Here is a 115,343-nt window from a genome sequence, read left to right as displayed (position 1 = left end):
TTATTTATACCCTACGCAAGGCCAGGAGGTATTTCTCATGACGAGTATACTGCCAAAGCAAAAGAAGCCTTTAAAAAGGCCAATCTTAGCATAAAAGGAATTCATGAATTTGAAAATCCTATTGAAGCAGTTGAAAAAGCCGAAGGCATTTTTACCGGAGGTGGAAATACGTTTTTACTGGTTAGCGAATTGTACAGAAATGGCATCGTAGAGATTCTTCAACAGGTTATTGCAGGCGGCACTCCTTACATGGGAACAAGCGCCGGAACAAATATTGGCGGACTTACCATGGGTACGACCAACGACATGCCCATTGTGCTTCCAAAATCTTTTAAAACTTTGGGATTAGTGCCTTTCAATATTAATCCGCATTATTTAGACCCAGATGTAAACTCTACCCATAAAGGAGAAACAAGAGAAACCAGAATTAAAGAATTTCATCATTTTAATAGTCAGCCGGTAGTTGGTTTACGAGAAGGAAGCTGGTTAGCATTAGATAAAAATGAAATAATTTTAAGAGGAGAACTTTCTGCCAGAATTTTCAAAACTAATCAAGAGCCATACGAAGTTGAGACCGGCACTATACTAACAGCACTTAATTAATGATCGACTATCAAAAAATATTAGATACCATTCAGGAAGAAATGAGCTATCGTGATGTGAAAGGAAAAGTAGCATCTTATATTCCTGAACTGGCCAAAGTAGATCCTAAAAAATTTGGGATGCATTTGTATAGAAATGAAGATGAATTTTACGGTTTTGGTGATCATGAAGAAAAATTTTCTATCCAATCTATAAGCAAGGTTTTCACACTTTCTCTAGCTATTAAGAATATTGGAACTAAAGTTTGGGAACGCGTTCATGTAGAACCATCTGGAAATCCTTTTAACTCTTTAATGCAGCTAGAGCAAGATAGAGGAATTCCTAGAAATCCTTTTATAAATTCTGGCGCATTAGTGATTTCAGATATTCTTGTAGATGTTTTAGACGATCCCAAAAAAGAGCTCTTAGAATTTGTTAGAAAAATTACTGGAGAAGATGATATTGATTATGATGAAAGCGTAGCACAATCTGAATTATCATCGGGTTATCGAAATATCGCATTGGTAAATTACATGAAAGCTTTAGGGAATATTAAATGCGATGTAGAAGAAATCGTAGATTTTTACTTTTATTCCTGCTCTATTGCTATGTCTTGTAAATCTTTGGCCAAAGCTTTTATGCTTTACGCCAATAAGGGTATTATTTTACATACCGGAGAACAGGTTTTAAACCCCAGTACAGTAAAGCGTTTAAATGCCTTAATGCAGACGTGTGGATTTTATGATGAATCTGGTGAATTTAGTTTTGAAGTAGGATTGCCAGGAAAAAGTGGTGTTGGTGGTGGTATTGCAGCCATTCACCCACAACAATATTCAGTTGCTGTGTGGAGCCCCGTTTTAAACAAGAAAGGGAATTCTGAATTAGGCATGAAGGCTTTAGAACGCCTAACTACGCTCACGGGACTATCTGTTTTTTAGAACAGTAATCATTCAAAATATGAAAAGCTCCTTCAAATTTGTTGAAGGAGCTTTATTTTTTCACTAAAAGTCGAACAATAAAAAAATGCTCCCCATAGTAGAGAGCATTCCTCTATAAATTGAACACTTATAAATTCTAAATTAAAGTGCAGCTACGTGCTTAGCAAGCTTAGACTTTAAGTTAGAAGCTTTATTTGTGTGTATAATGTTCTTTTTAGCCAACTTATCAATCATAGAAACTACAGAAGGGTAAAGAGCTTCAGCCTCTTTCTTATCTTCAGAGTCACGCAATTTTTTAATAGCGTTTCTTGTAGTTTTATGTTGATAGCGATTTCTAAGCCTTTTAGCCTCGTTGCTACGGATTCTCTTTAACGCTGACTTATGATTTGCCATTACAGATAATTTAATTAATTCTTTAAAAGTAGTCCGTAGGGGAATCGAACCCCTGTTACCAGGATGAAAACCTGGCGTCCTAACCCCTAGACGAACGGACCAAATATTCTCAATATTTTATGCCACTTAAGGCTTCACGACAACACAACTAATTTGTGCCTTTAGTAGTCCGTAGGGGAATCGAACCCCTGTTACCAGGATGAAAACCTGGCGTCCTAACCCCTAGACGAACGGACCAACAATTTTTTGTTTCAATTGCGGATGCAAAAATACAACTATTTTTGAATGCTACAAGAGTTCACGCAAAAAAAATTAAAAAAATTAATAAGCCTTTGCAAAAAGCACTCTTCCAGCAGATGGATTACCCGTTAAAACACAGGCTCCCTGCTCCTCTTCTCTATCAAAAGGAATACATCTTATAGTAGCTTTGGTTAATTCCTTTATCTTATTTTCAGTTTCTGGAGTACCGTCCCAATGGGCAGATACGAATCCTCCTTTTTTCTTTAGAACTTCTTTAAACTCATCAAAACTATTTACCCTGGTAATATGTTCGTCTCGATAATTCTTAGCTTTTGTAAATAAGGCCTCCTGGATTTCATCCATAAGTACAGTGACTTTTTCTACCACCGTATTCATCTCTACAAACTCTTTAGTAAGCGTATCTCTTCTAGCAAGTTCTACCGTACCCTTTTCTAGATCTTTTGGACCAATAGCTAAACGAACAGGTACGCCCTGTAGTTCATATTGAGCAAATTTCCAGCCTGGTTTTTGTGTATCCCTATCATCAAATTTTACTGAAATCCCATTTGCTCGCAAATCTTTAACCAATTGATTGGCGACTACTGAAATTTGTTCTAATTGTTCCTCATTTTTATAAATAGGTACAATCACCACCTGAATTGGCGCTAACTTTGGGGGTAACACTAAACCTTTATCATCACTATGCGTCATAATAAGAGCTCCCATTAAACGTGTAGAAACACCCCACGATGTTGCCCAAACATGTTCTAATCCTCCTTCTTTGGTTGCGAACTTAACATCAAAAGCTTTTGCAAAATTTTGACCTAAGAAATGGGAAGTTCCTGCTTGTAAGGCTTTACCATCCTGCATTAAGGCTTCAATACAATAGGTTTCCTCTGCTCCTGCAAAACGTTCATTCTCTGTTTTAGCCCCTTTTATTACCGGAGTAGCCATAAAACTCTCAACAAATTCAGCATAAATATCATTCATCTGTTTTGTTTCAGCCAAGGCCTCCTGTCTTGTAGCATGCGCTGTATGACCTTCCTGCCATAAAAACTCGGCAGTTCTAAGAAATAATCTGGTTCTCATTTCCCAACGCACTACGTTAGCCCATTGATTAATAAGTATAGGTAAATCTCTATAAGATTGAATCCAATTTTTATACGTATTCCATATCACAGCTTCAGAAGTTGGTCTTACCACCAACTCTTCTTCTAATTTAGCCGCAGGATCAACAATAAGTTTCCCTTTATTTTCCTCGTCGGTTTTTAAGCGATAATGCGTAACTACCGCACACTCTTTCGCAAAACCTTCAGCATTTTTTTCTTCGGCTTCAAACAGGCTTTTAGGAACAAAAAGCGGAAAATAGGCATTTTGATGCCCTGTTTCTTTAAACATTCTATCCAACTCTGCCTGCATTTTTTCCCATATTGCATAGCCGTAAGGTTTAATAACCATACAACCTCTAACCGCTGAATTCTCAGCAAGATCTGCTTTTACAACAAGCTCGTTGTACCATTTAGAATAGTCTTGTTCTCTGCTAGTTAAATTCTTACCCATTATTGTTTTTTGGCATAAATATTGTATTTTAAACAAACACAATATAGTCTTATTTTGTTAGTACAAAACTAACTAAATTTGTAATGTTCAACAATTAAATAACTAGCTAATGATACGCAATTCAAATTTACTCCACAGAACTCCAATATTTCTTACACCTGTGTTATTGCTATTATTAGCATCATGTGGTTCTTACCAATATTCAGGTTACAATGATGGCATTTATGGAGAAGCACCTAAAACTGTAGATCGCCCACGTACTGGCTATGAGAAACCTCAAAATGCTAATGAGCAACGAGAGGAAAAATTAAAAGAAGCTAATTCCTATTATAAGAATATGTTTGCACAACAATCTGCAATGCTAGAAGATGCAATGCAGGAAGATGTTGTTTTTACTGATATCGATTCTTATTCTTCTAATTCTGGATATAGTGAAGATGAAGAAATGTACGATGAAGAAGGCACAATGGCCTATAATGGTTCTTACGCACCATGGGGACAGGGCGAAGCTGATGATACTACAATAAACATTTACAATACAGGTTTCAATTATGGATTTTACAGCCCATGGAGACGTGGTCTCTACAATCCTTACTTCAATTATGGTTATGGATGGGGCTGGAATGGATATGGCTCATTTTACAACAGACCTTACTGGAGTATTGGTTGGGGTTGGGGCTTTAACTACCCGTACTATGGTGCCGGATGGGCGTACGGCTGGGGCGGATATTATAGCCCATGGGGTTATGGATATGGCGCTGGTTGGCTAGGTAGATATCACGGTGGTTACTATGCTAATAACTATAATAATTATTACCGCCCTCAGTATGCATACAGCAACTCTCGCCGCAACACAAGAAGTTCTTACAACACTGTAAGCCGAAGAGAAAGCGCTACAGCAAGAACAAGAAGTAGAAGTAATTCTTCATACTCAAGAAGAATTAGAGATATAAGAAATACAGATAGTAACTCTCGTAGCAGGTCTACTGCTACACAAAGTAGAGTTGCAGGACGCGAGAGCAGTAACACTTACGCAAGATCAAACAGTAGAACCTCTAACACTACATATAGTAGAAGTAGAAGTGGCAACTCTACCTCAAGATCAACTATTGGAAGATCCTCTAGCAACTCATCTTACGGTAGATCAAGTAGTTCTTCTACTCCAACAAGATCATCTGTAAGAACATCCAGCCCTTCCAGAAGTTCTGGATCTGTAAGCAGAAGTTCTTCAGGAGGCAGTAGATCATCTGGAGGTGCATCCAGAGGAGGAAGTTCACGTGGTGGCCGAGGTGGCAGAGGATAAAATTGAACCAAATACAATAATGACCTTACAGTTACAACTGTAGGGTCTTTTATTGCCTAATTTTGAATATAACACCTAGATTATGAAAAAGATTTTAACTTTAACTTTCCTAGCTTTCTTATCTTTTTGCGAGTTGCAGGCTCAGGACATAACTGATGCTTTTAGATATTCGCATACAGATCTTAAAGGTACAGCTAGATTTCAGGCAATGAGTGGTGCTTTTGGTGCTCTTGGAGGTGACATCTCAGCAATAGGAATTAACCCAGCCAGTTCTGCGGTTTTTTTAAATAGTGCCGCAACAATTACTTTTTCAGATGCTACTAAAGAAAATACAACAAGCTATTTTAATGGTACAAGAAGCTCAGAGAATGATGATTTTAATTTAAACCAGGCTGGAATTGTCTTAATATTTAATTCTAACGGCGATAATGAATTCACCAAATTTAGTTTTGGCGTAAACTATTCAGAAGAAAACAATTTTGATGACGCTTTTAGAGCAGATGGATTAAGTAATAATTCTATCGATCAATATTTCTTAAGCTACTCACAGGGAGTACCTTTAGATCTTTTAATTCCTTATGAAGACGAAACTATTGATGACCTTTATGCTTATCTAGGAGAAAACGAAGGCTATGGCGCCCAACAGGCATTTTTAGGTTATCAGGGCTATATAATTGAGCCTGAAAGTGAAGATTTAGATAACACTAGTTACTATTCTTTATTATCACCAGGTCAATTTCAAAATGATTACAATTATATTTCTACCGGATTAAACGGTAAAATCTCATTTAATTTTGCTGCTGAATTTCAGAAGAAACTATATTTAGGGATTAACCTAAATAGTCATTTTATAAATTACGACCGTACAACTCGTTATTTTGAAAGAAACATCAATAACGGAAGCGAAACCAATGAAATTTCATTTGTAAACTCGTTAAGCACCAACGGAGATGGTTTTTCAGCGCAAATTGGCGGTATCTACAAAGTCACAGATAAATTTAGATTAGGTGCAACTTATGATACTCCTACCTGGTACAATATTAGAGAAGAAGCCACCCAATCTTTAAGAACTTATAGTGAACTTTATGATGATAGCGTAATCGTTAATCCCGATGTGATTAATGTATATCCTGAATATACTTTAAGAACCCCAGGTAAAATAACCGGAAGTGCAGCTTTAGTATTAGGCGGACAGGGTTTAATTAGTGTAGATTACAGCTATAAAGATTATTCGAATACCGAATTTCAGCCAGCAGATGATGCTGAATTTATGGTACAAAACAATATTATTTCTGAAAACCTAAAAGCAGCTTCAAGCGTTAAAATTGGAGGAGAATATAGAATTGAAAACTGGAGTTTAAGAGGCGGTTATCGATATGATGAAAGCCCATACCAAGATGGTGTTACCATGAGTGATCTTGATGGTTATTCAGCTGGGATTGGATATAGTTTTGGAGCATTTAAAATTGATGCTGCTTATACTAACACTCAATATTCTGAAAGTAGAGCACTTTATCAAGTTGGTTTAACCAATAGAGCTACTATCGACAGAGAATTTTCCAGTTTGGTCTTTTCACTAAGCTTTGGATTATAATATTAAAATCTCGATTATCGAGTAAATCTCGCGATTTACAAGAAAGCCTAATATGCGATATTGGTCGTTTTATTGGGCTTTTTTATTTTCTAAGACTAAAGTGAGAACTAAAATTATGCCTGCTACTGGTTTTAAAATTTACATATTCAAGATTAAACCAATAATCATCTGCAGGTAAAAGTTTTCCATTAATCATACCATCCCAGCCTTCACCTTCTGGATTCAGTTCTTTTAAAAAAATCCCATTACGATCAAAAATCCTAATTTTTAGTACTTTATAATCTGGATTCTGCGTTACTTGCCATTCATCATTATACCCATCTCCATTAGGCGTAAAGAAAAAGTCGTATCCAATAACGGTAAACTGCTCTACAAAAACTCTTCCGCAGCCACCTGCCTCCCTCACCGTAATTTCATGCAATCCTCTGGGAATATTATGAAAAACCGAATTATCGGTAAACGTACCACCATCCAGGCTATATTCGTATTCTGACGAGTGCCCTATAGTAGATGCTGTAATAACTTCAACGTTCCAGTTATCCTGAAAATCTCCTTTTAAAATATCGATTTTCACCGAATTTGGCGCAGATAAATATTCTATAGTAGTAGAGTAACTAATTTCACATCCTGTAAACTCTTCAGTACACACCAAAGTATATACAGGATCTGCAGATTCTTCAAATAAATACAAATCGTATTCCTGCGAGACTAATTTCCCGTCATTATACCAGGCATATTTATAACTTTTACCTAAATCCTGCCCTAAAACAAGTTCATCTTCAAACAAACCATAAGCATCTACACAAATTTGATAGGTTTCCTGTAAAAACACCTGCGGAAAGCTTCTAAAATCTAATTGAATTTCAGCAATATCTGAGGTACACCCCGAATTTAGATTTACTATTCTAGCATAAATTGTCTCGTCGTTATTTACAATATAAGCTGTAGGATCTTCGATATTAATTCCGTTTGCAACATCATTTTCAGTCTCAAAATACTGAATTTGAAAAATACCTAAAACATCAGGATTCAACGACATTAATTCTGTTTGCTTTTGGGTTAGATCTACCGTACTATCCTGTTCACAAACAAATATTGGCTCGGCAGGTATTGCAATTAGTGGTTTTTCATAAAAAAACACAGCTACTTTGTCTTCTATTGCAGTTTTTTCTTCAGGAATTTCTATCAAAACTCTATAATCACCGTTTGCAGTAACTTTCAATTCTGAATTAATTTCTCCCGGAATTTCTACAAAATCACCTTGATTTTCATCTAAAATAAACCACTGATACCCAGTAGCATCTGGAGTTTCTGCATTCAAAATAAATTCATCTTCCCCACAAACCATTTTATCACCACCTAAAACTCCGTTTAAAACCGTACAATCTGTAGAACCGGCATTAACATCATTATTGGTTTGTTGTAAATTAATATAACCCGGCAATTCACTATAATTGGTAATTAAGAAAACATAAATCTCGCCTTGCTTTGCATTTTTAATGCTAGCTATTTCTACAGCTTCATCTGAATATGAACAATCTATATGATTTTCTTCGGAAAGTGCCTCATCGCTACAATAATCATCTGAAGCATTAAATGGACCCCAAACCACAAAATCTACATCCAGAGCAGCACCAGTTCCATTTTCATTTTCACTTTGTGAAATTAAAAACTCCAGATCGCCAGAATTTTCTATTTGCAAATAAAACCAGGAAGGATATCTGGGAAATTCTACACAGCCATAATCTGGCCCGCTTTCTCCGGCTACTACATCACTAACCTGCCTATTTGAATTTGGAAATACAAATTCGCCATTTCCTGCGCAAAATGGCTGAATATCTGAGCAACGTGAACCTTGTGCACTAAGTGTTGTCACCAACAAAACCAGGCATCCAAAAAGGCTTATTTTTATAGTGTTTCCACGCATTGCGCGGCAAATTATAAAATAATGTAACGCAAAAATCTATTAATAGACAAGAGGCAGGAAAATCAGTATTAAATGTATTAAATGTGTATCTTTGCAAGCTAAATGAATACTTTACGACTCATAGCGTAAAACGGCATGAAAATAGACAAAGTTTTGAATGAAATTGATGAAATGGGTGATGCACACGCCGGAAGTAGTGCAGAAACACCTATAAGAAAAGATGCTTTTGAAGTTAGTGATACAGATAAAATTGCACTAATTAGAGAAAATGTAGAGCACATAATGCAAACTCTTGGTTTAGATCTTAGTGACGATAGCCTTAAAGGAACGCCACAGCGTGTAGCCAAAATGTTTGTAAATGAAATCTTCTCTGGCCTTGATCCAAAAAGAAAGCCAAAAGCGTCGGTTTTTGATAATAAATATAAATATGGTGAGATGCTTGTAGAAAAAAACATCACAGTTTATTCTACCTGCGAGCACCACTTACTTCCTATTGTTGGAAAAGCACATGTAGCTTATATTTCAAAAGGTACTGTTGTAGGTTTATCTAAAATGAACCGAATTGTAGATTATTACGCCAAAAGACCACAGGTACAAGAGCGAATGACAATGCAAATTGTACAGGAATTACAAAAGGTTTTAGGAACAGATGATGTAGCTTGTGTTGTAGATGCCAAACATCTTTGTGTAAATAGCCGCGGAATTAGAGATATTGAAAGTAGTACTGTAACCAGTGAATTTGGTGGTGCATTTAAACAAAAAGAAGTTCGTAGAGAATTTCTGGACTACATTAAGCTAGATACTACATTTTAATTAACTTGCTTTCTTAAAACTACGCTCTTTATGGCGCTTTTCGAAGAACAACAGCTAAAAATTTACAATTCAATTTCTGGAGAAAAAGAAGTATTTAAACCTATAAACGATAGTCATGTAGGCATGTATGTTTGCGGGCCAACCGTTTATAGCAATGTTCACCTTGGGAACTGCCGTACTTTTATTTCTTTCGACCTTGTCTTTAGATATCTTAAACATCTTGGCTACAAAGTTCGATACGTTCGTAATATTACCGATGCCGGTCATTTAGAAAATGATGCAGAAACTGGTGAAGATAGAATTGCTAAAAAAGCAAGATTAGAACAAATTGAACCTATGGAAGTAGTACAGAAGTACACTGTAGACTTTCATAACATTCTAGAGAAATTCAATAATCTTCCTCCAAGTATAGAACCTACGGCAACAGGGCATATCGTAGAACAAATCGAGATTATTAAAACAATTATCGATAAAGGATATGCTTACGAAGCTAATGGATCGGTTTATTTTGATGTTTTAAAATATAACGGAGAGAAGCACTACGGAAGATTGAGTGGTAGAGCAATCGAAGATATGATTGCTAATACCAGAGAGCTTGCTGCCCAAAGTGATAAAAGAAATCCGCAGGATTTTGCCCTTTGGAAAAAAGCAGAACCACAACATATTATGCGCTGGCCTTCACCATGGAGTGATGGTTTCCCGGGATGGCATTTAGAATGTACTGTAATGAGCACCAAATATCTTGGAGAAGAATTTGATATTCACGGCGGCGGAATGGATTTAAAATTCCCGCACCACGAATGTGAGATCGCTCAGGGAGAAGCAGCAACAGGAAAAGATCCTGTTCGTTATTGGATGCATGCCAATATGCTTACTCTTAATGGTAAGAAAATGGCTAAAAGTACCGGTAACAACATTCTTCCTGAAGAACTTTTTAGTGGAAGAAACGAAGTTATTGGTAAAGCATTTTCTCCAAACGTAGCAAGATTCTTTATGCTACAGGCGCATTATCGTAGTATTTTAGATTTTTCTAAAGAAGCTCTTAGCGCTAGCGAAAAAGGTTTTAATAGGTTAATGGATGCTTATGCTTCTATAGACGAGTTACCAGAATCTTCAGAAAGCACTTTTAATATTGCTGAGTGGAAGCAATCCTGCTACGATGCCATGAACGACGATTTTAACAGCCCAATTTTAATTGCTAAATTATTTGATGCTGTAAAATCTATCAACGCTATAAAAGAAGAAAGCTTAAAAATTTCTACGAAAGATAAATTAGAGCTAAAGCAGGCACTTCATGATTTCTTATTCGATATTTTAGGTTTACGTGATGGAGATACTGCTTTAGATAGTGATTCAGATAAACTTTCAGGAACTGTAGATCTTCTTATAAAACTTAGAGCTGAAGCAAGAAACAACCGTGATTTTGCGACTAGCGATAAAATTAGAGATCAATTACAAGAACTGGGCATTCAGCTTAAAGACGGAAAAGACGGAACAACTTTTTCTATCAACTAAAAATCAGTAATCAATAAATGGATAACTATGCTTAAAAAAATGCTTATTTATCCATTTATTATTTTGGTTAAATTCTATCAGAATTTTATTTCCCCGCTTACACCTGCTACTTGCAGATACACCCCCACCTGTTCTAATTATACCATTGAAGCCTTAAAAAAACACGGACTTTTTAAAGGTGGATGGCTGGCTTTAAAACGAATTTTTAGCTGCAATCCATGGGGTGGCAGTGGCTACGATCCTGTTCCATAAAAAATAGGCCTAAAAACATCAAAAATCAGAATTGATTAGATGAAACGATTAAACTTCATTTTATAGGCGAAGTTTTATCAAATATGTATATTTACATCTCAACCGAAATTCACAATAATGCTTATTAACGCCATTAGATGGAGCCCTTCTGAAGGGATAGATTTAGGAATACTTACCATTCATTATTACAGCCTTATGTTTCTTATCGCATTTGGTTTAGGATGGTATATTATGAAGGCAATTTATACTCGAGAAGGTATAGCTTTAGAAAAATTAGACTCTCTTTTTATTTATACCGTGCTAGCGACACTTATCGGCGCACGTTTAGGCCATGTAATATTTTACGATTGGGACTATTTCCAACATCATTTATTAGAAATATTCTTACCAGTAAAATTTGAACCTGAATTTGAATTCACCGGTTTTAGAGGACTTGCCAGTCACGGTGCGGCTATTGGAATTATCACCGCGATGTATTTATACAGAAAACGTGTTTTAGACAAGCCAGTTTTATGGATTTTAGACCGAATTGTGATCCCTGTTGCCAGTGGTGGTATTTTTGTAAGAATAGGAAATTTCATGAATTCTGAAATTATTGGAAAACCTAGCAAAAGCGATTATGGAGTAATTTTTCAGAATTTAGGAGAATCGTTCCCAAGACATCCCGCACAGCTTTATGAAAGTTTCTGCTATTTACTAATCTTCCTTTTATTGTATTATCTATACTGGAAAACCAATAAGCGATTCAAAATTGGATATATTTTCGGCTTATTTTTAGTATTACTTTGGACAGTAAGATTCTTTGTAGAATTTGTAAAAGAAGCCCAGGTAGAAGAACGCGCCACATGGTTATTAAATACCGGGCAGTGGCTTAGTATTCCATTTATTATTGCAGGATTCTATTTTATGTACCGTCCACAGGCAAAACCTCAAAACACCGCAGAATAGTGACAAAACGATTCATATTTTTAGGATTAGTAGCAACCACACTTTTCTTTAGCTCCTGTAAGGATGACGAAGAAAAAGAAATTGAACCCGCAAACATCGAATTTCGAGATGATGCAGATCTTTATTTAATTTCTGCGGAAGGCGATACTATTAATATGCTGGATATCGAAATTGCAGATGACGATTACTCTAGAGAAACTGGTTTAATGTACCGTGAATCTATGGAAGAAAACCAGGGAATGCTTTTTGTTTACAATCGAGAATCGATGCGTAATTTTTATATGAAAAACACCTATATTCCCTTAGATCTGGTTTTCTTTGATGCAGATAGCACGATAGTAAGCTTCCAAAAAGATGCACAGCCTTTAGATGAAAGTATTTTACCATCAGAAGTTCCGGCACAGTTTATTTTAGAGATAAATGCAGGCTTGTCTGAACGTTGGAATTTGAAAACTGGTGATCGTTTTAGTGTTCCGCAGTAGAATTGATATAAGTTTATAAATATAAAATAAGAGCTAAAAACAGCTAATATTAGCTGTTTTTAGCTCTTATTTTTTTCCTGAATTATTTGTTTTCAGGAGCAGAATAGGTCACAATATCGATTCCTATTCCATTGGGATCTACTATGGCAAAATGGCGATCGCCCCAATCCTCTTCACGCAGTTCAACTTCAATAGCAATTTTCTTTTCTTTCATTTTTTTATAAACCGCATCTACATTATCAACTTCCAAGGTTAAGTAAACTCCCTTGCCATTAAATTCGGGCTGAAAAATAGGTTGCTGACTAGGATGACCTGGCAATAAAAAACTTATTTCAGCAGATTCATTTGGCGTATGCATTAAAAGATAAAAGTCATTTTCAAACCGAATACCAAAATCTAAAACTTCAGTATAAAAAGCTTTAGTTTCAACTAATTTATGGGTGATAATACCTGCATTTAATTTCATATTTTTCATTTTTTGAGCCTGAGCCATATTTATACTAAGAATAGCCAATAAAATTAAAATTCTCATTTTTAAAGATTATTTATTGCCCAAAAATAGCGGTGAATACGATAGAAGTATTGTAAAAATCGGACAGGAATTGAAATCACCGAAAGGCTTCAGAGGGCGTAAACCCATAAAATTTCTTGAAATTCTTTATAAAATGAGCCTGATCATAAAAACCCACATCCAGATAAAATGACTTATCTTCTTTATTTGCCGACATAGATTTTTTGTTCAAAATATATTGAAATCGAACCACGTCACTAAAAGACTTTGTTGTGGTACCTATAAAATAATTAAAGATGCGCTGTAATTGCCGCGAACTTAAATCGGCATCTAATTGCGTTTCAGTTCCAAGAAAACCATCGTGTTCAAAAATAATTTGAAGCGCTTTAAAAAAGCGAGAATCGTATCTTAAGGAGCGGCTACGGATTATTTCTGCTAGTTTAAAATTCAACTTCTCTACAATTCCATTAAATGAATCTTCAGAATAAATAGATTTGCTTATCCAATTTGATAAATCTGGAAGAATATTTTTCAACTCGGTTGATTTATCACTTAAAAGTTTAGCATTAAAATTAAACAAAATCGGAAAAGCGGAAGGAAAAAACCTAACCCCAACATAATGGAAAGATTTACCAATAGGAAACTCTGTATATGTCTTACAAAAGCCCATTACGAAATTCTGAATAGGATGATTATGCTCAAAAAAAATATCTATGCAACCATCTGAAACCACTTTATAAACAAAATCATTTTTTAATTGCTCTAATGTCTTAAGCTGCCAAAAACAATACACAAAATTATGAGTGGCTTTAGCAGGAGTTACTTCATGATATAAAATGTTTGACTGCAATGTTCCATTAAACCCAAGACTAGGCTGCATAGGCTTGTAATAAGCTCTAATCATTTCAAGCTCTTTCATAATCAAAGGATTTACAAGAATAATTTATTTTCAACTTTAACAAATAGAAACAAACCATTTTAAAAATAAACATTAAGAGCCAAAAAAGTATAAAAAAAGCCTCACAGTAAAACTGCGAGGCTTTTTTTATTTAAGAGTTTAGTTGAGATTAAGCCGTAGCTTCTTCTTCCACTTCTTTTTCTTTATCCTGAAGTGAAGATTTTTTCTTCACACTATCAAACATAACTGGTGTTGCAATAAAGATAGAAGAATATGTACCTACTACCACACCAACAATAAGTGCAAACATAAAGCCTCTAATACTTTCTCCGCCAAAAATGAAGATCGCAAGCAACACTACTAATGTAGTTAAAGAGGTGTTTAATGTACGACTTAAAGTACTGTTTAATGCAGCATTTACAGTTCTTCCTAAATCCCAGCTTGTATGCTCGTTTACATATTCTCTAATTCTGTCGAAAACAACCACCGTATCATTCAGTGAGTAACCAATTACGGTTAGGATGGCAGCGATAAATGCCTGGTTAATTTCTAAACTAAATGGCATGAATTTATAAAGTAGCGAGAATACACCAAGGACGATTAAAACATCGTGGAATACTGCTGCTACCGCACCTAAACTAAATTGCCATTTTCTAAATCTTAATAAGATATAAAGGAATACTACAATTAGAGAACCTAATACAGCCCAGAAAGATGCTGCTTTAATATCTTCTGCAATGGTAGGACCTACTTTCATAGATTCCATAATACCTACAGTTTTATCTGAAGAACCATTTATAAATTCATCTGCAGTAATATCTCCTGGAAGATAAGATTGAAGACTTTCGAATAATCCTTCCTGAATTTCTTCATCTACAGAAGTTCCTTCTTCATCTACTTTATAATTGGTAGTAATTTTTAGCTGATTATTAGGCCCAAAAGTTTTAGCTTCTGCATTACCAAATCTCTCTTCTAAAACACTCTGAACTTCAGTTGGACTAACATCCTGATCGAATCTTACTGTATAGGTACGACCTCCAACGAAATCTACACCAAGGTTTAATTGCTGAGTCAATAAAGATCCTAAACTTATTACGATTAATAATCCAGAGATGATATAAGCAACTTTTCTCTTAGCAAGGAAATCACTATTCATTCCTTTGAAAAGGTTTTTAGTAATACCGGTAGCAAATTCTAATGACTTACCATTTTTACCATAACCATCTATAAATAATCTTGTAATAAATATTGCAGTAAATAAAGAGGTAGCAATACCTATTAATAAAGTAGTTGCAAAACCTTTAATTGGTCCTGTTCCTAAAATTAATAGGATAAAACCTGTAAGACCTGTGGTAATGTTAGCATCTAAAATAGAAGATAATGCGTTACTAAATCCATCCTTAATAGATTCGGCCTGAGATTTTCCTTTTGCAAGCTCCTCCTTAATTCTCTCAAAGATAAGCACGTTTGCATCTACAGACATACCTATTGTTAAAACGATACCGGCAATACCAGGTAAAGTAAGCACAGCTCCAAGACCTGCTAAAACTCCGAAGATGAATAAAATATTTACGATTAAGGCAACATCAGCAAAAGCTCCAGCTTTACCGTAATAGAAAATCATCCAAAGAAGTACTAATACAAGAGCAATACCAAATGAAAGCATACCACTATCAATTGCCTCCTGACCTAATGAAGGCCCTACGATTTCACTCTGAATAATCTCTGCTGAAGCAGGAAGTTTACCAGCTCTTAGTACGTTTGCTAAATCTTTTCCTTCTTCAATGCTAAAATCTCCAGTGATTTCACTTCTACCTCCAGAAATGGCTCCGGTTGAAACACCAGGTGCAGAATACACTACGTTATCTAAAACAATAGCAATTTGAGTTTGGTTATTAGAAGCATAACCTGTCATTTCTTCCCAAATCTTTGCTCCCGTTCCATCCATTTGCATAGATACTGCAACACGACCAACCTGATCGTAAGTTTGCTGAGCATCTGTAATTACACTTCCGCTTAATGGAGGTTGATTATCTCTATTAGATTTTAAAGCATATAATCCAGTAGCTCCAGTTTCGTCATCTGGAACTCCCCATACAAATCTAGCGTAACGCTGCTCTGCAGAAAGGAGATTTCTCACCTGAGGCATCGCTAAATAATCATTTACTTTAGCTGTATCCTGTACAGTGAAATAAGCTAAAACAGGCCCTCCCTGTGCACCAGGCCCAATAATATGATCAAATAAAGGATTATTAGTTTGAACAGCAGTACTATCTTCAGCATCTGCTAATAGGTTCTCGATATCACTACCTTCCTGTGAAGTAGTATCTACAACTTCAGTTGCTTCTTCCTCTTCAGAAACCACATCTTTTAAAACCTGGTTTGCCTGAGCTAAGAAACTACCAAACTCTGTATTTTTAAATACATGCCAGAACTCTAACTGAGCAGTACTTTGTAATAAATTCTGAATACGATTTACGTCTTTAGCTCCAGGAAGCTCTACTAGAATTCTTCCTGAGTTTCCTAAACGCTGAATGTTTGGCTGAGTAACACCAAATTTATCTATACGCTTACGTAATACTTCAAAAGCAGAAGTTATAGATTCATCTACTTTTCTTCTAATGATAGGTTTCACCTGATCGTTAGACATATCGTAAGAAATATCGTCGCTTAAAGTCTTATTAGCGAAAATATCTGGAGAAGCTAATTTAGCATCAGGAATAGCATCAAATTTTTCGAAGAAAATATCGATATAATCATCCTGACTTGTAACTGACTCTTCTCTAGCCTCAGTAAGAGCTTTATTAAATGTAGGATCGTTAGAATCGTTAGCTAAACCTCTAATAATATCTTCCACAGAGATTTGTAAAATAACGTTGATCCCACCTTTAAGGTCAAGACCTTTATTTAATTCTTTATCCTTCGCAGCATTATAAGTAATCCCGGCAATAATTTCTTCATTACCAATAGAATCAAGATACTCTTGTTCTACCTGATCTCTTAAATCTGAATAATTTTCTACACTCTCATCAATCTTTTGAGTGGCAAATTCTTCTGCTTCACTTTCAACATTATTAGTTATGTATGTAAACGACAATTGGTAGATACATACTAAACCAAATAAAATTGCAAAAACTTTAATAAGTCCTTTATTCTGCATTATTCCTCAAATTATAATTTTATAGGTCTTTTTTAAAAACGGACAAATATAGCGTTTCAATAATGAAATCCCAATAAATTCTTTTTGAAAATTTTAACTTTTAAACATAAAAAAAAGCCACAAAATTTGCGGCTTTTTGCTTTATCATCAAGCATTATAAGATTACAGCTCTAACAGGCCATTTGTCTTTTTAACACCTGATGCGCTATCTTCGATTTTTGCTTTTTCAGCATCATCTAATTGAATTTCTACAATTTTCTCAAGACCGTCTTTACCGATAACAGCTGGAACACCAATACAAATATCACTAAGACCATACTCTCCTTCTAAGAAAGCTGAACATGGGAAAATTTTCTTTTGATCACAAGCAATTGCCTGAACTAATGCTGAAACTGCTGCACCAGGCGCATACCAAGCACTTGTTCCTAATAATTTAGTTAAAGTAGCACCTCCAACTTTTGTATCTTCAGCAACCTGATTTAATCGCTCTTCTGAAAGGAAAGCTGAAACAGGAACACTATTTCTAGTAGCTAATCTTGTAAGTGGCACCATACCAGTATCACTGTGACCTCCAATTACCATCCCGTCTACATCTGAAATTGGCGCCTCTAAAGCCTCTGCTAATCTATATTTAAAACGAGCACTATCTAATGCACCCCCCATTCCTATAATCTTGTTTTTAGGAAGGCCTGTAGTTTTATGCACTAAATACGTCATGGTATCCATTGGATTACTCACAACAATTAATGTAACATCTGGAGAGTGCTTAATAAGATTACTTGCAACTTCTTTTACAATCCCTGCATTGATTCCAATTAGCTCTTCACGAGTCATCCCCGGTTTTCTTGGAATCCCACTGGTAATAACAGCAACATCACTACCTGCAGTTTTAGAGTAGTCGTTAGTACTACCTGTAATTTTAGTATCAAAACTATTTAAAGAAGCGGTTTGCATAAGATCCATCGCTTTACCTTCAGCGTATCCTTCTTTAATATCTAATAAAACAACTTCTGAAGCGAAGTTTTTAATGGCAACGTATTCAGCGCAACTAGCACCTACAGCACCAGCTCCTACTACTGTAACTTTCATTTTATGAATTTATCGATTAATAACTACACCAAAAATACGAATAATGAAAATTGTTTACTAATAAAGACCGGTTAAATACTTGAAGACTATATGCTAATATTCGAAGAAATTCGCTTCTATTTTTTTTGATAAGTATATATAAAAGAAACGGCCTGGAAATTTCCAGGCCGTTTCAAAAAATATTTAAATAAGATTACGCATCAATATTAGCATATTTTGCATTTTTCTCGATAAACTCTCTACGAGGTGGAACTTCATCCCCCATAAGCATAGAGAAAATACGATCTGCTTCTCCACTATTATCAATAGTTACCTGGCGTAGTTTTCTACGTTCTGGATCCATAGTAGTATCCCAAAGTTGCTCGGCATTCATTTCTCCAAGACCTTTGTATCGCTGTACCTGAACTCCTCCGCTGTACTCATCTGCTATATCATCACGCTCTTTTTCATTCCAGGCATAACGTTTTTTTGCACCTTTCTTCACAAGATAAAGTGGTGGTGTTGCAATATAAATATGCCCCTGCTCGATTAGCTCTTTCATATATCTAAAGAAGAATGTCAAGATAAGTGTCTCGATGTGGCTACCATCCACATCCGCATCACACATAATTACAATTTTGTGATATCGTAATTTAGAAAGGTTAAGCGCTTTACTATCTTCTTCGGTTCCTATAGTTACACCAAGTGCGGTATAGATATTTTTTATCTCTTCGTTATCAAAAACGCGGTGAGACATTGCCTTCTCTACGTTAAGAATTTTACCTCTAAGTGGTAAAATTGCTTGAAAGTTACGATCTCTACCTTGTTTTGCAGTTCCACCTGCCGAATCTCCCTCTACAAGAAATACTTCACATTTTTGTGGATCCTGTTCTGAACAGTCTGATAATTTCCCAGGTAATCCCCCGATGCTCATAGCTGTTTTACGCTGAACCATCTCACGGGCTTTTTTCGCAGCGTTACGTGCCTGAGCAGCAAGAATTACTTTTTGAACGATCGTTTTAGCATCATTAGGATTTTCTTCCAGATAGTTTTCTAACATTTCCGAAACTGCCTGAGATACCGCTGAAGTTACTTCACGGTTTCCTAATTTTGTTTTTGTTTGTCCCTCAAACTGAGGCTCTGCAACTTTTACAGAAATAATTGCGGTAAGACCTTCTCTAAAATCATCCCCTGTAACTTCAAATTTCACCTTATCAAGTAAACCTGAAGCATCTGCATATTTCTTTAAAGTGGTTGTTAATCCTCTTCTAAAACCAGATAAGTGCGTACCCCCTTCGTGAGTATTAATATTATTTACGTAAGAGTGAAGATTCTCGTTAAATGTATCATTGTAAACCATGGCAACCTCAACAGGAATCCCGTTCTTCTCGCCTTCCATACTTACAACTTCAGCAATAATAGGCTCTCTGGTGCCATCTAAGAAACGGATAAATTCTCTAAGTCCTTCTTCAGAATGAAAAACTTCAGAAAGGAATTCACCATCTTTATCTTTTTCTCTTTTATCGGTAAGAACAATTTTAATCCCTCTATTAAGATAAGCTAACTCTCGCATACGCTTTGCAAGTGTCTCGTAGCTATATTCTAAAGTTTGCTGAAAAATAGAAGCATCTGGCTTAAAAGTAACGATTGTTCCGCTAAGATCTGTTTCACCAACCGGCTTTACAGGATATAAAGGTTTCCCAATTTCGTATTCCTGCTCCCAAATCTGGCCATCTCTGTAAACTGTAGCTTTAAGATGCGTAGACAAAGCGTTAACACAACTTACCCCTACACCATGAAGCCCACCAGAAACTTTATAAGAGTCTTTATCAAATTTACCACCTGCACCAATTTTGGTCATTACAACCTCTAGTGCAGAGACTCCTTCTTTTTTATGAAGATCGATAGGAATACCACGACCATTATCCTCTACAGTTATCGAATTGTCTTCGTTAATATCTACTTTAATAGAATCACAATGCCCGGCTAATGCCTCATCGATTGAGTTATCAACAACTTCATACACCAAATGGTGCAATCCTCTTACACCAGTATCTCCAATATACATTGAAGGTCGCATGCGAACATGCTCCATTCCTTCTAACGCCTGTATACTATCCGCCGAATACTTTTTCCCTTTGGCTTCTTCGCTCATACTATGTCAATTAAATTCGTCTCTTTTTGAATAACGAACAAATATAACAAAACGTTAATTTCTTTAAACCAATACCTGACTACAAAGCCTTTAAGTTATCAACAATTTGTGCAAAAAAAGCCCATGACACAATTGGGAAAATCCCTGGCGCCACGGGCATAACAAACCACACGTTTACTGTAATATTTTTAAGGTTTCACAACTAAGTGAACGCTAATCCAAACAAATTTAAAGACTGTTACTTAAAATTCTGACACAAATATGGAACAGAACTTACACTTATTAAACACTAAAGCAAATTTTAATTACATACAAAAACTATAAACGTTTAATTAAAAAATGATTTAAACTTAATTTTATATAATTTTCAGATTCACTTTACCAATGTAACTTCCTTAAATTTTAACAGCTTCTAAACATCTTGATTTCGCACAGCTATTATATTTACTCGAAACATAAATGATAACAGAATTATGAAAAAATTATTGATATTGACGATGTTAGCCTTTGGGTTTACTTTCCCAAATAGTGCTAAAGCGCAAACACAAGGGCCTAATTTTGCCAAAATGGATGTTAGCCCAATGGACATTGCATTGTATCGCAATGATAAAAATGAACCAATAGCTCGAGTTATTTACAGTAGACCACAACGAAGAGATCGTGAAGTTTTTGGAAAGTTAGTACCTTATGGTGAAGTTTGGAGAACTGGTGCCAACGAAGCTACTGAAGTTACTTTCTACAAAAATGTAAGCATTGCTGGTGCAAAAGTAGATGCGGGCACATATACTTTATATTCTATTCCGGAAGAAAAAGAATGGACAATTATTTTGAATAGAAAAACGCTTACCTGGGGAGCTTATGAGTATAGTGAAAAGCTAGATTTAGTAAGAGTAAATGTCCCAGTAAGATCTATGCAAAATGCTATAGATGCATTATCCATGTCGTTTGAAAAAGAGACTGAAAATAGCGCCAATCTTCTTATTGGATGGGATAAAAACTATGTGAAAGTTCCTATTAAAGTTGTAAAATAAAAGATAGCATTTACCCAAAAAAGCCGCTAAATTAGCGGCTTTTTATTTACGGTATATTTAGATATTTATGTGTTTGTAACGACACTTTCCATCTTGGATTTTTCATCACGTAATCTACAATAAGCGGAATCATTTTATCGCGATTACTCCACTCGGGTTGCATATACAAAATACAATCTTCTCCTACCTGAGCAGCCTGCTCTTCAGCGAATTTAAAATCATGCTTATTAAAAATAATCACTTTCAATTCGTTCGCGATAGGATAAATATCTGGCTCGGGTAATTTTATTTTTTTAGGAGAAAGACAAATCCAATCCCAGGTTCCTGTTACAGGGTAAGCGCCAGAAGTTTCTATATGAATCTGGCAGCCCTGCTTTTTAAGATTATCAGTAAGCATAGTCATATCCCAGGTTAGCGGCTCTCCCCCGGTAACTACAATAGTTTTACTATACTTTACTGCATTTTCTACAATTTCACCTACATGTGTTGGCGGGTGCAAACCTGCATCCCAGCTTTCCTTAACATCACACCAGTGGCAACCTACATCACAACCTCCAATTCTAATAAAATAAGCAGCAGTCCCTTTATGAAATCCTTCGCCCTGAATGGTATAAAATTCTTCCATTAAAGGAAGCATAATACCTCTATCTACCAACTCCTGTGTTTCTTCTGTAATCATAGCCCGCAAAGATACGTAATCAAATAATATTAGCCACAAAACCAAACAATCAAAAAACTTTCTTACTTTCAGGATAAAATTATAATTTGAAATATTCTAAACTCCTTCTCCTTTTTATTCCCCTAATTTCCTGCTTTAGCTGTGCTTCTTTAAAAACCACAAAAAATGTAAACCGGGTTTTTAAAAATTCTCAGGCTTTTAAACAAGGCTTTACAGGTTTGGTGATTTACGATCCTGAAACCAATAAGACGATATTCGATAAAAATGGAGACAAATATTTTACTCCGGCTTCAAACACTAAATTATTTACGTTCTATACTGCTCTAAAGCTTATTGGAGACTCCATTCCCAGCATAAAATATACGGTTTACGGCGACAGTCTCATTTTTAAAGGCACCGGCGATCCCGGATTTCTTTATGCCGCCTTTAATTCTGAAAAAACTCTCGATTTTCTACGAAATTCAAATAAAAAATTGTTTCTACTTTCGTCGAATTTCACTGAATCTAAGTTCGGTCCCGGTTGGGCGTGGGACGATTATAATGGCTATTATTCTGCGGAAAGAAATGCCTTTCCTCTCTATGGAAACATCGTTGAATTTGATTTCAAAAAGGATCGAAATTCATCGAAAAGCTACCCAGAAATTTTCAAGGATTCTATTTCTACTGAAAAAACCAAAAACTTAGGAGCCGGAATTTATCGGGATATCGATTCAAACATTTTTAGATATAAAAACACAAAAAGAACTGAAGCTTCTAGTCGATTAGTACCCTTTATTACTTCAGCATATACTTCAGCTAAACTATTAAGCGACACGCTTAGAAAAGAAGTGATGATCTTGCCCCAAAAACCTAAAAATATAGATCTAGAACAAACAATTTACAATGAAGCTTCAGATAGTTTGTATAAAAAAATGCTTCAGGAAAGCGATAATTTCATCGCAGAACAGCTTTTGTTGGTTTCCGCAGGAATTATTTCAGACACCCTAGAAACTGATATCGCCATCGATTATGCACAGGAAAATTTACTCAATGACCTACCCGATAAAGTCAACTGGCACGATGGTTCCGGTTTAACACGCTACAATCTTTTTACGCCTCGCAGTATTGTTAGGCTCATTTCAAAAATTACTGAAGAAATTGGTGAAGAAAAATTCAAATCACTGCTTCCTACCGGTGGCGAATCTGGAACGCTCGAAAATGACTACAAATCAGACAAAGCTTATATTTACGCTAAAACGGGGACCCTTAGAAACAATCATTCCTTAAGCGGACTCCTAATCACGAAAAGCGGAAAAACTTTATATTTTAGTTTTATGAACAGTAATTATACCGTGCCTACTTCGCAGCTAAAACAAGCTATGGAAGAAATTTTAACCACTGTTCGCGATCAATACTAATCTTGAAAACCTCATCATGCAAAGACGTAAATTTTTACAGAATATTGGCCTTAGCAGCCTTGCTATTCCTTTAAGTTCTTACGCTGCCACTAATTTCTACGGAAGTAATACGGCCGCAAAGATCATTAAACCAAAAGCTCTAAAAGAAGGAGATACTATAGGAATCGTAAGCCCGGCCAGCGCTATTTTTGAAACTGAACCTTACCAGATCGCAAAAGAATCTTTTGAAGCAATGGGGCTAAAAGTGAAGTTTGGTGAGTTTGTAAAAAACCGATATGGTCATTTAGCAGGAACAGATAAAGAGCGTGCAGGCGAATTAAACGCAATGTTTAAAGATAAATCTGTAGATGCAATTATTGCGCTGCGTGGCGGCTCGGGTTCGGCTAGAATTTTGGAACTTTTAGATTACGAAGCGATAAAAACCAATCCCAAGATCTTTATTGGCTACAGCGATATTACAGCTTTACACTCGGCTATTTTCGAAAAAACTGGCTTGGTAACTTTTCATGCCCCGGTAGCGGTTTCAACCTGGAATACTTTTAGTGTTTCGCATCTTAAAGCTATTTTATTCGATAAAGAAAATCCGCTTCTGGAAAATCCAAAATCGATTGGAGATAATCTTACTCAGACTTCAAATCGTATTCGTACCATTACCGGCGGAACTGCAGAAGGACAATTATTAGGTGGAAATCTTTCAGTACTAACAGGAATTATGGGAAGCGAATATTTTCCAACAGATTGGAGCAATAAAATACTCTATATAGAAGATGTTGGTGAAAAGGTTTATGCGGTAGACCGAATGATGACGCAACTACAACTTGGCGGTGTTTTTAAGCAAATTAAAGGTTTTGTTTTTGGAAAATGTACCGAATGTGATCCCGGCGGAAGTGGCTACGGAAGTTTAACTTTAGAGGAAGTTTTGGATCATTACATAAAACCACTTGGCATCCCAGCATTTAGCGGAGCAATGATTGGACATATTGATGATAACAGTACAATACCTAACGGAATTGAAGCCGAAATTAATGCTGAAGCGGGTACTATACAGCTGCTTGAAGCTGCCGTAATTTAGGCGTATACTAAAAAAATCCTTTCCCGCAATCACAAGGTATTGCTTACTTTTATAAAAAATTATAGAACTCTAAATCGATTGAATTTCGGGATAAAATTTCGTACTTATTTTACAATATTAAAATACCAAATATTAGTTTTTCCCGTTAATCCAGATACGCCAAATTGAAAAACACAAAAGTAATTACACTCATTATGAAGAAACATTTACTGGCAATTTTCACTTTAACTGCCATCATACTTACTTCCTGCCAAAAAGATGAAGATAATCCTTTTTTAATTACCGCATCACAGGTTGGTAAACTAAAAAAAGACATCAAACTTAACCAATTAGACTCTCTATACAATGAAGATTCTCTGGTAAAAGAAACCAGTGGACCAATGCAATTAAGAGCCACAGACGAAATTAAGGTTTTTGAAAAAGGCGGTGAAGCTTTACTAATTTTAGAGCCTGCACAAGAATTCGACAGCACAAGCACTATTGGCTATATTCGAGTTTTAGATCCAAGATTTAAAACAAAAGCAGGTTTAAATTCTGAAAGTACTTTTAAAGATATTGTTGAAAATTATAAAATATCAAGAATAGAAAACACTATTAGCTCGGCCGTTGTGTTTCTAGATGAAATTAATGCTTATATCACTATAGATAAAAAAGAATTACCATCTAGTTTACGTTATGATACTGATACTAAGATTAGATCATCGCAAATTCCAGATGGTGCTAAATTCAAGTATTTTATGATCTACTGGGATTAAAAATAAATGATGCAAAAAATAAAGATTCTCATACTCTGCAGCCTTTTTATAGCTTATGCTTGTAATACCAAACCAGATTATGAGAATCTTTCTTTAAAAGACAAAGACGGAAACTATCAAGCCGTCGTCGAAATACCTTCAGGCACCAACCTTAAACTCGAGTTTGATCATTCGCTTCAGGAATTTATTCCAGATCAGCGAAATGGCAACGACAGGATTATAGAATTCTTACCCTATCCAGGTAATTACGGATTTATACCTTCAACCTATTCAGATCCTGATAAAGGCGGAGATGGTGATGCCTTAGATGTGTTCATTCTGGGACAATCTGTAAATACTGGCGATATCATCCCTATAAAACCTATTGCTGTTTTAAAATTGATCGATGAAGGTGAGCAAGACGACAAGATCATTGCCGTGCCAGCGCTAAAAAAAGATCAAATTTTTAAAGCCGAATCTTATAAAGTTTTCCTAAACAATTATCCCGAAGCTAAAGACATTATCGAACTATGGTTTTTAAGCTACGACAAAGACAATAGCCTGGAAATAAAAGGCTGGGAAGACGAAGCTGAAGCCATTAAGCAAATTGAAAAATGGCACAAAACCATAAATTGAACCAATAGCAAAAAACTTAAGATGTGTTAATTAAAAACTGACTATCAGTTAATTATATAAATTAGTGCAACAATTAACCAAAATCGATAATTATGATTAAGATTTTTGCACTTATATTAACCGTTGGTGGAGCAATTGCACTTGTAATGGGAATATTAGGAATTTTTGGAAGTCTAGCCCTGGCTTTAAGTCCCTGGGCCTTAAGCATCATAGGATTTATTTTCTTTTTAGCCGGCATTAGCCTTTTAAAATATAGAAAAGATACTGATGTTATTCAGGCGGAGAGTAAGAAAGATTTATAATCTACATTTTTAATATAAAAAAGGAGGCAAAATTTTGCCTCCTTTTTTTTCATATATTTCTAATCCTACACGATGATAAAAGACATAAAATCATCTCTAGGATTTATTATATTTTTGCCAGCCTTTATCTCTTAGTGGCGATTAACTTTAGCCTGATTTATTCCTATCTGCTAATAATCTGTTACGCAATAATGATTACACTACCTAAATTTAAGATCATTCAGAATTCTCTTATAACCTAAAAATAAAAAAAGGAGACTTAAAAAGCCTCCTTTCTTCTGTTTATAGAGATTGATTATTTAGTCTACATTATCATGTAAGAACGAATTATTTCTTCTAAACTGAAGATCATTATTTTCATCCTGACCTAAAGTAGTTCTAGACATTTTGTTCTCAGCATAATTTGTGCTATCCAAATTAATTCCGGCTCTTTTATAAGCTGGTTGCTTCTCGATTTCTTCGATCTGCGAAGCATTACTTCTAAACTTATAATTAAATTCCTTCATTTTAGCACGGCGCTCTGCTGCACGTTCTACTACATGCTCTGGAATTGGATTATTAAAAGGATTTGCGTCCTGCTCCTCTTCCTTTTGCGGTGTTGGTTGTACCGTACGCTTTTCAAAAGCAATAGTTTCGTCTTTTGGCTCTTCTTTTTCTTGCTTTTTTGCAGGTTTAGAATTCTCTAACTGCTGCTCAAATTCCATATAATCATCAAGACTGTATCTTTTTACCGTACCATCGGCAGTATTTTCTGTGGCAGGAATAACTTCAACAGGCTCGTTTACTTCAATATTTTTAACCTCATAACTGGGTTCTTCAGCATCCTCTGTATTCAGCACATGTCTTTTTACAGGCTCTTGCTTAGGCTCTTCTTTAATCTCTGGAGCAGAAACTTCAGCTTTTGGTTGTTCAGGCTTTTTTTCTTCCTGATTTATAGGAAAATCGAAAGTAAACATAAACTGCTCCTCATCGTTATTCTCTTCCTCTATAGCTTCAACCTCTTCTACTCCTGCACTGGTATCGTTAATTACAAAATCTTCTGGATTTACTTCATCATAAAAAACATCCATATTATATGCTGAAGGTGGCGTATAAAGCTCTGGATCCTTTGCTGGCGCTGCAACTGGCTGTACTGGTTGTGCTGGTTGAACTTCAGCTCTAGGCACTGACTTCACTTCGGGTTGTACAGCTTTAGGCTTAGGAGCTTCAACCTCATCCATATTTTCATCTAAAGTATGAACGATCTTTTTTGGCTGCTCTGGTTCTTTCTTTTCCTCTGGCAAAGGTAACTCGGTAAAAGAACCAGTATTTCCACGATCTGAAGGGAACTCATGCTCCGCCTTCTGTTCGTCTTCTAGTGTATGGATAATCTTTTTAGTTTCGGTATTGGTGATTTCATCCTGCTGTTCTACATTAAAACCAGTAGCAATAATGGTTACAGAAATAGCACCTTCTAAGGCTTCATCTTCACCAACACCCATAATAATATTGGCACTGTGACCAGCTTCACCCTGAATATGATCATTGATTTCACCAATCTCGTCAATAGTAATTTCTTCGGAACCGGAAACAATTAATAGCAATACATTTTGAGCACCGGTAATTTTATTATCGTTTAATAATGGAGAATCTAAAGCTTTAGCGATAGCATCCTGAGCTCTATTTGCTCCTGAAGCAGATGCAGATCCCATTATGGCAGTACCACTATTACTCAACACTGTTTTCGCATCCCTAAGGTCAATGTTTTGTGTGTAGTGATGAGTAATAACTTCAGCAATACCACGAGAGGCTGTAGCTAAAACTTCATCTGCCTTAGAGAAACCGGCTTTAAAACCTAAGTTCCCATAAACTTCACGAAGTTTATTGTTGTTAATCACAATTAAAGAATCTACATGAGACCGAAGTTTTTCAACTCCTTTTTGAGCCTGTTCGTTTCTCATTCTACCTTCAAACTGAAAAGGAATAGTTACGATCCCTACCGTAAGAATATCCATCTCTTTAGCCTGTTTTGCGATCACTGGCGCAGCACCTGTACCAGTACCACCACCCATACCTGCAGTGATAAATACCATTTTGGTATTCACATCGAGCATGTTTTTAATCTCATCAAAACTTTCTACTGCTGCCTGCTCTCCAATTTCAGGATTTGCTCCCGCTCCAAGACCTTCGGTAAGGCTAACTCCCAACTGGATTTTATTAGGAACGGTACTGTTCTCTAATGCCTGTGAATCGGTATTACAGATTACAAAATCTACTCCTTTAATCCCTAGTTGAAACATGTGGTTAATAGCATTACTACCGCCACCACCTACACCAATAACTTTGATGACGTTCGATTGATTTTTAGGTAAATCGAATGAAATGTCTCCGAATTCTGTATTGCTCATAAATTCAATTTTACTGGTTCTCTATTGTGCTATGTATTACTCTGCGTTATCTAAAAAATCTTTGAACTTTTCTGCCCATTTATCGAAAATACTTTTTCGGGGCTTAGGCTGTTCTACCTGTACTTGCGGTTCTTCCCGCTCTGCCTCTGCTTCTTCATCTACCGGCACTGGCTCTGGCTCTTTCTCTTTAAGGACAGCTTCTTCCTGGAAACTACTTTTACTGGTCTCTAAACTATTCATTACCAATCCAACTGCTGTTGCATACATTGGGCTAGTAGTTTCAGAATCATTATTTCCTGCCAGATGTTCGTTAGGAAAACCAATCCTGGTATCCATTCCTGTGATATACTCTACTAATTGCTTAAGATGTTTTAATTGCGCACCTCCACCGGTTAACACAAGCCCACCAATAAGCTTTTTCTTTTGATCTTCGTGACCATAGTTTTTTATCTCCAGGTAAACCTGCTCAATAATTTCTACCACACGAGCATGAATGATCTTCGAAAGATTTTTAAGCGTAATTTCTTTTGGTTCTCTTCCTCGTAATCCAGGAATAGAAACGATCTCGTTATCCTTATTTTCTCCTGGCCATGCCGATCCAAATTTAATCTTCAGCAATTCTGCCTGCTTTTCGATAATCGAACAACCTTCTTTAATATCTTCAGTAATCACATTTCCTCCAAAAGGGATTACTGCTGTATGCCTAATAATTCCGTCTTTAAAAATTGCAAGATCTGTAGTACCACCACCTATATCGATAAGTGCTACACCTGCTTCTTTTTCTTCCTGGCTAAGCACAGCATTTGCAGACGCTAAAGGCTCTAATGTTACTGCTGAAAGGTCTAAACCTGCACTTTTTACACATCTACCAATATTTCTTATTGAAGAAACCTGGCCTACAACCACGTGAAAATTTGCTTCAAGGCGACCACCATACATCCCAATTGGCTCTTTAATTTCAGCCTGCCCATCTACTTTATATTCCTGCGGAAGTACATGAATTATTTCTTCCCCAGGTAACATAACCAGTTTATGAACCTGATTGCATAAACTATGAATATCTTCAGCATCGATAACTTCTTCAGGGTTTGGTCTTGTGATATAATCACTATGTTGCAAACTTCTAATATGTTGCCCGGCAATCCCTACAACTACATCTTTAATCTTTTGTCCAGAATCTGCTTCAGCTTCCTGAATGGCCTGTTGTATAGATTGAATGGTTTGCGTGATGTTATTTACCACACCACGGTGCACACCCAGACTTCTGGATTTACCAATCCCAACGATCTCTACTTTGCCATACTCATTCTTCTTGCCAATCATGGCAACAATCTTTGTCGTCCCTATATCTAATCCTACTGCAATATCGTTTTGCTCCATATCTTACTTTTTAGTGCATACAACCTGATTACCAAACTGTAGATTCACTTTTTTATAGGTATCTAACTTTTTATCTTTTAATGCCTTTTTATAAAATGCCTTGAAATTATTGAATTTCAGCTCTATATTTTTCACTTCTCCAAAATATACCGTAAAACCCGCTTTACGCAACTTAAGCTCGTAGCGACCATTAGCCAAACGATGTATTGTGGTGATGTGCTTATTTAAAAAACTATCATTTTTTATATAACTCACCAACGGATAAGCCTTTAAAATATTAGTTTCATTAAAACCTAGCATAAGAGGCACCCTTGCTGAAAAATTCTCTGAAAGTGGCATGACCTCTCCATTTTTATCCAGGTAAAATGAAGTATTACCTACGGCTCTCCCAATAGGTTTACGCTGGCTCACAACTGCAGAGAGTTTTCCGTTCAATTTTAAGAAAACCTCGGCATTCTCTATCATATCATGACTATTAAGAAGCGTCTCTACCTTATTCAAATCTAAAGTTTCTTGCCCCAGGTTTTCGTTAGCCTCTTCATTTTGTATCAACAACTTATTAACCGCATCTACAGTAACATACAGGTTTTCGTTGTCTGTAAAATGAACTTCTGTACCATTCAATTTTCGTTGGCTATGCCTTTTTCCTGCAAATCCATATAGAAAAGCAACCAAAGCCAGCAAAAGCACAAATTTTATGTAACCTAATTTAGATTTCATCTTCTAATGCGGTTTTTACGGTTTCAACTTCATTTCCTATATCTCCGGCTCCAAGCATCAAAATAACTTTAGCCTTAGTTTTAGCGATTTTGGCCGATAATTCGTTTCTTTTTACTAATTGCTTCTTTGGATTATCGATTTTCTTTAATAACCACTCAGAATCTACCCCTTCTATCGGCTTTTCACGAGCCGGATAGATATCCATAAGCATAATCTCATCGAATTGCGCTAATTTTTCAGCAAAATCATCTGCAAAATCTCTGGTTCTGCTAAATAAATGAGGCTGAAAAATGACCAAATTCGGCCTTTTAGGATATAATTCTTTTACCGCTCCAAACACAGCATCTATTTCTGCCGGATGATGCGCATAATCATCGATCAAAACCAATTCTTCAGTTTTGATCTTATATGAAAAACGCCTTCTTATTCCTTTAAAACTCTGTAACGCCTGGCTTAACTGGTTGGTTGGGGAACCATATTCCAGCGCCATAGCCAGAGCCGTTACAGCGTTTAAGACATTATGTCTGCCTGGTAGGTTAAGAATAAATCCTTCGATAATTTCTGTAGGAGTTTTGAGATCAAAATGATAACTCCCTCCTATAATTTTTATGTTGATTGCTGAAAAATCAGCGTCATCTTCAATTCCAATTGTTTTTCCTTTAAGTGGAAGTCCGTTTTTAACGAAAAGCGTCCCATCTTCAGAAAGTAGATCTGCAAAAGCTTTAAATGAAGCCTGCAAATGTTCGTTTACGCCATAAATATCCAAATGATCTGCATCCATCGAATTGATGGCGGCGATATTTGGAGAGAGATGAAGAAAAGAACGATCAAATTCATCTGCTTCAGCAACGATAACTTCATCGCCTTTAAGAATCAAGTTACTTTGAATATCCTCGCTTACTCCGCCCAAAAATGCCGTTACCGGCGCATGGGTTTCTTTTAATAAATGGCCTAAAATTGCAGTTGTTGTAGTTTTACCGTGAGTCCCAGCCACAGCAAGCGTGAAACGATCGCTACTTATTAAGCCAAGAACTTCTGAACGCTTTTTCAGAATAAATTGTTCTTCTACAAAATATTGATAAAGCGCATTATCTTTAGGAACTGCTGGAGTATAAACTACAAGTGTTTTTTCTGAGTCTTTAAATTGCTGCGGAATTTCACTAATATCATCTTTAAAAGTCACCAAAATACCTTCAGCTTCCAGCTCTTTGGTAAGCACTGAAGCTGTTTTATCATAACCAGCGACATTTTTGCCCTGAGATTTAAAGAAGCGCGCCAATGCACTCATCCCTATACCGCCAATACCGATAAAATAAAAGTTTTGTATGTGACTCAAATTATTCAATCTAGGCTTTTCTGATAATTAGTTTTTCTATTTCGTCTACAATATCGGCCGTTGCATTAGGCAGGGCCATTTTCTTAATATTTTCGCCTAATTCTTTTTGCTGGCTTTCATTATTCAGCAAATCGAAAAAGGCATTTTCAAACTTTTCATCCAGCTCATTTTCACCAATGGTGATGGCCGCATCATTTTTTGTAACAGCCATCGCATTTTTGGTTTGATGATCTTCTGCAACATTGGGTGACGGAATAAAAATTACAGGTTTCCCAACAATACAAAGCTCTGAAACACTACCTGCACCAGCTCGCGAAATAATCACATCTGCCGCAGCGTAAGCCAAATCCATTTTATTTAAAAACTGATGAACCTGAACAGTCCCTTCAGTATAAGTTTTGTAATCTTCGTAATATAATTTACCGCACTGCCAGATCAACTGAATATTTTCTTTCTTCAAGCGATCGGCATATTGGGCGATTAATTGATTCACTCTTCTTGCTCCTAAACTACCACCAAGAACAAGCACTGTTTTTTTATCTGAATCCAGATTGAAAAACTTTTGCGCTTCTATTCTTTTAGTATCGATATCCAGTAAATCCTGGCGTACCGGATTTCCTGTTTTCTTTACCTTTTCCCGCGGAAAAAATCGTTTCACTTCATCGTAAGCCGCACAGATCACATTCGCTCTTTTCGCAAGGATCTTATTAGTGATCCCAGGAAATGAGTTTTGCTCCTGAAGCAAGGTTGGTATATCCTTTTTATTAGCAACATGTAATAAAGGTCCGCTTGCAAATCCTCCTGTACCAATGGCAACATTCGGTTGAAAATCCTTTATGATCTTTCTGGATTTACTAATGCTATTCAGTAATTTGAATGGAAACATTAAATTTTTAAGCGTTAGCTTTCGCTGCAAACCGCTAATCCAAAGCCCTTCGATCTCGTAACCGGCCTGCGGTACTTTTTCCATCTCCATTTTATCCTGCGCCCCAACAAATTTGATCTTCGCATCGGGATAACGTCGCTTTACCTCATCGGCAATAGCAATAGCCGGGTAAATGTGACCACCCGTTCCTCCACCAGATAATATGATACGTAGATCTTTACTCATATTGCTTCGCTTAAAATATCCAAAGGATTTTCATCCTCTGCCCTTCTTTCAGCTTCTTCAAATTCTTTTTCTTCTTCTCTTTTCGCACTTACACTAAGAATAATCCCCAGTGACATACAGGTCATCCAAATCGATGTCCCACCACTACTTACCAACGGTAATGTTTGCCCGGTTACCGGAAATAATTCTACCGCAACCGCCATATTTACCAATGCCTGAAAAATAATTGGAATCCCTACTCCTACAACCAGCAACTTACCAAAAACAGTATTTGCTTTGGTCGCCACGATAATAATCCTAAACAAAATCATCAAATAGGCTAACATCACTCCAAACGCCCCAATTAACCCCATTTCTTCAACAATTATCGCATAGATAAAATCTGAAGAAGACTGTGGTAAAAAGTTTCGCTGCACACTTTTCCCAATCCCTGTTCCTGCAATACCACCTCTTGCGATGGCTATCTTTGCTCTTTCGATCTGATAATCTGCTTCGGTATCTTCGTCATTTGTAAAATTCTCTATCCTACTCGCCCAAGTATCGATCCTGTTGGGCAAAATTCCAGGAAATGCCTTCGCTGCCAAAACAAAAATTCCGAATAAAATAACTCCGGCAAACACCACTGCAGCCAGATATTTTATGGGATAACCTCCTAAAAACATGAGAACCAAAACCATAGCAAAAATGATCGCAGTTGTCGAAAAATTGGCCGGCAAAATTAACATTAATACTGAACCTACAGGTACCCAAAGTGGTAAAATTGTTTCTTTAAAAGTGATTTTTTTATCGGTGATCCTGGACATATATTTAGCCACATAGATCATTAAAACCACTGCTGCAAACGTAGATGACTGGAACGTAACTCCTAAGACCGGAATCCTAATCCATCTACTTGCATTTGCCCCGTCGATCACCGTTCCCTGAGCCATTGTATAGATCAATAATACAATTACTACCGGCAGCATTATAATCGATAATCCCTTATAATATCGATAAGGAACTTTATGCGCTGCGAACATCACACAAAAGCCTAATAACAAATGGAAAAAGTGAACGATCAAATATTTAAATGTACTCCCATCACCATATAGGTAAGCAATGTTACTACTCGCGCTATACACTGGCAAAAATGAAAATATCGCCAGTAGCCCGGCAGTAGCCCAGATTACCTTATCTCCTTTAATATTTGCAAAAATGTTCCCCATTTCGCTCTCTCAGCTTAATTTTACTGATATTCTATAAATTTCTTACTGCTTCTTTAAACTGTCTTCCGCGATCTTCGTAATTCTCGAAAAGATCGAAACTAGCACAGGCCGGAGAAAGTAAAACCGTATCTCCTTTTTCAGAAAGCCTATACGCCATTTTCACCGCTTCACTCATGCTTTGTGTTTCCATCATTGTTTCAACACAATTCCCAAAAGAATTAATGATCTTGGTGTTATCCACCCCTAGGCAAATAATTGCTTTTACTTTCTCGTTCACTAATGGCAAAAGTTCATCGTAAACATTTCCTTTATCCACACCTCCTAAGATCCAAACAGTTTGCCCTTCCACACTTTCTAAAGCGTAGTAAGTAGCATTAACGTTTGTGGCTTTAGAATCGTTGATGTATTGTACATTATTGATCTTAAGCACTTTTTCTAAGCGATGTTCTACACCCTGAAAGCTTTCCATACTTTCACGGATCGTATTCTTTCTTATTTTTAAAAGCTTTGCCACTGTAGCAGCTGCCATTGCGTTCTTCGTATTGTGTTTACCTTGTAATGTTAAATCTGAAGTAGCCATAGTAAACTCTGTATTTTCTGTCTTTATAATAATTGTATCATTTTCTAAATATGCGCCATTCTCTAGCTTTCTCTCTAGCGAAAATGGCAGTAACTGCGCCTCAATTTTGTTGTTCTTTAGCCAGCTCGTAATAACTTCGTCATCTGCGTCGTAAATAAAATAATCGTCCTTTGTTTGATTCTTTGTAATCCTGAACTTAGCTTCGATATAATTCTCGAATTTATAATCATATCGATCTAAATGATCTGGAGTAATATTGGTTAAAATTGCAATATGCGGTCTAAACTTTTCAATCCCATCCAACTGAAAACTACTAAGTTCTAACACATAGTAATCTGGATTTGTTTCTGCTACCTGCTTCGCAAAACTATCTCCTACATTACCGGCCATTCCCACTTTTAAACCAGCATCATTCAACAGATGATCGGTTAATTTTGTGGTTGTGGTTTTTCCGTTACTTCCGGTGATACCAACAATTACAGCACTGGTGTATTCCGCAGCAAATTCTATTTCAGAAATTACGGGAATTCCATTTTCTCTTAGTGCTTTTATCATTGGCACTGTATCTGGAATACCCGGACTTTTCATCACCACATCGGCATCAAAAATCTGCGATTCAGTATGTTTTTCTTCCTCCCAGTCTATTTCAAGATGTTCAAGAACCTTTTTATATTTTTCTTTAATTTTTCCTTTGTCTGAAAGCCAAATCTTATAGCCTTCTTTCTTCGCCAAGATCGCAGTACCAACACCGCTTTCTCCACCACCAAGTATGACAATTTTCTTACTCAACTTTTATCGAAGTTTAAGTGTCACAATGGTTAAAATGGCCAGGATAATACCCACTACCCAAAACCGAACAACGATCTTACTTTCATGATGCCCTTTCTTTTGGTAGTGATGATGCAAAGGAGACATCAGGAAAATCCTGCGCCCTTCGCCAAATTTCTTTTTAGTGTATTTAAACCAGGATACCTGTAGCATAACAGATAGATTCTCTACTAAGAAAATTCCGCATAAAATAGGTATCAATAATTCTTTTCTAGAAGCAATTGCTAAAACAGCAATAATTCCTCCAATAGTTAAACTCCCCGTATCTCCCATAAAAACCTGGGCCGGATAGGTGTTATACCATAGAAAACCGACTAATGCTCCTGCAAATGCTGTTATATAAATCGTCATTTCTCCGGAACGAGGGATATACATGATATTGAGGTAATCTGAAAAAATGATGTTACCAGAAACCCATGCAAAAATGCCCAATGTTAGCACAATGATTGCTGAAGATCCTGCGGCAAGACCATCGATACCATCAGTTAAATTTGCCCCGTTTGAAACTGCTGTTACTATAAAAATGACGATCGGGATAAAAATAATCCAGGCGTATTTTGCCAAATCTGGGCTTATCCAGGAGATGATCTTCGAGTAATCAAATTCATTATTTTTCACAAAAGGAATAGTGGTAGTAAGTGTTTTTTGCTCTGGCCCCATTTCTGGCAATTCATTAGCACCTAGCATCATTTCCTGTGAAATTACTTCCTGTGGATTTGCCTTTTCTTTTATTGTAATTCCGTCATGGAAGTACATAATACAACCAACGATCAACCCAAGACCTACCTGCCCAAGAATCTTAAATTTACCAGGCAAACCTTCTTTATCTTTCTTAAATGTTTTGATATAATCATCCAGAAAACCAATAGCTCCCATCCAAACGGTGGTAATAATCAATAAAATCACATAAATATTGGCCAAATCTGCCAAAAGCAACACCGGGATCAAGGTTGAAATTATAATGATAATACCGCCCATTGTTGGTGTTCCAGCTTTTTCGGTTTGCCCTTGCAAACCAAGCTCTCTTACACTTTCCCCAATTTGTTTGGTTTGCAAATAGTTAATTATTCGCTTCCCGTAAATTGTAGAGATTAACAGCGATAAAAGTATAGCCATAGCCGAGCGGAATGAAAGATATTCAAACAACTGAGCTCCCGGGAACTGGTATTTATCTTCTAAAAATTGAAATAAATAATAAAGCATATCCTTATATTCTGCCTTTTGGCGTTACTTTTTTAGCTGTTTTAAAAATTCACTCACGATCTTATAATCATCAAAATCATGTTTTTCACCATTAACTTCCTGGTAGGTTTCATGACCTTTTCCTGCGATTAAAATGATATCGTTGGCTTTCGCCATTTGGCAAGCGGTTTTAATCGCCTGTTTTCTATTAGTTACTGAAACTGTTTTATTAAAATTTTGAGGTTCTACCCCTTTTTCTATTTCTTCAATAATGGCATCTGGATCTTCAGTTCTTGGATTATCACTGGTAAAGATCACTTTAGAACTTAAAGCCGAAGCGATATGTCCCATTTTTGGTCTTTTGGTTCGATCTCTATCACCACCACAACCTACAACCGTAATTAGTTCTTCATTTTTTGTTCTAATCGCATTGATGGTCTCTAACACATTTTTTAATGCATCTGGGGTATGTGCGTAATCTACAATTGCGGTAATTTTTTCTTCGGAAGAAATGAAATATTGAAAGCGTCCATTTACAGAATGAAGCTCACTTATAAACTTCAGGTTTTCTATAGTTTCTAATCCAAGTAATTCCGCAGCGGCATAAATCGCCAAAATATTGTAAGCATTGAAGCTTCCGATTAACCGAGACCATACTTCCTGGTCGTTGATCTTCAGCAATAATCCTGTAAATTGATTTTCCAGAATTTGAGCTTTATAATCGGCATAATTTTTAAGTCCGTAGGTATATTGTTTCGCGTTGGTATTTTGAAGCATCACTTCGCCATTCTTGTCATCTACATTGGTTAATGCAAATGCTGAAGCTGGCAATTCATCAAAAAACCGCTTTTTCACGTCACGATATTCTGCAAAGCTGTTATGATAATCTAAATGATCATGACTAAGATTGGTGAAAATTCCGCCAGCAAATTCTAATCCAGTTGTACGGTGCTGATCGATTCCATGAGAACTTACTTCCATAAAGCAATACTCTACACCTTCTTCGTTCATTTCTGCTAAATAATAGTTGATGGTTAACGAATCTGGTGTTGTGCGTACCGCATCATATAATTTATCTCCTACCATTACTTTCACCGTTGAAAGTAAACCAACTTTAAAGCCGGCTTTGGTAAATAAATCATACAATAAAGTAGCTATGGTTGTTTTACCATTAGTACCGGTAACTCCAACCAATTTGAGTTTATCTGAAGGATTGCCATAGAAGTTAGCAGCCATATATGCTAAAGCTTCCTTAGAATTGGCCACCTGAACATAAGTAACCCCATTCACGATATTAGCCGGAAGCTCTTCACAAATAATCACCAAAGCTCCCTTATTAATTGCTTTTTCAATGAAATCGTGCCCGTTGGAAATCGTACCTGTAATTGCTACAAAAACATCGTTCATTTCAACTTTTCTCGAATCGAAATGAATATTCTTTACAGGCACTGCGGTATTCCCAACCACAGATTCCATACTTACCTTATATAATATGTCCTTAAGTATTTTCAACTTAACTTCAGATTTACTTTTTGGTTACTCTTTATTTTTTGGCCAGCAGTGATCGACTGACTTCTAACAATGCCGTCACCATTAACCTGTACTTTTAAGCCAAGATTCTCCAAAAGTGGGATAGCATCCATTGCGGGCATACCTTTTACATTTGGCATTACCACTTTTTCACTTTGAACCTTTGTATAATATTTTTCGAAATCCTGTTCTACTATTTCGCTTTCAACCTCTAAAGAAGGAAGCTCGTCCATAATAGGAGTATCGGTATAAATTTTCTGTGCGATTCTTTTAAAAACAGGTGCGGCTACTATATTACCGTAATAACCTTTACTTCTTTTAGGCTTATGCACTACAACAATGCATGAATACTTAGGATTATCTGCCGGAAAATATCCTGCAAAAGACGCTATATATCTTCCCGGCTCTATCCAATATTCGGTTTGGCAGGTTCCTGTTTTTCCCGCCATAGAAAAATTAGGAGTATAAATATTCGCTGCTGTACCGCGTTTTACGGTGTTCTTCATCATCTCCCTAACTTTCTTTGCAGTCTCTGGAGAACAGATAGCAGGATTCATCACCTCACGTTCCATTTTTACAATGGTTTTATCCCATTCTTTTACTTCTTTTATAAAACGAGGTTTTACCATCTCACCATCATTAGCTATGGCATTGTAAAAGGTTAAGGTTTGTAAAGGAGTTACTGCAACACCATATCCAAATGCCATCCATGGCAAGCTTAATCCATTCCAACCTTTATCATCTGGATGCGGAATTCTAGGTGTTCCTTCTCCTTTTATTTCTAAACCAATTTTACGGGTAACCCCCATATCATCAAGGCGATCTACAAATTTCCCAGGATCGTTTTTATAGCCTTCAGAAATCATTTTTGTAAAAGCTGTATTCGAAGAAACTTCGAAAGCTCTAGCTGCAGAAATTTTACCGTAACCTCCATGATGCGAATCACGCACTGCCCTTCCGTAGAAACGAACAACGCCATTTTCTGTATCCACAACCTGATTGGTATCGATCACACCATCTTCTAAACCGGCAACCATTGCCATCAACTTAAAAGTAGATCCTGGCTCATGTGCTTCGTAAACCGCATAATTTCTTTTCTCGTAATATGTACCTTCCTCTGTACGACCAAGGTTAGACATTGCCTTAATCTCACCGGTTGCTGTTTCCATTACGATCACGGTACCATGCTCAGCTTCAAAATCTTCGAGCTGCTTTAATAAAGCGTGATGCGCAATATCCTGAATATTCACATCTATGGTAGAAATTACATCATAACCATCCTTAGGCTCAACTTCATTATTATCGCTAATTGGCTTCCACTGTCCTTTAGCTATCTTTTGCTTTAAACGATGCCCATCTGTTCCTCTTAGATAAGGACCAAAAGCACCTTCTAAACCTACTCTTGTAAAATACCCCTCATCATCCTGTCTCTCGTATCCAACGGTACGCTCGGCCATTTTACCTAGCGGATGCTCTCTAACGGTACGCTGTTCTACTATAAGTCCGCCTTTGTAAGCTCCCAGATTAAAAATTGGGAACGTCTTGATCTTCATATATTCTGAATATCCAAGACCTCTTGTTATTAAAACATATCTTTGATTATGCGCTCTGGCAGTTCTTAATTTATGTACATAATATGAAGATGTATTTCCCAACATCTTGGCTAATTCTTTAGAAAGTGGCAGCACATTTTCTTCGAATACCTCATCTGAAACTGTTACTGCATCAAACCTGATATCATATTTTGGCACTGAAGCTGCTAAAAGACTCCCGTTAGAATCATAAAGATTCCCACGGTTTGCAGGAATAGTGAAATTTCGATAAACACGTTCTTCTGAAAGTTGTTTATAATGTTCTCCTTCTACAAACTGAATATCCATTAGCTTCACACCAACAGCTATCGCGAAGATGAACATGCATCCTGCAACAAAATATAACCTGTTTAATATGCCTTTTTCAGTGGTTGCCATACAACTACTCGCTAACTTTTACTCTTAATTTATATGGTGGATTATCTGAAGGACCAATCCCTATTTTTTTCATCTCGTTGGTAACAGTAGATTCCATTTTGATTTTCATCAAATTAGAACGTCCTTCTAAGAACTCGCTTCTTAATTCTAAAACTTCTTCGTGTAAACGTGCAATCTGGTGTACTTTACGCTCTGCGCTATGCGAGCTGGCAATCATAATTATAGCCAAAACAGTGCAGAATACGATAAAACGCCAGTTTTTAAAGGCGTCTTCGTTAATTAAAAAATTGGCTTTAAGAATATTGTAAAAACCTTTCTTCATAAATCTACCCCGGTTTTATAGCTTTTTAGCTATTCTTAATTTTGCACTTCGCGCTCTATTATTCTCGCTAATCTCTTTTTTTGAAGGCACAATAAGCCCCCCAACCTTTTTAAAAGGCACTGAAATATTTCCGTAGAAATCTTTTTCAGGCTCTCCTTCAAAAAGTCCGCTTCTTATATATCTTTTCACCAAACGATCTTCCAAAGAATGGTAAGAGATTAAACTAATCCTCCCATTTTTCTCCACTATTTCTTCCGTTTGAAGCAAAAATTCTTTCAGCACTTCTATTTCCTGATTCACTTCTATGCGAATTGCCTGATAGATTTGTGCTAAAATTTTATTTTCTTTTCCTTTAAATAAGTGAGGCTTTAAAAGTTCATTTAAATCTTCACTATTTTCTATTGGATTATTTTTACGTTCAGCAACAATGATTCTTGCCAATTTTGGAGCATTTTTTAAATCGGCGTATTGGTAAAACAGGCTTTTTAGCTGCTCTTCCTCATATTCATTAATTACCTGATATGCGCTTAATGAACTTCCCTGGTCCATTCGCATATCCAGCTTTGCATTAAAACGTGTAGAAAAACCACGATCAGCTTCATTAAATTGATGTGAAGAAACACCAAAATCACCTAGAATACCATCTACTTTTTTTACTGCATAAAACCTCAAAAATCGCTTTAGGAATCTAAAGTTTTCATTAATAAGTGTAAAGCGAGGATCATCTATCTTATTTTGTAAAGCATCGGTATCCTGATCGAAAGCAAAAAGTTTCCCCTTCTCCCCCAATCTGCTTAAGATTTCGCGTGAGTGACCACCGCCACCAAATGTAACATCTACATACACGCCATCGGGTTTGATATTCAAACCATCTACAGACTCTTTTAATAATACCGGATTATGATACTCCATCAACATCGAAATCGTCAATTCCCATTACCTCTTCTGCCAGATCTGCAAAATCATCGCTTGCAGCCTCGATTGCTTCTTCGTACTTATCTTTATCCCAAATCTCCACAATGTTTATTGCTGAAGAAAGCACAATCTCTTTCTTAATACCTGCAAAACCAACAAGATCTTTTGGAATAAGTAACCTGCCATTTCCATCTACCTCTACAGTCTTTACGCCAGCTGTGAATCTTCGAATAAAGTCGTTGTTTTTCTTTTTAAAGCGATTAAGTTTGTTCATTCGTTGCATAAGTTTATTCCACTCTTCCATGGGATACAACTCTAAACAAGACTGAAAGACTGCCCTTTTAATCACAAAACCTTCCTGAAGCATAGGCATAAGTTGTTTCTTAAGGGCTGAAGGCACCATAAGCCTACCCTTAGTGTCAACTTTACACTCGTATGTTCCAATAAGATTTACCACAAATTTGCTTTACAAAGTCAAATATATTGAAAATATTACCACTTTTTACCACATCTTCCCACATTGTTGATAAGTTTTCCCGTCGTATTTAACTGAAACACTACCAAATAGCGCTATTCTCTTCGGTTCCAAGAGTTTATTTTCTCCGCTTAAATTTGTGTTAAAATTCCCACTTCCAAATTGCGTTAATAAATATTACTGAAAACCGCTAATCACTTTGCTATTGCTCAAAAATGATTATACTTGTAATGAAATCGCTATATTTGCGATTGCTAACCGCAAAGGGTATCAATGAAAAATAATTTAAGGAAAGAGGGAAAATTCACATATTTAGAGATAGGCGAAGGGACTCCGATAGTTATTTTACACGGACTTATGGGTGGCTTAAGTAATTTTGACGGAGTAGTAGATTATTTTCCTTCAAAGGGTTATAAAATTTTAATCCCAGAGCTTCCCCTTTATTCGATGTCCCTACTAAAAACAAGTGTAGGCACTTTTGCAAAATATCTGAAGGAATTTTTAGACACCAAAGGTCTTAATAATGTGATTTTATTAGGAAACTCTTTAGGAGGTCATATTGCACTTTTAACCACAAAATTATATCCAGAAAGCATAAAAGGGCTTGTAATTACAGGAAGTTCTGGATTATACGAAAATGCAATGGGCGAAAGTTATCCCCGCCGTGGCGACTATGAATTTATAAAGAAAAAAGCTCAAAATGTATTTTATGATCCTGCGGTAGCTACCAAAGAAATTGTAGACGATGTTTACGAAACCGTGGGCGACCGTAATAAATTGGTAAAAACCTTAGCCATTGCAAAAAGTGCTATTAGACACAATATGGCAAAAGACTTACCAAAAATGAATACACCAACCTGTATCATTTGGGGAAAAAACGATAATGTTACGCCTCCAGAAGTCGCAGAAGATTTTCACCGACTTCTACCAGACTCAGATCTTTATTGGGTAGATAAATGTGGCCACGCTGCCATGATGGAACATCCAGATCTTTTTAACGAGTTATTGTTCGACTGGTTACAAAAAAGAAACTTCTAAAAATTAGATCATGAAGATTAATACTGCTGAATTTGTAGTTAGCAATTCTAAAGTTGCTAAGTGCCCTAATAGTCCATTACCTGAATATGCATTTATTGGGCGTAGTAATGTGGGAAAATCTTCGTTAATCAACATGATCACAGGCCGAAAAAGCCTTGCAAAAACATCTGCAAAACCAGGTAAAACTCAGCTTATCAACCATTTCCTAATCAATAAGAATTGGCATCTTGTCGATCTACCGGGATATGGTTATGCTAAAGTCTCGAAATCTGCAAAAAAGGTTTTCCAGAAGTTTATCACTGCTTATTTTGAAGAACGCAAACAACTGGTTTGTGCTTTTGTATTAATTGACAGCCGCCATAAACCACAGCCTATAGATATGGAATTTATGGAATGGCTAGGCGAACATGCGATCCCGTTTTGCATGATCTTCACTAAAGCCGATAAATTAAAACCCAAAGAGCTAGAGAAAAACATAATGGATTACCAGCACGAAATGCTCCAGGTCTGGGAACAAATGCCACATTTTTTTGTAACCTCATCTACCGCAAAAACCGGTGCTGAAGACATTCTTGAATTTATCGATAATCTTAACAACGAGGTTACCGAGTAAGCTTTATAGTTATTTTCAGCAATTACTGAAAAAGAATATCATAAAATCCCTACACAGAAATTTTACACACAACTATCCTTGGCATTTAACAAAATCTAGGGGTTTAATATTCAATAATGAATAACTATTTCTATGTATTTGCTTTTATTGTTTTAATGCTACAATCTTGTGTAACTCCCAAAATAACAAAAAGTTATCTGGATGAAAATGGAAATACTATTTCAAGAAACAAATTTTACAATGAGTGGCACCATAATGCCAGCAAAGGAAGGTGGGACACAAAAAAAGGGGATACTATTGAAGCTAAATTATTTTACAAACCCAATATAGAAACCTTTAAAGGCGATTACCAGTTACTCTCTGTTATCCTTGAAGAATTAAGCAATAAAAGGTATCCCAGAAATACCACTTTTTTAATTTCCTACTACTATAAAGACGACCTTTGTAATTTAGAGCTTCATAGCAATAATAACAATTGGAAAAAACATAGAGTAAGAGAATTGAAAAAACACTTAGCTCCTCAAAAAACAGTTATAGAAAAAAAGTATAAGGATGTCGAGACCCTAGTTATTACTCAGGAAGGCATAAATTTCGAAAGCATAAAGAAACTCGATTATTTATATTCCGATACAAACAATCGAATTTTCAAGAACCTCTTTAGACAGTCCAACCTTTGCGGCAGCTATGCCATTATCAAACCAAACGGTCTTATATTGGTATATAATGGTGAATCTAGATTAGATATTACAGCTAAATATTTAGAACCAGACGTTTGGTATAAATACTTCAAATAATCAAACTCGATTTTCGATAATTTCGATCAATTTTTCTACGGAAGAAATCTCATTAAATTCCTCTGCTGAAATTAGCACCTGTAGATCTCCATTTTCAGCAAAAAGTATCGCCGGAAAATCAAACTTCAGTAAATATTTTGAAGCAAAAGTTTTTAGAAACTCATCTTTATGGTAAAACTCCATATCGAGATTCGACGATTTTCGATAGTTTTTCCAGATATTTTTTTCACCAGCCAAACCATGAGTTACCGCACAAAGTTTACAGGAATAAGTTTCTGGTTTCAAAATTTTGTGAACCGAATCCAAAACCGAATTCCACGTACCCGAGTTTGCGTTATAAACAAAGATGAGTTTCTTATGCAAAATTACTTTTTGGTTATTTCTAATTTCTCTGCAAAATAATCACAAAAATCACCCATCGTATCAGCCATTTTATCATCTTGTGTAGCGCGATAGTAAGTCTCTTTCATAGAAACTAAGGTTTGATGAAAGAATTTTTTCATCTCGTCTACCGGCATTTCCTTAGTCCATAGATCGATTCTTAAAGTTTCCTGCGATTTGCTATCCCAAACAGAAAGCATTAAAGCCTTTGCTTCTTCTTTATGAATATTACCATCCTCTGCACTCCAATAAATTTCTTCAGGAACCTTATTTTCATCGGTTATCACTTCAATATTTATATCAGATTTTTTATAAGCTGCCATTATTTCTTTGGTTTATAGTTTGCGTTATTAAAAATTGTTTCAGCATCGGCCTGTAACATTTGTTTTATAGAAACCTCGTTTTTATCCATATAAGATTTTACCATTTCCCAGCCAATATACTGCCCCAGTCTGTCGGGAGTTTCAGCATCTAATGACAAATAAAATTTAGAAAATGGTGCAGGATATAAAAATCGAGGCGCTAAATTAGAATCGGTATCAAAAATAAGCTCGTTATCTACAAAATATCGCCAAATCATTTCTTCGTTCTCTTCAGCAAATTTCCATTGCGCTTCAGTATATCCTATTTTTCGCCAGTTAGATTGCTGCGGGAGCCAAATATCTTTTAAATACAACAATTTCCCATAATAGATCATTTGCGCTAAAAAAGTTCTGGATTTTGCACGCGGCACATACTTTTCGGCAATACTATTTGCAGCATCTGGCACAATTTGATCTTCGGTAAAATTCCGCTTAAAATATTCAACAATACCAATATAAAATTTATGATCTTCACCAAGATACGTATCCAGCGAAACAAAAAGATAATCGCCGGTATAAATGGTTTTATTTTTATAATCTACTTCTGAAGTTACGGTAATAACATTAGGAACTTTAAAATCTGGGAAGTAATATTTTACGTGCTGAAAAAGCGAATAAAATTGATCCTCAAATTCGCTAAAATCGGGATACTTTTTTGCAACCTCTCTATTAATTTCCAGTTGCAGTGTATCTTTCATTTTATTAATCCAAACGCTATCTGGATATTGCTGCGGAAATAAAAAAGGAAATTCATGTTTTAACTGCGGAAGACTTTGCGGTTTAGCTTCAGCAAAAAGCCTGTCAAATCGTATGGTTTTAAAATCTACACTAACTTTTTCTATTTCTTTTTCTTTTTTTGATGCAGAATCACAGGAAATAAGACTTAGAAATAAAAAAAAGGCAAATAAAATTCTCTTCATCATAAGCTTTTGTCAAAAATCACGGGTTTTGGCTTTTGCCCTTTTATTAATAATGTTTAAGTATTAGCTTTGTGTGCAAAGGTATTATTTACAAACTAATTCACCCAAAATTATGCAAACCACAAAAGTAATCGATCATATTGTAAACTGGTTAAAGGACTATGCTAAAAACGCCAAAATGAACGGATTTGTTGTTGGTGTGAGTGGCGGGATAGATTCGGCTGTAACTTCGACGCTTTGTGCAAAAACGGGTTTAAATGTTTTGGTTTTAGAAATGCCTATACACCAGGATCCTTCTCACGTTAGCCGTGCGCAAAAACATATCGCCTCTCTAAAAGAACGATTTTCTAATGTTAGCAGTGAGCGCGTAGATCTTACTCCGATTTTCGAGAATTTTAGAAGTGCTTTACCAGAAGTGGAAGAATCTGCCAATGTAGATCTAAGTTTAGCAAATTCCAGAGCCCGTTTAAGAATGACTACTTTGTATTACTTTGCTGGATTGCACAAACTATTAGTTGGTGGCACCGGGAATAAAGTAGAAGATTTTGGTGTTGGTTTTTACACAAAATATGGTGATGGCGGTGTAGATCTTAGCCCAATTGCAGATCTTATGAAAAGTGAGGTTTATGCTTTAGGAAAAGAATTAGAGGTAATCGAAGATATTATGGTTGCCGCACCAAGTGATGGCTTATTTGGAGATAGCCGAAGTGACGAAATGCAACTTGGCGCCAGTTATGATGAATTAGAATGGGCAATGAGCATGCAGGATTCAGGAAAAACTGAAGCCGATTTTGAAGGCAGAGAGAAAGAAGTTTACAAAACCTATTTACGATTAAATACAGCTAATTCTCATAAAATGAATCCAATCCCGGTATGTGAAATACCAGTTCATCTTAAAAATTAAACGTTTTATCGAAATTGCAGTAAATACGGGATATTTATAAGCATTATCACTTAATTTTAGGTTAAAGTATCACTTTAACACAGCATAACTTTATCCTAGAATGAGTACCATTTTAATTGCAGATCAGCACCCCGTAATCGCAGAAAGTATTAAGTATATCTTAGAAACCAATGACTTTATAAATGTTATTGGCCATGTTGCTACAGGCAACGAATTATTTAGATATCTTGAAAACAGGCGACCAGATGTGCTTATGATCGAGATTGATCTTCCGCAATTAAACGGGATTCATGCGCTGCGACAAATTAAACAACAATACCCGCATATTAAAATCTTGGTATTTAGCTGCCATCCAGAGGAAATGTATGCACTAAGCGCCATAAAAGCCGGGGCTGCAGGGTACATTTCGAAAACAAATTCTTCTGAAATTGTAAATAAAGCGATAAAGCAGGTGGCTCGTGGCGGCATTTATCTGAATGAAGATATTACTCAGAAATTAAATAGTGGAATTTCTAAAGGGCAAAACCAGATTTCTAGATTTAAGAAACTTTCTTCAAGAGAAACTGAAGTTCTAAATTTACTTAGTAGTGGTAAGCGTAATAAAGATATAGCTGAAGCTTTAAATATTAACGAAAAAACGGTAAGTACGTATAAAGCGAGATTGCTTAAAAAATTAGATGCTGATAGTATTGCTGAGCTTATTACTCAATCCCGACTTTTACAAATAAGTCCTGTAGTTTAAATTCGTGTAGTCAGATCAACTAGTAACTCTATTAAGTTTTTCCTCTATAGTTTTTCGAAGCTGAATATAATCCATAATTTCTTCCAGTTTTTCTGAATTATCAACCTCAGCATTCAACTCAGTAATCGAACCTTGAAGTTCCTTGATCTTACTCATCAATAGATGACGTCTAAAATTCAGGATAGTTTCTGAAACCAATCTATCTATTTGCTCATCTTTCGATTTCACGGGAATATCCTGGCGCATCCAGTCACTTAACTGGTATCGCTCTTCAGCCATTAAAATATCGGTCACAATAGCCGATTTTTCAGGCGGCATTTCACTTATAAATTTTTCGACTATCAGCTTTTCTTCTCGATTATAATATTCAATTAAGTGCTCGTAAATCGCTCTAAAATCTGGATTTGCTAAAGCAACCTCATCTTCCTGCAAATCAAGGTAAATTTTTCGAGAAACTTTTCGTTCTACGTTCGTACTTTTTAAAATCGGTTCGCCAGATTCATCAGCTTCCAAAAACATTTCTTCAAACTCTCGCTTTTCATTTCCGTAAAGTAATAGCGCACTTACAATGCCTTTTTCAAGCACATGTAATTCGTCTACTCGGCGTATAGTTTGCTGTTCTTGTTTTGGTTGATCATCTCTTACAACCTGAAAACTCTTTTGGTCTTTTTTAGCTGCTCTTTGTTGATCCTGAGTTCCTTTTTTCGTGAGTTGCGCCAGCGTAGAAAACAACACATCTTCTGAAATATCCATGATCCTGGAACATTCCTGAAGATATACTTCCTGCTGAATGGTATCTGGTATTTTTGCGATACTACTTACCATATCCCGAATTAACGCCGCCTTTTTCACGGGATCGTTCTTAGCATCTTTCATTAATAAAGAAGCCTTAAAACTTATAAAATCGGTCGCGTTTTCAGCTAAAAACTCTTTTAACTCCTCTTCAGAATTTTTTCGTGCAAAACTATCTGGATCTTCACCTTCAGGGAAACTACAAACTTTTACGTTCATTCCTTGCTCCAGGATCAAATCGATCCCACGCAACGAAGCTCTAATTCCGGCAGCATCGCCATCAAAAAGTACTGTAATATTCTTAGTTAAACGGCTAATCAAACGAATTTGCTCGTTTGTTAATGCTGTTCCCGAAGAAGAAACCACATTCTCTACCCCGCTTTGATGAAACTGAATAACATCTGTATAACCTTCAACCAAATAGCAATTATCTTCTTTTGCTATGGCCTGCTTAGCATACGAAATACCATATAGCACTTTACTTTTATGGTAAATATCACTCTCTGGCGAGTTTAGATATTTTGCAGCTTTTTTATCTGAAGTTAAAATTCGGCCTCCAAAACCTAAAACGCGTCCAGACATCGAATGGATAGGAAACATCACCCTGCCTTTAAAACGATCAAATTGTCGCTCGCCCTTTACAATCGATAAACCAGTTTTTTCCAGGTAATCGAGTTTATAACCTTCAGCTAAGGCTTCTTTGGTAAAAGCATCCCATTCGTCTAAACAATATCCAAGCTGAAACTTTTTAATAGTTTCATTCGTAAAACCTCGCTCCTTAAAATAGCTTAACCCAATAGCCTGGCCGGCATCGGTTTTATGTAAGATTTTCTGAAAATATTTATTCGCAAATTCAGAAACCAGATACATACTTTCACGCTCATTGGCCTGCTCTTTCTGCTCATCGGTTCGCTGAGTTTCTTCAATTTCGATCCCATATTTTTTTGCCAGGTATTTTATGGCTTCAGGATAGGTAAAATGTTCGTGCTCCATTAAAAAGGCCACAACATTTCCTCCTTTTCCGCTAGAGAAATCTTTCCAAATTTGTTTTACCGGCGATACCATAAAACTTGGTGTACGCTCGTCTGTAAACGGACTTAATCCCTTAAAGTTTGTTCCCGATTTTTTAAGCTGAACAAAATCCTGGATCACCTCCTCTACCCGGGCGGTTTCAAATACAGTATCTATGGTACTTTTAGAAATCAAATTTGGACGTTTTTTGAAGGTTTTCTTATTTATCAGAAAATAGAAAAGACCTTGCCGAAAAAGCGACAAGGTCTGCAAAAATACAAATTATATAGTGACTAGTCTACATCAAATCTTAGACCTAAAGAGAAATTATTAAGCTCTGTATTTGGGCTGGCAAAAATAGGGTTAAGATCATATTTTGCGTAAAGTGCCGTACCACCAAAACTTAAATATGCACTTAAACCATACACAAATTCGTTAGTATTAAAACTGCTTTTATCCTTTCTCTTTTGATCATCGCCATCATTAAATTTTAGCTTTTGGCGTTCTCCAATATTAAAACCGGCATAACCTCCAAAACCAATTTTTATCTGATCCTCTGTAGAAAACTTTCTACGACCTTTATCATATCTGTTTGCGTAAGGCCCAATTTCAAAATGAATTGGCACAACAAGATTATCCATTCTAAATTTCGATTTATCCAAATCGTACTCAAATTCTTCTAGTCTGGTGATATCGCCATCCTGCACAAAATAGCGGTTATCTGTAGGTTTTAATCCGTTTAACTGAAACGACAATCCGTATTTCACTCTTAACCAATTGGTATTTTCGAAGACTCTGGTGGTCCACGCCCAACCAATTTCAAAAAATCGACTTCCTGCCAGTTTAAAATCTGAATTATTTATAGATTGACCACTTTCTAAAGCATTATTGAAACCAAAGGCAAGTACAAAATCATTGCGAGTTCTCTTTTCGACCATTCGCTCTTCTTTATCCGGGGTATCTATATCTAAATTAAATTTCCCCTTCGACAAATTAATTTCAAGATAAGTTCCAGACTCTTTATTACGCTCAGCCATCGCAACTTCATTTTCGATAATTACAATACGATTTTTGATATTTTCAGCTGCTAATTTTGCTGCTTCCTTTTTCTCCTTTTCTGCTCTTTCTTTATCATACCAGCCACTTTCCAGATTTTCATTAATTCTCTGAATCTCCTTTTTAAGTTTTTCTTTCTCCTCTTCTGTAGCAATCCTAATTCTCTCATCTTTGATTTTCTGTACTCGAGCAATCGAATCTGTAGTATGTTGCTCTTTCTCGGCTGTAGTTTCCTGAGCCTCCATACTGCCAATGGCAAAAGATGAAATTAAGAAGGCAAAATAGATGATAATTGTTTTCATAATAAGTATTAGTTTTTAGTGTCTTAAAGCTTAAGCTCTAAAACAGATTGATGAATGACCCTTTGTTTTGGGTAATGATATTTAATGGTTTATTGTGCGTTACTTAATCTAGTGCGACTGCATTTTTAGCTTTAGAATAGCCTTCTTTTAGCAATTGAAAGATCTTATCTCTAAAGGATTTCTCGATTTCGTGTTCGGCTTCTGCCAGTAAAGCTTCAGCACTATATGGATTGGCAAATTCTTTTTGAAAATCCTGATCCAGATCGCTCGCTGCTGCTAGTAATAAAGCATTAACCTCTGCATCACTAACAGAATCTTCACTATTTGCTTCTAGAGATCTTATCACTTCTTCTAATTTATTCTGAATCAAATTCTCGTTTTGCGCAATAAAATCTTCTTCCGTTTTAGTAGGATTTATAAAATTAGGGTTGATTTTATCGATTTTCGGTATTATTTGTTCTGAAGTTTCTGTCTTCACTCCTTGTACATCGATCGTTGCTACACCTATTTCATTATGCTCCGGGAATATTTTTTCTGAATCTTTTTTAAGCTGATTTTGGATATTTTCAGGCGTAGTTTTTTCAGTTTCTTCATTAATTTCTTCCTTCACTTCTTCCGCAGCAATAGCCGAATTATTTTCTTTTTCTTCTGAAGTAATTCCTGAATTTTCTACTGGTTTTGTGATTTCTTCTGAAGTTTTTTCAGAAGGTGTATCTACAATTTGTTCTTCTATAGTTCCATTTTCAGACTTCAGCATAAAACCACCTACAGAAATAGCAATTACAAGTAAAGCTGCAATCCCCAACCACCATTTTTTATTCGATTTTTGTCGATTTTCGTTTTCGTCTAATCGCGCATTAAGCTTTTCCCAACTCGATACGGACGGAGAAATACGACGCTCTTCCAACTGCTCCTTTATATGCTCTTCAAATTTAATTGGCGCCATAACCTGTTCCTTTATTCGTTAATTTTTCCTGTAATAATTTTCTCGCTTTAAAAAGCTGAGATTTAGAAGTTCCTTCAGTAATATTTAGCATTTTAGAAATTTCCTGATGCTTATAACCTTCTACCGCATACAACACAAAAACCATTTTATAACCTTCAGGCAAATCGTCGATAAGCTGCTGTATATGCGCTACGCTTAGTTGCTCGTCGATGTTATTAGAACTTTCTGTATAATTACTAAACTCATCTTCCTGAAATTCGAGATTCTTTTTCTTCCGTAGAAAACTTATCGCTTCCCTAATCATAATCCTGCGAACCCAACCTTCAAAACTTCCCTCGAACTTAAAATCCTTTAAATGCGTAAAGACTTTAAAAAAGGCGCTTAGCATTACATCTTCGGCATCGTGTAAATCTCTAATATACTGCCGGCAAACACTAAGCATTTTACCCGAGTGAATCTCATACAGCTTTTGTTGCGCTTCGCGATTGTTTTGCGCAGCACGTTTTATAAGCTGAGATTCGTTTTTAAAAAGTTGAATTACTTTCACCTGATGATCTTAATTTCCCTAATAAAGGTTTAAGTTTCCCTAAGCTTGCCTCGAACTCCATGGCCTGCATTAAAGTTCTTAAATAAATGATGTTTTTCTTGATCGCCATCTTACCAAAAGACCTTCTATTTACATAGACGCAGAAAAGTTACAAAAGGTTGCCCGGGTTTTAATTTTTTTTGAAAGTTTTTAAATATGGGCATCAATTCTTAATCTTGTATCTTTGCGAAACACTTGTTTTATAATGGCTGAAGAGAATTTAACCCGAATAAATAAATTTTTAAGTGAAGCTGGATATTGTTCCAGAAGAGCTGCAGATAAACTTATCGACCAGGGACGCGTAACCATAAATGGTGTTGTTCCTGAAATGGGAACAAAAATAGCTCCCGGAGACGAAGTTAGGGTAGATGGTAAATTAATTGCCATAGAAGAAAAGGAAAAGCCAAATGTATACATCGCATTTAATAAACCTGTAGGAATTGTTTGTACAACAGATACAAAACGCGAGAAAAATAATATTATAGACTACATTAATTATCCTGAACGTATTTTCCCTATTGGCCGTTTAGACAAACCCAGCGAAGGATTGATCTTTTTAACCAGCGATGGTGATATCGTGAACAAAATTCTTCGTGCGCGCAACAATCACGAAAAAGAATATATAGTCAAAGTTAACAAACCAATTCAGCCAGATTTCGTTAAAAAAATGAGTAACGGTATTCCAATTTTAGATACCGTGACCAGAAAATGTTTTGTAGAGCAAACAGGCGAAAAGGAATTCAGGATCATCTTAACACAGGGACTTAATCGCCAAATTAGGCGAATGTGTGAGTATTTAAACTACGAAGTGACAAAACTTAAGCGTATTAGAATTATGAATGTTCCGTTGGATGTTCCTATTGGGAAATGGCGATATATCACTGAAGATGAGCTTAAGGAGATCGATCGTTTGGTAAATACCTCATCCAAAACCGAGGAAGCTTCTCATTTTTCCGAAGAAAAGAAAAGTACAAAACCTAACGGAATTAAACCTAAGAATCCTTACAAAGGTAAACGCCCTCGCAGAAAATCTTAACAGAGAATTAGCGAAAATCCTGATTTGTATATCGTTTATCTTCCTATTTTTAATAGAAAAAGATGGCGAAACGCATAAAGAATCAGGATCAATACGAAGCTTTACGGGAACAAGGTTACAGTAAAGAAAAGTCGGCCAGAATAGCGAATACAGAAGACTCTGGCGAAAAAGGTGGCGCTGCTAAAAAATATGAAGATCGCACTAAAGAAGATCTTTATCAGCAGGCTAAAAAAGTGGGAATTGAAGGACGCTCTAAAATGACCAAAACCGAATTAATAAAAGCACTAAGAAATAACTAATATGAAAGTACAACCATTTCATCTGGCAATACCAGTTTACGATCTAAAAGCTTGTAGAAAATTTTACAGAGAAACCTTAGGTTGCGGCGAAGGAAGAAGTAGTGACCATTGGGTGGACTTCAACTTTTTTGGGCATCAACTGGTAATTCACTACAAACCAAAAGAAGAAATTGCCAGCGAACACAGCAATCCGGTAGACGGTAAAGATGTTCCGGTACCTCATTTTGGTGTAGTTTTAGAATGGGATGTATTTCAGGAATTCGCTAAATTACTAGAGTCTAAAAATATTAATTTTATTATTGAACCTTATATTAGGTTTGAAGGCCAGGTTGGCGAACAAGCTACGATGTTTTTTAAAGATCCTTGCGGCAATGCATTGGAATTTAAATCTTTTAAAAATATGGATCAGCTTTTTGCCAGCTAAAATCAAAACATATTACAAATACTACTAACTAATCATATATGAATAAATTAAGACCAGCTCTGGTACGGCAGATTTTTGTCTTATTGCTTATTCTATTCTTGGGAATTTTAATTTTCCGCGAGCTTGTTCCTTACCTCACTGGCATATTAGGGGCTATAACTTTATACGTGTTAATGGCCGGTTGGATGGAAAAATTACTTCAAAAAGGATGGAAACCATCTATTGCCGCAAGCTTACTAATGCTTGGTTCTTTTATAGGGATACTTATTCCTGTAAGTGGAATTATTATCATGCTTACTTCAAAAATAGGCAAGGCGGTTAATAATTCTGAAATGGTTGTTTCAGCATTAAAAGATCAGCTACAACATTTAGAAGAATATGTAGGTTACGACATTACTAGTGCAATAGATACTTCTGCAATATCCAGTTGGGTATCTACTAGTCTACAAAATTTAGCAGGAGGAACTTTCAATGTTTTTGTTGCCATAGGCTTAATGTACTTTATGCTCTATTTTATGCTAATTAATCGCGAGCAAATGAAGAAAGCTCTTATCGATTATATCCCACTTGGAAAAGCAAACTTAAGCACAATAGCTAAAGAGAGTAATTTACTGGTAAAATCTAATGCGCTGGGGATTCCTTTAGTGGCCTTTGTTCAAGGACTAATTGCACTTATTGGATATTTAATTTTGGGGGTTCCAGACCCATTTTTTTGGTTTGCAATTACAGCAATAGGCTCTATGATTCCTTTTATTGGTACAGCTATAGGTATTGTACCAACCACCATACTATTATTTGCCGATGGGCAAAACTGGCAAGCTATAGCTCTTGTAATTTATGGTGTTGTGGTAGTAGGCTCTACAGATAATTTAATTAGAATAATGATTCTAGATCGATTAGCTAAAGTACACACATTAATAACGCTGGTAGGGGTGATTGTAGGTGTACAGATATTTGGATTTATAGGATTAATATTTGGACCTTTAATGGTTTCCCTGTTTTTACTTATTCTTAAAATCTATAAGAAAGAATACGGAAACGAGAATGACAGATTATAATTAAAACTAACTAACAAAAACTAAAAATATGTTCAGCAAAAAGAAAAAAGAAGTTAACGAAGAATACTTTAAAGAAGGAGTGGTGAGTGTTAGCGAAGGTGATGTAGAGCTTGCTGCTGAATCGCAGGAAGAAGTTGCCGATAAAATCATCAATTCTGGTATGCTAAAAAAATATACTGAAATTGGTAAATTAATGTACGCCATGCTTAACGATTACCGAAAAGGAATCTATAAAGACGTTCCGTGGTTTACTATTGCTGCCATCGCCTTTTCATTTTTATATATTCTGAATCCTCTAGACGTAGTTCCAGATTTTATTCCCGGCTTAGGTTATATCGATGATTTTGCAATCATAACTTTTGCCATTCGGTTTATTGAATCTGATATTCATAAATACCTGGACTTTAAGCTAGATGAAACTGCTTAACAATCCATTCTCACTCTCTCTAATTTCTCTAATTTCTTCAGCCACTTAACCCGAAGCCTAGTAAACTACCTCGGGGCATTCATGTGCTAGAAACAAATTTTTAATTTCGAGGCAAGCCTCAGAGTATTACAGCCTTTCTCGGTGCCACTAAATAAATCTCGTTTAATACTTCGTTTCTTACCCAACTGATATTCCTGAAATACTTTAGGCTGAAATTCGATATTTTCAGCTTATTTTTTTTAAGAATTTGAGTGTTTTCTTTGGAATAAAAAAGCTCATCAATTTTCATTTACAAACATTTGAAATATTTTCAAATCAATCAATAGTCTGATATTTATCATAAAAGTTAATACCATAAATGCCGAATTTTAATGTCCTAAATTCGACATCCTATGTGGTTTTTATTAGCTACAGTAACAATTCCCGGCGTTTTAATATTGCTTAGCCCGCCAACCTGCAATTATTCATTTTCCAGGCTAAACTTCAGTTTTTTTTACTCGATTTTCAATAAAATTTCCCAGTATAATTTCTATCTGAAACAATTCAATTTGTTCTTTCAGGAGAATCCGATTTCAGTAAGAATTGCAGATTTAAAATTCCGTAGAAAAACATCGAATTTCAGTTTTATAGTGCCATCAAATTTTCAAAAATCCAACATACAACTACTTATTGAATCACATTTACAAAAATCAAACAACAATGATCATCTATTTTAAAAATGCCCTAACCCGAAAGAACCTCATGGCGTTAACCGGCCTGTTTCTTTCATTCTTTTTAATCATTCATCTTTTAGGGAATCTTCAATTATTGCTTCCGGAAGAACAGGCACAGTTACAGTATAATGCATACAGCCACTTCTTATCAGGAAACATCGTTATTAAGCTGGTTTCCTATGTACTTTACGCCTGCATTCTTTTGCACACCTTAGATGCCATTTATCTTGGCATTAAGTCGAAGAGGGCAAACGGACAAAAGCTTTCAAGAGATCGAAGATCTAGAGCAAGCTCCTGGCAATCTCGAAATATGATGTTTTTAGGCATCATTATTTTTCTCTTTCTGGTAATTCATTTTAAAGATTTCTGGTATCAATACAAGTTTGGGAATGTACCGTTTGATGAAAATGGGAATAAAGATCTTTATACGCTTGTTGTAAATGCTTTTGATAATATTTGGTATATTTTGTTGTACTCCATTTCCTTTATCGCTCTTGGATTTCACTTAATTCACGGTGTTGCCAGCGCACATAGAAGCCTGGGATTGTACCATCCATTTTATGCCAGACTGGTAAAAATATTTGGATATTTTTTCTCTATCGCTATCACACTGGGATACCTAATCATTCCTATCATTATTTATATAAAACATTAAGTTATGCATACGCCTTTTTTAGACACTAAAATACCTGAAGGCCCACTTGAAAAAAAATGGAGCAATTATAAAAAGCATGCGAAACTGGTTAACCCCAACAACCGGAAAAAGCTGGAAATTATAGTGGTTGGCACGGGGCTCTCTGGAGCATCGGCTGCAGCTTCTCTTGCTGAAATGGGATACCAGGTAAAAAGTTTTTGTTTTCAAGACACTCCAAGAAGAGCACACTCGGTTGCTGCACAAGGTGGTGTAAATGCTGCTAAGAATTACAAAAATGATGGTGATAGCGTATACCGAATGTTTTACGACACCTTAAAAGGAGGTGATTTTAGATCTCGGGAAGCCAACACTTACCGATTAGCTGAATGTTCTGCTAGTTTAATCGACCAGGCTATTGCACAGGGAGTTCCTTTTGCTCGTGAATATGGCGGCTACTTAAGAAATAGATCTTTTGGTGGTGTTCAGGTCTCACGAACTTTTTATGCTCGTGGACAAACAGGACAACAATTACTTTTGGGTGCCTACCAGGGATTAATGCGGCAGGTAAAAGCTGAAAAAGTAAAACTTTACGCTCGGCACGAAATGCTAGATCTGGTTTTAATAGACAACAAAGCAAAAGGAATTATTGCACGGAATTTAGACACCGGAGAAATAGAGCGTCATGGTGCTCATGCGGTAGTATTGGCAACTGGTGGCTTTGGAAAGATTTATTACCTCTCTACTTTAGCAATGGGATGTAATGCATCTGCCATTTGGCGTGCGCACAAAAAAGGAGCTTTTATGGCTAATCCCAGCTGGACGCAAATTCACCCGACATCCTTACCACAAAGTGGACCTTATCAATCTAAACTAACCTTAATGTCTGAATCACTTCGGAATGATGGGCGTATCTGGGTTCCTAAAGATCAGAACGAAAAACGCAAACCTAATGACATCCCAGAAGAAGATCGTGATTATTATTTAGAACGTAAATATCCATCTTTTGGGAATCTTGCACCACGTGATATAGCCTCACGGGCTGCGAAGGAACAGATCGATGCTGGTAAAGGTGTTGGCGCACTTAAAAACGCTGTTTACCTCGATTTTTCTCGTGCTCTAAAAGAATATGGAAAAAATATTATTAAAGAGCGTTATGGAAATCTCTTTGATATGTACCGAAAAATCACCGGCATTAATGCCTATGATGAACCTATGAAGATCTCGCCTGCGGCTCACTTTTCGATGGGGGGATTATGGGTAGATTATGAGTTAATGACCAGTATAAACGGACTTTTTGCTATTGGGGAAGCTAATTTTTCAGATCACGGGGCGAATCGTCTTGGAGCAAATTCACTTTTGCAGGCTTGCGTTGATGGCTATTTCATTTTGCCTTACACGCTTTCTAATTATTTGGCTACTGAAATTAAAGTTCAAAAAACCGATATTCAGCATAAAGAATTTGATATTGCTGAAGCCAATTGCAGAAAACAACTGGAAGGCTTTTTAACTACAAAAGGATCTAAAACAGCAGAAGAATTCCACAAAGAACTGGGAAGAGAACTTTACGATAAATGCGGACTGTCACGTTCTAAAAAGGGTCTGGAAAAAGCGATCGAAAATATTCAGAAATTAAGAAAAGAATTCAAATCCAATTTGATCGTTCCCGGGGATGCTGCTGAAGTAAATAGCGAACTGGAAAAAGCCGGCCGGGTTGCAGATTATCTTGAAGTAGCCGAGTTAATGTGTATCGATGCACTACAACGTGACGAATCTTGTGGCGCTCATTTTAGGCAAGAATATCAAACTGAAGATGGAGAAGCAAAACGTGATGACGAGAACTTCTCTTATTCGGCTGCATGGGAATGGACCACAAATCCTTCTAAGCCAAATTTGAATAAAGAACCACTAATTTTTGAATTCGTAAAACCTACAGTTAGAAGCTACAAATAACCAAGCTTCATAATTGTAAATTTTAACCACTAAAATGTATTCTGATGAAAATATATTTAAAAATATGGCGCCAAAAAGATAATCTCAGCAAAGGAAGTTTTAAAGATTACACCGTTGAAGATGTAAATAAAGACATGTCTTTTCTCGAAATGCTGGATACCCTAAACCTTAAATTGGTAAAACAGGGAGAAAGACCTGTAGAATTTGATCATGATTGCCGTGAGGGAATTTGCGGGCAATGCGGTGTTATGATTAATGGAATTGCCCATGGGCCATTAAAAAATACCACCACCTGCCAGCTGCACATGCGATCTTTTAAAGATGGGGATACCATTTATGTAGAACCTTTTAAAGCTGAAGCTTTCCCAATCGTTAGGGATTTAAAAGTAGACCGCTCTTCTTTAGACCGAATTATAACTTCAGGTGGATTTGTTTCTGTAGACACTGGCCAGGCTCCAGAAGCCAACAGTATTCCGATTACTTACGAGGAAGCTGAAGCTGCATTCGATGCTGCCGCCTGTATTGGTTGCGGTGCTTGTGTTGCGAGTTGCAAAAATTCTAGTGCTGCTTTGTTTACCGGAGCGAAGATCACTCATTTAGAACTTTTACCACAAGGCCAGAAAGAAACGCATAAACGTGTTGCTGAAATGGTAGAACAAATGGAAAAAGAAGGCTTTGGCCATTGTAGTAATACAGAAGCCTGCCAGGTAGAATGCCCGGAGAACATTTCAGTATTAAATATTGCCAGAATGAATTTTGAATACAACAAATCGAAACTATTAGTAAAAAAATAAAGACTGAACTATAAGTCGATTTTCGATATTTTGAACATCTTTTTTTATACTGAAATTGAACATAAATTTCAGAAAACAAAAAACCTCACATTTAGAAGATGTGAGGTTTTATTATTTAAGACTACAAACGTATTATTTGCTTTCTTTTCTTTGTCTGTGACGTTCTCTTGCAAGTAAGGTATTCTTAAGCAACATAGAAACCGTCATTGGTCCTACTCCACCAGGAACCGGAGTGATAAATGAAGCTCTTTTGCTTACATTTTCAAAATCTACATCTCCTTTAATAATATAGCCTTTTTCAGCATTATCATCGGGTACACGAGTAATCCCAACATCAATAATCACCGCATCATCCTTAATCATTTCTCCTTTTAAGAAATCTGGAATTCCTACCGCAATGATAATAATATCGGCCTGAGAAGTGATTTGGGTAATGTTTTTAGTGAATTCGTGCGTAAGTGTTACGGTTGAGTTTCCTGGGAAACCACTTCTTCCCATTAAAATACTCATTGGGCGACCTACGATATAACTTCTACCAATTACAACGGTATGCTTACCTTTAGTAGGAATATCATAGCGCTCCAAAAGCTCTAAAATCCCGAATGGTGTTGCCGGAATAAAAGTCGTCATATCCAATGCCATTTTTCCAAAATTAGTAGGATGGAAACCATCTACATCTTTATCTGGATCTACAGCATTTAAAACTTTTTGCGTATCGATTTGCGGTGGTAATGGCAACTGAACGATAAAGCCATCGATATCATCATTTTGGTTTAGCTCTTCGATCTTATCTAAAAGTTCGATCTCGCTAATGGTAGATGACATTCTGAAAAGTGAAGACTCAAAACCTACTCTTTCACAAGCCTTTACCTTGCTATTTACGTAAGTTTTACTTGCCCCATCATTTCCTACAATAATAGCAGCAAGATGTGGCACTTTTTCACCACGCTGCTTCATTTTTTCAACTTCAGCAGCGATCTCGTTTTTGATATCGTTACTTACTTTTTTACCGTCTAAAATTGTCATTATTACAGTTATCAGTTTGCAATAGCAGTTGGCAGATTAATCTCCCGCGCCAAACTTTCCGGGATTATTTATCATGAAATTTAATAAACGTCCTATTTCCTGACTCGCTTCTAAAAACTCGTTCTTAGTTTCTTTAGAAATATAAGCACAAGAATATGCAAAATCTATCCAGGTTTGTGTTTCTGCATTTTCTGCATCACAGTCTGACAGCTTACTTATAAAATGTTTTGGATATTTACGTTTTCTATAAGCTTCAGCAATAATTGCACATACCGATCTGGAACTTCTTCTTGTTTGATCTGTAAGTGAATACCTTTCTTCAGCAGGAAATGATTTAGATTCTTCAAAAATCCGCATATCCAGTGCAAAAGCTTTTTGATAAACAATTAAAGATCTAAAATCCATAATTTCAAAAATTAAAACTTTTTACTGCCTACTGAGACTGCATTAGCGCTAACTGAATTAACGCATTCCTTTCATCATATTCATCATCTGGCGGCCACCGCCTCCCTGCATCATCTTCATCATTTTACCCATCTGGTTGAATTGCTTCAACAACTGATTCACTTCCTGTACAGAAGTTCCAGATCCCTTTGCGATTCTCTTCTTTCTACTAGAATTAATGATTTTTGGCGTACTTCTTTCATCTGGCGTCATCGAATGGATAATCGCTTCGATACCTTTAAAAGCATCATCGTCGATATCTACATCTTTAAGCATTTTACCAGCTCCAGGGATCATTCCAAGAAGATCTTTCATAGATCCCATTTTTTTGATCTGCTGAAGTTGCTTTAAGAAATCATCAAAACCAAAGGCGTTTTTAGCGATTTTCTTCTGAAGTTTTCTCGCTTCCTCTTCATCATATTGTTCCTGTGCACGCTCTACAAGAGACACAACGTCTCCCATCCCTAAGATCCTATCAGCCATACGAGAAGGATAGAACACATCGATAGCGTCCATTTTCTCCCCTGTACCAATAAATTTAATAGGCTTATTTACTACAGATTTAATTGAAATCGCCGCACCACCACGAGTATCTCCATCTAATTTAGTTAGAATTACTCCGTCGAAATTTAAACGATCATTAAATGCTTTAGCTGTATTTACCGCATCCTGTCCCGTCATTGAATCTACTACGAACAAAGTCTCGTGAGGTTCTATGGCAGTGTGAATGTTTGAAATTTCGGTCATCATCGCTTCATCTACAGCAAGACGACCAGCGGTATCGATAATCACTACATTGTGACCATTTTCTTTAGCATGTGCAATTGCAGCTTTAGAAATTGCCACAGGATCCTGATTCCCCTCATCACTAAAAACCTCAACACCAATCTGCTCTCCTACTACATGCAACTGGTTAATCGCTGCAGGACGGTAAACATCACAGGCCACTAAAAGTGGTTTCTTTGTTTTTTTATTTTTAAGGTAGTTAGCCAACTTACCAGAAAAAGTTGTTTTACCACTACCCTGTAAACCAGACATCAAAATCACTGAAGGATTTCCGCTAAGATTTACTCCGGCAGCCTCGCCTCCCATCAATTCTGTAAGCTCGTCTTTTACAAGCTTTACCATTAATTGACCGGGCTTTAAGGCAGTTAATACATTCTGACCTAAAGCTTTTTCCTTTACAGTATTGGTAAATTCTTTTGCAATTTTATAGTTAACATCGGCATCAACAAGGGCGCGACGCACCTCTTTAAGCGTTTCTGCAACGTTTACTTCGGTTATTTGTCCATGTCCTTTTAAGACATGTAAGGCACTATCTAACTTATCACTTAAATTATCAAACATATGCTTTCCTGTAGTTTAAGATTTCCGCCATTGTGATAACGGGTTTGCAAATTTAATGATTTGGTAGTGAAGTGAAAAGTTTTTTATCCTCACTAATTGCTTAAGAATCGATTTTATCCAGAACTTTCAAAAAATTATAAAAAACAAGGGCTGAAATTGTACAATTTCAGCCCTTGTTTTTTTGGTTCTATTTTTAAAATTTCGATTTACATTCTATCAGGAACCTGGATTCCTAATAAACCAAACGAACTTTTAATGATATTGGCAACCACCTTAGAAAGTTGTGTTCTTAATTGTCTTTCCATATCCTTTTCGGCTCCAAGAATCGAGACATTTTGATAAAATGAATTAAATTCTTTTACCAAATCGTAAGTATAATTGGCAATTAGCGCCGGACTATGATTTTCTGCCGCCAATTGAATCGTTTCTGGATATAGCTGAATTTGCTTGATAAGCTCTTTTTCTTTATCCTGAAGTTCATACTCGCTTACCAGCTGAGATTCGTATTCAAAATCGGCTTTTCTTAAGATCGACTGAATTCTGGCGTGTGTATATTGAATAAACGGACCAGTATTTCCCTGAAAATCTACAGATTCTTCAGGATTAAATAAGATTCGTTTTTTAGGATCTACTTTTAAAATATAGTATTTAAGTGCTCCTAAACCGATCATTCGGTAAAGCTCTTCTTTTTCTTCTTCACTTAAACCATCTAATTTTCCTAATTCTTCAGAAATAGTTCTGGCAGTTTCAGTCATTTCCTGGATTAGATCATCAGCATCAACCACAGTACCTTCCCTACTTTTCATTTTTCCGCTAGGAAGATCAACCATTCCGTAGCTTAAATGATATAAATATTCTGCCCAGGCAAAGCCTAGCTTTTTCAGAATTAAGAATAAAACTTTAAAATGATAATCCTGCTCGTTACCAACGGTATAAACCATTCCGTTAATAGCAAAATCTTCTACACGCTGAATTGCGGTACCAATATCCTGGGTCATATAAACCGCAGTACCATCACTACGCAAAACGATCTTTTCATCTAAACCTTCATCGGTTAGATCGATCCAAACGCTACCATCTTCTTTTCTATAAAAAACGCCGTTTTCCAGACCTTTATTTACTACATCTTTTCCTAAAAGATACGTGTCACTTTCGTAATAATTCTTATCGAAATCTACGCCAAGTGCTTTATAAGTTTCTTCAAAACCATCGTAAACCCATTGGTTCATGGTTTTCCAAAGTTCTACAACATCTTTATCCCCAGCTTCCCACTTACGAAGCATTTTCTTAGCTTCTAATAAAATGGGTGCTTCAGCTTTTGCCTCTTTTTCGGTTTTACCTTCAGCAATTAACTGTTCTATTTCCTTTTTATATTCCTGGTCGAACTTCACATAATAATTACCAACCAGCTTATCTCCTTTTAACCCGGTAGATTCTGGTGTTTCGCCATTTCCAAAACGTTGCCATGCCAGCATCGATTTACAGATATGGATTCCACGGTCGTTAATAATCTGTGTTTTATAGACTTTATTACCGGCAGCTTCTAAAATTTCAGCAACTGAAAATCCTAATAAATTATTACGAATATGGCCTAGATGAAGTGGTTTATTAGTGTTTGGAGATGAATATTCTACCATGATCTTTCTGGCATCTTCTACATCTTTTACAAAACCATAATCTACATCATTCTTAATCTCATTGAAAAAATCAAGGTAATAGGCATCGTTAAGAACGATATTCAAAAATCCTTTTACCACATTAAAGCGGTTAACAATAGTTACGTGTTCCTGCAGGTAATTCCCTATTTCTTCGCCAAGTTTTACGGGATTGGTTTTTACCTGTCTTAACATTGGGAAACAAACCACAGTAATATCGCCCTCAAAATCTTTTCTTGTTGGCTGAAATTCTACCGTTTCCAGAGTTACATCGTAAATATTTTGCACTGCGTCTTTTACGTAGGCAGTTAGCATTTCCTGAATATTCATTATTTCTTGTTTTTCACTCACTTAGTGAGATTAAAATTTTAAGCCTGAAAGCTCCAATATCAACAATAATCGAAAACATTTAAACTTCCTTGTTTCTTAAAACCACTAAGAGAATAACCAAAGTAGCTTATAAAAACGCTGCAAAGATAACAGAAATTGAGCTTTAAGCTAAAGCTTGTATTGCAAATCCTTTAATTTGAATCAAACAGAGGTAATTAACTGCTAACTGCCGGAAGTTTCTTATCTTAAAAGAAAAAAATGCTACTGAATGTTTCTTATAATAATCCAGACATTAAAGAGAAGATCGATCGTGAAGTTGGTAAAACCCTAACTCTTGTAGATCGATTTAAATTGAAAGGTAGTGGATCGCCACGCTTAATAATCACATCGGTTAGCATAGACATCCATAATTTACTGGTCTTAGATAACAACCGAAATACCTGCAATATCGAAATTAGACCTAACGGAATTATCGTAAGATTTAGATCCCTGTTAGAAACTTATGCTTTGGTGATTCCTTTTTGGAAATTAAAAATTTATAAAGGTAAAGCCCAGGAATATTCGATTTATCGTGACAATTATTTTATTAAAGTAGAAGCTAAAGATCAAAATGTGCATGATTTCTTTAAAAAACTAATCGATTATAGAGGCCAGAATGCTCCTACTCGTATCGAAGATCTATAAGTTAGATTTAAATAATGCAAAGACGGCGAATTGATAATTGTTTACTGATTATTGTCTCTTGAAACTCACTTAACATTGCCGCTTTAAATATCGATTTTTGATAATCTAAGGCTAATTTTTATTTAATATCCAGAGATTGCACTTGGCGCATATTTGCCGAAAAAATTATGGATCTGTTTATCTATGTTTTTGCGGCTTTATTTTCGGTGATCAATCCGCTTGGCACTATTCCTATTTTCGTAGGATTAACTACCGAAGACACCGCAAAAGAACGCTCCAAGACTTCACTGCTTACGGCAATCAATATTTTTGTAATTCTTACGATCTGCTTTTTTAGCGGTAGGTATATTTTACAATTCTTCGGGATAAGTATCGAATCTTTGCGTATCGCCGGCGGCTTAATTATCGTAACTTCTGGATTTGCATTGCTTACCGGGTCGTTTTCCAAACACAAAGGAATGAATGAACGTGTGAAAGATGATGCGCACCAACGTGAAGGTATTTCTTTAACTCCGCTTGCGATCCCAATGCTTGCTGGGCCGGGCTCGATTTCTCTTTTAATCGGGATGTATGAGGATTACAGTTTAACTTCTGAAAAACTGATCACGATTTTAGCGATTTTCGCCGTATGTCTTTCAACTTTTTTAATGCTGAAAAGTGCACACTATATCGCTAAATATCTAGGCGCTTCAGGAATAAACGCGATTTCAAGAATTATAGGATTTATAGTAATTGCGATCGGGATAGAATATATAAGCTCTTCAGTAATGACGGTTCTGGGAATTACCTTCAGCAATAATTAATTTTGTTTAACGCTTTCCAAAAGCAAGACCAGCAATAAGCGCCAGCAATCCAAATCCCATCATCGCATAAGATTGGGTATTATCGCCTTGCGCTTCAACCGTAATAGGTCCGGCTTCTAAAGAAACTTCCGGAGAAATTAAGGTATATAAACCATATCCAACCAATCCTATCCCAATAACTAAAAGTGAGATTTTCAGGACGTTATTCATTTTATAAAGTTTTATTAATCCTAAGGTAAGGTAGTAATTAAAATACTAATTTGAGAAGAATAATATTTAAAAGCGTCCATATTTTATGCGAATCTTACTTACCGGTGCCAATGGTTATATAGGAATGCGATTGCTGCCTGAACTTATTGAACAGGGACACGAAGTAATTTGTGCCGTTCGCAACAAGAACAGGTTTTCTAGCAAAGAATTGATCGACCAGGTAGAGATCGTTGAAATTGATTTTTTAGAAGATTCAGAAACTCCTGAAAAAATCAAGAATATCGATATTGCATATTACCTGATCCATTCGATGAGTGGGAATAACAAAGATTTTGACAGTCAAGAAGCTGAAGCCGCCAAAAACTTTAATAAACTAATGAGCCAAACCAGCGTTAAACAGGTAATTTACCTAAGCGGAATGGTAAATCAGGATAAACTTTCCAAGCATTTAAAATCTCGTAAAGCGGTTGAAGATATACTCTATAAAGGTGATTTTCATCTTACTGTTTTACGTGCTGCCATTATTGTTGGTTCTGGAAGTTCTTCTTTCGAAATTATTCGGGATTTATGCGAAAAGTTACCGGTAATGGTAACTCCGCAGTGGGTGCGCACAAAATGTCAGCCTACAGCTATTAGAGATGTGATCAAGTTTTTAACCGGAGTAATTGGTCATGAAGAATGTTATGACCAGTCATTTGATATTGGTGGTCCAGATATTTTAACCTACCAGGAAATGATGGAGAAATATGCTGAAGTACGCGGACTTAAAATTTGGATTTTGAGTGTACCGGTAATGTCTCCAAAACTTTCTTCGTACTGGTTGTATTTTGTAACCTCAACATCTTACAAGTTAGCGCAAAATCTTGTGGATAGCATGGAGGTTGAAGTTATCGCTCGTGATGATAAATTGGCAAGAATCTTAAATATTGAAACCATTTCTTATAGAGAAGCTATAGAAATGGCCTTCTATAAAATTGAACAAAATCAGGTAATTTCAAGCTGGAAAGATTCATTAAGCAGTGGGCGATTTAAAAAAGAGCTTAACAAATACATAAAAGTCCCTACCTATGGTTGTCTTTTAGACAAGCAACAAAAGAAAACCGATAATTCTGAAGAGGCTTTGAAACGAATTTGGTCTATCGGCGGACTTAATGGGTGGTATTACGGAAACTGGCTTTGGAAAATTAGAGGCTACCTGGATAAAGTTGCAGGCGGAGTTGGTTTGCGTCGCGGTCGTACGCATCCTACAGAACTTGCTCCCGGAGATTCTTTAGATTTTTGGCGCGTTCTTTTAGCTGATAAGGAAGAAAAGCGATTACTTCTGTTTGCTGAAATGAAAGTTCCTGGCGAAGCCTGGTTAGAATTTTGTATTGATGAAGATAACATAATTCACCAAACAGCAACTTTTAGACCTAAAGGTTTGTTGGGAAGAATGTACTGGTATTCGATGTATCCATTTCATTATTTTATCTTTGATGGAATGATCACGAAGATCGCCAATGCCAAATCTGAAAAACAACTCGCTAATTAACTTTAAAAAGTTTAATACTGAAATCAAAAACAATCCGCTGTTTTATTGCGCCGGGTTGATATTGTTTATTTTTTCGGTATTTATTTTTTCTTTTACTGCGGAATTTTACTCGTTTATCGACACTGCTTCGATTTGGGTACGAGAATTTTTTGGTGAGTTTTACTTATGGTTGGGCTTAGCCTGTGTGCTTTTTCTTTTAATAATTGCCTTTTCGAAATACGGAAGAATCCGTTTAGGGAATTCTCCACCGCAATTCGACCGACTATCATGGATCGCGATGCTTTATAGCGCGGGGATGGGTGCAGGGATTTTACTGCGGGCGGTACAGGAACCGGTTTATATGTATCAAAATCCGCCATTAAAAACTGGTTATTCTAATGATATTATTGCTTTAGAATTTACTTTCTATCAATGGGGATTTACAGCCTGGGCGTTCTATGGGATATTCGCTCTTTTTATTGGCTATTCTTTATTTGTTCGAAAAAACAATATTCTACTCGGCGGCAGTTTACCTCAGCTTAAAAAAATAAAAGGAATTCCTCAAAGCATCGATCTTTTAACGATTTTGACCACAGTTTTTGGTTTGGTTGCTGCTATTGGACTTGGAACTACGCAAATTGAGGGTGGTATTAGTCATCTTACCACAAAAGATCCCGGAACTCTTTGGATTGTCATAGCGTTAGTTTTTCTAATCTGTTTACTTGCATTTTTTTCAGCTTACGCGGGCGTAGAAAAAGGAATTAAGCGAATTTCAAACTGGAATATTTACAGCACTATTGCGTTATTGATCTTTGTTTTTCTACAAGCCGATATTGTTGAAATTTTAGAGCAATTTTTAACGGCAACCTGGTATTACATCAAAGACTTTTTTCAGCTGAGTTTAGCTATTGGCGATTTTAATCCCGGAAAACAATTTTTAACCGACTGGACATATTATTACTGGGCATTTTGGCTGGCCTGGGCACCCTTCACCGGAATTTTTATTGCAAGAATCTCACAAGGGCGTACAATACGTGAGATGATATTGGGCGTTTTAATCCTGCCTTCTCTAGGAAGCTTTTTATGGTTTAGTGTTTTTGGTGGCTCTTCATTTCATCTTATTGAAAATATGCCGAGTTACGATGGAGAGTTCAGCAACGTGTTTACGTCGATCTTTAATTTCCTCGAATATTTTCCGCTTTCTAATATTACAAATATCGTGACCGTTCTATTGCTGATTAGCTTTTTGGTGACCTCGGTAGATTCGGCTATCTATGTGTTAAGTATGTTTAGCGATAAAGGCAATGAAAATCCTAAAAAGAAATACCGCCTGGTTTGGGCGGTATTGATTCTTATTTTTTCTGAAGCTATTATTCTATTGGGAAATGTAAAACCAGAAAACGACGTTTTAGACGCCATGCAAAAATTCCTGATCATTGGTTCACTCCCCTTTGCCGTTTTCACGGCAATAATGATGCTTCTATTCGTTATCGAAATTCGAAAGAAAAGACTATGATTTTGGCAAGAAAACCTCAGCAAGCATACATCTTGCACTACCGCCACCACAGGTTTCGATCACGTTAAGATCACTACTTAAAATCTCTGAATACTTTTCGATCTTCGCTACCTGATCTGGCGTTAAACTTTGGTGAGCACGCTCGCTCATTACCAAATACTTTTTATCAAAAGCACCACGAACCTGCAGCATATTCCCTGCGAATTGATGCATTTGCTCTTCAGAAATAACTATCAATTCTTTATGATCCTGCTTTAAATGCTTCAGCACATTTTTACGTTCTTTCGCATCATCTATAGAATCCAGACAAATTACAGCAAACTCTTCAGCAACACACATCATCACGTTAGTGTGATAAATTTGCTTTCGCTTCCCTTCTACTGTTTGATACGCATTAAAAATTACCGGAGTAAATTCAAAATCTTCACAAAATTCGATCAAAAGATCCTCATCAGCTCTTGGTGATAATGCACAATAAGCTTTTTCGTTTTCACGATCTAAGATTAAACTTCCTGTACCTTCAAGAAAAATATCATCATCTTCTGCAGAAGTATAATCGACGATATTGGTGATTTTAAAGCCTTCTTCTTCAAGATTCGCAAAATAATCTAATCGACGCTCCTTTCGTCGATTTTCAGCAAACATAGGATACAATGCGATCTCTCCATTTTCATGAAAAGATACCCAGTTATTCGGGAAAATGGAATCTGGCGTATTGTCTTCAGCAACATCATCTACAACTACGACCTTTACCCCAACACTTTTCAGTTTAGCTACAAAAGCATCAAACTCGGCCTTCGCTTCTGTATTTACATCTTTCCCTTTTAGGTTTTTCTGAAAATAATTATTTACCGCCGTCTCTTCATTCATTCTAAAAGCTACTGGACGCACCATTAAAACGGTATCTGTAATCTGTTTCATTTTAATCTCTAATTAAGGGTAAAGTTGAACAACGCAATAAACCTTCCTGCTTTGCGATTTGAGAGTAAGGAACTTCTTCTACGGTAATTCCATGAGAACGAAGCCAATCATTTAAACGTTTAAATTTTTCTTCGGAAATAACCACATTTTCAGAAATAGAAAATATGTTCGAATTCATATTATACATCTCATCTTTGGTAATTTCGAAGATGTTTTTTTCACCAAACAGGTTAACCAGCCATTGATATTCTTTAGAATCCAAAAAGCCACCTTTGTAAATAATAGCCTTGTCTTTTCCTACCGGCTGAAAGCAACAATCCAAATGAAGTGCGTTTTCTTTTGGATCTACATTGCTCTTTTTAAGATTGAAGGAAACTACCTTTTTTTTCGGAAATAATTCCTGAAGTGCTTTTACAGCCTGTGTATTTGTCCTGGCCGTAATATAATCTGGATAATCATCGCCACTATAAGTTCCAACCAAAATGTAATCGCCAAAAGGCATTACATCACCTCCTTCGATATGCGCCTCTTCTGGAAGTTTTACGATTTTCTCTGGAGCAATCTGGTCGATCACATGCTGAATCGCTTTGATCTCTTTTTCGCGATCTGGAAGAATGTTTGCTTTTACAAATTTATCTTCGATCACAAAGGCGATATCTCGAGTAAAAATCTGGTTGTAATTTTCGATAATCTGGGGACGAAAAACTTCTACATCATATTTCTTCAAAACATTTGCTACCGCTTCCATCTCTTTTACCATATCTTCTTCTTGCGGGTATGTACCAGCTTTGATATGCTCTATAGATTTTGGATCGTAAGCTTCATCAAGTTCGGGCGCTCCACCGTTACTTTTAGCGGTACCTAAAACAACTGCTCTAAGCCTAGAAGTTTCATTATTGATCTTTAAGTGCATCACTAAAAATTTTTCCAAATATAGAAAAAGCCCCATTTAATAATGGAGCTTTTTAAATTATTTATAATTGAGAAAAGATTATCTCTCGTCTACTGATTTAAATTCTCTTAGGTTTTCTCCTACGTAAATTTGGCGTGGTCTACCAATTGGTTCTTTTTTAAGTCTCATTTCTCTCCACTGAGCGATCCATCCAGGAAGACGACCTAAAGCAAACATTACGGTAAACATTTCTACTGGAATACCTAAAGCTCTGTAAATAATACCAGAATAGAAATCAACATTAGGATATAATTTTCTTTTTACGAAGTAATCATCTTCTAAAGCTTCTTTTTCTAAACCTTTAGCGATATCCAATACTGGATCTTCAATACCTAAACCTCCAAGAACTTCGTCTGCAGATTTCTTAATGATTTTAGCACGTGGATCGAAATTTTTGTAAACACGGTGTCCAAATCCCATTAAACGGAAAGGATCTTCTTTATCCTTCGCTTTTTGCATGAATTTGTGAGTATCACCACCATCTTGCTTAATTCCTTCTAGCATCTCGATCACTGCCTGGTTTGCACCTCCATGAAGTGGTCCCCAAAGTGCTGAAATACCTGCCGAAATTGAAGCGAATAATCCTGCATGAGAAGAACCTACCATTCTTACTGTAGAAGCTGAACAGTTTTGCTCGTGATCTGCATGAAGAATTAGTAATTTATCTAAAGCCTCAATAACTGACTTATCTACGTTATATTTTTTACCAGGTTTTTCAAACATCATTTCATGCAGGTTTTCTACATATCCTAACGAATCATCACCATAGTTAAGCGGAAGACTGTTTTTCTTTCGTAACGTCCAGGCAACAAGTACCGGGAATTTACCCATAATCTTCACAATTGCTTTATACATATCTTCTTCAGAATCTACATTTACTGAAGAAGGATTAAAAGCAATTAAGGCACTGGTTAAGGAAGAAAGAACGCCCATTGGATGAGCTGATTTTGGAAAACCATCCAAAATTTTCTTCATTTCTTCGTCTACTTCAGACTGCTCCTTAATATCATTAGAAAATTTATCTAATTGTTCTTTATTAGGTAATTCCCCAAAAATCAAAAGATAAGCTACTTCCAGAAAATTTGCCTTTTCAGCAAGGTCTTCGATAGCATAGCCTCTATATCTTAAGATTCCTTTTTCACCGTCTAAAAAAGTGATGGCACTTTCACAACTTCCTGTGTTCTTGTAGCCACGGTCTAAAGTTATCATTCCGGCTTCAGATCGAAGGGTTTTAATATCGATACCCAATTCACCTTCGGTTCCCTCAGTAACAGGAAACTCGTATTTTTTTCCTTGATATTCTAATATAGCTTTATCTGACATTGTATTGAATTACAAAATTTAAATTAATCGATTGCGAATTTAATAAAATCTACGCTTCTATTCAATTAAAACCAAGCAATTATGCTATAATTAACAGGGGTTTCAAGTGATTTAACCTATATAAATATAAGAATCTTTTATGCTGGTAATTTATAAAGTGATTTATAGTAATCATCTACAGATTTCTTCCAGGTAAAACGTTCTTTTTTCGCGTTTTTTTCAATTGCTCTCCACTTTGCTTTGTCTTCAAAAAAGAGATTTAAAATCTGTTTGAAAGAATCTACCATATTCGAGACTTTTTTATCATAGCTTGTTCCATCAAAAACAAAACCGGTCTCCAAATGTTTTACAGTATCGATAAGTCCTCCCGTATAGTGCACTAAACAAGGATGGCCATTACGCATTGCCAACATCTGGCTAATACCGCAAGGTTCAAATAAACTTGGCATGAAATAAAGATTGGTTTCTAGATATATACTATCAATAACATCTTCAGATTGGCCATTTATAAATAAAAAGTTTTTCTTCTCGTGGCTTATTTTACGTAAAAGCTCTTCATATTCTGGCGCTCCCGTTCCAAGAAGTATAAATATTCCGTTTACTTCATCAAGAAGATCAAGTATTTCTAAAAAGGCTTCTGGAGAACGTTTAAAGAAGTAAAATTTCTGCTCTGTAAGTCTTGCTACACTAGAACATACAAATTCTGGCTTTCTTTTTAAATAAGGCATTACTTTCTCTCCTGTATGCGCAAGAAAATCGGCTTTATATTTTTTAGATTCCTGCTGCATCCATTTAAAGATTGCTGAAGCAATATTAAAATACAAGTTGTTTTTTCTTGCTCTACGGATATTTCTATAATTACAGCCGTTAAGAATTCCTATGAATCTACCCTCTCTATCTGCTTGCTTTAGATCTTCCTCTAAACCTTCTCCACCAATAAATTCTGGAGGATTACTTGGATAAAGTACGTCTCTCTTATAACTTGGAGAGACTGTATGTACCGCATCGGAAAAACGAATTCCCAAAGCCATCATATTAATACAATCCTGATAGCGTCTATCTTTAAGCTCATCGTAATTAAAATCTACATCTGGAAAGAAATTTTTAATAGATGAATAATTATCAGCGAAAGGACGAATTCCCTGTATTGCTAAATTATGAATACTATAAATCACACGAATACTCTGCAGACATTTAAATTCCTGATGGTATCTTCTTAAGAATAAAACCATGCTTGCATGCCAGTCGTGTAAATGAATTACATCCAGATCTCCAAAAACTCCAATCTTAACGGCCTGGGCTACGGCAGTACAAAAGACAAAATACTTTATAGCATCTGTATAAAATGGTTCATCCAAATCATTATGATAAATATGAGCTATATCTCCGGCCTCAATTTCGGGATGATGAATCACATAGTGAGTAATACCAGGAAAGTCTTTTTTAGGCTTAACCTCGTAGATCTCAGCCATATAATCGACTCCGCGAAGCTTAAACATTAATTTGGAGATAAACTTTGCATTTTGATGCAATCTGGAATAGGAAGGCACCACAACATGAACAGTATCTCCTTTCTGTGAAATTTGCCTGGGCACATCACGTATTACGTCACCCATGCCTCCTGCTTTGCAATGGGGAATAGCATCATTTTCTGAAGCTACAAATAGGAAATTATGCATTGAAATCTGGTTAGGATTGGTTAGAACATTTATTCCGGAAAAGTTAATTATTAATCTTCAAACATTTGATTAAAAGAATATTAAATTAAAATAAAAAAGCCTTTCAAATAAATGAAAGGCTTTTTCTAAATAAAATCGTATAAAAAATACTTATTTCACTTTGAAAGCTTTCTCTTTAGGGAAATAAGCAACACTTCCTAATTCTTCTTCAATTCTAATTAACTGATTGTATTTTGCCATACGATCACTTCTTGAAGCAGAACCAGTTTTGATTTGTCCCGTGTTTAATGCTACTGCTAAATCTGCAATAGTATTATCTTCAGTTTCTCCTGAACGGTGAGACATTACTGATGTATAACCTGCATTGTGTGCCATATTTACAGCAGCGATAGTTTCAGTTAAGGTACCAATTTGGTTTACTTTAATAAGAATAGAGTTTGCAATTCCTTCTTCGATACCTCTAGATAGACGCTCAACATTTGTTACGTAAAGATCATCTCCAACAAGTTGAACTTTATCACCAATTTTATCTGTAAGGGCTTTCCAACCATCCCAGTCATTTTCGTCCATACCATCTTCAATAGAAATGATTGGGTATTTAGAAGCTAACTCAGCAAGATATTCAGCCTGTTCTTCGCTTGTACGAACAACACCTTTATCACCCTCAAATTTAGCATAATTGTATTTACCATCTTCATAGAATTCAGCTGAAGCACAATCTAAAGCGATCATTACTTCATCTCCTCCTTTGTATCCAGCTTTCTCGATAGCTTTTAAAATAGTTTCTAAAGCATCTTCAGTTCCATCTAAAGTTGGAGCAAATCCACCTTCATCACCAACAGCAGTACTTAAACCTCTATCGTGTAATACTTTTTTAAGATTATGGAAAATTTCTGTTCCCATTTTTATTGCTTCTGAAAAGCTTGCAGCTTTCACTGGCATAATCATGAATTCCTGAAAAGCAATAGGAGCATCACTGTGAGACCCACCATTAATAATGTTCATCATTGGCACAGGAAGTGTGTTTGCACTTACACCACCAACATAACGGTATAACGGAAGACCAAGTTCGTTTGCAGCCGCCTTAGCAACTGCAAGAGATACACCTAAAATTGCGTTAGCGCCTAACTTAGATTTGTTTGCAGTTCCATCAAGCTCGATCATTGCCTGGTCGATTAAATTCTGCTCGAAAACTGAATATCCAAGTAATTGCTCTGCAATTTTAGAATTTACGTTTTCTACGGCAGTAAGAACACCTTTACCCATAAAGTCTTTCCCACCGTCGCGAAGTTCTACAGCCTCATGCTCACCTGTAGAAGCTCCAGAAGGAACAGCTGCCCTTCCTAATATTCCGTTTTCTGTGATTACATCTACTTCAACAGTAGGGTTACCTCTGGAGTCAAAAATTTGACGTGCATGAATATTTACTATAGCACTCATAGTCTAAATTATAATTTAATTAATTGATTAGTCTGCAAGATACGAATACAGCGATAAAAAAACGAGGAATAATTTATAATATAACAAGTAATTCACCTAAAACGTTTTCGAAAAAATAATTAATCTGCAATAATAATAACAATTAAGCATAGTCTTAACGAGATAGAAGTCAGCGGTTATCTAAAATCAAATTTATAAGCTAAACTAAAAGTGAATAAGGATAAGCTAGAACCCCAATCTAGGTCATAATTTCCCATCACAAAGTTTCTGCCTTTAAATTTGCGGCTTGAATAATGTAAAAGTATCATAAAACCTTTATGTTGAATACCAGAACCGACACCTAATCCAACAGAAGATTGTGGGTTATCCAGCACTGGATCGATAGCCCTATTGGTGTTGAGAAACATGACTTTCGAATTTACATGCAAATTGTATTCAATACCAGCATTTAAGAAAAATTTGGTCTTGTGGGTTGGATAAAAGTAATAATTCAAAGCTGGATAAAAAGTTAATGCATTATAATCGATCTTTAAATCCGCTGAATAGTTATCAAAAATTTCTTTGCTAATACTAGCTGATTCATACGACGTTTTTAAAAGTACAGACCATTTATTGTATCCTCCTGAAAAAACGTATTCGAAATTGACTCCAATTTTCGGCGTGGTTAGATTGATTTCTGTATCACCTGCATTTAAACCTGAATTAACTCTCAAAGCACCATGCGAAATACCTATTTCAGGGAAAATTGTAATAAAACTATTTGATTTTTCTTTGCTAGATAGCAACTCATAATTTACATTTTTGCACTGATTATATCTTTTAAATACATCAATCAAATCTTTTTTCTTATAATCTACATAATTGTAAAAGTGAATATCATTATTACTACAATTAATATCTAAATATAATTGCTGCTTATAATGTTGATTTTCTTTCACAAGCTGTCCTGTTGATCTATATCTTTTATAAATTAGCTGTTTAATACTATCCATCGATCTAATTGAGTAAAAGTATCTCGTAACATCTGGTCTTTCAAAAGAATAAAGTGAGCCCGCACCCTTTAAAATTACACGAAGCAAAATAGAGGTCTTTTTGAAATTTGGATTTTTATTAGTACTGATATTTTTTATATCATCCGAAGAGGTGTCAAAATCTACTATCGCCCGAACGAACTGAAATTTACCAACTGTCAATTTCTTTACAGAGTCACTTGGAATCACTTGAAAAGCATCCTCATATCTATTCTTAATCCTAAAACTTCTCGGAGTATATACCCAATCTTTATTTTGTATTAAAACATTTAATGTTTTTCCTGAATTAAAGACAATTTCTCCATTATCCAATTTGTCCTGCGAATAAAGTGGAATCCCAATAAGAATAATTAGCAAAAAAGCATAGTTTTTCAACATTTCTATTATTTCAAATTAAAACTCTAAAATAACTAATTTCTAACACAACCGTTGTTTAGAACGATTTTCTTACAATATTATCAAAAAAAAGAGGCAGGTTGCGCCTAAGGACTTATTTTATTATAAACGATTAGACTTTGTAAAACAATAAAATTCAGATATTAAAAAAGCCGGAAATAATTCCCGGCTTTTCAATTCTTATGCTTTTGCCTGCTTTATACGATCTATAAATTCATCAAATAAATAACTTGCATCGTGAGGTCCAGGACTTGCTTCTGGGTGATATTGCACAGAGAAACAGTTTTTATTAATCATTTGCAAACCTCCAACAGTACCATCATTTAAGCAAATATGGGTAATCTCTACGTTAGGATGTGATTCGGTCGCTTCCTTATCCACAGCAAAACCATGATTTTGAGAAGTGATCTCTCCTTTTCCGGTTTTCAAATTTTTAACCGGGTGATTTATTCCTCTATGCCCATGATGCATTTTATAGGTAGGGATGCCATTTGCCAATGCAATAATTTGATGCCCAAGACAAATACCAAATAACGGATGATCTTTCTCTATAATATCTTTAGCTACTTGAATTGCTTTTTTTAGAGGCTGAGGATCTCCAGGACCGTTAGATAAGAAATATCCATCAGGATTCCATTCACTCATTTCTGTATACGTTGCATCATAAGGGAAAACCTTAACGTAAACGTCACGTTGCGCAAGATTTCTAAGAATATTTCTTTTAATACCTACATCGAGTGCAGCAACTTTATAAGTAGCGTTTTCATCTCCAAAATAATATGGCTCTTTAGTAGAAACCTTTGAAGCCAACTCTAATCCATTCATATCTGGCACTTCAGCTAACTGAGCTTTCAAAGCTTCAATATTATCCACATCTGTAGAAATAATAGCGTTCATTGCTCCATTTTCACGAATATAGGTTACCAGTGCACGAGTATCTACATCTGAAATTGCAAATAAATTGCTATCATTTAAAAACTCTTCTAAAGTTTGATCTGCAGCCGGTCTTGATTGATCATAACTAAAGTTTTTGCAAATCAAACCAGCAATTTTTGCTCCGTCAGATTCATTTTCCCCTTCATTCGTACCATAATTACCTATATGGGCATTAGTGGTAACCATTAATTGACCAAAATAAGATGGATCTGTAAAAATTTCCTGATATCCGGTCATTCCTGTGTTGAAACAAACTTCTCCTACGGCGCTACCTTCTTTGGTACCAACTAATTTTCCATGAAAAATAGTTCCGTCTGCTAATAAAATGATGGCTTTCTTTCTTGTTTGATACTTCATACTAAAAAAATAATACGATCTAAATTTAAGGAATATTAAAAATGAATGCTAATTAGATATAAAAAAAGGACAAACCCAGCGAGTTTATCCTTTTAAAATTATCGATAGTAAAGAATCATTTATTCTTCTTTTTTATCTTCTTTTTCTTCTTGCTTTGTATCTTCAGCTTTTGGAGCCTCAGTCTCAGCAACGTTTTTCTTACCAGCTCTACGAGTTGACTTCTTCTTAGCAGGCTTATTAACGTTGTAAGTTTCGTTAAAATCTACTAATTCGATCATCGCCATATCAGCGTTATCTCCTAGACGATTACCTAATTTGATAATTCTAGTATATCCCCCTGGACGATCTCCTACTTTAGGAGCTACTTCACGAAATAATTCAGTAACCGCATATTTGTTACGTAATTTACTGAAAACGATTCTTCTATTGTGAGTAGTATCTTCTTTAGACTTAGTTACTAATGGCTCGATAAAAACTTTTAAAGCCTTTGCTTTAGCCACAGTAGTATTGATGCGCTTATGCTCAATTAGTGAAGACCCCATGTTAGCCAACATCGACTTACGATGAGCGGTCTTTCTACCTAAATGATTTATTTTCTTTCCGTGTCTCATTACTATTCTTTTTAGAGTAATTCACTAGCGTGAATTAGTCCTTATCTAATTTATATTTTGAAAGATCCATACCAAAGTTTAATCCTTTGTTACTTACAAGCTCTTCTAGCTCTGTTAAAGACTTCTTACCGAAGTTACGGAACTTCATAAGGTCATTTTTATTGTAAGAAACAAGATCACCTAAGGTATCAACTTCAGCCGCTTTTAAACAATTTAATGCTCTAACTGAAAGATCCATATCTACTAATTTAGTTTTTAGTAGCTGTCTCATGTGAAGAGATTCTTCATCATAAGTTTCAGTTTGAGCAATTTCATCAGCCTCTAACGTAATTCGCTCATCAGAGAACAACATGAAATGGTGAATTAAAGTTTTGGCAGCTTCAGTTAATGCATCTTTAGGATGAATAGAACCGTCGCTGATAATTTCAAAAACAAGTTTTTCATAATCAGTTTTCTGTTCTACACGATAGTTTTCAATACTATATTTTACATTCTTGATTGGAGTGTAAATAGAATCTGTAAAAATCGTTCCTAAAGGAGCATTGGCCTTTTTATTTTCTTCTGCCGGAACATAACCTCTACCCTTTTCGATAGTAATTTCCATATTGATATTTACCTTACTATCAAGATGACAAATCACTAAATCAGGATTTAAAACCTGAAAACCAGAGATAAACTTCTGGAAATGACCAGCGGTTAGTTCTTCTTCACCAGAAACAGAAATTGTAACGGCTTCGTTGTCTATTTCATCAATTTGCCTTTTGAATCTTACTTGTTTAAGATTCAATATTATTTCTGTTACATCTTCTACAACTCCAGGAATTGTTGAGAATTCGTGATCTACACCTTCGATACGAACCGAAGTGATCGCGAATCCCTCTAAAGATGATAACAGCACTCTTCTTAAAGCGTTACCAACGGTTAACCCATATCCAGGCTCTAAGGGACGAAATTCAAATTTCCCCTCAAAATCTGTAGAGTCAATCATTATAACTTTATCGGGCTTCTGAAAATTTAGTATTGCCATATTACGACTTCTGTGAATTATTATTTCGAATATAATTCGACGATGAATTGTTCATTAATGTTTTCTGGAATCTGAACTCTTCCAGGTACTGAAACAAACGTTCCTTGTTTAGTTTCGTTATTCCAAGTTATCCATTCGTAAACACTGCTATTATTAGCTAATGAATCTTGAATAACCTGTAGAGATTTAGATTTCTCTCTTACACCAACAACATCACCTGCTTTCAATTGGTAAGAAGGAATATTAACTAACTCTCCATTAACAGTAATATGTCTATGAGAAACAAGTTGTCTAGCGGCTCTTCTTGAAGGAGCAACACCTAACCTAAAAACAACATTATCTAATCTTGATTCACAAAGCTGAAGTAAAACCTCACCAGTAATACCTTGTGAGCTAGTAGCTTTTTCGAACATATTTCTGAACTGACGCTCTAATATACCGTAAGTATATTTAGCTTTTTGCTTTTCCATTAACTGGATAGCATATTCAGATTTCTTTCCTCTACGACGGTTGTTACCGTGCTGTCCTGGAGGATAATTTCTTTTTTCAAAAGATTTATCATCTCCAAATATAGCTTCACCAAATTTACGAGCTATCTTAGTCTTTGGACCAGTATATCTTGCCATTTAAAATTGATTTATGAAAGAGGGATTATGAATTAAGGCATAAGTCCTTCGATAATCGTAATTTCCTCTTCTAATTATATAATTAATTATACTCTACGTCTTTTAGGAGGACGACAACCATTATGAGGTAGTGGAGTTACATCAACGATTTCCGTAACCTCAATACCACTGTTATGAATTGATCTGATAGCAGACTCTCTACCATTACCAGGTCCTTTAACATAAACTTTCACTTTACGCAACCCAGCTTCGTGTGCAACTTTAGATGCATCTTCAGAAGCTAACTGTGCTGCATAAGGAGTATTTTTCTTTGATCCTCTGAAGCCCATTTTCCCAGCTGAAGACCAAGAAATAACATCTCCCTTTTTGTTAGTCAAAGAAATGATAATGTTATTGAAAGAAGCAGTAACATGAGCTTCCCCAATAGACTCAACGTTTACTTTACGCTTCTTTTGAGTTGTTTTTGTTGACTTTGCCATATCACTTACTTATTATTTAGTTGCCTTTTTCTTGTTAGCAACAGTTTTTCTTCTACCTTTTCTAGTTCTAGAGTTGTTTTTGGTTCTTTGACCTCTTAATGGCAACCCAGATCTATGACGAATACCTCTGTAACATCCAATATCCATTAGACGTTTAATACTCATCTGAACTTCAGTACGTAATTCTCCTTCGATTGTGTAGTTACCTACAGCTTCACGGATACGACCAATTTCGTCATCGTTCCAGTCTGAAACTTTCTTACTCTCATCAACTTTAGCTTCAGCAAGTATATCCTGAGCCCTGCTTTTACCAATTCCGAAGATATAGGTTAACGCTATAACTCCTCGCTTTTGTTTAGGTATATCTACCCCTGCAATTCTTGCCATAATTAGCCTTGTCTTTGTTTAAATCTAGGATTCTTTTTGTTAATCACGTAAAGGCGCCCTTTTCTGCGTACAATTTTACAGTCGGCACTTCTTTTCTTTATTGATGCTCTAACTTTCATCTTTCTAGTTTTTTATAAACGCCAGATGCAAAAATAAAATTCACATAAGGCTTTTTGCCTAATAATTTTTTCAGGATGCAAAAGTAATAAAAAAATTATTAATAGCTTAATTTACTTCTTAGTATCTGTAAGTTATGCGAGCCTTACTTAAATCGTAAGGACTCATTTCCAATTTCACCTTATCTCCTGGCAATAATTTAATGTAATGCATACGCATCTTACCAGAGATATGAGCGGTCACAACGTGACCGTTTTCTAACTCTACACGAAACATTGCATTAGACAATGCTTCGATTATCGTTCCATCTTGTTCAATTGCTGGTTGCTTTGCCATAATTAAGCTACTGCTTTTCTGTTTTTACCCGTTTTCATTAATCCGTCATAGTGTCTATTCAACAGATAAGAGTTTACCTGCTGCATAGTATCGATTGCAACTCCAACTAAAATTAATAGTGAGGTACCTCCAAAAAACAATGCCCAACCTTGTTGAACACCTAACAACTTCACAATTATTGCAGGGAAAATTGCAATAATTGCTAAAAATACAGATCCAGGAAGTGTAATTTGAGACATAATACGATCTAAATACTCAGCTGTTTCAGTTCCAGGACGAATTCCAGGAATAAAACCACCGCTTCGTTTTAAATCATCTGCCATTTTATTTGTTGGTACTGTAATCGCAGTATAAAAATAAGTGAATACTATAATCAATAAAGCGAAAACTAAATTATACCAAAAACCAAAAATATCACTAAATGCAGCCGTAACACCCTGAGCCGCATCAGAATCTGAAAGACCAGCCAATGCCACCGGGATAAACATAATAGCCTGAGCAAATATAATTGGCATTACCCCTGAAGCATTAAGCTTTAAAGGTATATACTGTCTTGATCCAAATACATTCTTCTCATATCCACCAGTAGCAGATCTTCTTGCATACTGAACTGGTATCTGACGAACAGCCATTACCAACATTACAGCAGCTAAAATAATTGCAAACCAAATCGCAAACTCAATCAATACCATAATAAGACCACCGCTACCATCAAATCTTGAAGCGAATTCCTGAAGGAATGCCTGAGGTAGTGTAGCAATAATACCTACCATAATTAAAAGAGAAATACCATTACCAATTCCTTTATCTGTAATCTTCTCTCCTAACCACATAGCGAAAATCGTCCCTGTAGTAAGAATAATTACTGAAGAAATGATGAAAGATAAACTATCACCTAAAAGGAAAGCATTTTGTGGCAATGTATTAAACAGGTTATAAATATAACCCGGCCCTTGAACTAAGGTAATTGCTATGGTTAACCATCTGGTAATTTGATTTATTTTTTTACGCCCACTTTCACCTTCCTTTTGCAGCTTTTGTAAATAAGGAATAGCTATCCCCATCAACTGAACCACAATAGAAGCCGAAATATAAGGCATAATACCTAATGCAAAAATTGAAGCATTAGAAAACGCCCCACCAGTAAATGCATTAAGCAATCCTAATAAACCGCCATCAGTTTGATTTGCTAAGTTTGCTAATTGACTAGCATCTATCCCAGGAAGTACAACCTGAGTTCCAAAACGATAAACTAAAAGTAAACCGAGGCTTACTAAAATACGGTTTTTTAGCTCCTCGATTTTCCAAATATTTTTTATAGTATTGATGAATTTCATTTGGCTATCTATTATAAAGTAACAACTTCACCTCCCGCAGCTTCTATAGCTTCTTTGGCTGAGGCCGTAAATTTATGAACAGATACTTTTAATTTAGCCTTTAATTCACCTCTACCTAAAATTTTAACTAGATCATTTTTTCCAGCCAAACCGTTTTCTACAAGTACACCTAGATCTACCGTATCCTTAACTTTACCATTATCTACTAATAATTGTAAAGTATCTAAGTTAATACCTTGATATTCTTTACGGTTTCTGTTATTAAAACCAAATTTTGGTACACGGCGTTGAAGTGGCATCTGCCCTCCTTCAAAACCTATCTTCTTAGAGTAACCAGAACGTGATTTAGCCCCTTTGTGACCACGAGTAGCAGTCCCACCTTTACCGGATCCTTCTCCACGGCCAACACGCTTATTGTTACTTTTAACTGAACCCTTTGCAGGTTTTAAGTTACTTAAATCCATGTAAACCTATTATTTTGTTTCCTCTACAGAAACTAAGTGTTTAACTTTATTTATCATCCCAAGGATGTTAGGGGTATCCTCATGTTCTACAGCATGTCCCATTTTTCTAAGACCCAATGCCTCTAAAACTCTTTTTTGATTCTGAGTTCTATTAATAGCACTTCTTACTTTAGTAACCTTAATCTTTGCCATCTTATCCTTGATTTTATCCTTTGAAAAGTTTCTCTAACGTGATTCCTCTTTGTTTAGCAACAGTTTCTGCACTTCTTAATTGAAGTAAAGCATCAAATGTAGCCTTCACAACATTATGAGGGTTAGAAGAACCTTGGTTCTTAGAAAGTACATCATGAACCCCTACAGATTCCAAAACCGCACGAATTGCACCACCAGCAATAATCCCGGTACCAGTTGCAGCAGGTAAAAGTAAAACTCTCGCTCCACCATATTTACCTTTTTGTTCGTGTGGTAAAGTACCTTTATGTAAAGGAATACGCACTAAATTCTTTTTCGCATCTTCTACGGCTTTAGAAATAGCATCGGCAACCTCTTTAGATTTACCTAAACCATGTCCTACAACACCATTTTCGTCACCAACAACTACTATGGCAGAAAAACCAAATGCTCTACCACCTTTAGTAACCTTAGTAACACGTTGCACTCCTACCAAACGATCTTTTAATTCAAGACCTCCTGGTTTTACATGTTCTACGTTTTTATAATCTTGATACATATCTTCTTAGAATTTTAGTCCTCCTTCACGAGCACCATCCGCTAATGATTTAACTCTACCGTGATACAAGTAACCTCCTCTATCGAATGAAACCACTTCTACTCCAGCCTTTTTTGCTCTATCTGCCAAATTTTTCCCAACTAATTCAGCGATTTCACTTTTTGTACCTGAAGCATCACCTATTTCTTTATCTCTAGAAGAAGCCGCAGCTAAAGTTTTTCCAGCTACATCATCTATAACCTGAGCATAAATCTCTTTATTACTTCTATATACAGATAATCTTGGACGGCTTTCAGTTCCGCTAATATTCTTTCGAATACGCTTTCTTATCTTTAATCTTCTTTTTTCTTTTGAAAATGCCATAACTAAACTTTATTAAGCTGATTTACCTGCTTTTCTTCTAATTATTTCTCCTTTAAACTTAATACCTTTTCCTTTGTAAGGTTCTGGTACTCTGAAAGAACGAATCTTTGCAGCAACCTGTCCTAAAAGTTGTTTGTCATGAGAAGTTAGCTTAACCACCGGATTCTTACCTTTTTCAGATATTGTCTCCACTACAACTTCTGGAGCCAAATCTAAAACAATATTGTGGGAGTACCCAACAGCTAAATCTAATTTTTGTCCTTGATTAGAAGCTCTATAACCAACACCTACTAATTCTAATTCTTTAGTAAAACCATTAGTTACACCTTCAATCATATTACTAACTAAAGCACGATAAAGACCATGCTTAGCCTTTTGATCACTTTTATCAGAAGAACGCTCAAAAGATATCACATTATCTTCGATATTGATATCTATGTCGCTAATTTCTTGCTTAAGTTCTCCTAATTTTCCTTTTACCGTTACAAAACCATCTTTAAAGTCTACATTAACACCTTCTGGAATTGTAATTGGGCTTTTACCTATTCTTGACATCTTTTCTTAATTTTAAGAATTAGTAAACGTAACACAATACTTCACCACCAACATTTTCTGCTCTAGCCTGCTTGTCTGTCATTACTCCGTGAGAAGTACTGATGATAGCAATTCCTAAACCATTTAATATACGTGGTAATTCTCCAGCACCGGCATATTTACGTAAACCAGGTTTACTTATTCTCTGGATATCTTTTATTACAGAGTCTTTAGTATCTTTATCGTACTTAAGAGCTATTTTGATAACACCTTGCGCAGTACTATCTTCAAATTTGTAACTTAAGATATATCCTTGATCGAATAAAATCTTAGTAATTTCTTTTTTAACATTAGAAGCAGGAATTTCAACAACTCTATGATTTGCTGCTACTGCGTTTCTAATACGCGTTAAAAAATCTGCAATTGGATCTGTATTCATTTATATTAATTTGCGATTATGGTTTTCCTAGAAAAGGAACCTATAATCAATTTATAATTTACCAACTAGCCTTCTTAACTCCAGGGATTAGACCATTGTTAGCCATTTCTCTAAACATTACACGAGAAACACCAAATTGTCTCATATACCCTTTAGGTCTACCAGTTAGCTTACAACGATTATGCAAACGTACCGGAGAAGAGTTTTTTGGTAATTTTTGTAAAGCTTCAAAATCGCCAGCTTCTTTCAAAGCTTTTCTTTTTTCAGCATACTTATCTACCAATTTTTGTCTCTTAACCTCACGGGCTTTCATTGATTCTTTAGCCATGTCTTAATTCTTTTTAAAAGGTAAACCTAGTTCTGTTAATAAAGATTTCGCTTCTTTATCGGTATTTGCTGTAGTTACAAAAGTAATATCCATACCCGCAATTCTATTTACAGCATCGATATCAATTTCAGGAAAAATTATCTGCTCAGTAATTCCTAAGTTATAATTTCCTCTACCATCAAAACCATTAGCTTTAATTCCATCAAAATCACGTACACGTGGCAACGCCGATGTAATTAATCTATCTAAAAATTCGTACATTCTATAACCACGTAAAGTCACTTTTGCACCAATTGGCATTCCTTTACGTAATTTAAACGTAGCAACATCTTTCTTAGAAATAGTCGCAACAGCCTTTTGACCAGTAATTGCAGTTAATTCATCTACTGCATGGTCAATAAGTTTTTTATCTGCTACAGCACCACCAACACCACGGCTTATAACGATTTTCTTAAGCTTTGGCACTTCCATTACATTACTGTAACTATATTCTTCTACAAGAGATGATTTAATTTTGTCATCATACTCTTTTCTAAGTCTTGGTACGTATGCCATAACTATATTACTTCATTTGATTTTTTAGAAAATCTCACCTTTATCCCATCTTCCTCTTTATAACCAATTCTGGTTGCTTCACCATCTTTAGTTACTAAAGAAAGATTAGAAATATTAATTGGAGCTTCTTTCTTTGTAATTCCTCCTTGTGGATTAGAAGCGCTAGGCTTCTCATGTTTAGAAATTGTATTAATTCCTTCCACAATTGCTTTATTCTTGTCTGGAAATACCTTTTGAACCTTACCTTGCTGACCTTTATGATCACCTGCGATAACTAGAACTGTATCTCCTGATTTTATTTTAAGCTTTGTCATCTTTTTAATGTATTAAAGCACTTCAGGTGCTAATGATACAATTTTCATGAATTGCTTATCACGAAGTTCTCTTGCTACAGGACCAAAAACACGTGTTCCGCGCATTTCTCCAGCCGGGTTAAGTAATACGCAAGCATTATCATCAAATCTTATATAAGATCCATCAGGTCTGCGTACTTCCTTTTTGGTACGAACAACAACTGCCGTAGAAACCGCACCTTTCTTAATGTTTCCATTTGGTGTAGCCTCTTTAACGCTGACAACAATCTTGTCTCCAACAGAAGCGTATCTTTTCTTTGTACCTCCTAATACTCTAATTGCTAAAACCTCTTTAGCCCCAGTATTATCTGCTACTTTTAGTCTAGACTCTTGTTGTACCATAATTACTTCGCTCTTTCAATTATTTCTACTAATCTCCAACATTTAGATTTACTCATAGGACGAGTTTCCATGATCCTTACAGTATCCCCTTCGTTGCAGTCGTTTTTTTCGTCGTGAGCTACATACTTCTTAGTTTTCAATACGAACTTTCCGTACATAGGGTGCTTTACTTTTTTAACTTCAGAAACCACTATAGACTTCTGCATCTTATTACTAGTAACTACACCTATTCGCTCTTTTCTTAAATTTCTTTTTTCCATCTTTCAGCAGAATAACACTTATTGTTGTTCTCTTTTAGTTAACTCGGTAGCTAATCTCGCTATACTTCTCCTTACAGATCTTAACTGTATTGGGTTCTCCAATGGCGAAACAGCGTGAGCCATTTTTAAATCTGCATATGCTTTACGAGATTTACCAAGCTCTTCCTGCAATTCTGCAACAGACAATTCTTTTACTTCTGATTGTTTCATAATACAAAAATTATTCTTGATAATCTCTAGCTACGATAAATTTAGTTTTTACCGGCAGTTTTTGTGCTGCAAGACGCAATGCCTCTTTAGCAGTTGCCAAAGGCACACCACCAATTTCAAACATAACTCTTCCAGGTTTCACAACAGCAGCCCAGTATTCTACAGCTCCTTTACCTTTACCCATACGAACCTCAAGAGGCTTTTTAGTGATAGGCTTATCTGGGAATATCTTAATCCACAGAGAACCTTCCCTTTTCATATAACGGGTAGCAGCAATACGAGCAGCTTCGATTTGACGTGCCGTAACGAAACTAGAATCAAGAGACTTGATCCCAAAAGTTCCATTTGAAAGACGATGCCCTCTCTGAGCAACCCCTTTCATGCGCCCCTTCTGTTGCTTACGATATTTCGTTCTTTTAGGTTGTAACATTTTTCTTTACTTTAAATTACTTTCTACGACGTGACTTATTACCACTTCGCCCGGAACTCTTACCACCCTGCTTTTTAGCTAAACCAACAAGCGGAGATAATTCTCTTTTTCCGTAAACTTCACCTTTCATGATCCATACTTTAACACCTAACCTACCATAAGTAGTATGTGCTTCAACCAAAGCATAATCAATATCGGCCCTAAAAGTAGACAAAGGAATTCTACCATCTTTATATGCCTCAGAACGTGCCATTTCAGCTCCATTTAAACGACCTGAAATTTCGATCTTAATTCCTTCAGCATTCATCCTCATTGCAGCCGCAATAGCCATTTTAATCGCACGACGATAAGAAATTCTATTCTCTATCTGTCTTGCAACGCTAGCACCAACAAGATGCGCATCTAGTTCTGGCCTTTTGATTTCAAAGATGTTAATCTGAACCTCTTTATCTGTGATCTTCTTAAGCTCTTCTTTAAGCTTATCTACCTCTTGACCACCTTTCCCAATAATAATACCAGGTCTAGCAGTAGTGATAGTAACGGTTACAAGCTTAAGGGTACGCTCAATTATTACCCTAGATACACTCGCTTTAGAGAGGCGAGCATGGATGTACTTTCTAATCTTATCGTCTTCGGCTAATTTATCACCGTAGTCATTTCCTCCGTACCAGTTGGACTCCCATCCTCTAATGATACCAAGGCGATTACCGATTGGATTTGTCTTCTGTCCCATACTCTTCTTAGCTTTGTGTATTATTGTTTTCGCCAAGCACTAATGTAACGTGATTGGATCTTTTTCTAATTCTGTGTGCACGACCTTGTGGAGCAGGACGAAGTCTCTTAAGCATACTTCCTCCATCTACACGAATCTCTTTCACAAACAACTCAGCATCCTCAAGACTAGCATCTTCGTTTTTTGCCTGCCAATTAGCAATAGCTGACAATAACAACTTCTCTAAACAACCAGCAGCCTCTTTTTGACTGAATTTTAAAATATGAAGCGCTTTTTCTACTTTTTCACCTCTAACTAAATCTGCAACTAAACGCATTTTTCTAGGTGAAGTAGGGCAGTTATTTAACTTAGCAAAAGCTGTCTGCTTCTTAGCTTCTTTTATTTGCTCTGCTCTTTCTTTTTTACGAACTCCCATAGCTTCAATTATTTTTTACCTTTATTTTTCGCACCAGCATGCCCTCTAAAAGAACGAGTTGGTGAAAATTCTCCTAACTTATGACCTACCATATTCTCAGTAACATAAACAGGAACAAACTGCTTTCCATTGTGTACAGCAATGGTTTGCCCAACGAAATCTGGTGTAATCATTGAAGCTCTAGACCAAGTTTTGATCACAGCTTTTTTACCAGACTCTACATTATCAGCTACTTTTTTCTCTAGTTTATAGTGAACGAAAGGTCCTTTTTTTAATGAACGTGCCATACTCTATTATTTCTTTCTACGTTCTACAATATATTTATTACTCGCCTTTGTTCTTGTACGGGTTTTAAAACCTTTTGCAGGTAAACCTTTTCTAGAACGAGGATGACCTCCTGAAGCTCTACCTTCACCACCACCCATTGGGTGATCGATTGGGTTCATAGCTACTGGTCTAGTTCTTGGTCTGATACCTAACCAGCGTTTTCTACCAGCTTTACCAGAAATCTGTAACTGATGATCACTGTTAGACACCGCTCCAATCGTAGCTAAACATACAGAAAGCACTCTTCTAATTTCTCCAGAAGGCAACTTAACAGTTGCATACTTTCCTTCTCTCGCTAACAACTGAGCAAATGCACCAGCACTACGTGCCATTACAGCACCTTGACCAGCTCTCAATTCGATACAAGAAACAATTGTTCCTAAAGGAATGTTTGCTAAAGGCATTGCATTCCCGATTTCAGGAGCTACTGCTTCATTCGAAGAAACAATATTTTGACCTACCTGAAGACCATTTTGAGCAATAACATACCTTTTCTCACCGTCTTGATAATTCAATAAAGCAATAAAGGCCGTTCTGTTCGGATCATATTCAATTGTTGCTACAGTTGCAGGAACACCATGTTTATCGCGTTTAAAATCTACAATTCTGTAACGTCTTTTGTGACCACCACCTTTATAGCGCATGGTCATTTTACCTTGACTGTTTCTACCGCCTGACTTTTTTAACGGAGCAAGTAAAGACTTCTCCGGCTTATCAGTAGTAATGGCGTCAAACCCATTAACTACTCTAAAACGCTGCCCAGGAGTAATTGGCTTTAATTTTCTTACTGACATTTTTTAATCTTAAAGATTACTGTATAAATCAATAGTTTCACCTTCCGCCACCTGTACCATAGCTTTCTTATAAGCTTTAGTTTTACCAGTGATCATCCCAGATTTTGTATATCTGGTTTTACGATCTGGACGGACGTTAATTGTACGAACAGAAGTTACTGAAACGCCATAAGCAGATTCTACTGCATTTTTGATTTCAATCTTATTCGCCTTATTACTTACCTCAAAAGAGAAACAATTTTTCAATTCACTTTCTGCGGTAGCTTTTTCTGTAATAATTGGTTTTATTAAGATACTCATAACGCTCATTTAACTTAAATTCGACTCTATTCCTTCTAGAGACCCTTCTAAAAACACAATACTATTTGCATTTAATATTTTGTAAGTACTTAATTCTGAAACACTTACAACTTCAGAGCCTTTTAAATTACGTGACGACAAATATACGTTTTTATTTGACTCACCCAACACTATAAGAGATTTTTTCTCCTGAATACCAATGGCTTTCAAAACTTCAATGAAATTTTTTGTCTTTGGAGTATCGAAAGAAAAATCCTCTACAACAGTTATCGCTTTATCATTTGCTTTAATAGATAAAGCAGATTTTCTAGCTAAACGCTTTAAGGTTTTATTCAATTTAAAACCATAATTTCTTGGGCGAGGACCAAAAATTCTACCACCACCTCTAAAAACAGGAGATTTAATACTACCTGCTCTAGCAGTACCTGTACCTTTTTGCTTTTTAAGCTTACGAGTAGAACCAGTTATCTCTGCACGTTCTTTTGCTTTATGCGTACCTTGTCTTTGATTAGCAAGATATTGCTTTACATCTAGGTAAACAGCATGCTCATTAGGCTCTATCCCAAAAACAGCATCAGAAAGGTTGACCTTTCTACCTGTTTCTTTTCCTTTAATATCTAAAACTGCTACTTCCATTACTTTCTAATGATTACGTAAGAGTTTTTATGCCCTGGAACACATCCTTTAACTACTAAAAGATTTTTCTCAGCAACTACTTTTAAAACTCTAAGGTTTTCAACTTTTACTTTTTCACCGCCCATTCTTCCAGCCATACGCATACCTTTAAATACACGTGCAGGATAAGAAGCAGCACCAATAGAACCAGGAGCTCTTAAACGGTTGTGCTGACCGTGAGTAGATTGACCTACACCACCAAAACCATGTCGCTTAACAACACCCTGGAAACCTTTACCTTTAGAAATACCTGAAATATCAACAAACTCACCTTCATTGAAGTGCTCTACATTGATAGTATCTCCCAATTTATAATCCCCTTCAAATCCCTGGAATTCAACGACCTTTTGTTGCGCAGCAACTCCCGCTTTTTTAGCATGCCCTGTAGCAGCCTTATTTGCAGTCTTTTTGTCATCGAAACCAAGTTGAAGCGCTTCGTACCCGTCAACCTCATTGGTTCTGACTTGGGTAATTACACATGGACCAGCCTCTATAACAGTACATGGGATATTTTTCCCATTCTCGTCAAAAATACTAGTCATGCCTATTTTTTTTCCTATTAACCCAGACATAATTATTATTTATTATTACTTATTTATTAAAAAAACAGGACAGAAAAATACTTCTGTCCTGAATGTATCTTTCCCGTTTTTCCCTTGCGAAACGCTTAGGACATTTTACCTATCTAAAAAAATTAAATAGGTCTTTTTATGATCACACTTTAATCTCAACTTCTACACCACTAGGAAGCTCTAATTTCATTAAAGCATCAATAGTTTTAGAAGAAGAACTATAGATATCAAGCAATCTTTTGTAAGAGCTTAGCTCAAACTGTTCTCTAGATTTCTTGTTTACGTGAGGAGATCTTAATACAGTAAATATTTTCTTGTGTGTTGGAAGTGGAATTGGACCAGTTACAACAGCACCAGTAGTTTTAACTGTTTTTACAATCTTCTCAGCAGATTTATCCACTAAATTATGATCGTAGGATTTTAATTTTATTCTGATTTTTTGACTCATTACCCTAAAATTATTCGTTAGATCCCCCTTTAGCAGCTTTAATAACCTCTTCAGATATATTAGAAGGTGTTTCAGCATAGTGAGAGAATTCCATAGTTGAAGTTGCTCTACCTGAAGAAAGTGTTCTTAATGTGGTAACATATCCAAACATTTCTGCCAATGGAACATCAGCTTTTACAATTTTCGCTCCAGATCTATCAGACATATTATTAACCTGACCTCTTCTTCTGTTAAGGTCACCTACAATATCTCCCATGTTTTCCTCCGGAGTTACAACTTCCATTTTCATAATTGGCTCAAGAATAACAGCTCCAGCTTTTTTAGCAGCAGCCTTGAATCCCATTTTAGCAGCCAATTCGAAAGACAATTGATCAGAATCCACAGGGTGGAAAGATCCATCCTTAAGAGTCACTTTTAAAGTATCCACCTGGAATCCAGCTAAAGGACCATTTTTCATAGCTTCCTTAAATCCTTTTTCCACAGAAGGAATAAATTCTTTAGGAATACGACCTCCTTTAATCTCATCAACGAATTGAAGACCTTTACCTTCAAAACTTTCATCTACTGGCCCCATTTCAAATACGATATCTGCAAACTTACCACGACCACCAGATTGCTTCTTATAAACCTCTCTGTGCTCTGCAGCTCTAGTAACAGTTTCTTTATATTCTACCTGAGGCTGACCTTCATTAACTTCTACTTTAAATTCCCTCTTTAAACGATCAACAAGAATTTCGATATGAAGCTCTCCCATTCCTGAAATTACAGTCTGTCCTGAAATCTCATCAGTTTTAACCTGGAAAGTAGGATCTTCTTCAGCAAGCTTAGCTAAAGCCATACCCATCTTATCAACATCTGCCTTTGTCTTAGGCTCTACCGCAATACCAATTACAGGCTCTGGGAAAGACATTGACTCAAGAATAATTGGCTTATCTACATCTGTTAAAGTATCACCCGTTTTTATATCCTTAAATCCTACAGCCGCTCCAATATCTCCAGCCTCGATCTTATCGATAGGCTCTTGTTTATTAGAGTGCATTTGATAAATTCTCGAAATACGCTCTTTCTTACCAGAACGAACATTAAGCACATAAGAACCTGCATCTAAAGTACCAGAATAAACTCTAAAAAATGCTAAACGACCAACGAAAGGATCTGTAGCAATTTTAAAAGCTAAAGCTGAGAATGGAGATTCAACATTAGGCTTACGACTTTCTTCTTCTCCGGTATCTGGATTCTCTCCAACAATTGCATCTACATCTACAGGAGAAGGCAAGTATCTCATTACCGCATCAAGCATAGCTTGAACTCCTTTATTTTTAAATGCAGAACCACACATCATTGGAATGATAGACATATCACAAGTTGCAGCTTTCAAAGCAGCTATAATTTCATCTTCAGTGATAGAATCTTCATCTTCAAAGAATTTCTCCATTAAAGCCTCATCATATTCCGCCACAGCCTCAACAAGTTCTGCTCTATATTTATCTACATCAGCCTGTAACTCTTCAGGAATATCGATAGTCTCATAAGTCATACCCATATCCTCTTCATTCCAGATAATTGCTTTCTTAGAAATTAGATCCACAACCCCTTTAAAATCCATCTCTTCCCCAATCGGAACTTGTAATGGAACAGGATTACCACCTAACATCTCTCTTACCTGACGACAAACGTTAAAAAAATCTGATCCCTGACGGTCCATTTTATTAACAAAACCTAATCTAGGAACACGATATTTATCTGCCTGTCTCCACACAGTTTCAGACTGCGGCTCTACACCATCTACCGCTGAAAACAAAGCTACCACACCATCTAAAACACGAAGTGAACGCTCAACTTCAACTGTAAAATCAACGTGACCAGGAGTATCAATGATATTCACAGTGTACTCGTGACCATTGTATGGCCATGTACAATGTGTAGCAGCAGATGTAATTGTGATTCCACGCTCCTGCTCTTGCTCCATCCAGTCCATCGTAGCAGCACCATCATGAACTTCTCCAATTTTGTGACTGATACCTGTATAATAAAGGATACGCTCTGTTGTTGTTGTTTTACCAGCATCAATATGAGCAGCAATACCTATATTTCTTGTAAATTTTAAATCTCTTTGTGCCATTTTATTTAGAATCTAAAGTGAGAGAATGCTTTATTCGCTTCTGCCATTTTGTGAGTATCTACTCTTTTCTTAACAGCAGCACCTTCTTCCTTAGCAGCAGCTAAAACTTCTGCAGCCAATTTAGCGGCCATAGTTTTTTCATTTCTCTTACGAGCAAAACTAATTAGCCATTTCATTGCAGTAGAAACCTTTCTATCTGGTCTAATTTGCATTGGAATTTGGAAAGTTGCACCTCCAACCCTTCTACTTCTAACTTCAACATGAGGCATAACATTTGAAAGAGCATCTTTCCAGATCTCTAAAGCTGTTTTCTCCTCATCTTGTTTCTTCTCCTCTACGATAGCAATAGCATCGTAAAAGATTTTAAAGGCAATAGATTTTTTACCATCCCACATCATCATGTTAACAAAACGCGTAACAAGTTGATCATTAAACTTAGGATCTGGCAAAAGTGGTCTTTTCTTAGCCTGTCTTTTTCTCATTTCTTTACATTAAAAAGTTTAATAAATTACTTCTTAGGGCGTTTTGCACCGTACTTAGATCGACGCTGAGTTCTACCCTCAACACCAGCCGTATCTAAAGCACCACGAACAATGTGATACCTTACACCTGGTAAATCTTTTACCCTTCCGCCTCTAACTAATACTATCGAGTGCTCTTGTAGATTGTGTCCTTCACCTGGTATGTAGGCGTTAACCTCCTTACCGTTTGTCAACCTAACCCTAGCTACTTTTCTCATAGCAGAGTTTGGCTTCTTAGGAGTAGTTGTGTACACACGAGTACAAACACCCCTTCTTTGAGGGCACGAATCTAAAGCAGCCGATTTACTCTTCTTAGTTATCTTGGCTCTTCCTTTTCGTACTAATTGTGAAATTGTTGGCATAATTTCTTTTACAATAATTATTAATTTAAACCACCTTCTTTAAAAAAGGTGCGCAAAGGTAGAAATAAATTTCAAGTATTCAAACAGTTAGAGTAAAAAATAAAAAGACATTGAATTTCTTACACTTATCTTATAAAACACACTCAAATGTTAAAATAAATGTTATAAAAATCTAAAAATAAATATTGCAATTGTTAATTATTCAAAAACTAACAAATTTTAACATCCTTTCCCTGCACTCTAGCAATCAAACAGATAGGCAAGAAAATTAACACAAAACCAAACTACAGAGCCGTATACCTTGCCTTCGAGGTTTGAATTCCTAGTCATTTATTATCACTTTTGACACTGGCTAATTCAAACAAATTCAAAATGAAAACAAATCTAAGTAGTATTCTAACACTACTCTTAGTGTTAGTTGCGCACATCTCGTTTGCGCAAGAAAAAACTGTTTCGGGTAATGTCACCGATGAAGATGGAATCCCCCTACCAGGGGTTACTGTCCTTGTTAAAGGCACAAACACCGGAACCCAAACTGATTTTGACGGTAATTATTCCATTACCGCCAGTAATGGTGATATACTTGCTTTTTCTTTTATAGGAATGGAAACAATAGAGTTTACCGTTACTAACAATGACAACATTGATGTTACTCTAAAAACAGATTCTGCACAACTAGACGAAGTAGTAGTAACCGCTCTAGGTATTGAGAGAGAGAAGAAGTCTTTAGGTTATGCCACTCAGGAGGTAGCAGGTAACGAAGTTTCAGATGTTCCTCAAGCTAACTTTGTAAATTCACTTCAAGGTAAAGTTTCAGGTTTACAAGTAAAACCTTCTGGAACAATGGGTGGTTCTTCCAATACTGTTATTAGAGGTTATTCCTCATTAACCGGATCTAACCAAGCTCTTTATGTTGTAGATGGAATTATTATAGACAACTCCAACAACAACACTTCAGATCAACAAGGTGGTAGAGGTGGATATGATTATGGAAATGCAGCTACAGATATTAACCCTGCAGATATTAAATCTATTAACGTACTAAAAGGTGCTGCCGCATCTGCTTTATACGGATCTAGAGCTTCCAATGGTGCGATTATTATCGAAACTAAAAAGGGACAAAAACAAAAAGGAATTGGTGTTTCTATTAACTCAACTATAATGGTTTCTGAAGTTAACGACAACACTTTACCTAAATACCAAAAACAATATGGTGCTGGTTACGGGCCATTTTATAGTTCTTCTGATGGATTTTTTAACACTGCAGATGTTAATGGTGACGGAGTAATAGATGAAACCACTCCATTTACTGAAGATGCATCTTTTGGTGCAGCTTTCGACCCGAACAGAATGATATACCAGTGGAACTCTATTTACCCACAATTAGACACATACCAACAAGCTACACCTTGGACTGCAGGAGAAAATGACCCAAATAGTTTCTGGAAAACAGGAACCACAGCAATTAACTCTTTCGCAATTGATGGAGGTGGTGAAACTAACACATTCAGACTTAGCGTTACCAATTTCGATCAGGATGGCAACCTTCCTAATAGTTCTATAAAACGTAACACTGTTAAGTTTAGCGCAAGCCAGGATATTGTTGAAAATCTTACAGCCTCAACTAACATTACCTACATAAAGACAGATGGTAAAGGTAGATATGGTACTGGATATGATTCAGAAAACCCAATGCAACAATTCCGTCAATGGTGGCAAACTAATATAGACCTAAAAGAACAAGAACGTGCTTATTTTGCTACAAGACAGAATATCACCTGGAATCCAAACGGAATTAACAATCTTTCTCCAATATACTCTGATAATCCATATTGGACTCGTTATGAAAATTTCCAGACAGATACCAGAAATAGATATTTAGGTAGTTTTAACTTAAACTATGAGATAAGTGATGTTTTTAGTGTATTAGGACGATTCACTTTTGATACTTATGACGAACTAAGAGAAGAAAGAAGAAATGTTGGTAGTAGCGGTGTTTCTGGATATACCAGATATAACAACAGACAAGCTGAATACAACTATGATCTTATCTTGAATTTCAACAAAGATCTAGGAGAAGATTTTAATATTGACGGTAATATTGGTTGGAACTTAAGGAGACAAGAATGGAATAACATCTTCGCATCAACTAACGGAGGATTAAGAGTTCCAGGATTATACGCTCTTTCAAATACTTCATCACCTTTACTAGCTCCAGACGAATACGCGGCTGATAAATTAGTTGATGGTATCTATGCTAGAGCGAGTGTTGGATACAAAAACACTTATTACTTGGAAGGAACTATAAGAAGAGACCGTTCTTCTACTCTTCCTTCTGATAACAATACCTATTATTACCCATCAATTTCTGGAAACATTATTCTTTCAAGCCTAATTGATGTAGATTGGTTAAACTTCACAAAATTAAGAGCAAACTACGCTGAAGTTGGAGCTGACACAGATCCTTATAGAATTGCACAATATTACAGCCTACTTAACCCTTATGGAGATGCTGCCATGGCTAGTAATATCTCTTCTATTAATAATGCAAACCTTAAGCCTGAAAGATCTAAAGCTTATGAATTTGGTTTAGAAGCAGATTTCTTCAAAAGAAGATTAGGTTTTGATGTTACTTATTATAACAGCACAACTGAAGATTTGATTACTCCGGTAGATATTTCTAATGCTACAGGATTTAGTACTACAGTAAGAAATGCTGGTTCTCTAGAAAATAAGGGATGGGAAGTTCAATTGCGAGGTACTCCTATTCAAACTGAAAACTTCACCTGGAACATCACAGCTAACTGGACTAGAAACCGTAGTGAAGTTATCGAATTAGACGAAAGTCTTAATAATTTACCTTTAGCATCTCTTCAAGGAGGTATCACTATCGATGCAAGCCCGGGACAACCATACGGAGCAATTAGAGGTACAGATTATATATATGACGATGCCGGAAATAGAATTGTTGGAGCTGATGGTTATTATTTAACCTCTGATACCAATAACGAAATTATAGGTAATGTTCAACCAGACTGGATTGGAGGTATCCAAAACACCTTTAAGTATAAAAACCTTAGTTTAAGCTTCCTGGTAGACGCTCAAAAAGGTGGAGATATATTTTCTCTAGACACATGGTATGGAATGGCAACAGGTCTTTATCCAGAAACTGCTGGAAATAACGATCTTGGCAACCCTAAGAGAAACTATCTTTCAAATGGTGGTGGTGTAGTACTTCCTGGAGTTACAGAAAGTGGTCAACCTAACACCACAAGAATTCCTTTCCAAAATTCAAATGATAGTCCTTATGGATACACAAATGATGCTAACGCAGGACATGTTTACGACGCATCTTTTGTTAAATTAAGAGAAGTTAACTTAACCTATAATTTTGGCGAAAAGATCATTGGTAGCACTCCGCTAACAAACGCTTCTATTTCCTTAATAGGTAGAAACTTATGGATAATCCACAAAGAAATGCCTTATTCTGACCCAGAAGCTGGACTAAGTTCAGGTAATGTTCAGGGTTACCAATCTGGAGCATACCCTGGATTAAGAGAAGTTGGTGCTAGTCTTAAGCTTAACTTTTAATACGAAAACAAAATGAAAAAATATATATTATCTATATTATCAGTAGTTGTACTTTTTAGTTGTAGTGACGACAAGTATGAACGAATGAACGAAAACCCTAAAGATCCTTCAGATGTACCTGCTTCATTCTTATTTTCAAGCGCATCTAAAGAATTAATGGATCAGGTAACTAACCTAAATGTAAACAGAAACATATTTAGATTTGTAAGTCAGTATTTAACATCTACTACTTACACACAGGAGCCTAATTTCAACTTAACAGATAGAAACATCCCAGAAAGTCATTTTCTTATTTTATATAGAGATGTTTTAATCGACCTACAAGATGCAGCTATGACTGTTGAAGCTAATGAAGAATTACTTCCTGAAGATGAAGTACAAGCTAGGTTAGCACAGATTAAGGTTTTAGAAGTATACACTTGGCAATATCTTGTAGATACTTTTGGAGATGTACCATATACAGAAGCATTAGACACCGAAAATAATCTACCTGTATATGACGATGCACTTAGCATTTACGAACAATTAATCACAGACTTAACAGAAATCAATGATGATTTTTCAGGATCTGGATTTACAGGACAGGATCTAATATTTGATGGCGACATGGGTAAATGGCAAAAATTCTCTAACTCTTTATTGTTAAGATTAGGAATGAGGCTTACAGAATCCAACCCAGATCTTGCCAACTCTGCAATTACGGCAGCAGTTGCTAACGGGGTAATGACTTCTAATGAAGATAATGCATTATTTACTTACTTAGATTCCCCACCTAACACAAACCCGTTATGGGAAGATTTGGTTCAAAGTGGTAGATCAGATTATGTAGCTGCTAACACGATTGTAGACTACATGAATGATCTAGAAGACCCTAGAAGAACTGTATATTTTGACGAAAATTTAGGTGAAGGTACATTTAGTGGTGGAACTTATGGAGCTTCAAATTCATTCTCTCAATACACACATATTGGATCTGAATTTAGAGAACCAACTCACACGGGAATCCTTATGGATTATACTGAAGTAGAATTTTTACTAACTGAAGCTGCAGCACGTAATATAGGAGGAGTTACTAATCCCGAAGAACATTACGAAAATGCAATATCTGCTTCATTTGAATATTGGTTAGGGTCTACAGAGGGCGTTGATGCTTACTTAGCACAATCAGACGTTGCTTATTCCTCTAGCAACTGGGAAGAAATAGTTGCTCAACAATTCTGGATTGCAATGTTTGACAATGCTTTTCAAGGATGGTATGTATGGAGAAAATTCGATGCTCCTACTCTGAATATCCCAACTGTAACCGAGAACCCAATACCTTTAAGATTCACATACCCAATTAGAGAGCAAAATCTTAACTCTGCAAATTACGAAGCCGCATCAGATGCGATTGGCGGTGATTCACAGCAAACTCCTCTATTCTGGGATGTAAATTAAATTCAAAATATTAGAGAAATGATAAAAACATTAAAATATATAGGCATAGCTATTTTATCGGCAGGGGTCTTGACTTCTTGCGACGATGACGATAGCTTCAACAATGAAACTGTAGATCTAGGTGGTTATGCATACTTAACCGATCAAAATCTTAGTGTTTTTGATAACAATGAAACCTTAAACATTGATATCTTTACTCAAAACGGAGTAACTGCAGAAAGTATGGAGTTACTTCAGGATGGTCAAAGCATAGGAACCGCTACGATTTCTGAAAATTCGGCAAGCTTTAATTCATCAGTTCTTGGAAGCTTCACTTTAGAAGATGATGAAACTTCAACGGATTATCCTCTTACGTTAGAGACTACATATTCTAATGGCAACACCTCTGCAGATACTTTTACTATTGGCGTAGAGGAAGCAATTAGTATAAGTGATGACAATATCGCTACTATAGAATTAGACTCTATTGATAATGCTAGTCTTGGGTATTCAATATTTACAAATAGCGCTAGTATCGACAGCGTGAATGTTTACCTTAAAAGAAATGCCAACGGAACATATATCACTAATAATATTTCCGACTTTCCAGAATCAGGAGAAGGTGAAATAGCTTTAAGTGACACTAATTACTCCGATTTAAATTTGGCAGTAAATGACACACTTTACTATAGATTCGCTGCTTACAGTGGTGATTTAAGCAGTGCTCAAGAGTCTACGATTATAATCATAGAACCCGAGGACGAAGAATAATAAAACCTTCATGCTAAAGCAAAGCCTCCTGAGTTAATCAGGAGGCTTTTTTTATTATAAGAATAAATAAATTTCAGAAAACAATCCCATTTCACGCCCTCCAAAACATTGGTTACACTCAAAAATATTTCACGATTTGAAATTGAAAAAAATTATAATTATGAAGTCATTACTCTCCAATAGATTAAAAAAACACTAACTCTTAGGTGTAAGATAAATAATTTGTGTTAAAAATCGCCCCTCAAAATAGCTAAAACGAATTAGCTAGTAAAATTTATGAGCTTATTAACAAAAACTACATAACATTTAATAGTTCATAAATGAAATATTCAAAAATCACTAATTATTTAGAATTCATTAATACAATTGTTATAAAAAAACCTTTTAGCTATAAATTATATTCATTAAAACACACAATTTTAACACTTGTACACACTTAAATATTGCATTCTTAACTTTTTATTGTCATTTTTGACCCGGCTAATTCAAACAATTTTTAAAAATGAAGAAAAAAACTACGATTCTACTAGCGTTTCTTTTAGCGCTAGTATCACAGGTAGCTCTTGCGTACCAACAAAACACCGTAACCGGTACGGTTACAGATTCTGATGGATTACCCATCCCAGGTGTTAATGTTATCGTAAAAGGTACTAACAACGGAGTTCAAACAGATTTTGATGGAGTTTATTCTATCGACGCAACAGAGGGCGACATTTTAGTGTTCTCTTTTATTGGTTTAAAAACGGCTGAGTATCCCGTTTCAAATGTTTCTACTATTGATGTAACACTTGAAGAAGATGCTTCTCAGCTTAGTGAAGTAGTTGTTACTGCGCTAGGTATTGAGAGAGATAAACAAAGTTTAGGTTTTGCTCAACAAACTGTTGAAGGAAACACACTTACAAAGTCTAGACAAACAGACCTTAACAATGCCTTAGCAGGTAAAGTAGCCGGGGTTCAGTTTAATGGTGCTGCGAGTTCTGGATTTTCTAATTCTAATATTAGATTAAGAGGTAACACTGGTGTTCTTTATATTGTAGATAACATTAAAGTAGGTTCTTCTTCTAATATTAACACAGATGACATTGCAGAGATGTCTGTTCTTAAAGGTGCTGCTGCAACCGCATTATACGGTCCTGAAGGGATTAATGGTGTAATTATTATTACAACAAAATCTGCTGAAGCAGGAGAAAGCTTAATTACAATAAACCACAGTACAGCATTTGAAGAAATTGCAGAACTTCCAGAATATCAAAATGAGTATGGTGGTGGATACGACCAAACTTTCCCAACTTTTTCATACGATCCTGCAGTACATCCAGCAGACTGGTCTTCTTTTGATGGCCAACCAATGGTTGAATACTACGCAGATGAAAGCTGGGGACCAAGAATGGACGGTACTCCTGTTCGTCATTGGGATAGCTGGATTCAAGGGGACCCTGAATTTGGACAATTAAGACCATTTTCACCAAACCCAGATAATATCGAAAACTTTTTTAGAACTGGTATTACAAACAACACAAACCTTACACTTGCTAAAGGTGGAGAAGATTATTCTGTTAGAGCATCTATCCAACGTGTGGGACGTGAGAGTGTTATTCCTGGAGCTGATCAAAACAGAGTTCAGGCAACTTTAAATACTACATTACAGATCAATGATAAATTAGAAGGTTTTGCAAATGTTAGTTACCAGGATAGAAGAACAACTAACTTTGTAACTACAGGTTACGGTAACGTTGCTTCTAACTTTAACCAGTGGTGGCAAAGACAACTTGATATGGATCGAGTTGAAAACTACAGAAGAGATGGACAAATCGTTTCTTGGAACATCAATAGTCCAACAGATACAAGACCACTTTACTGGGATTCTCCTTATTTAAGTATTTATGAAGGTAAATCTCCACAAACTAAAAACTCTATTTATGGAAAAATAGGTCTTAACTACGAAATCTTTTCAGACTTAAAAGCGAGTATAGAACTTAGAAAGAACTACCAAGCTTATGAGAACTCTGGCAGAAATCCATGGGGAGGACTTTCTACTCCATATTATGGTGAAAACGAAAGCACTGAAAGTACAGATGAACTTTTTGGTATTCTTACTTACGACCATGATCTTTCAGATAGCTTTGACATTACAGCAAACCTTGGTTTCGAACTACAGGATTATAACTACAAAAGCATTAGTGGATCTACAACAGGTGGCCTTCAGGCAGATGGACATTACAGTTTAAATACCTCTGTAGGAAGACCAAATGTTTCTAGCTACAAGAGTGATAGAAAAAGACAATCAGTTTTTGCAAAAGCTTCTATTGGTTATGAAGGTATTCTTTATTTAGACGGTTCTGCCCGTTTAGACTGGCAATCAACTGCTGCAGCCGATGATAACAGAGTTGAAACTTACGGAGGATCATTCAGTTTCATCTTCAGTAAACTTCTAGAATCTAATGATATTCTTACATTTGGTAAATTGAGAGCAAGTATCGCTCAGGCTCCTCAATTCCCAGATATTTACGATATCGTTCAAACTTATAATGTTGGAACGCCATACTCTAATTATGGATCACTTTCTTACCCAGGTACTTTAGTAAACCCAAGATTAATTGGTGGTGTTAGAGAAGAGGTAGAATTTGGTACAGAATTAAAATTCGTAAATAGCAGAATTGGTTTAGATGTAACTTATTTCGAAAAGACTGATGATCAACTTCCTGTAAGTGTATCATTAGACGGATCTACTGGTTATACGGCTACCAGAAGTAACGACGGTAGACAAAAGTATAAAGGATGGGAGGTTTCCTTAAACCTTGTTCCTGTAAGATCAGATGATTTCGAGTGGAATTTCACAACTAACTTCGCTACATTAGAAAGAACTGTAGAAGCAATTGCTCCAGGAATTACAACAAATGTACTTAGATCTACTTGGGGAGGCACTTCTCTTCAAGAAAGAGTAGGTGAAGAATGGGGTGCAATTTACGGTCGTAAATACGCTCGTGATGAAGATGGCAACATTCTTTTAAGTTCTGCTGGACAGCCAAGATACGAGAGTTCTCAATACCTTGGTAACGTATTACCAGATTTCACAGGAGGTATGTCTCACTTCTTACAATACAAGAATTTAAGCTTAAGTTTTGATATAGATTTCCAAAAAGGTGGTAAGATATTCTCTACTACGAAAATGTTTAACGCATACTCTGGACTTTCTATCGAAACTGTAGGAAACAACGACCTAGGAAACCCATTAAGAGATCCTGTTACAGGTGGTGCTGACAGTGGTGGTATCCTAGTTGAAGGTGTAGATGAAACAACAGGTGAACCTGCTTCTTACCACGTAAATGCTCAAACATACTACGAAAGTTATATGTTTGGTTTAGGTGAAGAGTGGTTATATAACAACTCTTATGTTAAATTAAGACAGGCAAGAATTGATTACTCTTTGCCATCTGACCTATTATCCAACACACCATTCAAAGATGTTAACATAGGTGCTTACGCAAACAACCTATGGTTAATTTATTCTTCAATTGATGGAATTGATACTTCAGAAATTGAAGATCCTGACTATGCTTGGACAGAAGGTGGACAATTACCTATGGCTAGAACTATTGGTTTAAACGTAACATTGTCATTTTAATTAATTAAGAAGAAGAATAATGAAAAATAAACTCATAAAAGTATCTACTCTAATAATAGCTGCCGCACTTACATTTACTTCGTGCGACACAGTAGACTTTAACGACACAAATGTTAACAATAACGACCCTAGTAATCCAACTCCTGCAAGTCTTTTGACAAATGCAGAAAGGTCTTTAAGTGATTATGTAGGTGCAACGACACCAAATATGTATGTTCAGTACATCTCTAATGGGCAGTACCCAGAAGAATCACAATACGGAACATTAAACTGGAGTTTTAATGGATTGTACGCAATTCTAACTGATTTAAATGGGGTTATAGAATTAAACTCTAACGAAGAAACTGCGGTTTCTTCGTTGGCTGGAGGTTCTAATGCCAACCAAATTGCTGCTGCGACAATTTTAAGAGCCTACATTCTTGAAAGTATGACGTTAAGATGGGGTAGAATTCCTTACACTGAAGCTCTTCAGGGAACAGATAACATCTATCCTTCTTACGATTCTCAAGAAGACATCTACAATGGTCTATTTGAAGAAATCAATTATGCTTTATCAATTATTGATGGAGGAAATGGTCCTACTGGAGATTTCATTTTCGAAGGCGATATGAGCCAATGGGAAGCTTTTGGTAATACTCTTAAAATGGTAATGGCCCTTAGATTATCTGAGGCAAATCCAACATTAGGTTCCAGTATGTTCAATGAAGCTTTAGGTAACGCAATCGCTTCTAATGATGGTAACCTGTTTTATCCTTACTTAGCAGATGAAAACAATGACAACCCATGGGAAGATAGATTCCTTGCTCCTAACTTCAGGAGAGATTACGCGGTTAGTGATGTATTTGTTGACTATTTAGTAGGAACTGGTTCTTCAACAGATCCAGAAGATCCAAGATTATACTCTATGGCTCAACCAGCTACTTCTGCTGGAGACTTTATTGGAGCTCCTTATGGGCAACAAAACTCTGCTATTAATGACTACTCATTTATCACAGCAGATGTTATTAACAATCAAACAGCACCGCTATATATTTTCACTTATTCAGAAGTACTTTTTGCAAGAGCAGAAGCTGCTGAATTGGGATGGACTAGTGAAGATGCAGATGCTCTTTATGAAGACGCTATCCAGGCATCTATGGACCAATGGGGTGTATCTGCAGATGATGCTACAGCTTACATCGCAGCGAATCCATACTCTGGTATCGAATCAATAAGTTATGAAAAATGGGTAAGTCTTTATTTACAAGGTTACGAGTCTTGGGCTGAATGGAGAAGATACTTAGCTTCTGATAATGAAGTTGATCTTATTATCCCATCTACTTTACTAAGTGGAGCTACAGATATTCCTAACAGACAAGCTTACTCAGCAACTGCTGGTAATCTTAACGAAGACGCCTACGAAGAAGCTGTTTCAGCGCAAGGTCCAGATGACCTTAATACTACTCTTTGGATTTTTGAATAATTCATAGTAGAATTAGCACACTTTAAAAGCCTATCAATCTATTTGATAGGCTTTTTTTGTATATTTATAACAAATCAATCATTATGAAAAATACAATTCTAGCGATTTTATCTATTGCTTTCTACAGCCACACCTATGCACAAAGTGATCTCCCCACAGCCGATCTTTCAGATGGTTATAAAATAATTAGAGGAGAAGCAAAAGGAACCCCATTTTTATTTGATAACTGGCATGTTGGTTATGGCATCTACAATAGCGGAAGTAAAAGCGAACCTCAACTTATGAACTACGATATACATCAAAATAACGTTGTTTATAAGACCAGTGAGTCTTCCAACAATATCATGGTTTTACAGGATAGTGGCTTTAAAGGCATGATATTAAAGAATGATACTAATGAAGTTCTTCTTTCTAAAATACCAGGATATGATTTCGAAAAGTCTAAGAAAGAAGAAAAATATTACGAGATAGCTTTACCCCCATCCAATAAAGTAATTATTGAATACATCAAAGAATTAGATGATCCAAACGCAAGCGGCTGGACAAGTAGTAGCACTAACAGTTATAACGCTGAATATAAATTTAAAACAAAATACTATATTCTTAATAAGGATAAAAAGTATGAGGAAGTGAAACTGAAGAACAAATCCTTAGTCAAAACATTTAAGGATAAAAAGGATCAAATTGAAAATTACATCGACAATAATAACATTGATGTTAAAACAGCTGCAGACATGGTTCCGGTTGTAGAATACTACCATAGTCTATAAAATTAATTTCAACCATTTTTAATTAAATCAGAATAGAACTAAAACCTCTATTCTGATTTTTTTATAAAGACTTATTTCTCGGTAGAAATCACCTCTTATAAACTTTAAATTTCATTTTTATTTTTAGAGGGATAAATTAAAATACTTCACCTATTTTTGTCGCATGAAAGATGCTACAACTATTTTTGGAATTAGAGCGGTTATTGAAGCTATTGAAAGCGGAGAATCTATAGATAAGATTTTTATACAAAAGAGACTTTCTGGAGAGCTTTTTTCAGAATTAAAAAAGAGCTTATCTAAAGGAAATTATAACATCTCCTATGTTCCACAGGAAAAACTTTACAATCTAAGCAAAGGTAATCACCAGGGGGTTGTAGCTAAAATAAGCCCTATCGCTTTTAAAGGTCTTGAAGAAACCGTAGAGCCGATATTAGAAAAAAAAGAAGCTCCATTTTTTCTGCTATTAGATCAGGTTAATGATGTTCGTAATTTTGGAGCAATCATAAGGACAGCAGAATGTTGCGGAGTGGATGCTATTATTATACCTGAAAAAGGTGCTGCACCTATTAATGCTGATACCGTGAAAACTTCGGCTGGGGCGGTTTTTAAAATTCCTATCTGTAAAGTGAATCATATAAAAGATGCTGTATTTTATCTTCAGTCTAGCGGAATTCAAACTGTTGCTGCGACAGAAAAAACAGACGATTTAATTTACGATATCGACTTTAAAAAACCTTCAGCAATAATAATGGGGAATGAAGCTAAAGGAGTTTCGCCTTCTATTTTAAAAACCATAGATCACAAAGCTAAACTACCTATGCATGGTGAAATAGCTTCATTAAATGTATCTGTGGCGTGTGGAGCTTTTTTATACGAGGTTGTTAGACAACGTATTTAATCGTTTTTATTCTCTGTTGCCTTTTTATAGATATAATTGACCTCAATGATATCTTCCTGCTCGCTTTCGTTAATTTCATCGGGTAATTTTTCGATAAAATTTCCGTTTTCATCAAAATGACGCATAAACTCATCTTCCTCTTCATCATAATCAGGATGCTCCCAAACATATTTTGGTGCTTTAGCAATATTCTTTTTAAAGATAAATGCAAAAAGTAAACCTACAATTAAGCCTGAAAGGTGCCCTTCCCAAGAAACTTCAGGATCTATTGGCGTAACATACCATAACAAACCTCCATAAAGAAATACAACAATTAAAGAAAGAGCAACAAGACGATAGTGTTTTGAAAAAATTCCTTTAAAAAATAAAAAAGAAGCCAGCAAATAGATAATTCCACTAGCGCCAATATGATAAGCAGGTCGTGCTATTAACCAGGTTATAAGCCCTGTTAACAACAATCCATAACCCAGGATTTTCCAGCTAATGCTACGATAAAAATAAAAAAGCGCTATTGAAAGTACCAAAAGCGGTATAGTGTTATTAAACAAATGTTTTATTCCACTATGAATAAATGGCGAAAAGAAAACGCCACATAAACCACTAAGTTTCCTAGGGTACAGTCCAAAAGGATTAAAATTAACTCCAAATCGAACTTCAATCCAGAACACTATCCAGATAGCAAGCACAAAGAGTAATGGATATCCAATTACGCCAGGAGTAAAATTAAAATCTTGCTTCTGTTTCACACTTAAAAAATTTAAAATAATACTACAAAAAAATAACCAATATCGCTTAGCAGAGATTTTGTCATTCTAATTTTTACATTTGCAAAATGAACCAGCCATTAGCAGAAAGACTAAGACCAAAAACTTTAGACCAGTATTTGAGTCAGACGCACCTTATTGGTCAAAAAGGTGCTTTACGCCAACAAATTGAACGAGGCATTATCCCTTCTATGATTTTTTGGGGACCTCCCGGTGTTGGAAAGACAACGCTTGCTAATATTATTGCTAATGAATCTGACCGACCTTTCTTTACCTTAAGTGCCATTAGTAGCGGTGTAAAAGATGTACGAGAAGTTATTGAAAAGGCAAAAAGAAGTGACGGCTTATTTACGACAAAAAGTCCGATTCTCTTTATCGACGAGATTCATCGCTTTAGTAAATCTCAACAAGATTCGCTTTTAGGGGCTGTAGAAAAAGGCTGGGTAACATTAATTGGCGCTACTACAGAAAACCCAAGTTTCGAAGTTATTTCGGCATTACTTTCCAGGTGCCAGGTTTACGTATTAAAAGCCTTTTCTAAAGATGAGCTTATCGCCTTGCTTAACCGGGCAATGAAAGAAGATAAAATTATCGCTTCAAAAAACATCAAATTAAAGGAAACTGAAGCTATTTTAAGACTTAGTGGAGGAGATGCGAGAAAATTATTAAATATCTTCGAACTTCTGGTAAATGCAAGTGATGAAGGCGCCGAAATTACCAATGATATCGTTTTTGAAAAAGTGCAGCAGAACACTGTGCTTTACGATAAAACCGGTGAGCAGCACTATGATATTATTTCAGCGTTTATAAAATCAATTCGTGGAAGTGATCCTAACGGGGCGGTTTACTGGTTAGCCAGAATGATTGAAGGTGGTGAAGATGTGAAATTTATTGCAAGAAGAATGCTAATTTTAGCCAGTGAAGATATTGGTAACGCCAATCCTACTGCTCTGGTGATCGCCAATAACACTTTTCAGGCTGTAAATACCATTGGTTATCCCGAAGCTAGAATTATTTTAAGCCAGTGTGCCACATATCTGGCCACTTCACCAAAAAGTAACGCCGCTTACGAAGCTATTGCAAAAGCATCTAGCCTGGTAAAGCAAATGGGAAATTTACCTGTACCACTGGATATAAGAAATGCCCCTACAAAATTGATGAAAGATCTTGGTTATGGCGAAAATTATAAATACGCTCACAACTACGAAGGCAATTTTGTAAAGGCAGAATTTTTACCAGATGAGATTAGAAATACCATTCTCTACGAACCGGGAAATAACTCAAGAGAAAACTCGCAGCGTGAATTTCTTCGGAAACGTTGGTCTGGCAAATACAATTACTAATCCTGAAGTTTGTAAGTGGTTTTAACCGTTTTACCAGCCTGGCGATCAAAAATCTCTACAACTAAATCTCCGCTATTGGCAAAATAGGCCATCCCTTGTTTTGTTAATGAGTTATAGATAAAATTATCTGATCCATCAGATTTTATAAGCATAGCAAAAGGCTCTGCCATTCCTTTTTGATAAAAACCGTAACCAGATTCGTTTTCTTCTAAAAAGTAAACCGAATTATCATTGGTATAGAATGTACCTTCCGCTACCGCTACTATCGCATCGTCTTCATCCATTTCGCTTTCTTCAACTACTTCAATTTCTTCTTCAGCAGCGTTAGAAACTTCAGCAGTAGCAACCGCTTTTGCTTGTTTTGAAGCTTCTTTTTTAGGAGTCTCAGAAACTATTGGATCTTCACTATACGTATAATTTAAATCCTCTAAAGAAGTAAACGCATCCCTTAAGGCTTCATGATAAGCAGCTTTATAATCTTTTTCTCTACTTCTTCCTTCTTCAGAAGCATAAACCACATTTCCGTAACAATCTTTTAATTGTAACACCATTTTTGTAACAAATAATCCAGAGTTATTCTGAACATCTGCCTCTAAAGCCAAACAGCTATTCGACTGTAATTCTGCAGGCTTTTGTGCACTTTTCATTACAGTTGAAAATCCATATTTTTCCAGTAAAAACTTTGTTAGTGCGTTTAACTGATATTGATTTTTCTCTTTAGAGAATTCATATTTTTCAGGAACAATAACATACTTATAATCGTTCACTGTTTTTTGACCATAAGTGATTGCAGTAAATAATATTGCGAATAAAACCGATAGTTTTTTCATAATCATAATAATTTAAAAATCTGTCTAAAATAACGAATATCGTCTGTATAGCCTTATTTTATAAATACAGATTAATATTTTTTAAATTGTTTAAACCTATAACATCATTGTAAGCCGACTTATTGTAATAATCAAAATAAATCGTTTGTAAACCAAAATCTGCCGCACCAACAATATCAGCTTCATAGTTATCACCAATCATAACCGATTTTTGAGGTAGCGCTTTTGCTTTTTTAAGTGAAATATCAAAAATGTTAGGATGTGGTTTTTTAACTCCGGCTTCTTCAGAGGTTGTTATAGTATTGAAATAATTCAGAATATTAGAATTCTTCAACTTTTTATGCTGAACTTCCTCAAAACCATTGGTAATAATATGTAAGGTATATTTTTTAGAAAGATAATCTAAAGCCTCTACCCCACCGTCTAAAAGATGATTATATTCAGAAAGATAAAGGATATAATCATTAGATAATTTATCTATAATTGTATCATCTGCCTGGTAAGATAAGGCTAAAAAAGAATCTTTTAATCTACCATACCGCAACTTTTCTTTAGAAACCAGATTTTTGCGATAATTCTCCCAATACTCATAATTTATAGGAACGTAAACGTCCAGAAATCTTTGAAGTTCTAAATCTATTTTATTTAGCTTAAAAATATATTCGAAAGTTAGAGCCGAGTTCTTATCAAAATCCCACAAAGTATGATCTAAATCGAAAAAAACATGCTCTATATTATTCAATTTCATGAATTTGCTTTAATAATGAGTAATATCGTTTGTTATTATAATATTCAGAAAAATCTTCATTTTTAAAGATCGCTCTAAAGGTGCCGCCTACATTTTTAACTCGCTCGTGAATTTTAACGATCTCTTTTTTTAATTCTTCGGAAGAATACTTTTTCCCAACATTAGAATTAAATATATAAGGATGGATTTGAAGCGGACTCGTAATCTCCATATTTATATCATAAAATAAATAGGAAGAGCAAGTACCCGCTCTAAATCCTAGATCATCTGGATAGCCCATCGAATAATCGTTTTCGAACTCTAATTCTGCCAACGTATTAAAATGCTCTGGGATTCCAAGATCGTAACTGGCATTTAAAACATTCTCTAATGGATAATGAATGATATTTTCTAAACGGAATTTTTCCTTTTTAAGTATTTTTAAAGTTTGCGAAGAATAATGTCCTAAAAGCAATCCTATTTTCGCATAATCTGAAACAAATTTAATGTTTGATCGATACGGAATTCTATTGTAATTAATATTACGATCGTAAAGTGTAAAATCTGCCACTTTAAACATGAAAATCGTTGAAAGTGAATGCTTTTTTATAAGACTTACCAAATCGTCAAAAACATCGAAAGGATCTTTTTTAATTTTCATCCATGACTTAATTCTATCGAAAAACCGATGAAAATGAAGTTTTACAAGATCATTTCCCCAGCCCACCATGCTTCTAATAATTCCCTTATTATTAAAAACAAAGCCATGTTCTACGGCAAAAATACTCTCTACCTGAAATTCAATCTTTTTGAATTCCATTTCTGGAAACTTTTGTCGTAAAACCTGTTTAAACTTTTGTGCCCAAATATCGACCACCGGTGTTTTTAAAAAGCTTTCTTTAAAAGCTAAACTTTCTGACACCGGGAATCTACCCGCTTCATCTTTTACATGAGGTAAATATTCTTCGTAACGTGTTAAGAGGTAAAAAGAAGCGGCAAAAATATCGAAAGGCAAATCACTATTTTCACTCACAGGGAAGAAGCAAACAGTATTTCCCCAGGGTTGTACTTTAATCTCTAATTCGCCAAAACCATGTTCTAATAAAATATCTGTATTCTGAATAAAAAACTCGTTTCCCAAAGCTTGTTTTCCGTAGGACATTTTAAAGCCATCATGCGCTACAAACTCTTCGATTTTAGAAGTAAATTTTATCTGAATTCCAAGCATATTTGTACAGATATGCTTAAAGATATAGATGATTCTTGGAGTAACTTTTTGGGTGTAGACCAGTAGCATTAAGGGTAATTTTATAAGATCGCTTCGTCTGCAAAGCTAAAATAGGACATTTCAGTTACAATTATATGATCCAGTACTTTTATATCAAGACTTTCTGAAGCTGTTTTTAGTTTTTGGGTTAAATTTTTATCGGCCATACTTGGCTTTAAAGTTCCGGAAGGATGATTGTGAGCAAGGATCAAAGAAACTGCTCCAAGTTCTAAAGCTTTCTTTAAAGTAAGCCGAACATCTACCAAAGTTCCTGTGATCCCGCCTTTACTTAGCTGAAGTTTATCGATCACTTTGTTAGAATTATTCAAATAAATAATCCAAAATTCCTCGTGAGGTAATTCTCCAATAATAGGTTGCATTAATTCGAATACAGATCTGCTAGAGGTGATTTTGGTTCTTTCCAGAGCATTTTCTAAACGTCTTCTTCTACCAAGCTCTAAAGCAGCAATAATCGTAATCGCCTTCGCCTCTCCAATACCATTAAATTTACAAAGCTGATTGACTGAAAGTTTTCCTAATTCACTAAGATTATTCTGTGTAGAAGCTAAAATTCGCTTGCTTAATTCTACAGCGGTTTCCTTTCTATTACCAGAACCTATTAAAATAGCGATTAATTCAGAATCGCTTAAAGCAAGTTTCCCTTTTCTGAGTAATTTTTCGCGTGGCCTATCGTCTACCGCCCAATTTTTGATACTAAAACCTTGTGATTGCTCTCCCATTCCGTTAAAATACAACAGATTAGAAGAGCAATAAAGATTTTAACCAATTTTATAATTCGGTTACAAACTGCTCTAGATCAATTCCTCCGTAATTACCGCTACTCATAAAAAGTAATACAGAATTATCGAAATTCGATGTTTTAAGATGCTTTTCTAAATCTGAAGTTTCAGTAATTATACTAAGATCCTCTCGTCCAAAAGCAGATTTTATGGCTTCAGCAGAAATTGGGTCCAGTTTTTTGTGGGCAACCGCTTCCGAAGAATAAAATACAATGGCTTTATCTGCAGCATCAAGTGAATTTTTATATTCAGCAATAAAACTTTCGTTTAAACTACTAAAAGTATGCAGTTCTAGACAAGCGATAACTTTTTTATCCTGAAATTGTTCCTTCACGGCTTTTACACTCGCCTTTACTTTAGAAGGGCTATGAGCAAAATCTTTAAAGGCAATAAAATCCCCAGATTCTTTAATTTTCTGAAGTCTTTTTGAAGCTCCTTTAAATGTCGAAATTGCCTCGTAGAAATCTTCTTCATCTATCCCCATATGCTGGCAAACCCATTTTGCACCGGCAAGATTACTAACATTATGTTTCCCAAAAACTTCTAAAGGCATGTCACCTTCTGGAGTTACCAGGATTGTTTCACCATCCTCGATATAATATTCTGGCGTTTGATAAGGATGTTTTCTAATAGGATTCGTGCTGTTTTCAACAATAGTTTTAAGTTCAGCATCCTCTTCGTTATACACCAGGATTCCGCCATTCACGATCTTATCTACAAAAATATTGAACTGCTCTACGTAATTTTCGTAAGTAGGAAAGACATTGATATGATCCCAGGCAATACCACTTAACAACGCAATATTAGGTTCGTACAAATGGAATTTTGGCCTGCGATCTATTGGAGACGATAAGTACTCATCTCCTTCAATAACAATAAAATCATTATCATCATTTAGCTGAATTGTATTTTCTAATCCCTCTAACTGTGCACCAACCAAATAATCTACATCTCGATTGTGATAATGCATCACATGTAAGATCATACTGGTAATTGTTGTTTTACCATGAGAACCACCTATAACAACACGAGTTTTGGTTTTAGACTGCTCAAAAATAAACTCTGGATACGAATAGATTTTTACGCCTAATTCCTGAGCTTTTAATAATTCTGGATTGTCTTTTCTAGCGTGCATCCCAAGAATAACCGCATCAAGATCACTCGTAATTTTCTCTGGAAACCAACCAAATTCTTCAGGCAAAATTCCGCAGTTTTGAAGTGCAGTTTTTGAAGGCTCAAAAATAGCATCGTCACTTCCTGAAATTTTAAAACCTTTTTTATGAAGTGCTATGGCCAAAGCATGCATTGCGCTCCCTCCTATAGCTATAAAATGAATGTTCATTATATCAATTTTTAGCAAATGTAATTATTGCTTTTATAATCGCGAAGTGAAGACTTACATATCCTGA

The 115,343-nt window shown here is 35.9% G+C and carries 120 protein-coding genes and 2 tRNA genes (2 of these 122 cut by a window edge); 40 read left to right on the top strand and 82 right to left on the bottom strand.

Translation table 11 applies throughout. The features are described from left to right. Together pepE and IIF7_RS09250 are read left to right on the top strand one after the other, a co-directional pair. Positions 1-603, top strand: partial view of a dipeptidase PepE gene (gene pepE, locus IIF7_RS09255; protein WP_084841397.1) — the 3' portion only. Its footprint begins 105 nt before the window's first position; only the last 603 of its 708 coding nucleotides appear in the window; the start codon falls outside the window, past its left edge; its stop codon occupies positions 601-603. 2 nt (positions 604-605) lie between these two features. Beyond that, entirely contained in the window at positions 606-1,520 is a 915-nt protein-coding gene (locus tag IIF7_RS09250; protein WP_084841477.1) for a glutaminase, read from the top strand. Between the two features lie 141 nt (positions 1,521-1,661). Here the strand turns inward: IIF7_RS09250 and rpsT are convergent, their stop codons facing one another. The 4 genes from rpsT to proS form a co-directional block, all read right to left on the bottom strand. Further along, a complete protein-coding gene (gene rpsT, locus IIF7_RS09245) occupies positions 1,662-1,913 on the bottom strand; it encodes a 30S ribosomal protein S20 (RefSeq protein ID WP_084841396.1) in 252 nt (83 codons plus the stop codon). A gap of 29 nt (positions 1,914-1,942) precedes the next feature. Next, a tRNA-Glu gene (locus IIF7_RS09240) sits at positions 1,943-2,014 on the bottom strand. Between the two features lie 64 nt (positions 2,015-2,078). Further along, a tRNA-Glu gene (locus IIF7_RS09235) sits at positions 2,079-2,150 on the bottom strand. Between the two features lie 84 nt (positions 2,151-2,234). Then, complete coding sequence (gene proS / locus IIF7_RS09230; protein ID WP_084841395.1) at positions 2,235-3,713, bottom strand: proline--tRNA ligase; 1,479 nt, start codon at positions 3,711-3,713, stop codon at positions 2,235-2,237. A gap of 109 nt (positions 3,714-3,822) precedes the next feature. On the opposite strand from proS, the gene IIF7_RS09225 reads away from it, so the two are divergent. After that, the gene (locus IIF7_RS09225) at positions 3,823-5,016 is read left to right on the top strand and encodes a hypothetical protein (protein ID WP_139801299.1); all 1,194 of its coding nucleotides are present in this window, start codon (positions 3,823-3,825) and stop codon (positions 5,014-5,016) included. Between the two features lie 82 nt (positions 5,017-5,098). Beyond that, positions 5,099-6,610 carry an OmpP1/FadL family transporter gene (locus IIF7_RS09220; protein ID WP_084841393.1) on the top strand — a complete coding sequence of 504 codons (1,512 nt, stop codon included), beginning with the start codon at positions 5,099-5,101 and terminating at the stop codon, positions 6,608-6,610. An 82-nt stretch (positions 6,611-6,692) separates the two neighbouring features. Here IIF7_RS09220 and IIF7_RS09215 read toward each other — a convergent pair whose 3' ends face one another. After that, positions 6,693-8,537, bottom strand: a complete 1,845-nt coding sequence (locus IIF7_RS09215; RefSeq protein ID WP_084841392.1) for a T9SS type B sorting domain-containing protein — start codon at positions 8,535-8,537, stop codon at positions 6,693-6,695. Between the two features lie 135 nt (positions 8,538-8,672). On the opposite strand from IIF7_RS09215, the gene folE reads away from it, so the two are divergent. From folE to IIF7_RS09190, 5 genes are all read left to right on the top strand, one after another. After that, a complete protein-coding gene (gene folE, locus IIF7_RS09210) occupies positions 8,673-9,350 on the top strand; it encodes a GTP cyclohydrolase I FolE (RefSeq protein WP_084841391.1) in 678 nt (225 codons plus the stop codon). A gap of 30 nt (positions 9,351-9,380) precedes the next feature. Beyond that, on the top strand, positions 9,381-10,865 hold the full coding sequence (cysS, locus tag IIF7_RS09205) for a cysteine--tRNA ligase (RefSeq protein ID WP_084841390.1): 1,485 nt from the start codon (positions 9,381-9,383) through the stop codon (positions 10,863-10,865). Between the two features lie 27 nt (positions 10,866-10,892). Further along, positions 10,893-11,117: a membrane protein insertion efficiency factor YidD gene (gene yidD / locus IIF7_RS09200; protein ID WP_084841389.1), complete on the top strand. Its 225-nt coding sequence runs from the start codon at positions 10,893-10,895 to the stop codon at positions 11,115-11,117. 117 nt (positions 11,118-11,234) lie between these two features. Further along, positions 11,235-12,065, top strand: a complete 831-nt coding sequence (gene lgt / locus IIF7_RS09195) for a prolipoprotein diacylglyceryl transferase (protein WP_084841388.1) — start codon at positions 11,235-11,237, stop codon at positions 12,063-12,065. Further along, complete coding sequence (locus IIF7_RS09190; RefSeq protein ID WP_084841387.1) at positions 12,065-12,547, top strand: DUF192 domain-containing protein; 483 nt, start codon at positions 12,065-12,067, stop codon at positions 12,545-12,547. The genes lgt and IIF7_RS09190 overlap by 1 nt, the downstream gene beginning before the upstream one ends. A gap of 82 nt (positions 12,548-12,629) precedes the next feature. Here the strand turns inward: IIF7_RS09190 and IIF7_RS09185 are convergent, their stop codons facing one another. From IIF7_RS09185 to gyrB, 5 genes are all read right to left on the bottom strand, one after another. Further along, a complete protein-coding gene (locus tag IIF7_RS09185) occupies positions 12,630-13,013 on the bottom strand; it encodes a VOC family protein (protein ID WP_084841476.1) in 384 nt (127 codons plus the stop codon). 142 nt (positions 13,014-13,155) lie between these two features. Then, positions 13,156-13,977 (bottom strand): AraC family transcriptional regulator, encoded by an 822-nt coding sequence (locus IIF7_RS09180; protein WP_084841386.1) that lies wholly within the window; start codon positions 13,975-13,977, stop codon positions 13,156-13,158. Positions 13,978-14,125: 148 nt separating this feature from the next. After that, positions 14,126-17,116: a protein translocase subunit SecDF gene (gene secDF / locus IIF7_RS09175; protein WP_084841385.1), complete on the bottom strand. Its 2,991-nt coding sequence runs from the start codon at positions 17,114-17,116 to the stop codon at positions 14,126-14,128. A gap of 162 nt (positions 17,117-17,278) precedes the next feature. Further along, entirely contained in the window at positions 17,279-18,205 is a 927-nt protein-coding gene (gene mdh / locus IIF7_RS09170) for a malate dehydrogenase (protein ID WP_084841384.1), read from the bottom strand. Between the two features lie 193 nt (positions 18,206-18,398). Next, a complete protein-coding gene (gene gyrB, locus IIF7_RS09165) occupies positions 18,399-20,339 on the bottom strand; it encodes a DNA topoisomerase (ATP-hydrolyzing) subunit B (protein ID WP_084841383.1) in 1,941 nt (646 codons plus the stop codon). Between the two features lie 473 nt (positions 20,340-20,812). Between gyrB and IIF7_RS09160 the strand changes: the two genes are divergently transcribed. After that, the gene (locus IIF7_RS09160; protein ID WP_084841382.1) at positions 20,813-21,370 is read left to right on the top strand and encodes a DUF2911 domain-containing protein; all 558 of its coding nucleotides are present in this window, start codon (positions 20,813-20,815) and stop codon (positions 21,368-21,370) included. 46 nt (positions 21,371-21,416) lie between these two features. Here IIF7_RS09160 and IIF7_RS09155 read toward each other — a convergent pair whose 3' ends face one another. Beyond that, entirely contained in the window at positions 21,417-22,049 is a 633-nt protein-coding gene (locus IIF7_RS09155; protein WP_084841475.1) for a 7-carboxy-7-deazaguanine synthase QueE, read from the bottom strand. Between the two features lie 86 nt (positions 22,050-22,135). On the opposite strand from IIF7_RS09155, the gene IIF7_RS09150 reads away from it, so the two are divergent. The 5 genes from IIF7_RS09150 to IIF7_RS09130 all read left to right on the top strand — a co-directional run bounded on the left by IIF7_RS09150 (position 22,136) and on the right by IIF7_RS09130 (position 26,190). Then, complete coding sequence (locus tag IIF7_RS09150) at positions 22,136-23,446, top strand: D-alanyl-D-alanine carboxypeptidase/D-alanyl-D-alanine-endopeptidase (RefSeq protein WP_084841381.1); 1,311 nt, start codon at positions 22,136-22,138, stop codon at positions 23,444-23,446. A gap of 16 nt (positions 23,447-23,462) precedes the next feature. Next, positions 23,463-24,518, top strand: coding sequence for a S66 peptidase family protein (locus tag IIF7_RS09145; RefSeq protein ID WP_084841380.1), 1,056 nt, complete (start codon positions 23,463-23,465; stop codon positions 24,516-24,518). A 194-nt stretch (positions 24,519-24,712) separates the two neighbouring features. Beyond that, the gene (locus IIF7_RS09140) at positions 24,713-25,273 is read left to right on the top strand and encodes a hypothetical protein (protein WP_084841379.1); all 561 of its coding nucleotides are present in this window, start codon (positions 24,713-24,715) and stop codon (positions 25,271-25,273) included. 6 nt (positions 25,274-25,279) lie between these two features. Next, the gene (locus IIF7_RS09135; RefSeq protein WP_245801597.1) at positions 25,280-25,888 is read left to right on the top strand and encodes an inorganic diphosphatase; all 609 of its coding nucleotides are present in this window, start codon (positions 25,280-25,282) and stop codon (positions 25,886-25,888) included. 92 nt (positions 25,889-25,980) lie between these two features. Continuing rightward, positions 25,981-26,190 carry a hypothetical protein gene (locus IIF7_RS09130; protein WP_084841378.1) on the top strand — a complete coding sequence of 70 codons (210 nt, stop codon included), beginning with the start codon at positions 25,981-25,983 and terminating at the stop codon, positions 26,188-26,190. A 299-nt stretch (positions 26,191-26,489) separates the two neighbouring features. Here IIF7_RS09130 and ftsZ read toward each other — a convergent pair whose 3' ends face one another. Genes ftsZ through mraZ form a run of 13 tightly spaced genes read right to left on the bottom strand, consistent with a single transcriptional unit; the run spans position 26,490 to position 42,113 of the window. Further along, complete coding sequence (gene ftsZ, locus IIF7_RS09125; RefSeq protein WP_084841377.1) at positions 26,490-28,577, bottom strand: cell division protein FtsZ; 2,088 nt, start codon at positions 28,575-28,577, stop codon at positions 26,490-26,492. 36 nt (positions 28,578-28,613) lie between these two features. Continuing rightward, on the bottom strand, positions 28,614-29,957 hold the full coding sequence (gene ftsA / locus IIF7_RS09120; RefSeq protein ID WP_084841376.1) for a cell division protein FtsA: 1,344 nt from the start codon (positions 29,955-29,957) through the stop codon (positions 28,614-28,616). Positions 29,958-29,960: 3 nt separating this feature from the next. Next, positions 29,961-30,677: a cell division protein FtsQ/DivIB gene (locus tag IIF7_RS09115; RefSeq protein WP_084841375.1), complete on the bottom strand. Its 717-nt coding sequence runs from the start codon at positions 30,675-30,677 to the stop codon at positions 29,961-29,963. Next, on the bottom strand, positions 30,667-32,022 hold the full coding sequence (gene murC, locus IIF7_RS09110) for a UDP-N-acetylmuramate--L-alanine ligase (protein WP_084841374.1): 1,356 nt from the start codon (positions 32,020-32,022) through the stop codon (positions 30,667-30,669). Before murC ends, IIF7_RS09115 begins: the two co-directional genes overlap by 11 nt. Position 32,023: 1 nt before the next feature. Next, positions 32,024-33,124, bottom strand: coding sequence for an undecaprenyldiphospho-muramoylpentapeptide beta-N-acetylglucosaminyltransferase (gene murG, locus IIF7_RS09105; RefSeq protein WP_084841373.1), 1,101 nt, complete (start codon positions 33,122-33,124; stop codon positions 32,024-32,026). Beyond that, on the bottom strand, positions 33,121-34,329 hold the full coding sequence (locus IIF7_RS09100; protein WP_084841372.1) for an FtsW/RodA/SpoVE family cell cycle protein: 1,209 nt from the start codon (positions 34,327-34,329) through the stop codon (positions 33,121-33,123). Before IIF7_RS09100 ends, murG begins: the two co-directional genes overlap by 4 nt. Positions 34,330-34,360: 31 nt before the next feature. Then, entirely contained in the window at positions 34,361-35,698 is a 1,338-nt protein-coding gene (gene murD / locus IIF7_RS09095; protein WP_084841371.1) for a UDP-N-acetylmuramoyl-L-alanine--D-glutamate ligase, read from the bottom strand. Positions 35,699-35,701: 3 nt separating this feature from the next. Continuing rightward, on the bottom strand, positions 35,702-36,940 hold the full coding sequence (mraY, locus tag IIF7_RS09090) for a phospho-N-acetylmuramoyl-pentapeptide-transferase (RefSeq protein WP_084841370.1): 1,239 nt from the start codon (positions 36,938-36,940) through the stop codon (positions 35,702-35,704). 24 nt (positions 36,941-36,964) lie between these two features. Beyond that, positions 36,965-38,431: a UDP-N-acetylmuramoyl-L-alanyl-D-glutamate--2,6-diaminopimelate ligase gene (locus IIF7_RS09085; protein WP_084841369.1), complete on the bottom strand. Its 1,467-nt coding sequence runs from the start codon at positions 38,429-38,431 to the stop codon at positions 36,965-36,967. Then, entirely contained in the window at positions 38,428-40,419 is a 1,992-nt protein-coding gene (locus IIF7_RS09080) for a penicillin-binding protein (RefSeq protein WP_084841368.1), read from the bottom strand. The genes IIF7_RS09085 and IIF7_RS09080 overlap by 4 nt, the downstream gene beginning before the upstream one ends. Before the next feature lie 4 nt (positions 40,420-40,423). Continuing rightward, positions 40,424-40,741: an FtsL-like putative cell division protein gene (locus IIF7_RS09075; RefSeq protein ID WP_084841367.1), complete on the bottom strand. Its 318-nt coding sequence runs from the start codon at positions 40,739-40,741 to the stop codon at positions 40,424-40,426. Between the two features lie 15 nt (positions 40,742-40,756). Continuing rightward, positions 40,757-41,653, bottom strand: a complete 897-nt coding sequence (gene rsmH / locus IIF7_RS09070; RefSeq protein WP_084841366.1) for a 16S rRNA (cytosine(1402)-N(4))-methyltransferase RsmH — start codon at positions 41,651-41,653, stop codon at positions 40,757-40,759. Beyond that, positions 41,640-42,113: a division/cell wall cluster transcriptional repressor MraZ gene (gene mraZ / locus IIF7_RS09065; RefSeq protein WP_084841365.1), complete on the bottom strand. Its 474-nt coding sequence runs from the start codon at positions 42,111-42,113 to the stop codon at positions 41,640-41,642. The genes rsmH and mraZ overlap by 14 nt, the downstream gene beginning before the upstream one ends. A 291-nt stretch (positions 42,114-42,404) precedes the next feature. On the opposite strand from mraZ, the gene IIF7_RS09060 reads away from it, so the two are divergent. The 3 genes from IIF7_RS09060 (at position 42,405) to IIF7_RS09050 (ending at position 44,576) form a co-directional block, all read left to right on the top strand. Beyond that, the gene (locus IIF7_RS09060; protein ID WP_084841364.1) at positions 42,405-43,169 is read left to right on the top strand and encodes an alpha/beta fold hydrolase; all 765 of its coding nucleotides are present in this window, start codon (positions 42,405-42,407) and stop codon (positions 43,167-43,169) included. Positions 43,170-43,179: 10 nt separating this feature from the next. After that, complete coding sequence (gene yihA, locus IIF7_RS09055) at positions 43,180-43,782, top strand: ribosome biogenesis GTP-binding protein YihA/YsxC (protein ID WP_084841363.1); 603 nt, start codon at positions 43,180-43,182, stop codon at positions 43,780-43,782. Positions 43,783-43,898: 116 nt separating this feature from the next. Next, the gene (locus tag IIF7_RS09050) at positions 43,899-44,576 is read left to right on the top strand and encodes a hypothetical protein (RefSeq protein WP_084841362.1); all 678 of its coding nucleotides are present in this window, start codon (positions 43,899-43,901) and stop codon (positions 44,574-44,576) included. On the opposite strand, the gene IIF7_RS09045 is transcribed toward IIF7_RS09050, so the two are convergent. From IIF7_RS09045 to gldB, 3 genes are read right to left on the bottom strand one after another with little or no spacing between them, the layout of a single operon-like run. Then, positions 44,577-44,939 carry a GTPase gene (locus IIF7_RS09045; protein WP_084841361.1) on the bottom strand — a complete coding sequence of 121 codons (363 nt, stop codon included), beginning with the start codon at positions 44,937-44,939 and terminating at the stop codon, positions 44,577-44,579. It lies immediately after the preceding gene. 2 nt (positions 44,940-44,941) lie between these two features. Next, complete coding sequence (gldC, locus tag IIF7_RS09040) at positions 44,942-45,280, bottom strand: gliding motility protein GldC (protein ID WP_084841360.1); 339 nt, start codon at positions 45,278-45,280, stop codon at positions 44,942-44,944. After that, positions 45,280-46,242: a gliding motility lipoprotein GldB gene (gene gldB / locus IIF7_RS09035; protein WP_084841359.1), complete on the bottom strand. Its 963-nt coding sequence runs from the start codon at positions 46,240-46,242 to the stop codon at positions 45,280-45,282. The genes gldC and gldB overlap by 1 nt, the downstream gene beginning before the upstream one ends. Positions 46,243-46,351: 109 nt before the next feature. Here gldB and nadE point away from each other — a divergent pair, with 109 nt between their 5' ends. Both nadE and IIF7_RS09025 read left to right on the top strand, forming a co-directional pair. Next, positions 46,352-47,143 (top strand): NAD(+) synthase, encoded by a 792-nt coding sequence (gene nadE / locus IIF7_RS09030; protein ID WP_084841358.1) that lies wholly within the window; start codon positions 46,352-46,354, stop codon positions 47,141-47,143. Positions 47,144-47,243: 100 nt separating this feature from the next. After that, positions 47,244-47,885, top strand: a complete 642-nt coding sequence (locus tag IIF7_RS09025) for a response regulator (protein ID WP_084841357.1) — start codon at positions 47,244-47,246, stop codon at positions 47,883-47,885. A 15-nt stretch (positions 47,886-47,900) separates the two neighbouring features. Here the strand turns inward: IIF7_RS09025 and dnaG are convergent, their stop codons facing one another. The 4 genes from dnaG to IIF7_RS09005 form a co-directional block, all read right to left on the bottom strand. Beyond that, complete coding sequence (gene dnaG, locus IIF7_RS09020) at positions 47,901-49,883, bottom strand: DNA primase (RefSeq protein WP_084841356.1); 1,983 nt, start codon at positions 49,881-49,883, stop codon at positions 47,901-47,903. 98 nt (positions 49,884-49,981) lie between these two features. Next, positions 49,982-51,046, bottom strand: a complete 1,065-nt coding sequence (locus IIF7_RS09015; RefSeq protein ID WP_084841355.1) for a porin family protein — start codon at positions 51,044-51,046, stop codon at positions 49,982-49,984. 103 nt (positions 51,047-51,149) lie between these two features. Then, entirely contained in the window at positions 51,150-51,992 is an 843-nt protein-coding gene (locus IIF7_RS09010) for a hypothetical protein (protein ID WP_084841354.1), read from the bottom strand. Further along, positions 51,979-52,539, bottom strand: coding sequence for an RNA polymerase sigma factor (locus IIF7_RS09005; RefSeq protein WP_084841353.1), 561 nt, complete (start codon positions 52,537-52,539; stop codon positions 51,979-51,981). Before IIF7_RS09005 ends, IIF7_RS09010 begins: the two co-directional genes overlap by 14 nt. A gap of 244 nt (positions 52,540-52,783) precedes the next feature. On the opposite strand from IIF7_RS09005, the gene rluF reads away from it, so the two are divergent. From rluF to IIF7_RS08965, 8 genes are all read left to right on the top strand, one after another. Further along, positions 52,784-53,614, top strand: a complete 831-nt coding sequence (gene rluF, locus IIF7_RS09000) for a 23S rRNA pseudouridine(2604) synthase RluF (RefSeq protein WP_084841352.1) — start codon at positions 52,784-52,786, stop codon at positions 53,612-53,614. 62 nt (positions 53,615-53,676) lie between these two features. Then, positions 53,677-53,913: a DUF7218 family protein gene (locus tag IIF7_RS08995; protein WP_084841351.1), complete on the top strand. Its 237-nt coding sequence runs from the start codon at positions 53,677-53,679 to the stop codon at positions 53,911-53,913. 1 nt (position 53,914) lies between these two features. Beyond that, positions 53,915-54,337, top strand: a complete 423-nt coding sequence (locus IIF7_RS08990) for a VOC family protein (protein WP_084841350.1) — start codon at positions 53,915-53,917, stop codon at positions 54,335-54,337. A gap of 38 nt (positions 54,338-54,375) precedes the next feature. Continuing rightward, positions 54,376-55,395 carry an AI-2E family transporter gene (locus tag IIF7_RS08985; protein ID WP_084841349.1) on the top strand — a complete coding sequence of 340 codons (1,020 nt, stop codon included), beginning with the start codon at positions 54,376-54,378 and terminating at the stop codon, positions 55,393-55,395. Between the two features lie 28 nt (positions 55,396-55,423). Then, a complete protein-coding gene (locus IIF7_RS08980; RefSeq protein ID WP_084841348.1) occupies positions 55,424-55,822 on the top strand; it encodes a YkvA family protein in 399 nt (132 codons plus the stop codon). A 699-nt stretch (positions 55,823-56,521) separates the two neighbouring features. Beyond that, complete coding sequence (locus IIF7_RS08975) at positions 56,522-57,190, top strand: succinate dehydrogenase cytochrome b subunit (RefSeq protein ID WP_084841347.1); 669 nt, start codon at positions 56,522-56,524, stop codon at positions 57,188-57,190. Between the two features lie 3 nt (positions 57,191-57,193). Beyond that, on the top strand, positions 57,194-59,119 hold the full coding sequence (locus IIF7_RS08970) for a fumarate reductase/succinate dehydrogenase flavoprotein subunit (RefSeq protein ID WP_084841346.1): 1,926 nt from the start codon (positions 57,194-57,196) through the stop codon (positions 59,117-59,119). Between the two features lie 44 nt (positions 59,120-59,163). Then, a complete protein-coding gene (locus IIF7_RS08965) occupies positions 59,164-59,913 on the top strand; it encodes a succinate dehydrogenase/fumarate reductase iron-sulfur subunit (RefSeq protein ID WP_084841345.1) in 750 nt (249 codons plus the stop codon). A 132-nt stretch (positions 59,914-60,045) separates the two neighbouring features. On the opposite strand, the gene IIF7_RS08960 is transcribed toward IIF7_RS08965, so the two are convergent. The 4 genes from IIF7_RS08960 to argS form a co-directional block, all read right to left on the bottom strand. Beyond that, positions 60,046-60,939, bottom strand: coding sequence for a bifunctional 5,10-methylenetetrahydrofolate dehydrogenase/5,10-methenyltetrahydrofolate cyclohydrolase (locus IIF7_RS08960; RefSeq protein WP_084841344.1), 894 nt, complete (start codon positions 60,937-60,939; stop codon positions 60,046-60,048). A 36-nt stretch (positions 60,940-60,975) separates the two neighbouring features. Next, positions 60,976-61,344 carry a four helix bundle protein gene (locus tag IIF7_RS08955; RefSeq protein WP_084841343.1) on the bottom strand — a complete coding sequence of 123 codons (369 nt, stop codon included), beginning with the start codon at positions 61,342-61,344 and terminating at the stop codon, positions 60,976-60,978. Positions 61,345-61,401: 57 nt separating this feature from the next. Next, on the bottom strand, positions 61,402-62,730 hold the full coding sequence (ffh, locus tag IIF7_RS08950) for a signal recognition particle protein (RefSeq protein ID WP_084841342.1): 1,329 nt from the start codon (positions 62,728-62,730) through the stop codon (positions 61,402-61,404). A 206-nt stretch (positions 62,731-62,936) separates the two neighbouring features. Beyond that, the gene (gene argS / locus IIF7_RS08945; RefSeq protein WP_084841341.1) at positions 62,937-64,715 is read right to left on the bottom strand and encodes an arginine--tRNA ligase; all 1,779 of its coding nucleotides are present in this window, start codon (positions 64,713-64,715) and stop codon (positions 62,937-62,939) included. Positions 64,716-64,973: 258 nt separating this feature from the next. Here argS and IIF7_RS08940 point away from each other — a divergent pair, with 258 nt between their 5' ends. Then, a complete protein-coding gene (locus IIF7_RS08940; RefSeq protein ID WP_084841340.1) occupies positions 64,974-65,399 on the top strand; it encodes a hypothetical protein in 426 nt (141 codons plus the stop codon). A gap of 167 nt (positions 65,400-65,566) precedes the next feature. Then, a complete protein-coding gene (locus IIF7_RS08935) occupies positions 65,567-66,202 on the top strand; it encodes a MarC family protein (protein ID WP_084841339.1) in 636 nt (211 codons plus the stop codon). A 6-nt stretch (positions 66,203-66,208) separates the two neighbouring features. Here the strand turns inward: IIF7_RS08935 and IIF7_RS08930 are convergent, their stop codons facing one another. Further along, a complete protein-coding gene (locus tag IIF7_RS08930; protein WP_084841338.1) occupies positions 66,209-66,412 on the bottom strand; it encodes a hypothetical protein in 204 nt (67 codons plus the stop codon). 85 nt (positions 66,413-66,497) lie between these two features. On the opposite strand from IIF7_RS08930, the gene IIF7_RS08925 reads away from it, so the two are divergent. Both IIF7_RS08925 and IIF7_RS08920 read left to right on the top strand, forming a co-directional pair. Next, positions 66,498-67,943 carry an SDR family oxidoreductase gene (locus IIF7_RS08925; protein WP_084841337.1) on the top strand — a complete coding sequence of 482 codons (1,446 nt, stop codon included), beginning with the start codon at positions 66,498-66,500 and terminating at the stop codon, positions 67,941-67,943. Continuing rightward, entirely contained in the window at positions 67,912-69,438 is a 1,527-nt protein-coding gene (locus tag IIF7_RS08920; RefSeq protein ID WP_245801596.1) for a BCCT family transporter, read from the top strand. Before IIF7_RS08925 ends, IIF7_RS08920 begins: the two co-directional genes overlap by 32 nt. On the opposite strand, the gene ctlX is transcribed toward IIF7_RS08920, so the two are convergent. From ctlX to rpsL, 39 genes are all read right to left on the bottom strand, one after another. Then, positions 69,433-70,359, bottom strand: coding sequence for a citrulline utilization hydrolase CtlX (gene ctlX / locus IIF7_RS08915; RefSeq protein WP_084841336.1), 927 nt, complete (start codon positions 70,357-70,359; stop codon positions 69,433-69,435). The genes IIF7_RS08920 and ctlX overlap by 6 nt on opposite strands. 1 nt (position 70,360) lies before the next feature. After that, entirely contained in the window at positions 70,361-71,308 is a 948-nt protein-coding gene (locus tag IIF7_RS08910; protein WP_084841335.1) for a dimethylarginine dimethylaminohydrolase family protein, read from the bottom strand. A 42-nt stretch (positions 71,309-71,350) separates the two neighbouring features. After that, positions 71,351-72,634, bottom strand: coding sequence for a citrate synthase (locus IIF7_RS08905; protein ID WP_084841334.1), 1,284 nt, complete (start codon positions 72,632-72,634; stop codon positions 71,351-71,353). Positions 72,635-72,771: 137 nt separating this feature from the next. Continuing rightward, positions 72,772-74,313 (bottom strand): glycogen synthase, encoded by a 1,542-nt coding sequence (locus tag IIF7_RS08900; RefSeq protein ID WP_084841333.1) that lies wholly within the window; start codon positions 74,311-74,313, stop codon positions 72,772-72,774. Between the two features lie 150 nt (positions 74,314-74,463). Continuing rightward, the gene (gene eno / locus IIF7_RS08895) at positions 74,464-75,753 is read right to left on the bottom strand and encodes a phosphopyruvate hydratase (RefSeq protein ID WP_084841332.1); all 1,290 of its coding nucleotides are present in this window, start codon (positions 75,751-75,753) and stop codon (positions 74,464-74,466) included. A 176-nt stretch (positions 75,754-75,929) separates the two neighbouring features. Beyond that, positions 75,930-77,162 (bottom strand): hypothetical protein, encoded by a 1,233-nt coding sequence (locus tag IIF7_RS08890; protein WP_084841331.1) that lies wholly within the window; start codon positions 77,160-77,162, stop codon positions 75,930-75,932. Positions 77,163-77,360: 198 nt separating this feature from the next. After that, positions 77,361-78,473, bottom strand: a complete 1,113-nt coding sequence (gene carA, locus IIF7_RS08885; RefSeq protein WP_084841330.1) for a glutamine-hydrolyzing carbamoyl-phosphate synthase small subunit — start codon at positions 78,471-78,473, stop codon at positions 77,361-77,363. Positions 78,474-78,592: 119 nt separating this feature from the next. Further along, entirely contained in the window at positions 78,593-79,084 is a 492-nt protein-coding gene (rplQ, locus tag IIF7_RS08880; protein ID WP_084841329.1) for a 50S ribosomal protein L17, read from the bottom strand. 34 nt (positions 79,085-79,118) lie between these two features. After that, entirely contained in the window at positions 79,119-80,111 is a 993-nt protein-coding gene (locus IIF7_RS08875) for a DNA-directed RNA polymerase subunit alpha (protein ID WP_084841328.1), read from the bottom strand. A gap of 20 nt (positions 80,112-80,131) precedes the next feature. Then, on the bottom strand, positions 80,132-80,737 hold the full coding sequence (gene rpsD / locus IIF7_RS08870) for a 30S ribosomal protein S4 (protein WP_084841327.1): 606 nt from the start codon (positions 80,735-80,737) through the stop codon (positions 80,132-80,134). An 86-nt stretch (positions 80,738-80,823) separates the two neighbouring features. After that, positions 80,824-81,216 (bottom strand): 30S ribosomal protein S11, encoded by a 393-nt coding sequence (rpsK, locus tag IIF7_RS08865; protein ID WP_084841326.1) that lies wholly within the window; start codon positions 81,214-81,216, stop codon positions 80,824-80,826. A 12-nt stretch (positions 81,217-81,228) separates the two neighbouring features. After that, positions 81,229-81,603, bottom strand: coding sequence for a 30S ribosomal protein S13 (rpsM, locus tag IIF7_RS08860; protein ID WP_084841325.1), 375 nt, complete (start codon positions 81,601-81,603; stop codon positions 81,229-81,231). A gap of 2 nt (positions 81,604-81,605) precedes the next feature. Continuing rightward, a complete protein-coding gene (ykgO, locus tag IIF7_RS08855) occupies positions 81,606-81,722 on the bottom strand; it encodes a type B 50S ribosomal protein L36 (protein WP_010519235.1) in 117 nt (38 codons plus the stop codon). A gap of 118 nt (positions 81,723-81,840) precedes the next feature. Next, positions 81,841-82,056, bottom strand: a complete 216-nt coding sequence (infA, locus tag IIF7_RS08850) for a translation initiation factor IF-1 (RefSeq protein ID WP_013073244.1) — start codon at positions 82,054-82,056, stop codon at positions 81,841-81,843. 2 nt (positions 82,057-82,058) lie between these two features. Beyond that, entirely contained in the window at positions 82,059-83,393 is a 1,335-nt protein-coding gene (gene secY, locus IIF7_RS08845; RefSeq protein ID WP_084841324.1) for a preprotein translocase subunit SecY, read from the bottom strand. Between the two features lie 11 nt (positions 83,394-83,404). Continuing rightward, a complete protein-coding gene (gene rplO, locus IIF7_RS08840) occupies positions 83,405-83,857 on the bottom strand; it encodes a 50S ribosomal protein L15 (protein ID WP_084841323.1) in 453 nt (150 codons plus the stop codon). Positions 83,858-83,866: 9 nt separating this feature from the next. Continuing rightward, on the bottom strand, positions 83,867-84,049 hold the full coding sequence (gene rpmD / locus IIF7_RS08835) for a 50S ribosomal protein L30 (RefSeq protein ID WP_084841322.1): 183 nt from the start codon (positions 84,047-84,049) through the stop codon (positions 83,867-83,869). A gap of 13 nt (positions 84,050-84,062) precedes the next feature. After that, positions 84,063-84,587: a 30S ribosomal protein S5 gene (gene rpsE / locus IIF7_RS08830; protein WP_084841321.1), complete on the bottom strand. Its 525-nt coding sequence runs from the start codon at positions 84,585-84,587 to the stop codon at positions 84,063-84,065. Positions 84,588-84,593: 6 nt separating this feature from the next. Then, positions 84,594-84,950: a 50S ribosomal protein L18 gene (gene rplR, locus IIF7_RS08825; RefSeq protein ID WP_084841320.1), complete on the bottom strand. Its 357-nt coding sequence runs from the start codon at positions 84,948-84,950 to the stop codon at positions 84,594-84,596. Positions 84,951-84,962: 12 nt separating this feature from the next. Further along, a complete protein-coding gene (rplF, locus tag IIF7_RS08820; RefSeq protein WP_084841319.1) occupies positions 84,963-85,505 on the bottom strand; it encodes a 50S ribosomal protein L6 in 543 nt (180 codons plus the stop codon). 19 nt (positions 85,506-85,524) lie between these two features. Continuing rightward, on the bottom strand, positions 85,525-85,923 hold the full coding sequence (rpsH, locus tag IIF7_RS08815; RefSeq protein ID WP_084841318.1) for a 30S ribosomal protein S8: 399 nt from the start codon (positions 85,921-85,923) through the stop codon (positions 85,525-85,527). 58 nt (positions 85,924-85,981) lie between these two features. Next, complete coding sequence (gene rpsN, locus IIF7_RS08810) at positions 85,982-86,251, bottom strand: 30S ribosomal protein S14 (protein WP_084841317.1); 270 nt, start codon at positions 86,249-86,251, stop codon at positions 85,982-85,984. Positions 86,252-86,254: 3 nt separating this feature from the next. Continuing rightward, positions 86,255-86,806 (bottom strand): 50S ribosomal protein L5, encoded by a 552-nt coding sequence (rplE, locus tag IIF7_RS08805; protein WP_084841316.1) that lies wholly within the window; start codon positions 86,804-86,806, stop codon positions 86,255-86,257. Between the two features lie 2 nt (positions 86,807-86,808). Then, a complete protein-coding gene (gene rplX, locus IIF7_RS08800) occupies positions 86,809-87,120 on the bottom strand; it encodes a 50S ribosomal protein L24 (protein ID WP_084841315.1) in 312 nt (103 codons plus the stop codon). 12 nt (positions 87,121-87,132) lie between these two features. Then, positions 87,133-87,501 (bottom strand): 50S ribosomal protein L14, encoded by a 369-nt coding sequence (gene rplN / locus IIF7_RS08795; RefSeq protein WP_013073255.1) that lies wholly within the window; start codon positions 87,499-87,501, stop codon positions 87,133-87,135. Between the two features lie 2 nt (positions 87,502-87,503). Next, positions 87,504-87,761 (bottom strand): 30S ribosomal protein S17, encoded by a 258-nt coding sequence (gene rpsQ / locus IIF7_RS08790; protein ID WP_013073256.1) that lies wholly within the window; start codon positions 87,759-87,761, stop codon positions 87,504-87,506. Positions 87,762-87,779: 18 nt separating this feature from the next. Further along, positions 87,780-87,971 carry a 50S ribosomal protein L29 gene (rpmC, locus tag IIF7_RS08785; protein ID WP_084841314.1) on the bottom strand — a complete coding sequence of 64 codons (192 nt, stop codon included), beginning with the start codon at positions 87,969-87,971 and terminating at the stop codon, positions 87,780-87,782. Between the two features lie 10 nt (positions 87,972-87,981). Beyond that, positions 87,982-88,401 (bottom strand): 50S ribosomal protein L16, encoded by a 420-nt coding sequence (rplP, locus tag IIF7_RS08780; protein ID WP_084841313.1) that lies wholly within the window; start codon positions 88,399-88,401, stop codon positions 87,982-87,984. 16 nt (positions 88,402-88,417) lie between these two features. Then, entirely contained in the window at positions 88,418-89,134 is a 717-nt protein-coding gene (gene rpsC / locus IIF7_RS08775; RefSeq protein ID WP_084841312.1) for a 30S ribosomal protein S3, read from the bottom strand. Positions 89,135-89,141: 7 nt separating this feature from the next. Continuing rightward, positions 89,142-89,549, bottom strand: a complete 408-nt coding sequence (gene rplV / locus IIF7_RS08770) for a 50S ribosomal protein L22 (protein WP_084841311.1) — start codon at positions 89,547-89,549, stop codon at positions 89,142-89,144. Positions 89,550-89,557: 8 nt separating this feature from the next. After that, a complete protein-coding gene (rpsS, locus tag IIF7_RS08765) occupies positions 89,558-89,836 on the bottom strand; it encodes a 30S ribosomal protein S19 (protein ID WP_084841310.1) in 279 nt (92 codons plus the stop codon). A gap of 6 nt (positions 89,837-89,842) precedes the next feature. Further along, positions 89,843-90,670, bottom strand: coding sequence for a 50S ribosomal protein L2 (rplB, locus tag IIF7_RS08760; protein WP_084841309.1), 828 nt, complete (start codon positions 90,668-90,670; stop codon positions 89,843-89,845). A 9-nt stretch (positions 90,671-90,679) separates the two neighbouring features. Beyond that, positions 90,680-90,970, bottom strand: coding sequence for a 50S ribosomal protein L23 (gene rplW / locus IIF7_RS08755; RefSeq protein ID WP_084841472.1), 291 nt, complete (start codon positions 90,968-90,970; stop codon positions 90,680-90,682). A 9-nt stretch (positions 90,971-90,979) separates the two neighbouring features. Then, on the bottom strand, positions 90,980-91,606 hold the full coding sequence (gene rplD / locus IIF7_RS08750) for a 50S ribosomal protein L4 (RefSeq protein ID WP_084841308.1): 627 nt from the start codon (positions 91,604-91,606) through the stop codon (positions 90,980-90,982). Continuing rightward, on the bottom strand, positions 91,606-92,217 hold the full coding sequence (gene rplC, locus IIF7_RS08745) for a 50S ribosomal protein L3 (protein ID WP_084841307.1): 612 nt from the start codon (positions 92,215-92,217) through the stop codon (positions 91,606-91,608). Before rplC ends, rplD begins: the two co-directional genes overlap by 1 nt. A gap of 142 nt (positions 92,218-92,359) precedes the next feature. Then, positions 92,360-92,665, bottom strand: coding sequence for a 30S ribosomal protein S10 (rpsJ, locus tag IIF7_RS08740; RefSeq protein ID WP_013073266.1), 306 nt, complete (start codon positions 92,663-92,665; stop codon positions 92,360-92,362). 10 nt (positions 92,666-92,675) lie between these two features. Further along, positions 92,676-94,787 (bottom strand): elongation factor G, encoded by a 2,112-nt coding sequence (gene fusA, locus IIF7_RS08735; RefSeq protein ID WP_084841306.1) that lies wholly within the window; start codon positions 94,785-94,787, stop codon positions 92,676-92,678. Positions 94,788-94,792: 5 nt separating this feature from the next. Beyond that, positions 94,793-95,269 carry a 30S ribosomal protein S7 gene (rpsG, locus tag IIF7_RS08730; protein WP_084841305.1) on the bottom strand — a complete coding sequence of 159 codons (477 nt, stop codon included), beginning with the start codon at positions 95,267-95,269 and terminating at the stop codon, positions 94,793-94,795. A 26-nt stretch (positions 95,270-95,295) separates the two neighbouring features. Next, positions 95,296-95,670, bottom strand: coding sequence for a 30S ribosomal protein S12 (gene rpsL / locus IIF7_RS08725; protein ID WP_010230128.1), 375 nt, complete (start codon positions 95,668-95,670; stop codon positions 95,296-95,298). Between the two features lie 372 nt (positions 95,671-96,042). Here rpsL and IIF7_RS08720 point away from each other — a divergent pair, with 372 nt between their 5' ends. The 7 genes from IIF7_RS08720 (at position 96,043) to rlmB (ending at position 108,203) form a co-directional block, all read left to right on the top strand. Next, on the top strand, positions 96,043-99,261 hold the full coding sequence (locus IIF7_RS08720) for a SusC/RagA family TonB-linked outer membrane protein (RefSeq protein WP_084841304.1): 3,219 nt from the start codon (positions 96,043-96,045) through the stop codon (positions 99,259-99,261). A 12-nt stretch (positions 99,262-99,273) separates the two neighbouring features. Continuing rightward, the gene (locus IIF7_RS08715; RefSeq protein WP_084841303.1) at positions 99,274-100,698 is read left to right on the top strand and encodes a SusD/RagB family nutrient-binding outer membrane lipoprotein; all 1,425 of its coding nucleotides are present in this window, start codon (positions 99,274-99,276) and stop codon (positions 100,696-100,698) included. A gap of 18 nt (positions 100,699-100,716) precedes the next feature. After that, entirely contained in the window at positions 100,717-101,448 is a 732-nt protein-coding gene (locus IIF7_RS08710) for a hypothetical protein (protein WP_084841302.1), read from the top strand. A gap of 502 nt (positions 101,449-101,950) precedes the next feature. Next, entirely contained in the window at positions 101,951-105,073 is a 3,123-nt protein-coding gene (locus tag IIF7_RS08705) for a SusC/RagA family TonB-linked outer membrane protein (RefSeq protein WP_084841301.1), read from the top strand. Positions 105,074-105,092: 19 nt separating this feature from the next. Beyond that, positions 105,093-106,535 (top strand): SusD/RagB family nutrient-binding outer membrane lipoprotein, encoded by a 1,443-nt coding sequence (locus IIF7_RS08700; protein ID WP_084841300.1) that lies wholly within the window; start codon positions 105,093-105,095, stop codon positions 106,533-106,535. An 83-nt stretch (positions 106,536-106,618) separates the two neighbouring features. After that, positions 106,619-107,305, top strand: a complete 687-nt coding sequence (locus IIF7_RS08695) for a hypothetical protein (protein WP_084841299.1) — start codon at positions 106,619-106,621, stop codon at positions 107,303-107,305. A 163-nt stretch (positions 107,306-107,468) separates the two neighbouring features. Further along, the gene (gene rlmB / locus IIF7_RS08690; protein WP_084841298.1) at positions 107,469-108,203 is read left to right on the top strand and encodes a 23S rRNA (guanosine(2251)-2'-O)-methyltransferase RlmB; all 735 of its coding nucleotides are present in this window, start codon (positions 107,469-107,471) and stop codon (positions 108,201-108,203) included. Here rlmB and IIF7_RS08685 read toward each other — a convergent pair. Continuing rightward, a complete protein-coding gene (locus tag IIF7_RS08685; protein ID WP_084841297.1) occupies positions 108,200-108,949 on the bottom strand; it encodes a rhomboid family intramembrane serine protease in 750 nt (249 codons plus the stop codon). The two genes, rlmB and IIF7_RS08685, sit on opposite strands and share 4 nt — an antisense overlap. Before the next feature lie 86 nt (positions 108,950-109,035). On the opposite strand from IIF7_RS08685, the gene IIF7_RS08680 reads away from it, so the two are divergent. After that, positions 109,036-110,310, top strand: a complete 1,275-nt coding sequence (locus tag IIF7_RS08680; RefSeq protein WP_084841296.1) for a replication-associated recombination protein A — start codon at positions 109,036-109,038, stop codon at positions 110,308-110,310. Here IIF7_RS08680 and IIF7_RS08675 read toward each other — a convergent pair. The 6 genes in view from IIF7_RS08675 to IIF7_RS08650 are tightly spaced (at most 58 nt apart) and all read right to left on the bottom strand, a layout consistent with a single transcriptional unit that may run on beyond the window. Then, positions 110,307-111,140, bottom strand: a complete 834-nt coding sequence (locus IIF7_RS08675) for a hypothetical protein (protein ID WP_084841295.1) — start codon at positions 111,138-111,140, stop codon at positions 110,307-110,309. The two genes, IIF7_RS08680 and IIF7_RS08675, sit on opposite strands and share 4 nt — an antisense overlap. Before the next feature lie 58 nt (positions 111,141-111,198). After that, the gene (locus IIF7_RS08670) at positions 111,199-111,888 is read right to left on the bottom strand and encodes a YjjG family noncanonical pyrimidine nucleotidase (RefSeq protein WP_084841294.1); all 690 of its coding nucleotides are present in this window, start codon (positions 111,886-111,888) and stop codon (positions 111,199-111,201) included. Further along, positions 111,875-113,164: a polysaccharide deacetylase family protein gene (locus IIF7_RS08665; protein WP_245801594.1), complete on the bottom strand. Its 1,290-nt coding sequence runs from the start codon at positions 113,162-113,164 to the stop codon at positions 111,875-111,877. The genes IIF7_RS08670 and IIF7_RS08665 overlap by 14 nt, the downstream gene beginning before the upstream one ends. Positions 113,165-113,175: 11 nt before the next feature. Continuing rightward, a complete protein-coding gene (gene radC / locus IIF7_RS08660; protein WP_084841471.1) occupies positions 113,176-113,874 on the bottom strand; it encodes a RadC family protein in 699 nt (232 codons plus the stop codon). Positions 113,875-113,923: 49 nt separating this feature from the next. Further along, the gene (locus IIF7_RS08655) at positions 113,924-115,276 is read right to left on the bottom strand and encodes a UDP-N-acetylmuramate--L-alanine ligase (RefSeq protein ID WP_084841292.1); all 1,353 of its coding nucleotides are present in this window, start codon (positions 115,274-115,276) and stop codon (positions 113,924-113,926) included. A 54-nt stretch (positions 115,277-115,330) separates the two neighbouring features. After that, positions 115,331-115,343, bottom strand: the end of a protein-coding gene (locus IIF7_RS08650; protein WP_139801298.1) for a tetratricopeptide repeat protein. 866 nt of this gene lie beyond the right edge of the window; only the last 13 of its 879 coding nucleotides appear in the window; the start codon falls outside the window, past its right edge; it ends in the stop codon at positions 115,331-115,333.

Origin of the sequence: Zunongwangia atlantica 22II14-10F7 (genome assembly GCF_002094855.1) — a bacterium.
Classification (GTDB): domain Bacteria; phylum Bacteroidota; class Bacteroidia; order Flavobacteriales; family Flavobacteriaceae; genus Zunongwangia; species Zunongwangia atlantica.
Note: the sequence above shows the minus strand (reverse complement) of the source record. Positions and strands in the feature narration are given on the sequence as shown.

Coding starts and splice junctions, on each gene's coding strand:
- rpsT (WP_084841396.1), bottom strand. CDS start 1,913: ATGGCAAATCATAAGTCAGCGTTAAAGAGAATCCGTAGCAACGAGGCT.
- proS (WP_084841395.1), bottom strand. CDS start 3,713: ATGGGTAAGAATTTAACTAGCAGAGAACAAGACTATTCTAAATGGTAC.
- IIF7_RS09225 (WP_139801299.1), top strand. CDS start 3,823: ATGATACGCAATTCAAATTTACTCCACAGAACTCCAATATTTCTTACA.
- IIF7_RS09220 (WP_084841393.1), top strand. CDS start 5,099: ATGAAAAAGATTTTAACTTTAACTTTCCTAGCTTTCTTATCTTTTTGC.
- IIF7_RS09215 (WP_084841392.1), bottom strand. CDS start 8,537: ATGCGTGGAAACACTATAAAAATAAGCCTTTTTGGATGCCTGGTTTTG.
- folE (WP_084841391.1), top strand. CDS start 8,673: ATGAAAATAGACAAAGTTTTGAATGAAATTGATGAAATGGGTGATGCA.
- cysS (WP_084841390.1), top strand. CDS start 9,381: ATGGCGCTTTTCGAAGAACAACAGCTAAAAATTTACAATTCAATTTCT.
- yidD (WP_084841389.1), top strand. CDS start 10,893: ATGCTTAAAAAAATGCTTATTTATCCATTTATTATTTTGGTTAAATTC.
- lgt (WP_084841388.1), top strand. CDS start 11,235: ATGCTTATTAACGCCATTAGATGGAGCCCTTCTGAAGGGATAGATTTA.
- IIF7_RS09185 (WP_084841476.1), bottom strand. CDS start 13,013: ATGAAATTAAATGCAGGTATTATCACCCATAAATTAGTTGAAACTAAA.
- IIF7_RS09180 (WP_084841386.1), bottom strand. CDS start 13,977: ATGAAAGAGCTTGAAATGATTAGAGCTTATTACAAGCCTATGCAGCCT.
- secDF (WP_084841385.1), bottom strand. CDS start 17,116: ATGCAGAATAAAGGACTTATTAAAGTTTTTGCAATTTTATTTGGTTTA.
- mdh (WP_084841384.1), bottom strand. CDS start 18,205: ATGAAAGTTACAGTAGTAGGAGCTGGTGCTGTAGGTGCTAGTTGCGCT.
- gyrB (WP_084841383.1), bottom strand. CDS start 20,339: ATGAGCGAAGAAGCCAAAGGGAAAAAGTATTCGGCGGATAGTATACAG.
- IIF7_RS09160 (WP_084841382.1), top strand. CDS start 20,813: ATGAAAAAATTATTGATATTGACGATGTTAGCCTTTGGGTTTACTTTC.
- IIF7_RS09155 (WP_084841475.1), bottom strand. CDS start 22,049: ATGATTACAGAAGAAACACAGGAGTTGGTAGATAGAGGTATTATGCTT.
- IIF7_RS09145 (WP_084841380.1), top strand. CDS start 23,463: ATGCAAAGACGTAAATTTTTACAGAATATTGGCCTTAGCAGCCTTGCT.
- IIF7_RS09140 (WP_084841379.1), top strand. CDS start 24,713: ATGAAGAAACATTTACTGGCAATTTTCACTTTAACTGCCATCATACTT.
- IIF7_RS09135 (WP_245801597.1), top strand. CDS start 25,280: ATGATGCAAAAAATAAAGATTCTCATACTCTGCAGCCTTTTTATAGCT.
- IIF7_RS09130 (WP_084841378.1), top strand. CDS start 25,981: ATGATTAAGATTTTTGCACTTATATTAACCGTTGGTGGAGCAATTGCA.
- ftsZ (WP_084841377.1), bottom strand. CDS start 28,577: ATGAGCAATACAGAATTCGGAGACATTTCATTCGATTTACCTAAAAAT.
- ftsA (WP_084841376.1), bottom strand. CDS start 29,957: ATGGAGCAAAACGATATTGCAGTAGGATTAGATATAGGGACGACAAAG.
- IIF7_RS09115 (WP_084841375.1), bottom strand. CDS start 30,677: ATGAAATCTAAATTAGGTTACATAAAATTTGTGCTTTTGCTGGCTTTG.
- murG (WP_084841373.1), bottom strand. CDS start 33,124: ATGAGTAAAGATCTACGTATCATATTATCTGGTGGAGGAACGGGTGGT.
- IIF7_RS09100 (WP_084841372.1), bottom strand. CDS start 34,329: ATGGGGAACATTTTTGCAAATATTAAAGGAGATAAGGTAATCTGGGCT.
- mraY (WP_084841370.1), bottom strand. CDS start 36,940: ATGCTTTATTATTTATTTCAATTTTTAGAAGATAAATACCAGTTCCCG.
- IIF7_RS09080 (WP_084841368.1), bottom strand. CDS start 40,419: ATGGCAACCACTGAAAAAGGCATATTAAACAGGTTATATTTTGTTGCA.
- IIF7_RS09075 (WP_084841367.1), bottom strand. CDS start 40,741: ATGAAGAAAGGTTTTTACAATATTCTTAAAGCCAATTTTTTAATTAAC.
- rsmH (WP_084841366.1), bottom strand. CDS start 41,653: ATGGAGTATCATAATCCGGTATTATTAAAAGAGTCTGTAGATGGTTTG.
- IIF7_RS09060 (WP_084841364.1), top strand. CDS start 42,405: ATGAAAAATAATTTAAGGAAAGAGGGAAAATTCACATATTTAGAGATA.
- yihA (WP_084841363.1), top strand. CDS start 43,180: ATGAAGATTAATACTGCTGAATTTGTAGTTAGCAATTCTAAAGTTGCT.
- IIF7_RS09050 (WP_084841362.1), top strand. CDS start 43,899: ATGAATAACTATTTCTATGTATTTGCTTTTATTGTTTTAATGCTACAA.
- gldC (WP_084841360.1), bottom strand. CDS start 45,280: ATGGCAGCTTATAAAAAATCTGATATAAATATTGAAGTGATAACCGAT.
- gldB (WP_084841359.1), bottom strand. CDS start 46,242: ATGATGAAGAGAATTTTATTTGCCTTTTTTTTATTTCTAAGTCTTATT.
- nadE (WP_084841358.1), top strand. CDS start 46,352: ATGCAAACCACAAAAGTAATCGATCATATTGTAAACTGGTTAAAGGAC.
- IIF7_RS09025 (WP_084841357.1), top strand. CDS start 47,244: ATGAGTACCATTTTAATTGCAGATCAGCACCCCGTAATCGCAGAAAGT.
- IIF7_RS09015 (WP_084841355.1), bottom strand. CDS start 51,046: ATGAAAACAATTATCATCTATTTTGCCTTCTTAATTTCATCTTTTGCC.
- IIF7_RS09010 (WP_084841354.1), bottom strand. CDS start 51,992: ATGGCGCCAATTAAATTTGAAGAGCATATAAAGGAGCAGTTGGAAGAG.
- rluF (WP_084841352.1), top strand. CDS start 52,784: ATGGCTGAAGAGAATTTAACCCGAATAAATAAATTTTTAAGTGAAGCT.
- IIF7_RS08995 (WP_084841351.1), top strand. CDS start 53,677: ATGGCGAAACGCATAAAGAATCAGGATCAATACGAAGCTTTACGGGAA.
- IIF7_RS08990 (WP_084841350.1), top strand. CDS start 53,915: ATGAAAGTACAACCATTTCATCTGGCAATACCAGTTTACGATCTAAAA.
- IIF7_RS08985 (WP_084841349.1), top strand. CDS start 54,376: ATGAATAAATTAAGACCAGCTCTGGTACGGCAGATTTTTGTCTTATTG.
- IIF7_RS08980 (WP_084841348.1), top strand. CDS start 55,424: ATGTTCAGCAAAAAGAAAAAAGAAGTTAACGAAGAATACTTTAAAGAA.
- IIF7_RS08975 (WP_084841347.1), top strand. CDS start 56,522: ATGATCATCTATTTTAAAAATGCCCTAACCCGAAAGAACCTCATGGCG.
- IIF7_RS08970 (WP_084841346.1), top strand. CDS start 57,194: ATGCATACGCCTTTTTTAGACACTAAAATACCTGAAGGCCCACTTGAA.
- IIF7_RS08965 (WP_084841345.1), top strand. CDS start 59,164: ATGAAAATATATTTAAAAATATGGCGCCAAAAAGATAATCTCAGCAAA.
- IIF7_RS08960 (WP_084841344.1), bottom strand. CDS start 60,939: ATGACAATTTTAGACGGTAAAAAAGTAAGTAACGATATCAAAAACGAG.
- IIF7_RS08955 (WP_084841343.1), bottom strand. CDS start 61,344: ATGGATTTTAGATCTTTAATTGTTTATCAAAAAGCTTTTGCACTGGAT.
- ffh (WP_084841342.1), bottom strand. CDS start 62,730: ATGTTTGATAATTTAAGTGATAAGTTAGATAGTGCCTTACATGTCTTA.
- argS (WP_084841341.1), bottom strand. CDS start 64,715: ATGAATATTCAGGAAATGCTAACTGCCTACGTAAAAGACGCAGTGCAA.
- IIF7_RS08940 (WP_084841340.1), top strand. CDS start 64,974: ATGCTACTGAATGTTTCTTATAATAATCCAGACATTAAAGAGAAGATC.
- IIF7_RS08935 (WP_084841339.1), top strand. CDS start 65,567: ATGGATCTGTTTATCTATGTTTTTGCGGCTTTATTTTCGGTGATCAAT.
- IIF7_RS08930 (WP_084841338.1), bottom strand. CDS start 66,412: ATGAATAACGTCCTGAAAATCTCACTTTTAGTTATTGGGATAGGATTG.
- IIF7_RS08925 (WP_084841337.1), top strand. CDS start 66,498: ATGCGAATCTTACTTACCGGTGCCAATGGTTATATAGGAATGCGATTG.
- IIF7_RS08920 (WP_245801596.1), top strand. CDS start 67,912: ATGCCAAATCTGAAAAACAACTCGCTAATTAACTTTAAAAAGTTTAAT.
- ctlX (WP_084841336.1), bottom strand. CDS start 70,359: ATGAAACAGATTACAGATACCGTTTTAATGGTGCGTCCAGTAGCTTTT.
- IIF7_RS08910 (WP_084841335.1), bottom strand. CDS start 71,308: ATGGGGCTTTTTCTATATTTGGAAAAATTTTTAGTGATGCACTTAAAG.
- IIF7_RS08905 (WP_084841334.1), bottom strand. CDS start 72,634: ATGTCAGATAAAGCTATATTAGAATATCAAGGAAAAAAATACGAGTTT.
- IIF7_RS08900 (WP_084841333.1), bottom strand. CDS start 74,313: ATGCATAATTTCCTATTTGTAGCTTCAGAAAATGATGCTATTCCCCAT.
- eno (WP_084841332.1), bottom strand. CDS start 75,753: ATGAGTGCTATAGTAAATATTCATGCACGTCAAATTTTTGACTCCAGA.
- IIF7_RS08890 (WP_084841331.1), bottom strand. CDS start 77,162: ATGTTGAAAAACTATGCTTTTTTGCTAATTATTCTTATTGGGATTCCA.
- carA (WP_084841330.1), bottom strand. CDS start 78,473: ATGAAGTATCAAACAAGAAAGAAAGCCATCATTTTATTAGCAGACGGA.
- rplQ (WP_084841329.1), bottom strand. CDS start 79,084: ATGAGACACGGAAAGAAAATAAATCATTTAGGTAGAAAGACCGCTCAT.
- IIF7_RS08875 (WP_084841328.1), bottom strand. CDS start 80,111: ATGGCAATACTAAATTTTCAGAAGCCCGATAAAGTTATAATGATTGAC.
- rpsD (WP_084841327.1), bottom strand. CDS start 80,737: ATGGCAAGATATACTGGTCCAAAGACTAAGATAGCTCGTAAATTTGGT.
- rpsK (WP_084841326.1), bottom strand. CDS start 81,216: ATGGCAAAGTCAACAAAAACAACTCAAAAGAAGCGTAAAGTAAACGTT.
- rpsM (WP_084841325.1), bottom strand. CDS start 81,603: ATGGCAAGAATTGCAGGGGTAGATATACCTAAACAAAAGCGAGGAGTT.
- ykgO (WP_010519235.1), bottom strand. CDS start 81,722: ATGAAAGTTAGAGCATCAATAAAGAAAAGAAGTGCCGACTGTAAAATT.
- infA (WP_013073244.1), bottom strand. CDS start 82,056: ATGGCAAAGCAACCAGCAATTGAACAAGATGGAACGATAATCGAAGCA.
- secY (WP_084841324.1), bottom strand. CDS start 83,393: ATGAAATTCATCAATACTATAAAAAATATTTGGAAAATCGAGGAGCTA.
- rplO (WP_084841323.1), bottom strand. CDS start 83,857: ATGGATTTAAGTAACTTAAAACCTGCAAAGGGTTCAGTTAAAAGTAAC.
- rpmD (WP_084841322.1), bottom strand. CDS start 84,049: ATGGCAAAGATTAAGGTTACTAAAGTAAGAAGTGCTATTAATAGAACT.
- rpsE (WP_084841321.1), bottom strand. CDS start 84,587: ATGTATCAAGATTATAAAAACGTAGAACATGTAAAACCAGGAGGTCTT.
- rplR (WP_084841320.1), bottom strand. CDS start 84,950: ATGGCATTTTCAAAAGAAAAAAGAAGATTAAAGATAAGAAAGCGTATT.
- rplF (WP_084841319.1), bottom strand. CDS start 85,505: ATGTCAAGAATAGGTAAAAGCCCAATTACAATTCCAGAAGGTGTTAAT.
- rpsH (WP_084841318.1), bottom strand. CDS start 85,923: ATGAATACAGATCCAATTGCAGATTTTTTAACGCGTATTAGAAACGCA.
- rpsN (WP_084841317.1), bottom strand. CDS start 86,251: ATGGCTAAAGAATCAATGAAAGCCCGTGAGGTTAAGAGACAAAAATTG.
- rplE (WP_084841316.1), bottom strand. CDS start 86,806: ATGGCATACGTACCAAGACTTAGAAAAGAGTATGATGACAAAATTAAA.
- rplX (WP_084841315.1), bottom strand. CDS start 87,120: ATGACAAAGCTTAAAATAAAATCAGGAGATACAGTTCTAGTTATCGCA.
- rplN (WP_013073255.1), bottom strand. CDS start 87,501: ATGGTACAACAAGAGTCTAGACTAAAAGTAGCAGATAATACTGGGGCT.
- rpsQ (WP_013073256.1), bottom strand. CDS start 87,761: ATGGAAAAAAGAAATTTAAGAAAAGAGCGAATAGGTGTAGTTACTAGT.
- rpmC (WP_084841314.1), bottom strand. CDS start 87,971: ATGAAACAATCAGAAGTAAAAGAATTGTCTGTTGCAGAATTGCAGGAA.
- rplP (WP_084841313.1), bottom strand. CDS start 88,401: ATGTTACAACCTAAAAGAACGAAATATCGTAAGCAACAGAAGGGGCGC.
- rpsC (WP_084841312.1), bottom strand. CDS start 89,134: ATGGGACAGAAGACAAATCCAATCGGTAATCGCCTTGGTATCATTAGA.
- rplV (WP_084841311.1), bottom strand. CDS start 89,549: ATGGGAGTTCGTAAAAAAGAAAGAGCAGAGCAAATAAAAGAAGCTAAG.
- rpsS (WP_084841310.1), bottom strand. CDS start 89,836: ATGGCACGTTCATTAAAAAAAGGACCTTTCGTTCACTATAAACTAGAG.
- rplB (WP_084841309.1), bottom strand. CDS start 90,670: ATGTCAGTAAGAAAATTAAAGCCAATTACTCCTGGGCAGCGTTTTAGA.
- rplW (WP_084841472.1), bottom strand. CDS start 90,970: ATGAGTATCTTAATAAAACCAATTATTACAGAAAAAGCTACCGCAGAA.
- rplD (WP_084841308.1), bottom strand. CDS start 91,606: ATGGAAGTAGCAGTTTTAGATATTAAAGGAAAAGAAACAGGTAGAAAG.
- rplC (WP_084841307.1), bottom strand. CDS start 92,217: ATGTCTGGGTTAATAGGAAAAAAAATAGGCATGACTAGTATTTTTGAC.
- rpsJ (WP_013073266.1), bottom strand. CDS start 92,665: ATGAGTCAAAAAATCAGAATAAAATTAAAATCCTACGATCATAATTTA.
- fusA (WP_084841306.1), bottom strand. CDS start 94,787: ATGGCACAAAGAGATTTAAAATTTACAAGAAATATAGGTATTGCTGCT.
- rpsG (WP_084841305.1), bottom strand. CDS start 95,269: ATGAGAAAAAGACAGGCTAAGAAAAGACCACTTTTGCCAGATCCTAAG.
- rpsL (WP_010230128.1), bottom strand. CDS start 95,670: ATGCCAACAATTTCACAATTAGTACGAAAAGGAAGAGCCAAGATAACT.
- IIF7_RS08720 (WP_084841304.1), top strand. CDS start 96,043: ATGAAAACAAATCTAAGTAGTATTCTAACACTACTCTTAGTGTTAGTT.
- IIF7_RS08715 (WP_084841303.1), top strand. CDS start 99,274: ATGAAAAAATATATATTATCTATATTATCAGTAGTTGTACTTTTTAGT.
- IIF7_RS08710 (WP_084841302.1), top strand. CDS start 100,717: ATGATAAAAACATTAAAATATATAGGCATAGCTATTTTATCGGCAGGG.
- IIF7_RS08705 (WP_084841301.1), top strand. CDS start 101,951: ATGAAGAAAAAAACTACGATTCTACTAGCGTTTCTTTTAGCGCTAGTA.
- IIF7_RS08700 (WP_084841300.1), top strand. CDS start 105,093: ATGAAAAATAAACTCATAAAAGTATCTACTCTAATAATAGCTGCCGCA.
- IIF7_RS08695 (WP_084841299.1), top strand. CDS start 106,619: ATGAAAAATACAATTCTAGCGATTTTATCTATTGCTTTCTACAGCCAC.
- rlmB (WP_084841298.1), top strand. CDS start 107,469: ATGAAAGATGCTACAACTATTTTTGGAATTAGAGCGGTTATTGAAGCT.
- IIF7_RS08680 (WP_084841296.1), top strand. CDS start 109,036: ATGAACCAGCCATTAGCAGAAAGACTAAGACCAAAAACTTTAGACCAG.
- IIF7_RS08675 (WP_084841295.1), bottom strand. CDS start 111,140: ATGAAAAAACTATCGGTTTTATTCGCAATATTATTTACTGCAATCACT.
- IIF7_RS08670 (WP_084841294.1), bottom strand. CDS start 111,888: ATGAAATTGAATAATATAGAGCATGTTTTTTTCGATTTAGATCATACT.
- IIF7_RS08665 (WP_245801594.1), bottom strand. CDS start 113,164: ATGCTACTGGTCTACACCCAAAAAGTTACTCCAAGAATCATCTATATC.
- radC (WP_084841471.1), bottom strand. CDS start 113,874: ATGGGAGAGCAATCACAAGGTTTTAGTATCAAAAATTGGGCGGTAGAC.
- IIF7_RS08655 (WP_084841292.1), bottom strand. CDS start 115,276: ATGAACATTCATTTTATAGCTATAGGAGGGAGCGCAATGCATGCTTTG.